Origin of the sequence: Micromonospora sp. RV43 (assembly GCF_001029515.1) — a bacterium.
GTDB lineage: Bacteria > Actinomycetota > Actinomycetes > Mycobacteriales > Micromonosporaceae > Micromonospora > Micromonospora aurantiaca.
The window spans coordinates 1-82,891 of the sequence record NZ_LEKG01000008.1 but is presented as its reverse complement, the minus strand read 5'-3'; the positions used below and the strand labels follow the sequence as shown (position 1 = coordinate 82,891).

Annotated in this window: 76 protein-coding genes, 4 pseudogenes and 1 riboswitch; of the genes and pseudogenes, 25 read left to right on the top strand and 55 right to left on the bottom strand. The window is 70.8% G+C overall.

All coding sequences use genetic code 11. The annotated features are described in order from the left end of the window. Positions 1-410: 410 nt before the first annotated feature. The 3 genes from ABD52_RS03970 to ABD52_RS03960 all read right to left on the bottom strand — a co-directional run bounded on the left by ABD52_RS03970 (position 411) and on the right by ABD52_RS03960 (position 3,444). Positions 411-1,916: a hypothetical protein gene (locus tag ABD52_RS03970; protein ID WP_030271593.1), complete on the bottom strand. Its 1,506-nt coding sequence runs from the start codon at positions 1,914-1,916 to the stop codon at positions 411-413. A gap of 230 nt (positions 1,917-2,146) precedes the next feature. Next, positions 2,147-2,785 (bottom strand): vitamin K epoxide reductase family protein, encoded by a 639-nt coding sequence (locus tag ABD52_RS03965; protein ID WP_030271592.1) that lies wholly within the window; start codon positions 2,783-2,785, stop codon positions 2,147-2,149. Beyond that, complete coding sequence (locus ABD52_RS03960; RefSeq protein ID WP_030271590.1) at positions 2,782-3,444, bottom strand: thioredoxin domain-containing protein; 663 nt, start codon at positions 3,442-3,444, stop codon at positions 2,782-2,784. Before ABD52_RS03960 ends, ABD52_RS03965 begins: the two co-directional genes overlap by 4 nt. Before the next feature lie 168 nt (positions 3,445-3,612). Between ABD52_RS03960 and ABD52_RS03955 the strand changes: the two genes are divergently transcribed. From ABD52_RS03955 to ABD52_RS41560, 4 genes are all read left to right on the top strand, one after another. Next, positions 3,613-3,948: a helix-turn-helix transcriptional regulator gene (locus ABD52_RS03955; protein WP_030271588.1), complete on the top strand. Its 336-nt coding sequence runs from the start codon at positions 3,613-3,615 to the stop codon at positions 3,946-3,948. Beyond that, positions 3,948-4,673, top strand: a complete 726-nt coding sequence (locus tag ABD52_RS03950) for a cation transporter (RefSeq protein WP_030271586.1) — start codon at positions 3,948-3,950, stop codon at positions 4,671-4,673. Before ABD52_RS03955 ends, ABD52_RS03950 begins: the two co-directional genes overlap by 1 nt. Next, complete coding sequence (locus tag ABD52_RS03945; RefSeq protein WP_198039662.1) at positions 4,673-5,023, top strand: DUF3703 domain-containing protein; 351 nt, start codon at positions 4,673-4,675, stop codon at positions 5,021-5,023. The genes ABD52_RS03950 and ABD52_RS03945 overlap by 1 nt, the downstream gene beginning before the upstream one ends. A 104-nt stretch (positions 5,024-5,127) precedes the next feature. Next, positions 5,128-5,763: a copper resistance CopC family protein gene (locus ABD52_RS41560; protein ID WP_135241033.1), complete on the top strand. Its 636-nt coding sequence runs from the start codon at positions 5,128-5,130 to the stop codon at positions 5,761-5,763. A 770-nt stretch (positions 5,764-6,533) separates the two neighbouring features. On the opposite strand, the gene ABD52_RS37350 is transcribed toward ABD52_RS41560, so the two are convergent. Next, positions 6,534-6,743, bottom strand: a complete 210-nt coding sequence (locus ABD52_RS37350) for a hypothetical protein (RefSeq protein ID WP_052166179.1) — start codon at positions 6,741-6,743, stop codon at positions 6,534-6,536. Positions 6,744-6,832: 89 nt separating this feature from the next. On the opposite strand from ABD52_RS37350, the gene ABD52_RS03935 reads away from it, so the two are divergent. Beyond that, the gene (locus tag ABD52_RS03935) at positions 6,833-7,576 is read left to right on the top strand and encodes a class F sortase (RefSeq protein WP_082171190.1); all 744 of its coding nucleotides are present in this window, start codon (positions 6,833-6,835) and stop codon (positions 7,574-7,576) included. Between the two features lie 173 nt (positions 7,577-7,749). On the opposite strand, the gene ABD52_RS03930 is transcribed toward ABD52_RS03935, so the two are convergent. The 3 genes from ABD52_RS03930 to ABD52_RS03920 form a co-directional block, all read right to left on the bottom strand. Further along, the gene (locus tag ABD52_RS03930) at positions 7,750-9,012 is read right to left on the bottom strand and encodes an Ig-like domain-containing protein (protein WP_030271581.1); all 1,263 of its coding nucleotides are present in this window, start codon (positions 9,010-9,012) and stop codon (positions 7,750-7,752) included. Between the two features lie 471 nt (positions 9,013-9,483). Continuing rightward, complete coding sequence (locus ABD52_RS03925; protein WP_047890781.1) at positions 9,484-10,161, bottom strand: C39 family peptidase; 678 nt, start codon at positions 10,159-10,161, stop codon at positions 9,484-9,486. 477 nt (positions 10,162-10,638) lie between these two features. Beyond that, positions 10,639-12,984: a cation-translocating P-type ATPase gene (locus ABD52_RS03920; RefSeq protein WP_052166178.1), complete on the bottom strand. Its 2,346-nt coding sequence runs from the start codon at positions 12,982-12,984 to the stop codon at positions 10,639-10,641. Positions 12,985-13,477: 493 nt separating this feature from the next. On the opposite strand from ABD52_RS03920, the gene ABD52_RS03915 reads away from it, so the two are divergent. Beyond that, entirely contained in the window at positions 13,478-14,281 is an 804-nt protein-coding gene (locus tag ABD52_RS03915) for a cytochrome c biogenesis CcdA family protein (RefSeq protein WP_030271575.1), read from the top strand. Between the two features lie 43 nt (positions 14,282-14,324). Here ABD52_RS03915 and ABD52_RS37785 read toward each other — a convergent pair. The 3 genes and pseudogenes from ABD52_RS37785 to ABD52_RS03900 form a co-directional block, all read right to left on the bottom strand. Continuing rightward, positions 14,325-14,890 (bottom strand): annotated as a pseudogene (locus tag ABD52_RS37785) (class F sortase). 338 nt (positions 14,891-15,228) lie between these two features. After that, complete coding sequence (locus tag ABD52_RS03905) at positions 15,229-15,915, bottom strand: DUF305 domain-containing protein (RefSeq protein ID WP_047890780.1); 687 nt, start codon at positions 15,913-15,915, stop codon at positions 15,229-15,231. A 9-nt stretch (positions 15,916-15,924) separates the two neighbouring features. After that, positions 15,925-16,593 carry a DUF3105 domain-containing protein gene (locus ABD52_RS03900; protein ID WP_082171189.1) on the bottom strand — a complete coding sequence of 223 codons (669 nt, stop codon included), beginning with the start codon at positions 16,591-16,593 and terminating at the stop codon, positions 15,925-15,927. Between the two features lie 488 nt (positions 16,594-17,081). Here ABD52_RS03900 and ABD52_RS41645 point away from each other — a divergent pair. The 3 genes and pseudogenes from ABD52_RS41645 to ABD52_RS03885 all read left to right on the top strand — a co-directional run. Beyond that, positions 17,082-18,101 (top strand): annotated as a pseudogene (locus ABD52_RS41645) (HAD-IC family P-type ATPase); the annotation flags it as partial. A 106-nt stretch (positions 18,102-18,207) separates the two neighbouring features. Continuing rightward, positions 18,208-18,657 (top strand): annotated as a pseudogene (locus ABD52_RS41640) (HAD-IC family P-type ATPase); the annotation flags it as partial. A gap of 325 nt (positions 18,658-18,982) precedes the next feature. Next, the gene (locus ABD52_RS03885; RefSeq protein WP_225319877.1) at positions 18,983-19,234 is read left to right on the top strand and encodes a hypothetical protein; all 252 of its coding nucleotides are present in this window, start codon (positions 18,983-18,985) and stop codon (positions 19,232-19,234) included. 167 nt (positions 19,235-19,401) lie between these two features. Here the strand turns inward: ABD52_RS03885 and ABD52_RS38925 are convergent, their stop codons facing one another. Both ABD52_RS38925 and ABD52_RS39680 read right to left on the bottom strand, forming a co-directional pair. Next, entirely contained in the window at positions 19,402-19,539 is a 138-nt protein-coding gene (locus ABD52_RS38925; RefSeq protein ID WP_176921741.1) for a hypothetical protein, read from the bottom strand. Beyond that, positions 19,530-19,673, bottom strand: coding sequence for a hypothetical protein (locus ABD52_RS39680; RefSeq protein ID WP_157551500.1), 144 nt, complete (start codon positions 19,671-19,673; stop codon positions 19,530-19,532). Before ABD52_RS39680 ends, ABD52_RS38925 begins: the two co-directional genes overlap by 10 nt. A 226-nt stretch (positions 19,674-19,899) precedes the next feature. On the opposite strand from ABD52_RS39680, the gene ABD52_RS03880 reads away from it, so the two are divergent. Beyond that, positions 19,900-20,613 carry a ZIP family metal transporter gene (locus tag ABD52_RS03880; protein WP_030271561.1) on the top strand — a complete coding sequence of 238 codons (714 nt, stop codon included), beginning with the start codon at positions 19,900-19,902 and terminating at the stop codon, positions 20,611-20,613. A 605-nt stretch (positions 20,614-21,218) separates the two neighbouring features. On the opposite strand, the gene ABD52_RS03875 is transcribed toward ABD52_RS03880, so the two are convergent. The 6 genes from ABD52_RS03875 to ABD52_RS03850 form a co-directional block, all read right to left on the bottom strand. Further along, on the bottom strand, positions 21,219-21,896 hold the full coding sequence (locus ABD52_RS03875; RefSeq protein WP_030271559.1) for a DUF1775 domain-containing protein: 678 nt from the start codon (positions 21,894-21,896) through the stop codon (positions 21,219-21,221). A 98-nt stretch (positions 21,897-21,994) separates the two neighbouring features. Beyond that, positions 21,995-24,007, bottom strand: a complete 2,013-nt coding sequence (locus tag ABD52_RS03870; protein ID WP_030271556.1) for a cytochrome c oxidase assembly protein — start codon at positions 24,005-24,007, stop codon at positions 21,995-21,997. Then, positions 24,004-24,591 (bottom strand): copper resistance protein CopC, encoded by a 588-nt coding sequence (locus ABD52_RS03865; RefSeq protein WP_063778292.1) that lies wholly within the window; start codon positions 24,589-24,591, stop codon positions 24,004-24,006. Before ABD52_RS03865 ends, ABD52_RS03870 begins: the two co-directional genes overlap by 4 nt. A 72-nt stretch (positions 24,592-24,663) precedes the next feature. Further along, the gene (locus ABD52_RS03860) at positions 24,664-25,578 is read right to left on the bottom strand and encodes a cation diffusion facilitator family transporter (protein ID WP_030271552.1); all 915 of its coding nucleotides are present in this window, start codon (positions 25,576-25,578) and stop codon (positions 24,664-24,666) included. A gap of 63 nt (positions 25,579-25,641) precedes the next feature. Next, the gene (locus tag ABD52_RS03855) at positions 25,642-26,166 is read right to left on the bottom strand and encodes a PH domain-containing protein (RefSeq protein WP_161801600.1); all 525 of its coding nucleotides are present in this window, start codon (positions 26,164-26,166) and stop codon (positions 25,642-25,644) included. A gap of 571 nt (positions 26,167-26,737) precedes the next feature. Continuing rightward, positions 26,738-27,181, bottom strand: coding sequence for a hypothetical protein (locus ABD52_RS03850; RefSeq protein ID WP_030271549.1), 444 nt, complete (start codon positions 27,179-27,181; stop codon positions 26,738-26,740). A 71-nt stretch (positions 27,182-27,252) separates the two neighbouring features. Between ABD52_RS03850 and ABD52_RS03845 the strand changes: the two genes are divergently transcribed. Next, positions 27,253-27,795 (top strand): hypothetical protein, encoded by a 543-nt coding sequence (locus tag ABD52_RS03845; protein ID WP_123111663.1) that lies wholly within the window; start codon positions 27,253-27,255, stop codon positions 27,793-27,795. A gap of 14 nt (positions 27,796-27,809) precedes the next feature. On the opposite strand, the gene ccsB is transcribed toward ABD52_RS03845, so the two are convergent. From ccsB to ABD52_RS40580, 4 genes are all read right to left on the bottom strand, one after another. Then, entirely contained in the window at positions 27,810-28,739 is a 930-nt protein-coding gene (gene ccsB / locus ABD52_RS03840; RefSeq protein WP_030271546.1) for a c-type cytochrome biogenesis protein CcsB, read from the bottom strand. 68 nt (positions 28,740-28,807) lie between these two features. Further along, positions 28,808-29,035 carry a cation transporter gene (locus tag ABD52_RS38010; RefSeq protein ID WP_082171188.1) on the bottom strand — a complete coding sequence of 76 codons (228 nt, stop codon included), beginning with the start codon at positions 29,033-29,035 and terminating at the stop codon, positions 28,808-28,810. A gap of 159 nt (positions 29,036-29,194) precedes the next feature. Continuing rightward, positions 29,195-29,626 (bottom strand): hypothetical protein, encoded by a 432-nt coding sequence (locus ABD52_RS03835; protein ID WP_141722619.1) that lies wholly within the window; start codon positions 29,624-29,626, stop codon positions 29,195-29,197. A gap of 213 nt (positions 29,627-29,839) precedes the next feature. Then, the gene (locus tag ABD52_RS40580) at positions 29,840-30,304 is read right to left on the bottom strand and encodes a hypothetical protein (protein ID WP_225319833.1); all 465 of its coding nucleotides are present in this window, start codon (positions 30,302-30,304) and stop codon (positions 29,840-29,842) included. A gap of 11 nt (positions 30,305-30,315) precedes the next feature. Between ABD52_RS40580 and ABD52_RS40575 the strand changes: the two genes are divergently transcribed. After that, positions 30,316-30,651 carry a zinc ribbon domain-containing protein gene (locus ABD52_RS40575; RefSeq protein WP_230650663.1) on the top strand — a complete coding sequence of 112 codons (336 nt, stop codon included), beginning with the start codon at positions 30,316-30,318 and terminating at the stop codon, positions 30,649-30,651. Positions 30,652-31,068: 417 nt separating this feature from the next. Here ABD52_RS40575 and ABD52_RS03830 read toward each other — a convergent pair whose 3' ends face one another. Further along, positions 31,069-31,869 (bottom strand): C39 family peptidase, encoded by an 801-nt coding sequence (locus ABD52_RS03830; RefSeq protein WP_036310744.1) that lies wholly within the window; start codon positions 31,867-31,869, stop codon positions 31,069-31,071. Between the two features lie 209 nt (positions 31,870-32,078). Next, positions 32,079-32,219: riboswitch (cyclic di-AMP (ydaO/yuaA leader) on the bottom strand. A 391-nt stretch (positions 32,220-32,610) separates the two neighbouring features. Between ABD52_RS03830 and ABD52_RS38915 the strand changes: the two genes are divergently transcribed. Continuing rightward, positions 32,611-32,883: a hypothetical protein gene (locus tag ABD52_RS38915; RefSeq protein ID WP_135241034.1), complete on the top strand. Its 273-nt coding sequence runs from the start codon at positions 32,611-32,613 to the stop codon at positions 32,881-32,883. A gap of 330 nt (positions 32,884-33,213) precedes the next feature. Next, a complete protein-coding gene (locus ABD52_RS03825; RefSeq protein ID WP_030271539.1) occupies positions 33,214-34,728 on the top strand; it encodes a copper resistance CopC/CopD family protein in 1,515 nt (504 codons plus the stop codon). A gap of 146 nt (positions 34,729-34,874) precedes the next feature. Here ABD52_RS03825 and ABD52_RS03820 read toward each other — a convergent pair whose 3' ends face one another. Continuing rightward, positions 34,875-36,296, bottom strand: a complete 1,422-nt coding sequence (locus ABD52_RS03820; protein ID WP_030271537.1) for an MFS transporter — start codon at positions 36,294-36,296, stop codon at positions 34,875-34,877. Between the two features lie 284 nt (positions 36,297-36,580). Between ABD52_RS03820 and ABD52_RS40570 the strand changes: the two genes are divergently transcribed. Both ABD52_RS40570 and ABD52_RS03810 read left to right on the top strand, forming a co-directional pair. Beyond that, positions 36,581-36,823 carry a heavy-metal-associated domain-containing protein gene (locus ABD52_RS40570; RefSeq protein WP_255352832.1) on the top strand — a complete coding sequence of 81 codons (243 nt, stop codon included), beginning with the start codon at positions 36,581-36,583 and terminating at the stop codon, positions 36,821-36,823. 86 nt (positions 36,824-36,909) lie between these two features. Next, positions 36,910-37,203 carry a glutaredoxin family protein gene (locus tag ABD52_RS03810; RefSeq protein ID WP_047890777.1) on the top strand — a complete coding sequence of 98 codons (294 nt, stop codon included), beginning with the start codon at positions 36,910-36,912 and terminating at the stop codon, positions 37,201-37,203. Positions 37,204-37,240: 37 nt separating this feature from the next. Here the strand turns inward: ABD52_RS03810 and ABD52_RS03805 are convergent, their stop codons facing one another. Both ABD52_RS03805 and ABD52_RS03800 read right to left on the bottom strand, forming a co-directional pair. Further along, positions 37,241-38,164 carry a M56 family metallopeptidase gene (locus tag ABD52_RS03805; protein ID WP_047890776.1) on the bottom strand — a complete coding sequence of 308 codons (924 nt, stop codon included), beginning with the start codon at positions 38,162-38,164 and terminating at the stop codon, positions 37,241-37,243. Continuing rightward, complete coding sequence (locus ABD52_RS03800) at positions 38,161-38,523, bottom strand: BlaI/MecI/CopY family transcriptional regulator (RefSeq protein WP_082171187.1); 363 nt, start codon at positions 38,521-38,523, stop codon at positions 38,161-38,163. The genes ABD52_RS03805 and ABD52_RS03800 overlap by 4 nt, the downstream gene beginning before the upstream one ends. Before the next feature lie 484 nt (positions 38,524-39,007). Here ABD52_RS03800 and ABD52_RS03795 point away from each other — a divergent pair, with 484 nt between their 5' ends. After that, complete coding sequence (locus ABD52_RS03795) at positions 39,008-39,541, top strand: hypothetical protein (protein WP_052166171.1); 534 nt, start codon at positions 39,008-39,010, stop codon at positions 39,539-39,541. Positions 39,542-39,634: 93 nt separating this feature from the next. On the opposite strand, the gene ABD52_RS03790 is transcribed toward ABD52_RS03795, so the two are convergent. The 4 genes from ABD52_RS03790 to ABD52_RS03780 form a co-directional block, all read right to left on the bottom strand. Continuing rightward, entirely contained in the window at positions 39,635-40,315 is a 681-nt protein-coding gene (locus ABD52_RS03790; RefSeq protein ID WP_052166170.1) for a C39 family peptidase, read from the bottom strand. 253 nt (positions 40,316-40,568) lie between these two features. Continuing rightward, positions 40,569-41,225, bottom strand: a complete 657-nt coding sequence (locus ABD52_RS03785; RefSeq protein ID WP_030271527.1) for a DUF305 domain-containing protein — start codon at positions 41,223-41,225, stop codon at positions 40,569-40,571. Between the two features lie 71 nt (positions 41,226-41,296). Then, complete coding sequence (locus ABD52_RS38910) at positions 41,297-41,722, bottom strand: hypothetical protein (protein ID WP_071098622.1); 426 nt, start codon at positions 41,720-41,722, stop codon at positions 41,297-41,299. Between the two features lie 61 nt (positions 41,723-41,783). Further along, positions 41,784-42,236: a DUF2752 domain-containing protein gene (locus tag ABD52_RS03780; protein ID WP_030271525.1), complete on the bottom strand. Its 453-nt coding sequence runs from the start codon at positions 42,234-42,236 to the stop codon at positions 41,784-41,786. Between the two features lie 432 nt (positions 42,237-42,668). On the opposite strand from ABD52_RS03780, the gene ABD52_RS03775 reads away from it, so the two are divergent. Together ABD52_RS03775 and ABD52_RS03770 are read left to right on the top strand one after the other, a co-directional pair. After that, entirely contained in the window at positions 42,669-43,214 is a 546-nt protein-coding gene (locus tag ABD52_RS03775; RefSeq protein WP_235437323.1) for an ATP-binding cassette domain-containing protein, read from the top strand. Then, positions 43,211-44,779: an ABC transporter permease gene (locus ABD52_RS03770; RefSeq protein ID WP_063778291.1), complete on the top strand. Its 1,569-nt coding sequence runs from the start codon at positions 43,211-43,213 to the stop codon at positions 44,777-44,779. Before ABD52_RS03775 ends, ABD52_RS03770 begins: the two co-directional genes overlap by 4 nt. On the opposite strand, the gene ABD52_RS03765 is transcribed toward ABD52_RS03770, so the two are convergent. Then, positions 44,760-46,928 (bottom strand): heavy metal translocating P-type ATPase, encoded by a 2,169-nt coding sequence (locus tag ABD52_RS03765; protein WP_225319487.1) that lies wholly within the window; start codon positions 46,926-46,928, stop codon positions 44,760-44,762. The two genes, ABD52_RS03770 and ABD52_RS03765, sit on opposite strands and share 20 nt — an antisense overlap. A 198-nt stretch (positions 46,929-47,126) precedes the next feature. On the opposite strand from ABD52_RS03765, the gene ABD52_RS03760 reads away from it, so the two are divergent. Further along, the gene (locus ABD52_RS03760) at positions 47,127-47,345 is read left to right on the top strand and encodes a DUF2933 domain-containing protein (protein ID WP_013476072.1); all 219 of its coding nucleotides are present in this window, start codon (positions 47,127-47,129) and stop codon (positions 47,343-47,345) included. An 84-nt stretch (positions 47,346-47,429) separates the two neighbouring features. Next, positions 47,430-47,648, top strand: a complete 219-nt coding sequence (locus tag ABD52_RS03755; protein WP_013476071.1) for an SHOCT domain-containing protein — start codon at positions 47,430-47,432, stop codon at positions 47,646-47,648. Positions 47,649-47,670: 22 nt separating this feature from the next. On the opposite strand, the gene ABD52_RS03750 is transcribed toward ABD52_RS03755, so the two are convergent. Together ABD52_RS03750 and ABD52_RS03745 are read right to left on the bottom strand one after the other, a co-directional pair. Next, positions 47,671-48,786 (bottom strand): cell wall metabolism sensor histidine kinase WalK, encoded by a 1,116-nt coding sequence (locus ABD52_RS03750; protein ID WP_013476070.1) that lies wholly within the window; start codon positions 48,784-48,786, stop codon positions 47,671-47,673. After that, positions 48,783-49,475, bottom strand: a complete 693-nt coding sequence (locus ABD52_RS03745; RefSeq protein ID WP_013476069.1) for a response regulator transcription factor — start codon at positions 49,473-49,475, stop codon at positions 48,783-48,785. The genes ABD52_RS03750 and ABD52_RS03745 overlap by 4 nt, the downstream gene beginning before the upstream one ends. A 152-nt stretch (positions 49,476-49,627) precedes the next feature. Here ABD52_RS03745 and ABD52_RS03740 point away from each other — a divergent pair, with 152 nt between their 5' ends. Then, positions 49,628-51,160 carry a multicopper oxidase family protein gene (locus ABD52_RS03740; RefSeq protein ID WP_013476068.1) on the top strand — a complete coding sequence of 511 codons (1,533 nt, stop codon included), beginning with the start codon at positions 49,628-49,630 and terminating at the stop codon, positions 51,158-51,160. A gap of 79 nt (positions 51,161-51,239) precedes the next feature. Here the strand turns inward: ABD52_RS03740 and ABD52_RS03735 are convergent, their stop codons facing one another. The 10 genes and pseudogenes from ABD52_RS03735 to ABD52_RS03685 form a co-directional block, all read right to left on the bottom strand. Then, positions 51,240-52,232: a C40 family peptidase gene (locus tag ABD52_RS03735; RefSeq protein WP_047890786.1), complete on the bottom strand. Its 993-nt coding sequence runs from the start codon at positions 52,230-52,232 to the stop codon at positions 51,240-51,242. Between the two features lie 153 nt (positions 52,233-52,385). Then, positions 52,386-53,795, bottom strand: coding sequence for an NADH-quinone oxidoreductase subunit N (locus ABD52_RS03730; RefSeq protein ID WP_030271518.1), 1,410 nt, complete (start codon positions 53,793-53,795; stop codon positions 52,386-52,388). Positions 53,796-53,798: 3 nt separating this feature from the next. Beyond that, complete coding sequence (locus tag ABD52_RS03725) at positions 53,799-55,289, bottom strand: NuoM family protein (RefSeq protein ID WP_013476065.1); 1,491 nt, start codon at positions 55,287-55,289, stop codon at positions 53,799-53,801. A 4-nt stretch (positions 55,290-55,293) separates the two neighbouring features. Beyond that, positions 55,294-57,234, bottom strand: a complete 1,941-nt coding sequence (locus ABD52_RS03720) for a proton-conducting transporter membrane subunit (protein WP_013476064.1) — start codon at positions 57,232-57,234, stop codon at positions 55,294-55,296. Then, positions 57,231-57,533, bottom strand: a complete 303-nt coding sequence (locus ABD52_RS03715; RefSeq protein ID WP_013476063.1) for an NADH-quinone oxidoreductase subunit K — start codon at positions 57,531-57,533, stop codon at positions 57,231-57,233. The genes ABD52_RS03720 and ABD52_RS03715 overlap by 4 nt, the downstream gene beginning before the upstream one ends. Continuing rightward, the gene (locus ABD52_RS03710) at positions 57,530-58,093 is read right to left on the bottom strand and encodes an NADH-quinone oxidoreductase subunit J (RefSeq protein WP_013476062.1); all 564 of its coding nucleotides are present in this window, start codon (positions 58,091-58,093) and stop codon (positions 57,530-57,532) included. The genes ABD52_RS03715 and ABD52_RS03710 overlap by 4 nt, the downstream gene beginning before the upstream one ends. 1 nt (position 58,094) lies before the next feature. Beyond that, positions 58,095-59,027 carry a complex I subunit 1 family protein gene (locus tag ABD52_RS03705; RefSeq protein WP_013476061.1) on the bottom strand — a complete coding sequence of 311 codons (933 nt, stop codon included), beginning with the start codon at positions 59,025-59,027 and terminating at the stop codon, positions 58,095-58,097. Positions 59,028-60,360: 1,333 nt separating this feature from the next. Next, positions 60,361-60,618, bottom strand: a pseudogene (locus ABD52_RS40565) (hypothetical protein); the annotation flags it as partial. Continuing rightward, the gene (locus ABD52_RS03690) at positions 60,609-60,932 is read right to left on the bottom strand and encodes an NADH-quinone oxidoreductase subunit A (protein WP_176739798.1); all 324 of its coding nucleotides are present in this window, start codon (positions 60,930-60,932) and stop codon (positions 60,609-60,611) included. The pseudogene ABD52_RS40565 and the gene ABD52_RS03690, both read right to left, overlap by 10 nt. A 325-nt stretch (positions 60,933-61,257) precedes the next feature. Next, a complete protein-coding gene (locus ABD52_RS03685) occupies positions 61,258-62,373 on the bottom strand; it encodes a glycoside hydrolase family 3 N-terminal domain-containing protein (protein WP_030271513.1) in 1,116 nt (371 codons plus the stop codon). Between the two features lie 228 nt (positions 62,374-62,601). Between ABD52_RS03685 and ABD52_RS03680 the strand changes: the two genes are divergently transcribed. Beyond that, a complete protein-coding gene (locus ABD52_RS03680; RefSeq protein WP_013476057.1) occupies positions 62,602-63,048 on the top strand; it encodes a DUF305 domain-containing protein in 447 nt (148 codons plus the stop codon). Between the two features lie 132 nt (positions 63,049-63,180). On the opposite strand, the gene ABD52_RS03675 is transcribed toward ABD52_RS03680, so the two are convergent. After that, positions 63,181-65,148, bottom strand: coding sequence for a heavy metal translocating P-type ATPase (locus ABD52_RS03675; RefSeq protein ID WP_082171193.1), 1,968 nt, complete (start codon positions 65,146-65,148; stop codon positions 63,181-63,183). Positions 65,149-65,481: 333 nt separating this feature from the next. Here ABD52_RS03675 and ABD52_RS03670 point away from each other — a divergent pair, with 333 nt between their 5' ends. Next, positions 65,482-68,457: a glycosyl hydrolase family 65 protein gene (locus ABD52_RS03670; protein ID WP_145823294.1), complete on the top strand. Its 2,976-nt coding sequence runs from the start codon at positions 65,482-65,484 to the stop codon at positions 68,455-68,457. 73 nt (positions 68,458-68,530) lie between these two features. Here the strand turns inward: ABD52_RS03670 and ABD52_RS03665 are convergent, their stop codons facing one another. From ABD52_RS03665 to ABD52_RS03640, 6 genes are all read right to left on the bottom strand, one after another. Further along, positions 68,531-69,154: a class I SAM-dependent methyltransferase gene (locus tag ABD52_RS03665; protein WP_030271507.1), complete on the bottom strand. Its 624-nt coding sequence runs from the start codon at positions 69,152-69,154 to the stop codon at positions 68,531-68,533. A gap of 115 nt (positions 69,155-69,269) precedes the next feature. Then, a complete protein-coding gene (locus ABD52_RS03660; RefSeq protein WP_030271505.1) occupies positions 69,270-70,208 on the bottom strand; it encodes a F510_1955 family glycosylhydrolase in 939 nt (312 codons plus the stop codon). A gap of 266 nt (positions 70,209-70,474) precedes the next feature. Next, on the bottom strand, positions 70,475-71,587 hold the full coding sequence (locus ABD52_RS03655; protein WP_036310736.1) for a cell wall metabolism sensor histidine kinase WalK: 1,113 nt from the start codon (positions 71,585-71,587) through the stop codon (positions 70,475-70,477). After that, the gene (locus ABD52_RS03650) at positions 71,587-72,312 is read right to left on the bottom strand and encodes a response regulator transcription factor (protein ID WP_047890774.1); all 726 of its coding nucleotides are present in this window, start codon (positions 72,310-72,312) and stop codon (positions 71,587-71,589) included. Before ABD52_RS03650 ends, ABD52_RS03655 begins: the two co-directional genes overlap by 1 nt. A gap of 5 nt (positions 72,313-72,317) precedes the next feature. Then, positions 72,318-72,974, bottom strand: a complete 657-nt coding sequence (locus ABD52_RS03645) for a hypothetical protein (RefSeq protein WP_200905159.1) — start codon at positions 72,972-72,974, stop codon at positions 72,318-72,320. Positions 72,975-72,979: 5 nt separating this feature from the next. Beyond that, the gene (locus tag ABD52_RS03640) at positions 72,980-73,228 is read right to left on the bottom strand and encodes an SHOCT domain-containing protein (RefSeq protein WP_030271497.1); all 249 of its coding nucleotides are present in this window, start codon (positions 73,226-73,228) and stop codon (positions 72,980-72,982) included. Between the two features lie 435 nt (positions 73,229-73,663). Between ABD52_RS03640 and ABD52_RS03635 the strand changes: the two genes are divergently transcribed. Further along, positions 73,664-75,151 (top strand): recombinase family protein, encoded by a 1,488-nt coding sequence (locus tag ABD52_RS03635; RefSeq protein ID WP_082171192.1) that lies wholly within the window; start codon positions 73,664-73,666, stop codon positions 75,149-75,151. Between the two features lie 316 nt (positions 75,152-75,467). Here the strand turns inward: ABD52_RS03635 and ABD52_RS03630 are convergent, their stop codons facing one another. The 5 genes from ABD52_RS03630 to ABD52_RS03610 are packed head-to-tail and all read right to left on the bottom strand — an operon-like array spanning position 75,468 to position 82,282. Next, positions 75,468-76,775, bottom strand: a complete 1,308-nt coding sequence (locus ABD52_RS03630; RefSeq protein WP_235437322.1) for a hypothetical protein — start codon at positions 76,773-76,775, stop codon at positions 75,468-75,470. Continuing rightward, the gene (locus ABD52_RS03625) at positions 76,772-79,855 is read right to left on the bottom strand and encodes a hypothetical protein (RefSeq protein ID WP_047890773.1); all 3,084 of its coding nucleotides are present in this window, start codon (positions 79,853-79,855) and stop codon (positions 76,772-76,774) included. The genes ABD52_RS03630 and ABD52_RS03625 overlap by 4 nt, the downstream gene beginning before the upstream one ends. Then, positions 79,852-80,517 (bottom strand): hypothetical protein, encoded by a 666-nt coding sequence (locus ABD52_RS03620; protein ID WP_047890772.1) that lies wholly within the window; start codon positions 80,515-80,517, stop codon positions 79,852-79,854. The genes ABD52_RS03625 and ABD52_RS03620 overlap by 4 nt, the downstream gene beginning before the upstream one ends. Continuing rightward, positions 80,514-81,062, bottom strand: coding sequence for a hypothetical protein (locus tag ABD52_RS03615; protein ID WP_047890771.1), 549 nt, complete (start codon positions 81,060-81,062; stop codon positions 80,514-80,516). Before ABD52_RS03615 ends, ABD52_RS03620 begins: the two co-directional genes overlap by 4 nt. Beyond that, a complete protein-coding gene (locus tag ABD52_RS03610; RefSeq protein ID WP_047890770.1) occupies positions 81,059-82,282 on the bottom strand; it encodes a hypothetical protein in 1,224 nt (407 codons plus the stop codon). Before ABD52_RS03610 ends, ABD52_RS03615 begins: the two co-directional genes overlap by 4 nt. Between the last annotated feature and the right edge of the window lie 609 nt (positions 82,283-82,891).

The window sequence follows — 82,891 nt, the reverse complement described above, 5'->3', positions numbered from 1 at the left end:
CGAGGTCTTCGCCGCCGCCGTCGTCATCTGGCAGCTACGCGCCGGACCCCGCGCCCGACAACGACCGGCGCTGCAGCTGATCGCCGTCAGCTTCCTCGCCCTGGCCGGATACGTCACCTACAAGTCCATCTCTGACCTGATCGGAGCCGAACGCCCCGACACGTCGCTGGTCGGCATCGGACTCAACGTCGTCGCCCTCGCCGTCATGATCCCCGTCGCGGTCGCCCAGCGCCGCGCCGTCCTACCGGGACGCGCGGCCGCAGAGGGGCGCCGTCCGTGCCTTCCGTCGCAAACGCGACGGAAGGCACGGACGTCGGGGAAGCAGGAGCTGGGCGGTCGGACGGTTCCGAGCAGCGCCATGTGTTGGTTGCCGCTCCCGGTAGGTCCGCCAAGGCTCAGGACCGGCTGGTTCAGCGGACGTGGACGAAGACCGGGTTCGAGTAGAACCACAGGTCTTCCCACGGGCTCTCGAGCCCGTCGGCGAGCGGCTCGGCCTCGTCGGTGTTGGTGCCGCGGACGCGGGCGTACATGTCACCGTCCACGTTGCGCAGCGTGTGCTTGACGACGTAGTCGTTGCCCTGCTTGCGCCAGTCGCGGGGACCGAACCGGGCCACGACCTTGGTGGTGGGGTTGGTGTCGGCGTCGAGGTTGGCGGACGGGCCGGTGATCTGCCCGACGATCAGGTCGACCCGCCGGACCTCGGGCCGGTCGCCGTTGTGGTTCTGGCCGTTAAGCGGCCGGAACTTGATCTCGATCTCGACGTCGGTGCGGTCGCGGCGGGTCACGGTGACGGTCTCACCCATCGCCGCGTCCTTGCCCTGGCTCCTCGCGGTGAGGTCGAGGCTGGTGATCAGGTCGCCGGTGGTGACCCAGATCCGGCCGTTACGCAGGCCGTCCATGATGTCGCCGTAGTCCTGCCGCGCCAGCACGTACGTCTTGCTGTACTCGCCCGGCCAGAAGTCGGAACCACCGCGGGTCCAGTGCACGTGCGAGTCCGACGTCGCGGTGATCCACCAGCGCCGCCCTTCACCGAGCAGCGAGTCCCACAGCCCACCAACCCGAGCGGTCATCTGATCGTAGCCGCCGTGGGTCGGGTGGTTGCCGTAGCCGCCCCGGGCGCCGCCGTTGAGCGGGCCCGCCTGGTGGCCGGGAGCGCCCTCGAAGCCGACATAGATGTCCGGCGCGGCGTTGTTGCCGTTGCGGAACTCGTGCGGCGTGTCCTGCCCCCACACGCCCCAACCGGGAGCCGACCGGGAAGCGTGGTGCGCGATGACCAACGGCTTCTGCCGCAGGGTCTTGGCGTATTTAAGAAACTCGACCATCTTGGCCTCGGTGTCCCCGCCCGGGACGGCGGGGAACGGGTCGCGTTTGGCGAACTTGCTCTCCAGGTCGAAGAGCATCTGCGCCTCGTCGTCGTGGCGTGGGATCATCAGGGTGTGGTGGTCCATCGCCGGGGCGTCGAACTCCATGCCCCAGAACTGCAGCACGTCGGGCACGAGCTTGCGGGACAGCAACAGGTCGGGGTAGGCCTGTTCCAGGTTGACCTTCGAGTGGGTCGGCCCGCCGTGGTCGGTGACCATCGCCCAGGTCAGGCCGAAGTTCTTCGCCATGATCGCGTTGGTGACGATCGGGTACACCGCGTCGGCGCCCTTGTGGAACGTCGGCGGGTTCGTCGAGGTGTCGAACTCGCCGCTGTACTCCGAGTGGATGTGGTGGTCGCCGGCCCGCCACACCCGGTTACGGGACTCCCCGCCCTTGTCGCGCTTGTCGTCCTCGCGGTCGTCGTTGGCCCAGGCCGCACCGCCACCCACCAGCGGGCTCGCCGCCGCCAGGGTCGCCCCGACACCGGCGTACTTCACCAATTGACGGCGCGAAAGCTGCGAACGCTCGGCGCCTTCGAGATCCTTGTCCTTCAAGACGGAACCTCTCCTCGTCCAGCTATTTGCCGTGTCAGTCAAGGAGCCTTGAAGAAGCCGATGAACGATGACTGCCTGGGACGCGGGCAGGGGGCTAACAGCGAGGCCCGACCTGATAAAGGCAGCCTGTGTGACGCGCAGCTGCCGCTGTTCGTATGACTCCTCGCCGTGACGTATCAGGCCGGGCTACGGGTGCTGGTGCTCCTGCCTGCCGTCCGTTGCGGCAGGGATCAGATGAGCGTTGTCCAGTAGTCCCAGAAGCGGGCCAGGATCGCAGCCAGGATCAGCGCGTACCAGGCCGTGAGGATGAGACTGTGGTAGCCGGCAGCGGCGATCCCGGCCGCCCGCACAGGCCCCGGGAGCGGGCCGGAGAAGTCGTGCAGGTTGCGCAGGGTGGTGTAGAGGAAGATCGGAATGGTGACGGCCCAGACGAGCATGCAGTAGGGGCACAGGGCGCCGATGACGTAGAGGCTCTGGTAGATGAGCCAGTGCACGAAGACCACGCCGAAGGTGGCGCCGGCGTGCAGGCCGAGCCAGAACCAGCGGGGCAGGCATGCGCCGGCGAGCAGGGCGACGCCGATGGTGGTGACGGCGGTGAAGCCGGCGATGCCGATCAGTGGGTTCGGGATGCCGAACGCCTCGGCCTGGGGTGTGGTCATGACCGAGCCGCAGGACAGGATCGGGTTGATGCTGCAGCTGGGCACGTAGCCGGGCCGGGCGAGCAGGTTGATCTTTTCGACGGTGAGGATGGTTGCGGCCAGCATGCCGATGCCGCCGCCAACGGCGCAGATCCACGCCGTGGCCCGAGCGAGGAACCGCCCGCGCGAGGAGTCCTGCTCGCTTCGCCGTTCGACGGTGGCGGTGCTCATTCGGCCAGGGCGGCGTCGATGGCCGCGACGAGGTCGTCCTGCGTGCGCAGGTCGGTCAGCTGGCGGCCATTGAGGAAGAACGTCGGGGTGCCCTGCACGCCAACGGCTTCGCCGTCGGTCTTGTCCTTGGCCACCCGGGCGGCGGTGGCGGGGTCGTCGAGGTCGCGCTGGAACCGCTGCATGTCCAGTCCGAGGGTGCGGGCGTAGCCGAGGAACAGATCGGTTTGCGGCTGCTCCTTGTGTCCCCAGCGGGTCTGGTTGTCGAACAGCTGCGTGTACATGTCGTGGAAGCGGCCCTGGTTCGCGGCGGCCTGCGCGGTGCGGGCGGCCAGTTCGGCGTTGGGGTGGCTGGGGATCGGGAAGTACCGGACCACGAAGGTGATGCGGTCGGAGTAGGTGGCCAGGACCTGCTTGACCGCCGGGTAGGCGGCGGCGCAGGACTCGCACTCGAAGTCGAGGAACTCCACCAGGGTCACCTTGCCGTCGGCGGCGGTGGACAGCCGGTGGCTGTCCTCGCGCACCAGCAAAGCCGGGTCGATGGCGCCGGCGGCCGTGGTAGCGGCGCGCGGCTCGTCGGTGCGGTTGACGGCCAGCAACCCGCTGACCACAAGCACCACTGCCGCGATCAGCGCCAAGGTCAGGCGGGTGTTCTTGGTCATTCCACGTCCTTGTTCATCAGCCAACGACATGACGTCCCACGGTCTGGTGGGACATCGCGCGGACCATACGGGGGGCGCTGTACCGACTTGCTGTCAGCTTCCTGGGAACGGCCCACATGACTACCCAGGGGGCCGTTCACCGGTTAGTACAGCGAAGAGTGTACTGTCGTGCCCGTGGAGACATTGACGTACGGGCAGGTGCTGGCCCGGTTCGGCCACGCCCTGTCGGATCCGACCCGGGCTCGGCTGCTGCTGGCGCTGCGCGACGGGCCCGGCTATCCGGCGGAGCTGGCCGAGCTGCTGGGCACGACCCGGCAAAACCTGTCGAACCATCTCACCTGTCTGCGAGGGTGCGGCCTGGTGGTGACGGTGCCGCAGGGCCGGCGCACCCGATACGAACTGGCCGACGCGCGGCTGGCGCACGCCCTGGGTGACCTGCTCGGCCTGGTCCTGGCGGTGGACCCCGCGGCGTGCCCAGACACCGACGACAAGGGGTGCTGCTGATGAGCCTGCCGTTGATCCAGGCGCCGGCCGAGCCGTCCCCGGCCCGGCGGGCCGTGCTCGCCCGGCGGGTCAGGCTGCTGGTCGCCGCGACCATCACCTACAACCTGATCGAGGCGGTCGTGGCGATCAGCGCCGGCACGATCGCCTCGTCGACCGCCCTGGTCGGCTTCGGTCTCGACTCGATCATCGAGGTGTCGTCGGCGGCGGCGGTCGCGTGGCAGTTCGCCGGCCGCGACCCCGAGGCGCGGGAGAAGACCGCGCTGCGGATCATCGCCGTGTCGTTCTTCGCCCTGGCCGCCTACGTCACCGTCGAGTCGGCCCGTGCCCTGCTCGGCGGCGCCGACGCCGAGCACTCCCCGGTCGGCATCGTCCTCGCCGTGGTGTCGCTGGCGGTCATGCCGGGTCTGTCGTACGCGCAGCGCCGCGCCGGTCGGGAACTCGGCTCCCGCTCGGCGGTCGCCGACTCCAAGCAGACCCTGCTGTGCACCTACCTATCCGCGGTCCTGCTGGTGGGCCTCGGCCTCAACAGCCTGTTCGGCTGGTCCTGGGCCGACCCGATCGCCGCACTGGTCATCGCCGCCGTCGCCGTCAAGGAAGGCCGCGAGGCGTGGCGCGGCGACGCCTGCTGCACCGTGCCCCTGACCACCCCATCAGCCGCCGGCCCCGACACGGATGGGTGCGGATGCCGGCCTGGTTGTACCTGCTGCCCGTCAGACGCCGCGTGATGTTCCAGAAGATGCCGGCGACCGTCCGCGCGGTCTTCGACGCCGAACTCGCCACCGCCCGCCACACGTCCGACCCTGCGGCGGCGTGGCGGGCGGCCGAGCGGGCCCACATCCTGTCCCAGCCGTGGCCCTGGCCACACACCGTCGTGCACGCCGTCATGCTGCGGCGCGCCCTGCGCGAGCGCGACGTCATCGAGGCGGTAGGGCAGGTAATCCGCCTGGCGGTTGCGGGCCCGGGCTCAGCTACCGGCCGCTACCCGCAGGGGAACACCGGCCGGGCGCGGGTGCCGCTGACCCAGCCGATGCCCGTGCCGGAGGAACTCGCCGTGCTGCTGGCCGGCAGCCGGTAGGCCGGTCCGCGGCGCCTGCGCGGGTCGCCGGGCCGCGGCCACGGCGAGCTGGACGGGAGGACGGCGGCCGGGTCCTTCTGGTAGTGGCGTCCGAACCATCTGGCGTGCGTACACGAACCGCGATCCGGCGCGGGTTGATGTTGGCCGTTCTCGCCGTGCCGCTGGCGCCAGCCAGTCCCTGCGCCGCGCATGCCGCCCTGGTCGCCACGTCGCCCGTGCGCGACGAGGTCATCGGGTACGCGCCGCGGGAGGTGGTGCTGGCCTTCAGCGAACCGGGGTTTCCGGTCGCCGGGCGCGTGCAGGTCCTCGGCCCGGACGGCAAGATGATCAACAACGGTGAGCCGGTGCTCGACGGCGCGACGATGCGGATCCCGGTGCGGGTGCCGGACAAGCCGCTGGGCACCTACCTGGTGAGCTACCGGGTGGCCTCCGCCGACAGCCACCCGATCGCGGGCAGCTTCGCCTACTCGGCAGGAGCGCCATCGGCGACAGCGCCGCAGGGTGCCGGCGGCGCCGACCGGCCCGGGCGGGTGCTCGTGCCGGCGGCCAAGTACGCCAGCTACCTGGGCCTGGTCCTGGCGGTCGGACCGGTGTTGCTGGTGGCCACGATGTGGCCCCGGCGGCTGTCCCGCCGCGGGGCGACCGTCATGGCGTTCACCAGGGGCTGGTCGCCGCGGCCCCGGCCGGCACCTGGGTGGGACAGGCCGCGGACATGGTCGGGGCGAGGATCGGCGAGCTGACGGTCGGGGACCTGGAGGCGGTCGGCGCCAGCGGTGGTCGGGGCGGTGCTCGCCGCGCGGCTGGCGCTGCTCGGCGCCGCGGCGACGCTGCTACCGGCCGTCCTGCGCGGCGCCGCGGGCCGCTGGCACACCGCCGGGCTGGCGCTGGTGGGACTGGCCGCGCTGGCCACCTGGCCCTTGGCGGGCCACCCGGTGGCCTCGCCCCTGCGGCCGGTGAGCGTCGCGGTGGGCACCGCCCATCTCGCCGGGGTGACCATCTGGCTTGGCAGTCTGTTCACCCTGGCCGTGTTCCTGCCGCGCCGCACCCACGAGCGGGTTCTCGCGCGGATCCTGCCGGCCTGGTCACGGTGGGCGACCCTCGCGGTCTGCTGGCTCGTCGCCGCCGGCGTCGCCCAGGCCGCGCTCGAACTGGGCCGCCCTCGGCGCTGCTCGACACCGCGTACGGGCGGCCGCTTTGCGGCAAGGCCGCACGGCTGGCCGGGGTCCTCGCTGTCGCCGCCGGGCAGCGGCGGAGGGTGCGCCGCCGCGCCGCGGCGACCCGCCCCCGCCGGCTCGCCGGGGCCGCTGGCTCGAACTCGCGGCCACGGCGGTGGTCCTCGCGCTCACCGCGGTGCTGGTGCAGACGACCTCACCAGGACGGGTCGCCGGCACCGACGCCGCCCGGGTTGCGCGCAACAGCGTCGCGCAGACCCTCACCACCGGCCTCTACATGCTGTGGTTCGATGTCTACCCCGGCGGGCGGATGTGGCCAACAGCCTGCACATCTACGTCTACACCCCGCAGGCCAGGGCCCTGCCCGTCGCGGAATGGGCCATCAGCCTCGCTCTGCCCGCCGCCGGCGTCGAGCCGATCACGGTGCCGGTCGACACGCCGGAACCCCACCACGCCAGCGCCGAGGTTCGCTTCCCCGCCGCGGGTGAGTGGACGCTGAAGGTCACCGCGCGCGCCAGCGACGTCGACCAGACCACCGTCACCGTCACCGTCCGCCGCCACCTGACCGGCGTCCCCCATCGGTGCGTGAGCCCGTTTTCCACCAATAGTTCTCGTTTGCACCATCTAGCGTGCGGGTATGGGTGGCGAGGCAGCAGCGGGTGGCACGGCATCCGCCGGCAGGGTGTACGGCACGCGGCGCAGGTCGGCGCAGCGGGTCGCGGCGACAATCGCGCTGGCGCTGGCAGGGGTGGCAGCGTTGACCGGCGCGGGCATAGTCGGTGCCGCACTGAGGGGATCCTCCGCCTCATCCCCACCTCCCCAGCCACCGCCGGCCGTCGCGCCCGCGACCATCACGCCGCATGCGCCCCATGCCTCATCCGAGCCAAGCGCCGCGGCGGAGCACAGAGGCCTGGCCCGATCGGCGCCGACCCGCATCACCATCGACCGCGTCGGCGTGCGGGCGGACATCCTCGCCCTCGGCGTCAACGGGGACGGCACCGTGCAGGTGCCGCCGCTGGAGCAGGCGATGGATGCCGGTTGGTACAAGTTGGGCGCCAGTCCCGGAGAGGTCGGCAACGCCGTCATCATGGGTCACGTCGACTCGGCGAAGATCGGTCCGGCAGTGTTCTTCCGCCTCGGTGAGCTCCTGCCCGGCGACATGATCCAGGTGGTCCGGGTTGACCGGACCGAGGTGACCTTCCGGGTCGACGGGGTGAAGTCGTATCCTAAGGACGCCTTCCCCACCGATCTGGTGTACGGCCCGTCGGACACGGCGAGCCTGCGGGTGATCACCTGCGGCGGGACCTTCGACGAGCAGAAACGCAGCTACACCGACAATGTCATCGTCTTCGCCACCCTGGTCTCGTCGCGGCAGGCCTGAGGTGATGGCGGATACCAAGGTGGACCGCACCCGTCGGCCCAGTTCCATCGTTTCGAACGCTCATGGCAGGCGGAGTGGTCGCTGCGGGCGTGGCCCGGTACCGCTGGATCGCGCGCCGCGGGTACGGCAAAGGACCGGCCCACCGGGTGGCGGACCGGTCCTGTAGGCCCGGATCAGCCGCCGGAGAGGGACGGCGCCGGTGCGGGTGATCCGCCGGCTACGGCGCCCGGGTTGGCCGGGCTGACCTGCGCCGGCTGGAGCCCGGCCGGTACGGGCAGGGCGCTGCCCTTGACGAAGTCGTCCCAGCTGACGTTCCAGGCCGTCCACCCGTTGCCCGGCTGCAGCTGCACCTCGGTGCCCTTGAACGTGACCAGGTCACCGACCTGGGTGATGCCCATCAGCCAGTCCGCGGCGGCCGCTGAGACGTTGGTGCAACCGTGCGAGACGTTGGTGTAGCCCTGGTCGCCCTCCGACCACGGCGCCCCGTGGATGAACTCGCCGCCCCAGGTGAGCCGCTGGGCGTCCTCGACGTCGACCACGTAGCCGCCGTTCGGCTCGCCGCGGGTGTCGAACGTCGTCTGCTGGTGCTTCTCCATGATCACCATTTTGCCGCTGGAGGTCGGCGTGCTCGGCTTGCCGAGGCTGACCGGGATCTTGCGGATCAGCTTCCCGTCCTGGTAGACCGACATCTTCTTGGTGGCGTTGTCGACATCCAACGCCACCTGCCGGCCGATCTTGGAGGTGGCGGTCCGGTCCGCATCGCCGATCCGGTCCTTGCCGATCGGCAGGCCCTGCAGCCCGGCCCGGACGCTGATCGTTGTGCCGGGCCGCCAGAAATCGGGCGCCCGGTAATAGACCTGACTGCCGTCCTCCAGCCACGACCAGGCCCCCGGCTGCGGCGGATCCGTCTTCACGAACAACCGGCGCTGCACATCCGGTCTGGCCTCTTTGGCAATGGGCGGGTCGAACGCGACGGTTACCGGCATCGCCGTGCCGTACGTCTGGTTTCCGGCGAAATACAACGTGCTGGTGACCGCCGGTTTTGACGATTTCGGCATCGTGGTGAAGGTGGTTTTCCGGGTAGTGCTCTTCCCGGCGTCGCCGGTGGCGGCGACCTCGGCGGTGTAGGTGCGCATCGGCTGCAACGGGGCGCTCGGCACCCACGCCGACCCGTCCTCACGCGGCTCCACCTTGACCTGTATCCCCCTGTCGTCGGTGATCCGCACAGCCGTGATCCGCCCGCCCTTGACGGCGGTACCCACCTCGACGGTGATGGGCAGATCCCGCGTCTGGTCGGCGGGTGTCACGGTCAACTCCGGCGCCCGCCCGTCCGCGGGTCGTGCGCCGGGCGTGCGGTCGGCGGTGCACCCCGCCAGGACCAGTGGCGTGGCCACGATGGTCGCGGCCATCAGCGTCAATCGCCGCCTCAACTGCATACTGCGTCCCCCCGTTCATGGCTTCCCTTCGCCACATTCTCGCCGCGCCGCACCGATGTGAGCGCAATTTCGGCTGATTCGGGAACCAGTTACGGGAGGCATTTCCGGCCGAATGGCAGGCGGTGGGTGGGTCGCGCAGATCTGCGCCTTTCCGGGTCAGCCGTCGCGGATGGGGCGCGGGTTCCATTCCGGCGGGACGCTGCGCCGTTGCAGGCGGGTCGGCAACTCGTTGCGGGTGGTGCCGTCGGGCCCGACTTCGAGATCCCGGTCTCCGCGCACCCCTCTGGCGGTCCGCGCGGCGTGACCGCGTGTCAGACCGCGGCCCGGGCCGTTGCGGTAGGTCCCCGCACATGGCGCGCCCGCCCCGCGCCAACATCGGCACCCTGGTCTCCTTTCGGCAGACCTGAGGTGGTGGATACGACGATGGGGCTGGCCCTTGTCGGGCCGGCCCCATCGTTGTTCACGCTCAGGTCAGGCGGAGTAGCCGCGGGAGGCGATCCAGTTGGCCAGCTTGTCGGTGCTGATCCAGTACTGGCCCTCGTCGGACCAGGAGTCACCGATCTTCACGGTGTTCCCGCCGTCGCGGTAGCCGACCACGGCGATGTAGTGCCCACCCTCGTAGGAGTGAGCGTGGCCGTCGGTGTCGACCGAGGTGCCCTTGATGTTGGCCACCATCGGCCGCTTGCCGTCGATGTTGCGCACGACGTCGTTGCGCAGCCGGTCGGTCTCGGCCTTGCTGGCCTTCTGGCCGGGGATCTCGACGGTGCGGTAGTCCTTACCGGTGACCTCCTTGAGCACCCGGGTGGTCTCGATGGCGGAGTTGGTGCCCGCCTCGGTGGTGGCCAGCTTCTTGGCCAGCTCGTCCTGGCTCAGGTCCTTACCGAGCGCGGACAGCGCCATCTTGGTCGCCGCCGGCGCGCAGTAGAAGTAGGTCTCCTGGAACTTGTACGTGAAGTCCAGCTCCTTGCCGCCGTCACGCTCCTGCGCCACGGTGGCCGGCTTGCCGGCCGACACCGGCGCGGCGTGCGCCACGGTCGCGGGACCGGCGATCGCGCCACCGGCGAACGCGAGCCCGGCGACACCGAGCGCGGCCTTACGAACAACCGAAGTCTGAGTGATGGCCGGGAGCCAACGAGTAACAGTAGTCATTGATGCTCACCTTTCACCTGGGGGAAAGGACGGCCAGCAGATCGGGGTGCGGGCCGCCCAAAGAGATACGCCCGGGCGGGGGTGCTCGGGCGTACGGGAGTCATAACCACGGCCGCCCGGCCGGCATTCCGGGCGGGCCGGCCCGCCCGGGATCCCGGTAACCGGACGAAACCGGACACCGGGACAGGTGGGCAGGTCCGGATGTTCGCGGGCGACGGGTCCCGGCACCCCTGAGGTCTCCGGCTCGGTACGTCCTTGATGTCGGGATCAGGCGCCCGGAGGAGAGTGCCAGTGGGCCGTCCGGGAGTCGCCGTAGAGGTAGGCGACGGCGATTACATGCGGCGCTACGAGACGGTGAGGCTCGTGGTGTGACCCATAGGCCTGACGGGCTCGCTGCGGGGTCCGGGCCGGCCGGGCTTCAGGCAAACCCTGTCCGCCGTCACCGCGACCGACTCTCGTGCTGTCAGTGCCCTGATCTCATCGCAACAGCCGCAGCGCGTTGGCGACAACGGCCAGGGTGCTGCCTTCGTGGACCACGATGGCGGCGCCGATACCGGCGATCCCAAGGACGGCGGCGGGTAGCAGGACCGCGATGACGCACAGGGCGACGGCGAGGTTCTGGCGGATGACCCGCCGGGAGCGTCGGCCGAGCCCCACGGCGGCGGGAAGTTTGCTCAGGTCGTCGGCCATGAGGGCGACATCGGCGGTTTCGAGGGCGATGTCCGTTCCTGCGGTGCCCATGGCGATGCCGATGGTGGAGCGGGCAAGCGCGGGAGCGTCGTTGACGCCGTCGCCGACCATGGCCACCACACGATGCTGGCGGGTCAGGCCGGCGATGGCGTCGACCTTGTCTTCCGGCAGCAACCCGGCACGGTAGTCGGTGAGGCTCAGGCTGCGGGCGACATCCGCGGCGACGTGAGGGTTGTCGCCGGTGAGCAGGACCAGCGACGTGACACCGAGACGCCGTAGCTGCTGCAGCATGGGTTTGGCGCCGTCTCGGGGCTGGTCCGCCAGCCCGAGCACGCCGAGGAGGTGCCCGTCGGCGTCGACGGCGATGACCGTCCTGCCGGCGGCCTCCAGTTCGGCGACCGCACCGCGGATCTCGTCAGGCGGGTCCGACGGGAGGACATACCCGGGGCGGCCGACCCGGACCTGCCGGCCGTCCACGGCCGCCGTGATCCCTTTCCCGGCGGCGATGGTGACCTCGCCTGCCCGGCCCAGTGGCAGGCCCTGCGCCGCCGCCACGACAGCCCGGGCCAGGGGGTGGGTGGACCGGCTCTCCACGGTGGCGGCCGTGCTGAGCAGGGCCGCGGGGTCGACGCCGGCGGCGGGGCGGACATCGGTGACAACGGGGTGCCCGCTGGTGAGCGTTCCGGTCTTGTCGAAGGCCATCGCGTCGACCCGGCCCAGGTTCTCCAGGTGCACGCCGCCCTTGACCAGCACACCCGTTCGGGCGGCGCGAGCGATCCCCGACAGCACGGCCGCCGGCGTGCCGATGGCCAGCGCGCACGGCGACGCGGCCACCAGGACCGCCATGCCGCGCAGGAACGCCACCTGCCAGGTCAGCCAGCCCAGCAGCGGCGGCACCGCGATGACCGCCGCGGCCAGCAGCAGCACGGCGGGTACGAACACCGCGGTGAAGCGCTCGGTGAGCCGTTGGGTGGGGGACTTCTGGGTCTGGGCCTCCTGCACCATGGTGACCACCCGGGCCAGGGTGGACTCCCCGGCCAGCCGGGTCACCTCGACCTCCAGGACGCCGTCGTGGTTGACCGTGCCGGCGAACACCGCAGCGCCGGGCGCCTTGTCGACCGGAGTGCTCTCGCCGGTGATCGGGCTCTGGTCGACCGTCGACCGCCCGCCCCGCACGCTGCCGTCGACCGGTACGCGTTCGCCGGGCCGGACGATGACCACGTCGCCGCGCAGCACCTCCCGCACGTCGAGTTCGGTCTCAGTGCCCTCGCGGCGAACCCTGGCGGTGTGCGGGGTGATCGTCCCGAGTGCCTCGATCGCGTGGCGGGCCCGGCCCATCGCCCGGTGCTCGAGCGCGTGGCCGAGGCTGAACAGGAACAGCAGCAGCGCGCCCTCGGCCCAGGCCCCGACGACCGCAGCGCCGACGGCCGCGACGACCATCAGCGCGTCGATCTGCAGCCGTAGCCGCACCGCGGCGGCCGCCGCGTGCCGTGCCGCGGTGAATCCGCCGGTCAGATAGGCCAGCCCGTACGCGACCACGACAACCGTGGCGGGCCAGTCGAGGAACGTCTCACCGGCGAAGCCCATCGCGAGCAGTACGCCGGCGGCCAGCGCCAACAGCAGCTCCGCGCGGGTGCGCACCCACCCTCGCCGGCGCGGGACCTCCACGCCGTAGCCCATGGCGCGCACCAGACGGACCAGGTCGTCCAACGACACGACGTCGCTGTCGAACTCCACCCGCAGCCGCTCCGCGGCGTAACTAACCGAGGCGGCCAGCACCCCGTTCTGGCGGGTGAGGACGTGCTCGATGCTCGCAGAGCAGTCACCGCAGTCCATCCCGGTCACCCGGAGCCACGCATGCCGGTAGCGGTCGCTGACCTGCGCGCCGGTCTGAGACACCACCCGACGCAGCCGGTCCAGCGGCAGCACGACGGGGTCGTAGTGCACGCACACCACTGCCTGCCCGTCGCGGTCGTGCACGTGCGCGTCGCGCAGCCCCCGTGTCCCGGACAGCCGCTCCCGCAGCCGCTGCACGCACTGATCCCGCTCGTCCTGCGCGGCCGGCAGCACCGCTGAAAGCTGGACTTCCAGGGTGCTCTCCGAGCCGGCCGCCCGGCCGCCGGCACCTGCCACCGCGCCTCCCTCACCTTTGCCACCGAGCGGTGGTCGACTGGCAGCGCCACCGCGACCGTGGTCAGCGGAAGGTCGAGCAGCGCGGCGGGCTCAGGGGGTGCGGCGGGGACAGGCTCATCGATCACTGCCGTCCGACCAGAAGACTGTTATTCAGGCTAGATCCTCCGGTTGCGGCGAAGGGAGGAATCCAGGATCGCCGCCACGACCTGCGCGGCCGCCACCACGACGGAGGGTGCTGTGCATCTGACGGCCACGGGCGCGCGACACCGGCCGCGTCCGGGCGCGCCGCAACAGCCGACCCGCGCGGCGGGCCGGTCGGCGTCCCCTGCGGGGCAAGCCGTCCCAGTGCGCGGACGGCACACCCCATACTACGAAAGGTAGTAGCGGCGTGAGACGATGACCGTTGCGCAGCCAGCGCGACCTGAGGGAGGACACATGCCGCGACTGGTGGAACCGGACTCCGTGGCGCGCACGTCGGCCGGAGCCGGCTGACATGGGCGAGCAGTTCGCGGCCATCGCCGCGACCGGGCCCCTCCTGGCCGCGATGGCCGTCGCCGCCGCGGCGGGACTGGTGAGTTTCCTATCCCCCTGCGTCCTGCCATTGGTGCCGGGCTACCTGTCCTACGTCACCGGCCTAGCCGGTACCGACCTCGACGCCGCGGCGCAGCCCACCCCGCCCCCGGCGGCCGGCGCTGTCGCCGTGGCGACCCGGCGGCGGGCGCGGGCGCGGGTCGTGGCCGGCACGCTCGGGTTCATCGCCGGGTTCGCCGTCGTGTTCGTCACCGTGGCCGTGGCGTTCAACGCCGCCGGCCGCGCCCTGGTGACCAACGCGCGCACCATCGAGATCGCCGCCGGGACGCTGACCGTGCTCCTCGGCGCTGGCTACCTCGGGGCGTTCCCGCTGCTGCAACGGCAGGTCCGCGCCACCCGGCTCCCGTCCGCCGGGATCGCCAGCGCACCCGTGCTCGGCGCGACGTTCGGCCTGTCCTGGACGCCGTGCGTGTCCCCCACCCTCGGCGCAGTGCTGGGCCTGGCGGCGGTGGAATCCACCACCGGTAGGGCCACCGTCCTCGCCCTGGCCTACTGCACCGGCCTGGGCCTGCCGTTCCTGCTCGTCGGCCTCGGGTTGCGGCGCACGCTGACCCTCACCCGCTTCGTGCGCCGCCACCACCGGTGGGTCACCCGCCTCGGCGGTGCGCTGCTCGTCGCGATCGGGCTCGCGCTGCTCACCGGAGCGTGGACCGACCTGATGATCTGGCTACGGGCCACGGTCGGGCCGGGCCAGATCAGCATCTGACCGGGCCACACCACGGCGGGCCGGTCCCGGGGACCCCGCTCGGTCAGCGCTGGCGCGAGCCGACCAGCGAGGCGAAGGCGATGGTGTTGTCGGCGTAGCCGACGCTTCCGCCGATCCACGCGCCGCCGCAGGTGATCAGGCGGAGCCCGGGCCCGCCGTCGCCGCCGTAGACCCGGTCTGCGGGCAGGCGGTTCTTGTCGAACCGTTCGACCGAGGTGACCGCGAACACCGCGACCGAACGGTGAGCCCGAGTGATCTCGACGCGGGAGCCCTTACGCAGGTCGCCCAGCCGGTGTCGTCGGCCCGTTACAGCGGGGGCACGGCGATGGACCCGTCGGCCGCCACGCCGACCGGCCCCACCGCCGCGTTCACCTTGATCGCGTCAATGCTGATCCGCACCGGCCGGCTCGGACCCAACGCCTCCGCGCTGCCCCGCTGACCGACGAAAGGCAACCAGCCCAACAGGCCGCTGCCGCTGCCGTTGCTGCCGAGCCCGGCGCCGGTAGCGAACACCCCGGCAAGGATCAGCACGACGGCCAGCGCAACGTGCGGTCGCCGGGCCCGCTCGACGCGGCGCCCAGGCGCCGTCCGCACCCGCGCGCTGGCCATACCCGCTCCCTCCCCCTGCGCGCCAACCCGTCGCGGCGGCCGGGCACGCTGACCAGGACTCCGCCGTTGGAATCGGTCGGACCGCCGGCCACGTCCTGACGGTACGTCGACCACGCCGAGGCGGGCCGGCGGTCAGCGGTTCATCACCATGCCGCCCAAGCGGGCGTTTCGCGCACGGATCAGTGCCGCGCGCCGGCGGTATCCGGCGGCCAGCAGGACAGCCAACGCCCCGCCAGCCATGGCCCACTTTGATGCGGGACCGAGCCAGGTGGCCAGGGTGCGGGCGGAGGCGAGGCGCGTACCCGCCGGCGGCCTGGGCGGCGGGGCCGAGCGACGCGTCAGTTGGTGGACGCATCGGTGGAGGCGGTGGAGTGCAGCCGGTCCAGCAGCTTCTGCAAAGCGGTGATCTCGGCCTGCTGGCCGGCGCGCATCCGCGCCGCCAGGTCGCGGACTTCCGGGCGGGGCTCTGCGGCCAGGATCGCCTCGACCATGGCGAGTCCGCCGCGGTGGTGGCGGATCATCAGCTCGGCGAACCTGATGTCCAGGTTCCGGCCGGTGGTCTCGCGCAGCTGGGTGATCTCGGCCTTGGTCGCCATGCCCGGCATGGGTGCGGCGCCGGTCGCGTCTGCACCGCCGTGGTCCATGCCGTTCATGTCGTTCATCCAGGCCATGGCCGGTTGGCTGCCGGTCGGTGGCAGGCCCCACTGGGTCAGCCAGGTCCGCATGATGCCGATCTGCGCCTGTTGGGTGAGTGCGATGTCCATGGCGAGGGTGGCGACCTCGGGATCGTCGGTACGGGCGTGCACGATCATCGACATCTCCACGGCCTGGGCGTGGTGGGTTGCCATGTCCCGGGCGAAGCCGGCGTCGGCGGACGTGTCGCCGGGTGCCCGCACGGCCGGAACGAGCAGTCCCACGGCGACACCGACGGCGAAGACGACGAGGGCCGCGGCCACGAGCGGCCACCAGCGGCGACTCGCCGGCGGGTCCGGCTGGGGTTGCGGGGGTGTTTGCGCGTTGTCCATGGCTGGCCCCTACTGGCCCTGAGGGGCAAGGTCACGGGGCGTCGTGCCGGTGGCGGTGATCCCACCCGAGCACGTCGCGCCCTGCTCGGGTCCGGCGTTGACCCGGGCCGCGCGGATGAACTCGTCGATCCGCTCGTCGTCGGCGGAGGGGACGGTGAGGCGGTAGCCCCACGCCTGTAGCGAGATCGGCGCGTCGAGGTTGTCGTGCGGGCTGAGCAGCATGTAGTCGACGCCGCGGACCCGCCCGGCCAGGCGCTGCACCTCGTCGGCGGGCAGGTCGGACCGGTAGGTGATCCACACCGCGCCGTGTTCCATGCTGTGGGTGGCGTGCTCGGCGGCGATCGGCGCGTCGTAAACGTCGCCGGTGCAGTTCTGCCACGCGCTGTTGTGGCTGCCACCCACCGACGGGGTCACCTCGTAGGTCAGCGGGCCGCTCTTGTGCTCACTAGCCAGCCACGCCGGCTTCTTCGACGCGTAATCCGTCACGCCGGACAGGCCGGTCAGACGCTGCGCCCAGGGCCGGGTGCCCTGCCACGTGGCGACCGCGGCGTAGCCGATGATCGCCACGCCGAGCACGCTCACCGCCGTGACGACGGCGATGACGCCCCACGGCCGGCCGGGGCGCACCGCGACGGCCTTCGCCGGTCGGGTACGGGCAGAGGACTTGGAAGCTCTCATCACGATGCCTCTCACTAGTGGGAGTGGGGGATGCGCCCGATGGGCGGAAGACATGCCGATGTTCCTGGACGGCTCCAGTCGAATGGAGCCGGTGAGCAGCAGGTGGCTGACGCGTACCCATCGCCCTAACCCGCTCAGGAACGCGACGCGGGCAGGGGATGCGGGGGCCGGAAGCACACCCGGCCAGCGCGGGCAGTGCCTGTCCGGGGCGGTCGCCCGCCACGACAGCCATGGCGATACCCGGTTCCCGCTCGCGGCGGCGAGGCAGGCTGCCTGCGCCGCCGAAGCCATGCCACGCGGAGTGGCTCTTACGTGCGGGACACCGCCAACTGTGTCAGGCGAGGACACAGATGGGTCCCCGGGTCATCCTGATGGATCCGCTCGGCGGGCAACGGAGGCAGTCGCCGGCTCGTCAGAGTCAACGGCCGGATGAGTGAGGCCGTGACCGGGGTAGTGCTCGACGACTGGGTGGGGCAGGCCTGCTCAGCATGGCTGGGGCGGTCCTGGGGACAGTCCTGGCCGTGGTGAGCCACGCTGACACCGGCCAGCGGTTGGGTGTGCCTGCGCGCCGCGCTGGCGCCGGTGACCGGGTGGGCGGCGATCAGCGCCACGAGGACAACCAGGAGCAGGCAGACGACGCGGCTGAGGCGTCCGTCGCCTCGCTGCGCCGTGGTCATCTGCCAGCGTCTCATCGCGGAGATCCTATCCGCCCCGCCGCTGCCCTGCCGTTCCGACTGCATGACGGGATGGTCTGCCCTTCAGGCCCTGCGTCGGCGCTGCCAGGCGTACAGGGCCGCGCCGCCGGCGGCGAGGACGGCCACGGCGGCCCCGACCCGGATCCACAGCCCGAGCAGGCGACGCGGGTGGACCCCGACGGCGGCGAGACAGTGGTGGACACGGTCGAGCTGCGCTTCGGTGACCATGTGCGGGTCCGCCCGGGTGTGCGCATCGGCGCCGACGCGGTCGTCGTCGACGGCATCAGCGAGGTGGACCAGGCCACCATCACAGGGGAGCCGCTGCCTGCGGGCAAGTCGGTCGGCGACGAGGTGTTCGCCGGCACCCTCAACGGCACCGGCACGCTCGTCGTACGCGTGCACCGTGAAGCGGGCGAGTCCGTGATCGCCCGCATCGTCGCCCTGGTGGAGCAGGCGTCGGCGACCAAGGCCAAGACGCAGCTGTTCATCGAGAAGGTCGAACAGCGGTACTCGATCGCGGTGGTCGTCGCCACCCTGGCGCTGTTCGCCGTACCCCTGCTCTTCGGCGCCGACCTGCGCTCGACGCTGTTGCGGTCGATGACGTTCATGATCGTGGCATCGCCGTGCGCCGTGGTCCTCGCCACGATGCCGCCGCTACTGTCCGCGATCGCCCTCGCCGGCCGCCACGGCGTCCTGGTCAAGTCCGCCGTGGTGATGGAACACCTCGCCGACCCCGAGCGGGTGGCGTTCGACAAGACCGGCACCCTCACCGAAGGCCATCCCCGCGTCGTCGACATCCACCCCATCGGCGACGCCCGCCCGGAGGAGGTGTTGCGGCTTGCCGCCGGGGCCGAGCACGCCAGGCGAACACCCCGTCGGTGCCGCGGTCCTCGCGGCGGCGCAGGACCACGGGCTGCCGGTGCCGGCGGCGGCCGACTTCACGTCCGTGCCCGGCCGGGGCGTACGCGCGGTGGTCAACGGCCGGCAGGTGGCCGTGGGCAGGCCGGTCCTGCTCGACGAGCTCACGCCCATGGCCGTGGCCCAGGCCCGGGCCGTGGCCGCCGACGCGCAGGCCACCGGCCACACCGCCATGGTGGTGATCGTCGACGGGACGCCCGTCGGGGTGCTTGCCCTGGCCGACCGGATCCGCTCCGACGCCGTCATCGCGCTGACCCGCCTCACCGGGGCCAGGCCGATGCTGCTCACCGGTGACAACGCCGGCGCCGCCGGGCACCTGGCGGCGGAGGCCGGGATCACCGACGTGCACGCCGGGCTGCTGCCGCAGGACAAGGTCGACCAGGTGCGCGCCGTACAGGCCAGCGGCCGGCGGGTGCTGCTCGTCGGCGACGGCGTCAACGACGCACCCGCCCTCGCCGCCGCCAATCTCGGCGTCGCCATGGGCCGCGGCGGCTCCGACCTTGCCCTCCAGCGCCGACGCCGTCCTCGTCCGCGACGACCTGGCCACCCTGCCCAGCGCGACCGCCCTGTCCCGGCGCGCCCGCCGCCTCGTCACGGCGAACCTGATCATCGCCGGCACCCTTCATCACCGTGCTGGTCTGCTGGGACCTGTTCGGCAACCTACCCCTCCCCCTGGGTGTCGCCGGGCACGAAGGCTCCACCGTCATCGTCGGCCTCAACGGCCTACGCCTACTCGCCTCCTCCGCATGGCGACGCGCCCAGACCGAAGGGGCGCCGTGAGCCGCCGCGGCCGGGACGGCGGCGCGACGGCCGGTTGCACCGTCACGGTCTGCCAGGGCTGCTGCTGCGGCACCTCCGCCGGGTTCGACCACGCCGGGCAACTGGCCCAGCTGCAAGCGGCAGTCGCCGACGTCGCTGTGGTACGGGTCAGCGACTGCCTCGACACCTGCGCGCACGCCAACGTCATCGTCGTACAGCCCTCCCCGCCGGCCGCCGCGCCGGCGGGCGACCGGGCTGGCTCGGCCTGATCAACGACACCGACGCGAGCGACGACATCGCCGCCTGGATCCGCGCCGGCGGCCCCGGCCTGGCCGACCCACCCGGCGTGCTCGACCTCTACGCGTTCACCCCGCCCCGCCGCGTCCGGCAACACCTCACCTGAGACGCGGATGAGGAGTAGCCGGCTCGGGTGACGTCAGAAGCCGGCCAGAAACAGCACGCCGGCGGCGATCAGACCAACCCCCACGACGGCGACGAACAGTCGGTCGCTGATCCGCCCCACGGTCTTCTTGCCCACCCAGGCGCCCAGCAGGGTCGCGGGAGTCAGTGCCACCGCAGTCCGAACAGCGCGGTGAACACGGGCAGCAGCAGCACACCGCCGCCGGGGCCGGCCACCGCCGACATCCAGGCCAGCGCGAACGCGGCCAACGACGCCCCGGCGAGGGCGCCGACCAGATCCGTCGCCATGCCCCCACCTCCACCTGTTCCAGACCACCAGCTACGGAACAGTCCATGCTCGCAGACACCACGACGGCAGCGATCACGACCGCCGCGTCATCGAGCGCGCCTCCCGAAGCTGCTCAAAGTCGGTGGGACCGAGCCGCGCTGGTTTGGCCGACCAATCGCCGGGCACGAACACCAGGGTGCCCTGACGGCGCCTCGCGCTCTGGGTCGAGGACAGGAGAGGACGCCTGTGAACGTAGTCGGCACGGCAGCGATCCTGGTGGCCTTTCCCGTCGTGGCCACCGTGACAGGCGCGGTGATCGCTACGTTGAGGACTCCCGGCCCGGCGGTCTCCAGCGGAATCCAGCACTTCGCCGCCGGAGTGGTGTTCGCCGCGCTCGCTGGCGAGCTGCTGCCGGAGTTGCGCCGAGAAGGCCACCTGCTGATCGTGGTGGGCGCGTTCACCGCCGGCGTGGTTCTGCTGTTGGCTCTGGGGGCCTACTCCCGCCGGGTGGAGGCCACCCGCCCCATCGGTGTCCCCGCCGGGCTGCTGGCCGCGGTCGGTGTCGACCTGCTCGTAGACGGCCTGCTCGTCGGCTTGGGCGTCACCCTCGGAAAGAGCCAGGGCGTCATCCTCACGATCGCACTCACCCTGGAGGTCCTGTTCCTCGGCCTGTCGGTGAGCGCCGCACTGGCCAAGCGAGGTGCGGGCCGGGTGCGGGCCGCCATGATTCCGAGTGCGCTCGGTCTGGCGACCGCTGCAGGAGCGATCGGCGGTGCGGCACTGCTCGGCGGCGCCAGCCGTGGGGTCCTGGCCGCTGTGCTGGCCTTCGGTGCTGCTGCCCTGCTGTACCTGGTCACCGAAGAGCTTCTGGTGGAGGCTCACGAACACCCCGAGACCCCGTGGACGGCCGCCCTGTTCTTCGTCGGGTTCCTCGGGCTGTACACCCTCGCCGGGTTGTAGCGCGTACTGGCAAGCGCCAGGTCACCAGCGCCAGTGGCACTGGCGGGCTTGTCTATGCCCGGTGCCGTGGTGAGCGGCTGTCCCCGGCGCTGCTCAGCCGCAGCTGTCCCAGTGCGCACGTAGCTGCTGGTGTCATCGCCACGGGATCAGAGCCGCCGAGAATCACCGCTCAGTCGTGCTCAAGAACACCGCCGCCGAGCAGTTGCAGAAACGCGCCGCTGGTCTACATGCGGTAGGTCGCCTGAGGGCCGCACGGGCGGGCACCTCAGGGTGGGGCTGGCAGGCTCGGCGACGGGAAGTGTGCGGGGCGATTCCGCCGGGCAGGCGCGCGTGACGTGGCCGGGCCGCTCGTCCGGGCAGGGCTGGGCGTGCAGGGCCGTCGAGGACGGGGACGGGTGAGTGACACTCGCCGCGGCCACGTCGAGCGTCCCGTGGGCCGCGATCATCGCGACGACCGCGGCGACGAGGAAGCAGAGCAGCTCGCGCAGACGCAGGCCATCGCGTCGACTGACCGGGTCCCGCCACCGCACCGGCACGGGACGGATCCTATCGGTGGAAGTGTCCACGAAGGGCATCAGCGCCCGAGCCCGACCAGGTCGCCGCACTCAGGGCCGGTGTCGCCGCAACGACACCACGATGCCGGCGGCGGCCAGCAGCGCCAGGACGATCCCGACGACCAGCCACACCCCGCCGTTACCGGCGTCCTGCTGAGTGCTCGCGGCAGGTCCATCGGTGATCGGGGCGTCGGTGGCAGGTGCGACGCTCGGGCTGCTCGCCTCGACGGCGGAGCCGGTCGGGCTGGGGGTCGGGGCGGCGGCGAGTTTCACGGTCGGGGCGGGGTTGGCCGGCTCCGGGTTGGCGGAGCTGGGCACCTCGATCCACCGGTCGATACGTCCGTCGCTGTACTTCTGCAGGATCTTGAACGACACCTGCGCAGTGTTGGGCAGCTGCCGCACGCGTACCTGGTGTTCGGCGTCCTGCCCGACCGGGACGGCCGGTCCGGCGACGGTGTAGCTGTTCGGCGTGGTGGTGGACAGTTTCCAGCCGGGCGGGGCCTTGAGCAGGGTGATGTCTGACGCGGCGATGCCCTCGGGCAGGTAGACCTGCACCGAGGTGGTGCCGGCGGTGCGGGACTCGGCCTCGGCGTCGACGGACAGCACGGCGTTGGCGGCGCCCGCGCGCGCCGGCGTCAGCTTCGCGTCGGTGTGGGCCCACGCGGGGCTGGCCGCCGTGACGGTGGCGGCCGTGACGGCCAGTGCGACGATCGCCCATCGGTGTCTCATCCGAACCAACTTTCTGCCTCGTTCGTGTGCCGTCGTCGACAGGTAGTCGTTGATCGCCCGCTGCCGGTTCCCGGCACCGGCATTCGGCGGGCGGCGGTTCACCGGGGAACCTGCCGGTCTCGTTCGGCGAGTCCGGCGAGCATGCGGTTGTAGGCGGCCAGTTCGTCGTCCTCGCGGCCCTCCGCTTCGGCGCGGTCGGCCGCGCGGTCACGGCGGCGGGCTTCCCGCTCGTCGGCGCGGATCCACTGCAGCATCAGGGCGCCGAGCACGATGACCGTGGGCAGTTCCCCGAAGGACCAGGCGACCCCGCCGGCGTTGCGCTGGTCCTGAAGTGGAGTGGGCCCCCAGGGACGGGCGAGGGCGGTCCACCAGTCGGCGGCGAGAACGCCGCCCGACTGCATGAGCGCCACACCGAGGAAGGCGTGCAGCACCATGCTGATCAGCACCAGGATCGCCTTCAGCGGGTGTGGCACCCGCCGGGGGGCGGGGTCGATGCCGATCACGGTCCAGAAGAACAGGTACCCGACGCCGAGGAAGTGGCCGATCATGGCCAGGTGCGCGGCGTGGGAACGGACCGCCAGCTCGTACAGGCCGGTGAAGTAGAGCACGTACAGGCTCACGACGTACAGGGCCAGCGCGACCACTGGATGGGTCAGCGCGCGGGAGACCCGGGAGTGCAGGGCGGTCTGCAGCCACTCACGGGGGCCGGGCCACCGGGGGTCGGTCGACGGGGGCAGCGCGCGCAGGGCGAGGGTGACCGGCCCGGCGAGCACCAGCAGGATCGGGGCGACCATCATCAGCAGCAGGTGCTGCACCATGTGCACGGCGAACAACACCGGTCCGTAACGGGCCAGGCCGCTGGACGTGGCGATGACGATCACCGCGCAGCCGGCCAGCCACAGCGCGGTGCGGGCGGGCGGCCACGTGTCACCGCGGCGGCGCAGTCGCCACACCCCGGCCAGGTACAGCCCGGCGGCGGCCACCGCGGCGGCGATGATCAGCGGGTCGGGCAGCCACAGCCTCGCCACGGTCTCGATGCTCAACGGTGGCGGCATGGGGAAACCGAGCAGGGCCGCCGTCGAGTCCTCCTCCACCTCACCGAGCGGTGCGGGGGTACGCGACAGCGCCACGGCGGCGCCGAGGGTGGCGGCGAACAGCAGCGTCTCCACCACCGCCACCCGCAGGAACGGACGCCGCCGCCCCGCGCACAGGGCGGGCATCGAACGGCGGCGGTGCAGCAGCCCGGCCACCCCGACCGCGGCGAGCGCCGCGATCTTGACCAGCAGCAGTTGCCCGTAACGGGTGGTCAGCAACTCCGCCGGGGCGGACAGGCGGGTGGCGGCGGACACCAGGCCGGAGGCGCCGACGACGACCAGGCAGGCCAGCGCGAGCGGCGAGAACCGGCGCACCGCGACGGCCAGGTCGGCGGTCGACCCGCGGGCGGTGACGGCCAGGGCGAACAGACCCCCCGCCCACAGGGTGACCGGGATGACGTGTAGCAGCTGCCCGGACACCGCGATCTGGTGGTTGCCGGAACCGGCGGCGTGCCCGGTGAACACCGGCGGGATCGTCGCCGCCACCGCGATACACAACGCCGCCAGGGCACCGCCCGGACGCAGGCTCCTGGCGGCGATCAGCGCCACGAGCAACGCGAGGACGCCGCTGAGGGCCAGCGCCTGCCCGAGCGCCACGCTGAGGGCGAAGTGCAGCACCGCCCGCACGGACAACACCTGGGCGGCGGGCAGCCCGAACAGGTCGACCAGGGTGTAGCAGACCGCCACCGCGGACGCCGCCGCCCAGGCGGCAGCACTGAATGCCGCAGCGCGCAGGCGGCGGTAGCCCAGGGCCGACAGGCGACCTTCGTCGTCGCGGGGCGACAGCATCACCACGGCCAGCAGCAGCCCGACGGTGATGACCGCACCGACCTGCATGCCCAACCGGGCGGCCGGCAGGATCCACGCGGTGGTCGGGCCCGGGTCCGGCAGGCCCGGCACCGTCTGGGGTACCGCGCCGCCACCCCACCACAACAGCGCCGCTCCGACCGCGGCCGCGACGAGGACAGTGCCGACGGGCACCAGCACCGGACGCCGCACGACGCTCTGCATGCTCATCGCCGGGCCGCCCGCTTGCGCCACAGCAGCAGACCCGCCCCGGCCGCCACGAGCGCGAGCAGCACCGCCACCAGCCCGACCCCCATGCTCGGGGCGCCATCAGCGGCGGCGGCCGAGGAAGCGGCAGTGGTCGCCGGCACCGACGGCGGTGTGGTGAGGGCCGACGCCGGCGGTGCGGATGCCGCGAGCGGGGACGCCGACGCGGTGACGGTGAACGTGTAGGAGCTCTGCACCGGATGCCCGTCGACGGACACCACCCGGTACGCCACCGTGTACCTGCCGGCGGGCAGGTCAGACTTGAGCGGCTGGGTGGCGCGGGTACCCGACACGGCCGGCTTGCCGGCGACGGCGGCAACGTCACCCGGGGCGGTGACCGCGATGGTCGTGAACCGCGGATCGAGCCGTTCGACGAAGATCAGCTCGATCTGTTGCGGGGCGGCGGCCAGACGGGCGTTGGCGGCCGGCGTCGAGTCGCGCAGGGCGTTGTGTGCCCACGCCGGCGTGGCCGGCACGAGCAGGGCGGTGGCCACGCAGAGGGCAGCAGCAACACGGACGGGCAGGACGAAACGGTACGTGCGGGTCAAGGCCGGACTCCCAGCTAGCGGGTCATTCCTCAGATAGTCGCGCAGAGGCAGCGGAAAGTTCCCCACAAACCATCACCAACCGCTTGCGTCGCAGACGCCGTCGGCGCCCTGCGGCTCGGCCTGCAGGGTCGCGTGCTCGATGGAGAACCGATCGTGCAACACCTGCCGGGACGCGGCCAGGACCCCCGCCAGGTCACTGTCGCGAGCGAGGATCAGATGCGCCGACGCGACCTCCATCCCCGAGGTCAGGGTCCAGACGTGCAGGTCGTGCACGTCGGCGACGCCGTCGACCGCGGCCAGGGCGTCGCGGACCTGCGCGACGTCCAGGTGCGGCGGGGCGGCCTGCACCAGCACCCGCACCGCGGCCCGGCCCAGCTTGTAGGTGCGGGGCAGGATGAACAGGCCCACCGCCACCGCGATGATCGGGTCGGCGTACCACCAGTCGGTCAGGGCGATGATTCCAGCGGCGACGATGACGCCGACCGAGGTGAACAGGTCGCCGAGCACCTCAAGGTAGGCGCCGCGCACGTTCAGGCTCTCCTCCGAGCCTGAACGCAGCAGGAAGAATGCCGCGATGTTGGCCACCAGGCCGGCCACCGCGACGACCAGCATCGGCCCGGCCAGCACCTCGTGCGGCGCGGAGAAGCGGCGCACCGCTTCCACCAGCACGTAGATGGCGACGCCGAACAGCAGCACCGCGTTGGCCAGCGCGGCGAGGACCTCCATCCGATACAACCCGAATGTGCGCTGCCCGTCGTGAGAGGCCTTGCTGGCTGCGGTGATCGCCGCCAGCGCCATGCCGATGCCGAGCACGTCGGTGAACATGTGCCCGGCATCCGACAGCAGCGCCAGCGAACCGGTCAACCACGCCGCGACCGCCTCGACCAGCATGAAAGCGACCAGCAGGGCGAACGCCGCCCACAACCGGCCCCGGTGCTTCTCACCGGCGCGCATGATCTGCTGCCCGTGGTCGTGTCCCTCGCCCATGCCCGGCTGCCCCTCCTGTCGACCGACCGAGCCAACATATGCTCACATTGCAATAAGTGCAACTCAACTGGAGGTGGATCGATCCCCCGCAGCAGGGGCCGCCCCTTCAACGGCGGGCCCGCCCTCGGCGGGTGGCGCCACGGAACCGGCCCCGTCCGCATCCATGGCCCGGGCGGCGGCGAGCAGGGTTCGCAGACGTCTGACGGCAGCGACGGCGTCCGCGTGGTCGATCACCTGCACGCTCAGCAGCGGCACCACGTCGCCGTTGACCAGATCCAGCGACGCCCACACCGCCTTGCGGTCGAACCGAACCCGCTCCACCACCTGCCACGGCACGGTGACATCACCGAGCAGGTTGCGCACCCGCACCCGCTCGACGTCGGCCTGCACCCGCAGCCGCCACGGCAGCAGGGTCAGCCCGGTGAATAACACCCCGACCCCGATGACTGCCCACCGGTCGGCGGGAAACAGTTTTCCCCCGTTGGAGGTGGTTCCACTCAAGGTGAGCCCCGCGTACACGTTGATCGCCAGGATCACCGCTGCGGCGCCCAGGCTGATCTGCCGTATCCGCCTCGGCCGCACCGTCACGTCCCCGGCCGCCGGATCGTCGTGCCCGGCTGTCGCCGGCGTACTCATGTTCACAGACCCTCCTGGTCCTCGTGGTCAACGTCGGGTGTTCGGCCGCACGGGCCGTCGCTAGCCATGCCGGTCGGCTGGCAAGGCGGGCCGGGCGGAAGCACACCGCAGCGGCGCTCGTCCGCCACCGGTCGAGGACGCCCACGCGTGGGCCGCGACCGACGGTCGAGGCGTGACTTCGACGAGCAGCGGCCGGCAGAACCACGCATGGTCGTCGAGGCGAGGCCCGACGCCAGGAGCTGCCTATCGGGCGCGGCCGCGTCCGCGGGCAGCCGGAGAGCAGCGTGGCGGGAGCCGCCGGCGGGACGCCTCACGGCACTGGAGTGACGACCTTCGCACAGGCGCGGCCGCAGGTGGTTGTCTGCGCAGCGGCGCGGTGGTGGCGGCACGGTGTCGATGCGGACATCTGTCAGCAGGCTCGGCGCCGCGGAGACCGCTGGCGGCATTTGCCTGAGCCGGCAGCCGTCATCGACGCCGGTGCGACGGGACCGTGCCGGCAGCGGCGCGTTCGAGGTGTCGAGGTCTAGCGGTCCTGGAAGCCCGGGTAGTCCGAGACGTGCCGGCGGGGGTCGTCGTTGAGCCACCGCAGCATGTCCTCGTAGGCGGCCACCTGCGGATCCTGGGCGTCGGTCTGCGTCACAGCGGCGGGCGTCATCCGCGCCGGCGCCGCGCCGTCCGGGTCGCTGCGCTCGAAGCGCCAGCTGTGACCCAGCGACGGCACCGCTGCCTGCGGCCTGCCCCCCTGCCGTCGGACGTCGGCGTGGCTCAACCGCTCGCGCACCACCTTGACCCAGAAGAAGACCCCGAAGGCGGCAAAAAGCGGCCACTGCAACGCGTACCCGTAGCTGAGGGTGTTGCCCTGCCGCGCGTGTTGCCACTGCCACCAGCCCAGCCGCAGGAACACCACCGCGACCACACCGACGAGCACGTGGCCAACGAGCCAGCGGGGACGAAGCCAGGGCGACACGCCCCGACGATAGCCGCTCGGGAAGCCAGGCATGTTGTCCGCCCTCTCTCTGCGTGACGTACGGTAGCGGCGTGAAGGTGTTCCCCGTTGCGCTCGACTCCGGCGAGACCGCCAGCCTCCGCTCCGACGACACCACGGTGTGGATCACCCCCGCCGCCACCCGCTGGCGGAGGCTGCTGCACTGGTCCGCCGGAGCGGTGATGCTCGGCCTCGGCCTCGCTGCCATCTCCATCGGTGTCGGCCACGCGATCGGCCCGGCCGTCGGCCTGTGGGCCACCGCCGCGACAGTCGGCCTGATCATCGCCGGCGGCATCGGTGCAGCCGTCGCCGCAGTGCTGCTCTGGCGCGCCGAGCGCCACCCCGGCTCCGCCATCCACGTACGGGACATCAGCGCGGCCCGCAGTGAGCAGGCCAACGGCGGCATCACCGTCACGATCGAACACGTCAACGGGGTGACCCACCGGTTCACGGGCACCGGCATGACCGGCGCCCGCACCGCCCAGCTGTTCGCCCGGCTGCTCTCGGCCGCCGCCGCGCCGCACGACGAGGAGAGCTCCGCGCCGCACGCAGGTGCGACAACCGCCGCGGGCCGCGGCGCAAACCCCGTCAAGTAGCGGCTGACCACGGCTCAGGCCCCCGCGTAGGAGTGCAGACCAGAGATCACCAGGTTCACCGCGAACAGGTTGAACATCATCGTCGCCCAGCCCACCACCGCCACCCACGCCGCGGTGGTGGCCCGCACACTCGCGGTCGCGTTCGCGTGCAGGTAGGCCGCATACACCACCCAGGAGATGAACGCCCACGTCTCCTTCGGGTCCCAGCCCCAGAAGCGGCCCCACGCCGCCTCCGCCCACACCGCTCCGGCCATCACCGCGAAGGTCCACACCAGGAAGCCCGCCCCGTGCATCCGGAACGACAGCCGCCGCCACACCGCCATCGCGGGCAGCCGCGCCGCCAAGGTGTCACGCAGATCCCCCGATCTCGGCGTGCCCCGTCGCTCATAACGCGCCCGTAGCAGCAGGGCCACGGCAGCGACGAACCCGATCAGGAACAACCCGGACGCGATTGCGGCGGCGCTGACGTGCACCGCCAGCCACACCGACTGCAACGCCGGTACCAGCGGACCCGCCGGCGTGTACACGTGCAGGCCCGCCGCGGCGAGCAGCACCAACGCGCACACCGCGACGTACAGGCCCAGTGGCCGCAACGCGGGGCGCCGGACCGCCAGGACCAGCCAGGCGAGCACCCCGACCAGGGTCACCGCCACGATGAACTCGTACATGTTTCCCCACGGCACGCGCCCCGCCGCGGCCGCCCGGGCGACCAGGCTGCCGGCCTGCGCCGCCGCGGCCGCCCCGACCGCGCCCAGGCCGACGACGCGCCCGATGGCAACCCGGCGCGACACGGCAGCCATCGTCGGGACGGCAGCCGCAGGCACCGTCGCAGGAACCGGTACGGCAACCCGCCGCGGTGCCACCTGGGCCGCGGCAAAGGCGATCACGGCCGTGAGGTGGCCGAGGAGAGCAAGAGTGAACAGATTGTCAGATAGAGCAGCCATCGACTCTCCACGAATGAGTCAACCCGCTACCGCACGCCCCGATCAGGAGGCGGCGGGCGGGCCGGAGATCAGAGCGATTCCAGCCGGGACGGATAGCCGGACGCGGCGAGCGCCGCGGTCAGCACGGGAGCGGTGACGACGACCGGGTCGGCGTCCACCACCGCGCGGCCCGCTGCTGCGGACACGTGCGCCCGATGCACCCCCGGCAGATCTTCCAAAATTCGCCGTACTGCGCTCTCCGCACGGTCGCAGCACAACCCGCGCACGGCCAGCATGTAAGTGACGGTGTCGTTCACGGCATCCTCAGACCCGACGAAGGGACAGCCGAGCTTGCTGGCCGACTGGCCAGGACCACGTTTGGCAGACTCGGCAGGAACGAAGGCCCGCGACGGCTACTCAGCCGGCCACGTATCAGGACGCGTGGACCGCCACGGGCTCACAACCGCAAACCGGTTCTACACCCGCGACACGCACAACAGTGACAGCAGCCGGACCGTCACAGGCCGGCTCACCGGCCGGTGACGCAGCCCCCGGCCAACAGGTAGCCGGCGGACCCAGCGCTGGAATGCCGCCAGTACGACAGCGCCGCCGATCACCAGCAACAGCAGGCAGGCCGTCACGGCCACGCTCCCGCCATCTGCCGGCGCATGATGCCCGTCAGTCGCCTCCGGATCGGCGGAGGCGAGGGCATCAGCGAGGCTGTTCAGGGCCGCAGACGCGTCGTAGGAAGCGAGGGAGGTCGTGGAACTGGCAGCCGCCGAAGGTGTCGCAGTGTCCAGACCCCTAGCGCACTGCAGCGCGTGCAGGACCAGAACCGCAGCGACGACGACCGCCACCGCGACAGCGCGGTAGCCGCGCATCGCACCAGCCGGACCGTCCCACGTCACCAGCGCAGACTACGACACTCCACGGCCGCAGCCGTCGTGCGGGTGCGGGTTCCCGTCCTGCCCCGGATGCTTATCTCAAGGTCGGCGAACCACTGCGTCACCACGTCGCGTTCGAAAGTCCCGTGGGCCACTCGTCGGCGCGGCCTGCATCGGGCGGTCGTAGCTGGACCGCCTTGTTCGGGCGGCTACCACCGGCTCCGGCCCGACAGCCCTTCATCCAGCGCAGCGGACTTTTTGTCCGACTCGACCATGAAGATCCTTCGTAGAAATGTTGGCGTGTCGGACCACCAGAGTGACGATCCCGCGGATCCCATGACCCGATGGCTCAACAGCCAGCCGCACGCCGGCGCGCAGCCGCGCGTCCGGCGGCAGGGTGGTCTGCGGTTTGCGTTCTACGGCCGGATGTCGACCATCGAGCATCAAGACCGGGTGACGTCCCGGCACTGGCAGCGGGACTGCGCCAGCGAACTCGTCGCCGGTCACGGGCTGATCGTCGCCGAGTACTTCGATGCCGGCTGCTCGCGCCGCCGCGGCTGGCGGCAGCGTCCGCAGGCCGCCGCGCTGCTGGCCGCGCTCCCCGATCCGCACCGTGGGTTCGACGCGATCGTGGTCGGCGAATACGAACGAGCATTCTCCGCCAACCAGCTGCAGCACCTGGCACCCCTGCTCGAACAGCACGGTGTGCAGTTGTGGCCAGCCACGACGGGACTGCCCGCCGCTACCTGTTCACCGGCCTGCTGCGCTGCGCACCATGCGGCCGAAGACTGGAATCCCACTGGATCAACCAGCGTCCGGGCTACCGATGCCGCCAAGGCCACACCAGCACCCAACAGCCCACCAACGGCCGACGCAAGATGCTCTACCTCAGGGAAGACCACATCATCGCGCGACTGATGGGACATCCCGGCCTCGCCAGCGACGCCCAGAACCCGCATGACCTGGCCGCGCTCCTGCACAGAAACAAGATCAGCATCATCTGCGATCAGGAACGATGTACACCGACCACAGGAGCCTCAGGCAAGTGAGCCCGTTCAACCCATGATCAATATGTGGAGATGTTGTGTCCGAGGGATTCGGACACAAAGTCACGGCACCCATGCTCAGCATGGGTGCTCATGCCGTAATCCTATAGCAGCGAGCGGCACTATGGAGTTTCCCGTGTCGGCGTCATGCCGTTATCGGTGACGCACCAAAGTCCACAGAGGGGCTGGTTCGGATTTCGCGCCGGCGGCCCCGGCCTGGCCAACCCACCCGGCATGCTGGACCTGTACGTGTTCGCCCCTGCCCGCCGCGTCGGGCGGCACCTAACCTGACCGCACAAGATGATCGGCTGAGCCATACCAGAGGGCGCACGACGTGCCGTCCTGCCTGCTACTGGGCGCGAACCGAAAGGCGACGGGCACCGGCTCGAACGAGCCGGTGCCCGAGGGCCGGAGATGGGATCAGGCGGAGTAGCCGCGGGTGGCCATCCAGTTCGCCAGGTCGATGGTGGTCATCCAGTAGGCGGCCATGTTCGGGTCGGCGGAGTCGGCGATCCGCACCGTCCGGCCGTCGTCCTTATATCCGACCACGGCGATGTAGTGGCCGCCGGGGAAGGAGTGCCAGCCGCCGTCTGTATCGGTCGCGGAGCCGACGGTGTTGGCGACCACGGCACGGCCGTCGGTGATGGCGGTGACCACGTCGGCCTGGAGCTGGTCGATCTGCGCCGGCGTCGCGGCCTGGCCCGGGATCATGTGCGTCCGGTACGGGTTGCCCTTGACCATCTGGTTGAGCCCGCGAGTGGTGTCCTCCGCCGAGTTGGTGCCGTTCTCGCCAGCGTTCAGCGGGGCGACCATCGCGTCCTGGGTGGTCTCGACGCCGCTCGCGCTGAGCGCGTTGCGCACAGCGGCCGGGCCGCAGTTCCAGTAGGCAGTCTGCGCCTCGTAGGTGTGGTCGAGGACCTTGGTCGACGGAGGCTTCGGCCTCGCCTTCTTGGTCACGTCCGGGTCGGTCGTGGCCCTGTCCTTCGCTGACGGCGACGGCTCGGCGGCGACGCGAGCCTCGCCGCGGGTGGCGACATCACCGAGCCGCGGAGCCAGCCCGGCGGCGGTGTTCCCCTGGCGGACGGGCGCGTTGTGATCGGTGGCGGCCAGCGCCGTGCCGACGCCGCTGGCGAGCACGAGCGCCGCGGCGGAGCCGGCGATGATCTTGTACGGGCGCTCGGTCACAAGACGCCGCAGCTGACGCTTCATGTGGTGCTTCATGTGTTCCTCCACGGGCTGGAGCGGCACAGGCCGGCCCGACGCGCGGAGGAACTCACGCACGTTGTGACTGGGCGGGGTGCCGCGGGGATGGGGAGCGCCCGGTGGGCCGGGCTGGGGGGCAGTTGCCGGGACTCACAGTCAGGCGAGTGTCGGCACCGCGATGCCGTGGAGGCGTGGGGAGTATCGGGAGGTGTTTCGCACGAGGCTGGCACTCCTTCCGTGGCCGCCTACCGGGTTAGCTGACGGATTCGGGCGGGAAGTACGCCCTACCGCGGGCCGTGGCTCGCGGATTCACCCCGGTGTTGCCTGGGTCCCCGGTTCATGAGATCACGATTAGGCGGGTCGGAGCGGCGTCGCCACTTGCGATCGGAAACCGCACCGGACGCGCCGACATTACCGGTGGGTACGTCGTATGCCAAGGGCTCCCACCTGCATAAGCCTCGAACATCGCTACTCTGATCGGAACCTCCAGTTACTCATGCCACTCAATGGGACGAGCAGTTATAGCGGAACCCTCGGGACGTAACCGGACATCGGAATGCTGTTGGCGCTCAATTGCTTGGCCGATCGCCGCATACTCACCCGAATGGCCGTTTCCTGGGCGGCCGTACGTAGCCCCACACCAATTTCAGTCACAATTCAGCAAACCCGGGCCGGCAGCAGCGGCGGTAGTGGTGGTACGGGCCGAGGCCGCGCGCAGACACAAGTCAGTGCGAGCTCCCCGTTACCGCACAGGCGTTCATGGAGATGAAGTTGGCGGCGCTCGTGACACCCGGCAGTCAGCCCGCGCAGACCGCGGGTAGCTCGACGTTCGAATGTCGACGTGGCTTCGACGAAAATCAACCCAATCCCGGCGGGCGGCGTAAGGCCGGATCGCCGCCCTGCCGACGGTTGGGCGCGCGCCGCGCGAAGCAAGTGGGAACCGCGTACGAGAGCATGATCGTCGCGCTGATCGCGGTGGCCCGCTTCAAAATCCGTCACCGCGGGGCCACAGAGCGACCCGACCACGGCTGACCGGGACCGCGGCAATGCCTCGCACCACTCCCGGCGCAGTCCGTCGCCGTTGCGAGTCGGCGATGCCACCATGCTGGCGCTCTCCCCCAACCTGACTTTCTGGATCGTCGAAGCTGACCCGCCCCTACTAAGGGCGGGTAGTAGTTGACCTAGGATGGCGACCGCACCACGTGGGAGCGATGTGTGGGCACCGGCCCGCGCCTCCTTGGCGGAAGGATCAACAGTGCCTTTCCAGCGGCGTCGCCGGGCGGCCTGACCTTGCTTGCTGCATCGCCGGGTCTCGCATGTCCTCAGTCGCCAGCACGTCGCGCCGCGCGCTGGGCAATTCGGGTGTGGCTGGCGCTGTTTCCCGCCCTCATCGTGGCCCTCGGGTTCGCTTCCCCTGCGGCCGCACATTTCAAGCTGCTCCGGGCCGTTCCGGCCGACGGCGCGCGGATCGACGGCGCCGTCCAGGAGATCCGGCTGACGCTCAGCGCCGCCGGCACGCCCACAGGAGCGGGATTCAAGCTTTCCGACGGCAACGGCATCGGCCTACCGGCCGCCAGCCACACGCCCGACGGAGGCCGAACGTGGCTGGTCCACCCGACCGCTCGCCTGACCACCGGCACGTTCAAGCTGCGATGGAGCGTCGCGGCCCCGGACGCCCACCCCCTGACGGGTGTCATCACGTTTACGGTGGCCTCGCCTCCCCCGACGCCCGGAACGGCCGCTAAACCCCAGGCAACAGCCAGCCCGCACGGACATGCCGGCCATGGTGGGCCAGGTGTGCCCCCGGCTTCGCCGTCGGCACACGCGGGAGGACACGCTGTTGGCCACACCGCCGACGCGGAACAGGCGCCGGTGCGGTTTGTCGGCGCCGTCGGGCGTTGGCTTTCCTACGGGGCGATCCTGCTCGGTGTCGGTGGTCTTGTCTTCGCGTTGACCACACTGGTCGGCACACGCAGTGACATCCGGGTGGTGCAGATCTGGGTGCGGACGGCGGGGCTGGCGGTGGCGGCTGGAGCGGCCTTTGAGCTGGTTGCACTCGCGGCGGTCTTCAGCGAGCAGGGCACCTTCGCCTCGGCGGCCAGCGCCTCGTCGGTGACCGCCCTCAGCCAGACACCGGTGGCCGCCGGCCTGGTCCTGCGACTCACCGGTGCGGCCGGTCTGCTCGTGTCCGGTTCACTCGAAGCGGCGCTGATTCGGGGCCGGCACGCGGTCGGGCGTCACTCCGTTCCGACCGTCGCAGCGATACCCACCGACTCCCGGAACCTGGTGACGGCTGCCGCCGTCAGCGCGGCCGGCGACGGCGTTCAGCGGGTGCGAGCGCGACCGGTGCGGCCTGTGCTCATGGCGGTCACCGTGGCACTGCTGCTGGGTTCCTTTCTGGTCGATGGGCACACCGTCACCGCGGAACCTCGGGCCGTCGTCGTGGCGGCCGATTTCGCCCACACCATTGCCGCCGCGGTGTGGGTCGGCGGAGTTCTTCTCCTGGCTGCCCTGTTGCTGAGCCGCGCCCGCCTCGGCGTACCGACGGGTGCCGCCGAAATGGCGGTGCGATTCTCCATACCGGCCACCGCCGCGGTAGCGCTCACGGGTGTCGCTGGCGTCGCGTTGACCCTGCTGATCCTGGAACGGCCGGGCCATCTCGTGACCACCGACTGGGGGCGGGTGCTTCTCGTCAAGGTCGCCCTGGTGGCGGCTGTTGCCCTCGTCGGGCTGTACAACAGCCGGCGCGTCGTGCCCAGGCTGGATGACCGCGCGATGGACGCCACTTATCAGCTACGCCGCACTGTCCTGGTCGAGGCGTTGCTGATGGTCGCCGTCGTGCTGGTCACCGCGATCCTCGTCAACGCCGAGACGTAGTCGGCAGCAGCGCGTGACAGGAGTCGAGGGCACCTCACCGCCAGGGCCGCCTCGCGTGGGTCGGGCGCTGATCGTATGAATGCGCCGGTGGATCAGTCGGGATCAGACTCATCCACCGGCGTCAGACAGGCGGTTGATGGATTCGGTCAGGCCGCGGGTACTGTCTCGGCCTCGTTAACAGGCTGTCGCTTGGCCGCGCGGAGGGTGAGACCGGCGGTGAGGGCGCCTGCGGCGGCGATGATCCCGGCGCCGACGAAGGCGGCGGAGTATCCGTCGGTGAGGGCGGGCAGATCGCCGAGCCGGTCGGCGCCGGCGGCGGAGGCGACCGCGGTCATCGCGGCCAGGCCGAGCGCGGAGCCGACCTGGTAGCCGGTGTTGACGATGCCGGAGGCGAGTCCGCCCTCCTCGGGGCGGGCGCTGGAGATCGCCGTACCGAGCGACGGGATGAACGCCAGCGACATACCCAGCGCCGCGACCAGCGAGGCCGGCAGCACGTCAACGGTGAAGCTGCCGTCGGGGCGGACCAACGCGAGCCAGCCGAGTCCGACGGCGAGGACCGCGAGGCCGGTGACCACCATGGGCTTCGGGCCGAAGCGGGCGATGGCGCGCGGGGCGAGCGCGATCATGCCGATCATGATGAGGATGGTCATCGGCAGCAGTGCCGCGCCGCTGGGGAAGGCGCTGTAGCCGAGGACCTGCTGCAGGTAGAGGTTGAGGAAGAACCACATCGGGATCCACGCCGCACCGAGCAGAAGTTGGGCGACGTTGGCGGCGGCGAGGTTCGGCGCCCGGAAGATCGACAGCCGCATCAGCGGCTCCCGGCGGGCCGCCTGGATGGCGACGAACGCCGCGAGGGCGACCACGGCTCCGGCGAGCACCAGCCAGGTCTGCCCAGAGGCCCAGCCCACCTCGGGGGCGCGGACGATGCCGTACACCGCGGCGCCGAGACCGATGGTGACCGTGAGGGCGCCGAGCACGTCCAGCGAACCGCGGCGGGTACCGCCGGCGGGCATCAGGGCCGGGGTGGCCAGCAGCGCGAGCGCGGCGATGGGAATGTTGATGTAGAAGACCCACGGCCAGCTGAGGTATTCGGTGATGACGCCGCCGAGGAAGACGCCCGCGGTGCCACCGGCGGGTGCCGCCGCGCCGTAGAGGGCGAGGGCCCGGGTGAGTTCCCTGGGTTCGGCGCCGAAGAGCATCATCAGCAGCGTCAGCGCCGACGGGGCGATCAGCGCCGCACCGGCTCCCTGTACGGCGCGGGCGGCCAGTTCGACCGTGACGCTGCCGGCCAGGCCCGCGGCGGCGGAGCCGATGAGCAGGACACCCCAGCCGGCGGCGAACATCCGCTTGGCGCCGAACAGGTCGGACAGCCGGCCGCCGAGCAGGAGCAGGCCGCCGAACGCGACGACGTAGGCGTTGAAGACCCAGGACAGGCTCTCCGGTGAGAAACCCAGATCCGCCTGTATGCGTGGTAGCGCGACGCCGATGATCGAGGTGTCCATGATGACCATGAACTGGGCGAGGGCGATGAGTCCGAGGGCCCACCAGCGCTTCGATCCGGATGACATCGTGATCACTCCTTTTCTTACCCCTAGGGGGTATGGGTAGCGGCAATTTTGTACCCCCCACCGGTACCTGTCGTCAAGTGATCCGGATGACATGCCAGGGTAAGCACACGGATCGGTCGAGGTCTTGAGGGGCATACCGGGGAGGGGTATATTCAAACGCCTGCGGGCCGGCGCACAGCCGACCGTCGACGGACGGACCTTGCGCACCGTCACGCCATCGTCTGCGACACCGAGGAGATCCCATGTGCGGCAATGAAGCCAGCTGCGGCTGCGGCACCATCACGATCGACAGCGCCCCGGCGGCCCAGGGCACCGGCAGCGGCGCCCGGAGCACCTACCAGGTGTCCGGCATGACCTGCGGCGGCTGCGCCAAGAAGGTGACCGGGCACGTCTCCGAGATCGCCGGCGTGACCGACGTCCAGGCCGACGTGGCCGCGGGCACCATCACCGTTCTCAGCGAGAACCCGTTGGACACCGCCGAGGTCCGCGCGGTCGTGCAGCGGGCCGGCTACCAGCTCGTGGACTGACCCGCGGGGCATCTCGCATCCCTGGGGCACCGGTTGGCGCCCAGGGATGCCGCCTTGCCATCCGTCCCGGCGACGAGGAGACCGAGTTGACCGTCAACGATCGTTCCCGCCCCGATGAGCTCGTCGTGTACGGCACCGGCTGGTGTCCCGACGTGCGACGCAGCCGCGCCCTGCTCGACGCCGCCCGCATCCCGTACGTGTACGTCGACGTCGATGAGGACCAGGCTGCGGCGGACCTGATCCGTGGCCTGCAGCAGGGGCAACGTCGCATTCCCACCCTGGTGTGGCCGGACGGCAAATTCCTGGTCGAGCCCACCGACGACCAACTGCGTGCCCACCTGACCAGCAGCGGCCATGAAACCGGTGGCCTCGCCGGCTGACGCTTCCATCCCACGCGTCAGAGTGCGCGGCGGCCGTCTAGAGACAGGTGAGGACCGCGGCGAGCATGCCGATGCCCACGGGCGCCCCGAGGGCGGCCGCAGCGAACGCGGTCCGGGTCGCAAGATTGCGGCCGTGCGGGGTACGCGACTGAAGCCGCTGCAACCGGACTCCCACTTCTCCCCCGGCCATCGACAGGGCGGACGGCGGATGGGGCGCACCAGCGAAGCTCAAGAGCGCATTGCGCACGGCCGCATGGCCGCACTCCCGGACGGCCGCAGCGTCCGCACGCAGCTCGACTAGCAGACGGACGGCGGCGGGTGCTTCCCGCGTCAGCGGCAGCCAGGGAACGGCCGATGCAAGCCCTTCCACGGCGGATACCAGCAGGTGGTGGCGCTCGCGCAGATGGGCGCGCTCGTGGCTCAGCACCGCGGCGAGCTGATCCGCCGGCAGATCTCGGGTACAGCTGGCGAGCACAGTCAACCCGCCGGCCCCGCCGAGGCTGTACGCCAACGGGGTGGGGTGTGGGATCCACAGCACCGCCCCGTCACCGGGCTCGGCCGCGCCGCCGGAGAGAGCCAGCAGATCCCCGTGCACGCGCCGGGCGCGACCGGCCGTCCGGGCGCGGCGGACGCAGGACGCGGCGAACTTCGTGAATGCCGCGACCATGGCCAGAGCGCCCGCCCCGCCGAGGACCTCGCCGAGGGCCGGGGGACGGCTGGGCCGCGCCCAGTGCCAACACAGTCGGGCGAGGTCATGCAGTGCCCACTCGTGGGCAGCGCCCGGGGCGAGCAACACGGCGACGGCGACGCCGAAGGTGGCCGTCACGGCGACGAGCAGCCCGAGCCAGCCGAGCAGCACGGCGACCGGGTCAGCAACGTGGCGGAAGCAGAATCGCAACGCGACGGGCCCCCACCAGGCGGCGGCCACGACACCGGCGACCAGTGCCAGCGCGATGCTCACGCCCCGGGCTCCCGCTCGTGGAGCACCTGCTTGATGATGTGCAGTTCCCGATCCGAGGCCGACCTGGCGAAATGCAGAAGCACCAGGTCGGGGTCCGTGCTGGTCTCGAGCACCTGACGCAGCGTGCGAGCGGCGATTTCCTCCCGGCTGCCGGCTGGGCGATAACGGTAGGCCTTGCCATCCTTCGCACGCGCCGCCCAACCCTTGCGGTGCAGGTTGTCGAGCACGGTGAGAACCGTCGTGTAGGCCAGAGCGCGGTCGGTGGTCAGTGCGTCGAGGACCTCTCTGACCAGCAGAGGTTGGCCGGCCCGCCACAGGACGTCCATGACCGCCGCCTCGAGTCTGCCCAGCTCTGCCACGTGCGCTCCCTTCGTGCCCGCAAGGGTACGCGGGGCGACCCGCCAGGCCAGCAAGGCGCACCGGGACCGTGAGGGCTGGCGAGCACAGAGGCCCGATACCTCAGGAGCGCGCGGCCCGGCCAGAACGACCTCGACGATGGTCCATATTTGCAGACGGCGGAAAGGTTGCGTTCCGCAAGGTTCCACCCCCGCCAGGGCAGGCGTATGAAGTGACCCGAGTCGATGCCGTACCCACCCTCCACGGCACTCCCAGAGGAGCTGGAATGCGCAATAAACTGCTGGCCGCCGCCGGTGCCGCCGCCCTCGCCCTGCTGGCCTTCCCGTCGCCCGCCCAGGCCAACCACAGCTGGGGCGGCTACCACTGGGCTCGCACCGCCAACCCGTTCAGCCTGAAGCTCGGTGACAACGTCAGCTCGCAGTGGGACTCGGCGCTGTCCGGCGCCTCCGCCGACTGGAGCAAGTCCACCGTCCTGGAACGACCGTCGTGGCCGGCTCGGTCAGCCCGAAGACCTGCAAGGCCACCGCCGGTCGGGTCGAGGTGTGCAACTCCACCTACGGCAACAACGGCTGGCTCGGCATCGCCTCGATCTCGGTCACCGGCGGCACCCACATCACCCAGGGCACCGTGAAGCTGAACGACACCTACTTCAACACCGCCCAGTACAACACCCCGGCGTGGCGCAACCTCGTCACCTGCCAGGAGGTCGGCCACACCTTCGGCCTCGACCACCAGGACGAGAACTTCAACAACGCCAACCTCGGCACCTGCATGGACTACACCAACGACCCGAGCACCAACCAGCACCCCAACCAGCACGACTACGACGAACTGGTCACCATCTACTCGCACGTCGACTCGACCAGCACGGTCGGCTCCGCGCCGGCAGGCGCCTCGGTCGGCAACTCCCCGGAGTGCTGGGGCACGCTGGTCAGCGGCTCCCGCGCCGACCGGCACTCCACCTACGTCCGGCACTTCGCCGACGGCACCATGGTCGTCACCCACGTGATCTGGGCCTGATCGTCGGATCGACCGCGGTGGAGGGGTCCGTCGCCGGATCGCCGAGCCGCACAGTGGCCCCTCGCCAGAACGGCGAGGGGCCCACGGTGCTGGTCAGGCCGAGTAGCCGCGCGAGGCGGACCAGTTCGCCAGGTCCGCAGCCGAGATCCAGTAGGTGCCATCACCGACAGGCTGCCAGGGATCGGCGATCTTGAGACGGCCCCCGTCGCTGTCGTAGCCGACCACGGTGAGGTAGTGCCCCACGGGGAAGGATCGGGTGACGCCTTCGGCACCCACGGCGGCACCGATGACGTTGACCACCGGGATGCGCTGCTCGTCGATGGCCTTGGTGAGGTCGGCCCTGAGCCGGTGCACCTCGTCGGCGCTGGCCGATTCGTTGGGAATCTCCACGGTCTTGTACTCCCGCTCGCCCAGGCTGTCGTTGAGCACTCGGGTGATCTCGAAGGCCGAGGCGGTGCCGGCGAAGGTGGTGCCAAGTTCACTCGCCAGCTTGTCCTGGTCTTCGATCTTTCCTTGCGCGCTCAGCGCGATCCGCGTGGAGGCAGGACCGCAGTAGTAGATGTTGGGCTGCGCCTGGAACGTGTAGTCGTTCACCTGTTTGCCGGAAGCTGCTCTGGCTGTCGCCTCGGCAGCAGCCGGGTTGGCAAAGGCAGCTGTCGCCGGACCTGCGGCGACGATGCCGGCAAGAGCCACTCCCGCCGCGGCCACGCATTTCCTCACCACGGCGGAGTTGTGGGTGTTGCTGACCGAAAACCGTCGGGCAGGGTTGTTCATGTATCGCCTCTCCTCGGGGAGCCGCAGCGATCACGCGGACCACTCGCCGCTCTTCTCGGTTCGGCACGCGCCTGCGAGCCGGGATACGCACACCCCGGAGCGTCCGGCTCCGGCCTGCGGTTAAGGACCAACTGGCGGCCCGGTTCCCGCATTCCGCAGGTGAGGCCCCGGCCACAGGATTCAGGGCGGTCAGCCGGAAAAGGGACCGGCCGGACTCGAACCAGAGTTCGAGCCCGGCCGGACAGGTACGCGCCTACAGGCGGTCGAGGATCTTCTGGAGGGTCCGCACCTCCGCCGCCTGGTCTGCGGCGATCTTGGCGGCGAGAGCCTTGGCGTCCGGGTTGCTGCCGTTGGCCTGTTCGGTCTTGGCCATCTCGATGGCGCCGTTGTGGTGGGCGATCATCATTTGGGCGAACTTCTTGTCGAAGTCAGTGCCCTTGGCGGCCGTGAGGTCAGCCATCTCCTGGTCGGACATCATGCCCGGCATGTCCGAATTCATCCCCGGCATGTCATGCCCGGGCGAGGCCGACATCCCCGGCATGTTGTGGCCGCTGGGCGGAGACGTGGGCTTCCCCCACGCCGTCAGCCAGCCCTTCATGGTGGTGATCTCGGGATCCTGGGCGGCCTTGATCTTGGCGGCCAGATCCTTCAGCTCCGGGTCCTTCGCGCGGCTCGGAGCGAGGCCGGCCATCTCAACGGCCTGCTGGTGGTGCGGAATCATCATCTGGGCAAACATGACGTCTGCGTCGTTAAACGTGCCGTTCGCTGCGGACGAGGCGCCGGTCGACAGGCTGCTGTTGGAATGGTCCATGCCGGCCATGTCGTCGCCCCCGCCGCAGGCGGCAGTGACGAGCAGAGCGGACAGGGCGACACCGGCAAGGGCAGTCCGGCGCAGGATGGTTCGCTTCATCGAGTGAATGGTCCTTGTCGCTAGTGGTTGGCAGACGGTCCTGTGATGGGGGCTTGGCGGCGCGCGAGGGTCTATGTCCGCAGGACCGACACCGCGGTCATCCGCAGTCCGAGGGGAGGTCGGGGCGGAGGGCCACATCCTCGACCCCACGTCCACTGCCTGGCGCGTGCGGATACGGGCAGTTCTCGTCGGCACCGCCGGAGCATCGACAGGGAGGCGAGAACGACCGCCGCGCCGAGCACCGCCAGACATACGGCGAATGCGTCAACGCCGCGACCGTGGCCGTCCGAGCCGCTGAGGCTCTGCTCGCCTGCCGGCACCACGGGTGTGTGCCGCAGGTCCGCCATCGCGCTTTCGACGCCGGAGCCCCTGAGGCTGGGATGGTGGCCGACGGTGTGCATGCCGAGAACACCGAAGGCCAGTGCGACGAGCAGCATCAGCCACAGGGCCGCGCGCTGCTCCGGCCCGCCCGACGCGCCCGCCTTCGCGCTTTTCATGCTGTACCAGGATAGTCGGTGCAAATCCGCCTGCCAGAGATCGAGGTCTGAAGCCGCCGCATCAAGGGGTCAGGTTCGGGATGTCGAACCAGCTGAACGGTGGCCACGGCAGGTTGCGCAACACGGTGCTGTAGAGCAGGAAGGCGGCACCATAGATCCAGTAGACGCGTGGCGACAACCGCAGCGCAGGCAACTCCCGCCCGAACCAGGCGACGCCGGCCCAGCGAATGCCCGCGTAGAGAAGGAAGGGAACGGCGATCAGAGCGGCCAGATGGTGGCGGGCCGCTTCGAGGAGGTCGCCGTGCAGCAGGTAGTAGAACATTCGGGTGCCGCCGCAACCCGGACCGTTGATGCCGGTCATCGCGTGCCAGAGGCAGGGGCCGGTGGGGTCGGCGACCCGGTCGGTCGGATCGAAGCGAAGGACGAACGCCGCCGCCGCGCCGATGGCGCCGGCCAGTGCCAGAGTCGCCGCGCGCTGCGTCGCGCGATGGGGGTAACCCGCCACCTGTCGCATCGCCACCTCCTCGTGTGTCACGAGAGCACACGTGCCGAGATGGGCAGGAACGAGCGATCCCGACACGCGTCTACTAATCACGCATAGTAGATGGCACGCATGGGCACCCTGCCGAGGGGACCCACACCACGAAGACCAGGATGCCGGGCAGGCGCGCGGAACCACCCGGGACACTCCCGTCGCCCTCACCGTGCGCGGTGGCAGCCGCTGCAGACGGGCCCGGCGTAACGGCGGTACCCCTCCCCCACCGCCCCTAAGCTGGGGCAGTACGAACCCTCGCACCACCACCCCGTGCGCACGGAGGTGACCTGTGACCGGCGGTGAGGAATCCGCAGCCGACCGGCCGCCGGGGACGGCCGTGCTGACGGCCCGGGGCCTGCGCAAGTCCTACCGTCGGGGACCGTTCCGGCGGCGTTGCCCGTGCTGCGTGGGGTGGATCTCGACCTGGGGCCAGGTCAGGTGGTCGGGGTGATCGGTGAGAACGGCTCGGGCAAGAGCACCCTGATGAAGATTCTGGTCGGCGCGCTACGCGCAGACGCGGGGACCGTGTCGCACCGCGGACGGATCGGCTACTGCCCGCAGAGCCCGCAGCTGTATCCGCGGCTGACCTGCGACGAGCACTTCGACCTGTTCGGCCACGCCTATGGCATGGCCGAGGAGGAGACGGAGCGGTCCCGGCAGTCGTTGTATGACCAACTGGGCTTCCCCCGGTACGCCCGCACCCGCGCCGAGCGGCTCTCCGGCGGAACCCTCGCCAAGCTCAACCTGGCACTGGCCCTGCTGCCGGACCCGGAACTGATGCTGCTCGACGAGCCCTACGCGAGCTTCGACTGGGACACGTACCAGAAGTTCTGGGACCTGGTCGGCGAGCGCCGGCGGGCCGGCCGCAGCGCACTGGTCATCAGCCACTTCGTGGTGGACGAGGAGCGCTTCGACCGGATCGTGGCCATCACGGACGGCCGGGTGGCATCCCGGTGACCGTCCTGGCGTTCGTGCGGCGGTTCCTGGCCGACTACGCCCGCAACCGGGTGAACCTGCTGCTGCTGGTCGTCGTACCCGTGGTCTTCGTGGCGGTGGTGGCGGGCACCCTGGCCGATGCCGCGCGGATTCTCGGCGGCCGCGGCGGCGCGGCGGTCGAGAACGCCACCGCCGCGTGGTCGGCGGCGTTCCTCGCCGGCATCGGCATGTACTTCCAGAGCGCCGCCACCCGCGACACTGACCAACGGGTGGTGCTGGCCGGGCTGCGGCCGGCACGCATGGTCGCGGCCCGGCTTCTCACCGGGCTGGCGCTGGCCGTGCTGGTCAGCGCGATCGCGTTGGTCACACTCGCGCTCCGGACCGGTATCGACCGCCCGGGGCACGTGGTGGTCGGCACACTCATGGCGGCGGTCATCTACGTCGCCATCGGCACGGCCGTGGGAACGCTAGTGAGCAACCCGGTCAACGGCTCGGTGGTGGTGCTGTTGATCTGGATCCTGGACGTCTTTCTCGGCCCGGCGATGGGGGCCCAGGAGCGGGTGGGCACCCGGATACTGCCGACGCATTTCGTCACCTCGTGGATGGTGGATCTCCCGTCGGGGCACGCCGGCCGGCTCGGCGACGTCGGCTGGGCCCTGGTGTGGACCGTCGCGGCGGTCGCGGTCGCCTGGACCCTCGCGGTGCGGCGTACCCGCCGCGCCGGGCAGCCCCGTCGCCGGCAGCGGCCGGGCGGGTGGCGGGCCCAGCTTGCGGGCGCCGGCCGGGCGGCGTGGCGCGACGCCCGCCGCAATCCGGCCCTGTGGGCGCTCTACGTCGCGGTGCCGGTGATCTTCATCCTGCTGGCGGACGCGATCACTCCCGACCAGCCCATCACGGTGACGGTGCGGGAGCACGGCCGGCGGCTGGCCGGGAGTTACCCGATGCCCGAGGTGCACGGGGCGACGATGGCGCCCATCGCGGTCGCCTCGCTGGCGGCGTTGGCCGGTCTGTTCACGCTGTTGGACAGCCGCGCCGGCGACCGCCGCGCGGCCCTGGCGGGGTTGCGTCCGGCGGCGTTGCTGGCCGGCCGGCTCGGGGTGCTCGCCGCCGCGGCGTTGCTGGCCACGGTGGTGTCGCTGGCCACCACGGCGTCGGTGTTCGACGCGGTCCGCTGGCCGGTGTACGCCGCCGGGAACCTTCTGGTCGCCGGCACGTACGCGCTCGTCGGTGCGCTGCTCGCGCCGGTCTTCGGCCGGGTCGGTGGGGTGTTCATGGCGTTTCTGCTGCCCTTTCTCGACCTCGGCATCAGCCAGAGCCCGATGCTGCGCTCCCAGCCGCCGTCCTGGGCGAAGGCGCTTCCCGGCTACGGCAGCGTCAGGGTTCTCCTCGACGGCGCGCTGACCCGGGGGTTCGACGAACTCGGCGCGCTGGTGCTGGCCTCCGGGTGGATCGTGGTGCTGTCCCTGGCCGTCGCGGTCGCCTACCGGCGGTCCGTGTCGCCGCCCGGATCCCTCGTGACGGCTCTGGCCCGGCCTGCGGCGAGCCGGCCGGGCCAGAGCGGGACGTTCAACGGCGTCCGGGGGTGAGGCGGACCCGTCGGAGCAGTTGTGCGTTGAGCGCCACCACGATGGTGGAGGCGGACATCAGCACCGCGCCGACCGCCGGGCTGAGCGCCACGCCCGCCCACGCCAGCGCGCCGGCCGCGACGGGGATCGCGACCACGTTGTAGCCGGCCGCCCAGGCCAGGTTCTGCACCATCTTGCGGTAGGACGCGCGGGACAGCCGGATCACGCCGGTGACGCCGCGCGGGTCGGAGGAGGCCAGGACGACACCGGCGGATTCGATGGCCACGTCGGTGCCGGCGCCGATCGCGATGCCGACGTCGGCGCGGGCCAGGGCGGGCGCGTCGTTGACCCCGTCGCCGACCATGGCCACCGTCAGGCCCCGCGCCTGCAGGTCGGCGACCGCGCGGTCCTTGTCCGCCGGGAGCACCTCGGCGAACACCTCGTCCACACCGGGGCGGAAGCCCAGGTCGGCGGCGACCGCCTCGGCGACCGGGCGGGCGTCTCCGGTGATCATCACGATCTTCTTGACGCCCTGTTCCCGCAGCTCGGTGATCGCCTCCCGGGCTTCCGGCCGGACCTCGTCCTCCAGCGCGAACGCGCCGATCGTTTCGGGTCGGCCGTCCGCCGGCAGCCGCAGCAGATGCAGGACGGCCGCGCCGCGGGCCGACCACCGGCTGCTGGCGTCCGCCAGGTCGGCGGGCACAGTGGCATCGAGCTCCCGCAACAGCGCCGGACCGCCGACCGCGTAGGAGGTGCCGTCGACCACGGCCTGGACGCCGCGTCCGGTCAGGGAGCGGAAGTCCCGCGCCGTGGCAATCAGACCGTGCCCCTGGGCTGCCCGCACCAGGGCCCGGGCGAGCGGGTGCTCACTGTCGGCCTCCACCGCGCCGGCGACCCGCAGCACCTCGTCCTCGGTGAGCCCTGCGGTGGCGGCGGTGGCGGTAACGGTGTGGGCGCCCTTGGTCAGGGTGCCGGTCTTGTCGAACAGCACCGCGTCCACGCCACGCATGCGTTCGAGCGCCATGCGGTCCTTGACCAGGATGCCCGCCTTCGCCGACACCGCGGTCGACAGGGCGATGACCAGCGGGATGGCCAGCCCGAGGGCGTGCGGGCAGGCAATCACCAGAACCGTCACCGTACGGACCACGGCTTCGTTGACGTCGCCCAGTGCCCACCAGGTGCCGAAGGTGATCAGCGCGGCGGCGGTGGCGAGGTAGAACAGCCAGGCGGCGAACCGGTCGGCGAGCACCTGCGCGCGGCCGGCGGACGCCTGCGCCTGGGCGACGAGCCGGCTGATGCCGGCCAGGGCGGTGTCCTCGCCGACGGCGTCGACGCGGACCCGCAGGGTGGAGTCGGTGGCGACGGTGCCGGCGACCACCTTGTCGCCGACCGTACGGGGCACGGGCCGGGACTCGCCGGTGACCATGGACTCGTCGAGTTCGGCGGCCCCGTCGACGATCCGTCCGTCGGCGGGAACCCGGCCGCCGGAGCGGACCAGGACCAGGTCGCCGACGCGCAGGTCGCCGGCGGGCACCCGGTGCGGCTGCCCGGCGTCGTCGAGGCGTTCGGCGTCGTCGGGCAGCAGGGCGGCGAGGGCCGCCAGGGCGCCCTGGGCCTGCCCGATCGCCTTCATCTCCTGCCAGTGCCCGAGCAACATGATGGTGACCAGCGCGGCGAGTTCCCACCAGAAGTCGAGGCTGAACGCACCCAGGCTCGTGGCCAGCGAGGCGGCGTACGCGACGGTGATCGCCATCGCGATCAGCAGCATCATGCCGGGAGCCCGGTCGCGGACCTCCCGAACGGCGCCGGCCAGGAACGGCCAGCCGCCGTAGGCGAAGACCAGGGACCCCAGGACGGGCCCGACCCAGGTCATGCCGGGGAAGTCGAGGGTGTAGCCGAACCAGTCCATGATCATGTGGCTGGTGGCGACGATCGGCACGGTCAGCGCCAGGCTCAGCCAGAACTTGCGCCGGAACTGCTCCGGGTCGTGCCCGGCGTGCTTGTCGTGTCCGCCGCCGTGTCCCCCGTGGTGGTCGTGGTGCTGGGGCTGATCCGGCGGGCGACGCTCTGGCGTGTGATCTGCGTGCCGCTCGGCGACGTGGCCGTGAGCGGGGTGCGGGTGCTCGGGTGCCGTCGCGAGCGGGGCATGGTGGGTGTCGTGGCGTGTCATGAGGTCCACCTCCGCCTCGAACATATACCCCTAGGGGGTATAGGGCAAGGCTGCTGGTACGTGGTCTTGAGCGCTTCCTGTTACCGCTACCCGGAGGGGGTAGGACCTTCGACCGTACGGCCGGGGCCGGTAGGCGCTGCCGCCCGGCGGAACCCGGGAGCAGGCTCGGTTTGGGAGCTACGAGAAAGGAGACCGGTGATGAGGCGACATCTGCCGTTGTACGTGACCGCCTTGGTGATCCTCATCGCGGGGGCGCTGGCGATCGGCGTGCCGGCACGTTCGGTGGCGTACGGGCTGCTCGCGCTCGCCTGCCCGCTGATGATGCTGTTCATGCACGGCGGCCACGGTGACCACAGCGGTCACTCCGGTGGCAGCGAGCGCCGCGGCCCGTCGGAGACGAATTCGTCGGTCAGGTGAGCCGGCAGCGGCGACGGGTATGCCGGCGACGCCGTCAGGTCCAGGAGAACAGCAGGGTCCGACAGCGGAAAGGACGTGACCCACATGCATGATGGCAACGGTTGGTTCTGGCCGATGGGTCTGATGATGGTCGGCTGGCTGGTCCTGGCCGTGATCATCGTCGCGGCGGTCTGGCTCACGGTCGGCACCGGCCGACGCGCGACGGACCACGGCGACTCCGCCCGGCGGATCCTGGCCGAGCGCTACGCCCGTGGCGAGCTGGACGACGAGGAGTACCGCCGCAGGCTGGACGGGTTGCGCTGACGGGCCTCCCCCACGCGCTTCGTCAGCTGCCTGCGGCGGGCCCTGCGCCGGGCAGGGCGACGGTGAACATCGCGCCCCGGCCGGGGCCCTCACTGGCGGCGGTGATCCTGCCGCCGTGTTGGGTCACGATAGCGCGGGCGACGGCCAACCCGATGCCCGATCCCCCGTGCTCGCGGTCCCGGGCGGCGTCCGCCCGGTAGAAGCGTTCAAAGACGTGCGGCAGGTGCCGCGCGTCGATGCCGTCTCCCGTGTCGGTGACGCTGACGCGCACCTCGTCGGCAGCCCGGGTGGCGTGCACGCTGACGCGCCCGGTCGGTGGGGTGTGGCGCAGGGCGTTGTCGAGGAGGTTGCCCAGCACCTGCCCCATCCGTACCGGGTCGGCGTCGACCACTCCGACGTCCGGTGCCACCTGCTCGTGCAGGGTGAGGCCCTTCGCCGCGTACCGGGGCCGGGCGGCGGCCACGGCAGCGCTGACCAGCTCACCGACGGCGACCGGTCGGGGGCGCAGGTCGAGTTGGTGCTCCTCTGCGCGGGACACCGCGACGACGTCCTCGGCCAGACGGCGCAGCCGGGTGGTCTGCGCCCGCAGCACCGTCCAGGTGTCCTCGCCCTCGACCGCGATCCCGTCCTCGGCCGCGTCCACGTACGCCTCGATGGTGGCCAACGGAGTACGCAGCTCGTGGCCGAGGTCGGCCAGCAGACGGCGGCGGGTCGCCTCCGCGTCGGCCAGCCGGGCGGCCATCGTGTTGAAGGCGGCGGCGACCGTGTCGAACTCCGGACCGAGGCCGGGACCGTTGACCCGTGCCGCGTAGTCGCCCCGGCTGACGTCCGCGGCGGCGGTCGCCAACTGGGTGACCGGTCGGGCAAGGCGGCGAGCCAGGTAGGCGCTGACGGCGAGGGCGGCGAGCAGCGATACGGCGATCGCGACCCCCAGGGCGAGGGCGCTGGCCGAGGCGTACGCCTGCTCGACGTGATGAGCGGTCCCGGGGTCGACCGGACCGGTCACCCGCCTCAGATGGCTCCGGAAGATCGCCGGCCCGACCACGGCCGCCACCAGGCCGAGGGTTCCCGCGCCGACCAGCACCACGAGGGCCTGGGCGGCGAGAAGCCGGCCCGGCAGTCCCAGTTGTCGTCTCATCCCCGCCCCATCCGGTAGCCGATGCCGCGGACGGTGCGGATGAACCGGGGCCCGGCGGGATCGTCGCCGAGCTTGCGGCGCAGGTGGGCGATGTGCACATCGACGAGGTGCTCGTCGCCGACCCAGTCGGCACCCCACACCGCGTCGATGAGCTGCCGGCGGCGCAGCGCCGTGTCCGGCTGCGCGGACAACGCGGCAAGCAGGTCGAACTCCGTCCGGGTGAGTTCCACGGGCTGCTCGTCGACGTACACCTCACGGCCGGCCAGGTCGACCCGCAGCCCGCCGACCGTCCGGGTCGACTGCTCCGCGGCCGGGGCCACGGCGGCGCGGGGACGGCGCAGCATGGCGCGGATCCGGGCGACGAGTTCGCGCGGGCTGAACGGCTTGGTCAGGTAGTCGTCCGCGCCGACGCCGAGGCCGATGAGCTTGTCGACCTCCTCGCTGCGGGCGGTGAGCATGACCACGTAGCAGTCGGTGAACGTGCGGATCTGGCGGCAGACCTCGATGCCGTCCAGGCCCGGCAGGGCGAGGTCCAGCACCACCACGTCGGGCCGGTCCCGCCGGGCGGCCGCGACCGCCGACCGGCCGTCGAAGACGCAGCTCACCTCGTGACCGTCGCGCTCCAGATAGCTGGCGACGACCTTGGCCAGGCTGCGCTCGTCGTCGACCACCAGCACACGTACACCCATGGGCCAATCCTGCCCTGCCGGTCAGGCCGGGCGGACCCAGGTCACCGGCGATCGCTCATGAAGATTCACTGAAGAAAGCCGTGCGACGTGGCCGTCGGCCCGCGGCGAAGGTCAGGCTGCAGACAGGGTTCCTCGCAGCCGAAGGAGCAGCCATGTCCCCCACCCTCACCCGCCGACGACTGCTGGCCGGAATCGCCGGCACGGTCGGTATCGCCGGCACGGCCGGCGCCGCCGCCTGGGCCGGCGGGCTGTTCGACCCCCGTCTCGTGGCTCCGGGCGGGGACCTGGTGGCCCGGACCGAGGCAGCGCGACGGCGGGCCGGCGCCCGCACCGTGTCCGCGAGGCTCAACCCGCGCCCGGTCACCCTCGACCTCGGCGGCCGGCAGGTGCAGACCTGGGGCTACCAGGATTCCGCGCCGGGTCCGCTGCTGCGCGCGCGGGCCGGCGACGTGCTCCGCGTCGAGGTGGCCAACGGTCTGGCCACCGAGACGAGCGTGCACTGGCACGGCGTCGCGCTGCGCAACGACATGGACGGCGTGCCCGGAGTGACCCAGCGGTCGATCGCTGCGGGCGGAACGCACACCTACGAGTTCACCGCCCCTGACCCGGGCACCTACTTCTACCACCCGCACTCGGGAGTCCAGCTCGACCGCGCTCTCTACGGTGTGCTCGTGGTCGACGACCCGCACGAGGCCGGCCGGTACGACCAGGAGTGGATCGTGGTGCTCGACGACTGGGTCGACGGCACCGGCCGCACACCCGACGACGTGTTGGCGTCGCTGCAGTCGATGGGCGGCCACGACGACATGGCCGGCATGAACGGCATGGCCGGCATGGAGCACGGCGGCATGAGCGGCATGTCGATGGGCGGCATGGAGAGCATGACCTCGCCCCTGCTAGGTGGGGCAGGAGACGTGGTCTACCCGCACTATCTGATCAACGGCAGGGCACCGGACGCCCCGGTGACGTTGACCGGTCGACCGCGCCAGCGGGTGCGGATCCGCCTCGTCAACGCCGCCTCCGACACCGCGTTCCGGATCGCCCTCGGCGGCCACCGTCTCACCGTCACCCACACCGACGGCTTCCCCGTCACCCCCACCACCTGCGACGCCCTGGTGCTCGGCATGGGGGAACGGGCGGACGTCACCGTGGACCTCGGCGACGGCGTCTTTCCCCTGGTCGCGGTCGCCGAAGGCAAGAGCGGCCAAGGCGTGGCCGTGGTCCGCACCGGCGCCGGCAGCCCGCCGGCCGCGACTGTCCACCCTGCGGAGCTGGACCTCCGAGTGCTGCTCACCGGCGGCCTGAGCCCTGCCGACGCCGTCAAACTGGAGCGCCGCAAGGCCGATCGGGTGCACCGCCTGGAACTGGGCGGCTCGATGATGCCCTACCGGTGGACCATCAACGGCACCACCACCGACAAGCTCGACCCGCTGCTGGTCGGCCAGGGCGAGCGGGTGCGGCTGGAGTTCGTCAACCAAAGCACGATGTTCCACCCCATGCACGTGCACGGCCACACGTTCGCCGTCACCGACACCGGCGTCCGCAAGGACACGGTGATCGTGGTGCCGAAGCAGACCGTCGCGGTCGAGTTCGACGCGACCAACCCGGGCCAGTGGATGACCCACTGCCACAACATCTACCACGCCGAGACCGGCATGATGATCAACCTGGCGTACCAGGAGTAACAGCCTGACCTATCCCCCGGGGTGACAGGAGGCTCCCGCGGCCTTCGGCCATGGGAGCCTCCTGTCATCGACCGACGGTTCAGGTGACGCGGCGGAAGCCGGCGACCGGCATGTAGGTGATGCTCAGGACGTTGACCGGCTTACCGGCCCGCGGCGCGTGCACCATCAGGCCGTTACCCAGGTACAGCCCCATGTGGTGCAGGTCGCTGAAGAAGAAGATCAGGTCGCCGGGGCGGGCGTCGGCCCGGGACACCGGCCGACCCTCGTTCCACTGCGCGCCGGTGAAGTGAGTGAGCGAGATACCCGCGGCCTTGTAGGCGTACTGGGTGAGCCCAGAACAGTCGAAAGCGTCCGGGCCGTCGGCCCCCCAGACGTACGGGTCGCCGACCTGCTGGCAGGCGACGCGGATCGCCGTCTGCGCGGCGCTGCTGACCACGCCGCTGATAGTGGGGCAGCCCGTTACCTTCACCGTCGTCTTCGGCAGCGACGCGGTCAGGCGTTTGATCTCGGCGTCGATCTGCTTCTTCTTCGCCGCCAACTCGTCCTGCTGCTTGACCTCCGCGGCGATCAGCTCGTCCAGCTTCTTCTTCTGCGCCTGGTACCGGTCGCGGACAGCCAGCACACCGGCGATTTCCTGGTGCTGCTGGGCCGCAAGCCGGTCGAGGATCACCAACTGTTCGGCGAGGGTCCCAGGCTTGGTGCTCACCAGAAGGGCACCCAGTTCCTGCGAGGGGCCCCGCACATAGTACCGGGCGGCGATAGCGCCGACCCGGTTCATCGCCAGCGCGGACTCCAGTTCCAGCGGGGCCATCTTCTTCTCGAGGTCCGCCGCCTTCTTCTGGTTGACCTTCAGCTGGGCCCGCACCTTGTTGAAGCCTTCGATGGTGGGCTCGAGTTGTTCCCACTGCTTGTCGATCTGCGCTTCGATCTCGTCCGCCGAGGGCGCGGCGTGGACCGGTGCCGCCAGGAGCCCGGCGCCGAGCGCAGCGGCCGCGAGCAGGACGAGTGCACGGCGGGCCAGCCCGCCGCGACGGACGGGCGGGTGGCTCGCGGGGGGACGGCGAAGGGGCAGGGATGCCACCAGCACGGACTCCTTCTGGCCTTGGGAAGCGGGCGGGGCTGCGCGGTAGCGGCCCCACCCGCGGCGGGTTCGCCCACATCCTTACCTACTATTGGCCGATAGTTGAAGAGGGGACGGCCCGAGCAGCCAAAGTGTCACCGAGGGCTAGCGGCTGACCACGTACCAGAGCGGTCCGGCCACCAGCCCCAGCGCCAGGCTGACGGCCGACGCGAGGATGGCCGTCCGCGCCGTGACGCGCCGCAGGACGGCCTCGGAGGTCACCGCCGAGTCGCCGGGCTCTCGGTACACGGGAACGATCCAGCGCAGGTAGTAGAAGAGGCTGAGCACACTGTTGACGAACACGACGACGGCGAGCCAGGCGTACTCGCCGTCCCAGGCGGCGGTCGCGGTGGTGAGCTTGCCGACGAACACCGCCGTCGGCGGGGTGCCCACCAGGCCGAGGAGGGCGACCAGCAGGGCCGCGGCGAGCCCCGGCCGCCGGTAGGCCAGGCCCCGGAAGTCGGTGAGGTCGCGGTGCTCCGGAAGGGCGGCGGTGACCGCGAACGCGGCGATGTTCGTCACCGTGTAGCCGGCCAGGTACAGCAGCAGCGACGGCAGTGCCAGGTCGCTTCGTCCAATGGCCACGATGGGCACGAGCAGGAACCCGACCTGGCTGACGGTGGACCAGCCGAGCAGCCGGCGTGGGTCCGATTGCCAGTAGGCGGCCAGGTTTCCCAGGGTCATGCTGACGGCTGCCACGACAGCCACCGCGACCGCCCAGGACACGGAGGTGGGAAGGACGCCGGCGAGTCGGAAGACGGCGATCAGCGCGCCGATCTTCGGAACGGTGGTCAGGAACGTCGCCGCGGTGGCGGAGGTGCCCTGCGCGGCGTCGGGCACCCAGAAATGCGCGGGTACGCCGCCGGCCTTGAACATCAGCCCTGCGAGGAGAGCCACCGCAGCGACCGCGACCGCCCCGCGGGGCATGTCCGGCAGGCGCTGCGAAAGTTCGGGATAGGTGGTGGTGCCGGACAGGCCGGTCAGCACGGTGACGCCCAGCAGGAGCAGGATCCCGAACAAGGCTCCCAACAGGTACGTCTTCAGCGCGGCTTCGGCGCCGGCAGCGGTGTGGGCAAGACCGATCAGCGCGTAGAGCGGGATGCTGGCGAGCAGGAACCCGACGGCGAGGGCGAGCAGGTCGTTCGCCCCGGCCAGCAGCACCGCGCCGGCGGTGGAGAACAGGAGCAGGCTGTAGGTTTCGCTCTCCCGCGCGGTACCGGAGATCTCGTCGGCCGCGATCGCCAGGATGAGCAGGGTGCCGGACGCCGCGAGGATGCGGGCGATCCCGGTGGCCGTGTCGACGGCGAACGAGTTGTCAAAGGCGCTCGTCGCCGGCTCGCCCAACTGGATCGCGGCGACGACGATCGTGGCGACGAGCACGACGGCGGTGAAGATCCGGATGATCCACTGCCGGTGGCGGGGGACGAAGGAACCGCCGATCAGAGCGGCGAGGGCGCCGCCGGCGAGCAGCATCTCGGGGACCAGCAGCAGCGGTCGCATCATCTCCGTTTCCACCGGTCACCGCCCGAGCAGGCCGACGACGGCGTGGGCTGCCGGTTCGATGACGTCGAGCAGCGGGCGCGGCAGCACCCCAATCAGCAGGGACAGCAGCAGCAGCGGCCCGACCGACCAGAGTTCGCGGGCGCGCAGGTCGGTGAACCCGATGGACCTGCCGGTGGTGTCGCCGGTGAAGACGCGTTGCAGCGCGCGGAGGAACAGCGCCGCGGTGATCAGGATGCCGAGCACGGCGACGGCGGTGACCGGTGCCGCGGCGACGCTGCCGGTGAAGATCTGGAACTCGGCGATGAAGCCGGAGAAGGCGGGCAGGCCGAGGGAGGCGAACGCACCCACGGCGAACAGCGCGGCGAAGGTCGGCGCGGGCGCGCCGAGCCCGCCGAAGTCACGCATGTCGTAGGTGCCGGCGCGGTCCCGCAGGACGCCGGCGAGCAGGAACAGCGCCGCGGTGATCAGGCCGTGGCTGACCATCTGGGTGACCGCCCCGACGACCGCCACGCCGCGAGCCTGGGCGGTGTCGGCGGCGACCAGGCCGGCCACGCCGACGGCGAGGACGATGTAGCCCATGTGGTTGACCGACGTGTACGCGATCATGCGTTTGACGTTGGACTGGGCCAGCGCGACGAGCGCCCCGTAGAGCACCGACACGACGCCGACGACGACGACCACCCAGGCCCACGCCCTCCACGCCTGCGGGAGCATCGGCATGGCGATGCGGACGAAGCCGTAGGTGCCCATCTTCAGCAGCACCCCGGCGAGGACCGCCGAGCCGACGGCCGGTGCGTCGGTGTGTGCCGGCGGCAGCCAGGTGTGGAAGGGCACGGTCGGCGTCTTCACCGCCAGACCGAGCAGGATCGCCGCCAGCACCAGCCCACCCGCGACCGGCCGGCCCTGCAACGGCGGCGTGGCGACGAGTTCCGGCATGTCGAACGTGTGCGGGGCGGCAGCGACGTACAGGCCGATGAACCCAACCAGCAACGCGAGGGAGCCGAGGAAGGTGTAGAGGAAGAACTTCAGCGCCGAGTGTGCCCGGTTGCCATGGCCCCAGCCGGCGATGACAAAGTACATGCCGACGATGGACAGATCGAAGAAGACGAAGAACAGGACCAGGTCGGCGGCGACGAACAGACCGAGGCTGACGCTCTGCAGGAACAGAAACAGCGCCGCCTGCCCTCGGGGCCGGTGTCGCTCGTGCAGTGCGTACACCGCGCAGGCCAGGAAGATCACGGCGGTCATCACCACCAGCGGCAGCGAGAGCCCGTCCACACCGATGTGGTAGCTGCTGTTCACGCCGGGAATCCACGCCGCCCGCTCGGCGAAGGCGAGCTCACCGGTCGGCGGGGTGTGGTAACGCCACCAGACGACGGCGATCAACGCGAGATCGACGGCGGTCACGGCGATCCAGGTCCAGCGCGCCGCGGTGTCTCCCAGCCGCGGCAGCGCGACCAGTGCCACCGCTGCGAACAGGGGAAGGAAGACAATCACGCTGAGCACGGGTTCACCCCAACACCACGAGGACGACGACACCGACGAGGAGCACCACGACGGCCTGTAGGTAGTACTGGTAGAGCTGTCCGGTCTGCGGCCGGCGCGCGAACTGCCCGAGCCGGCGCATCCCGGCGGCGAACGCCTCCACCGCCCCGTCGAGCCACCGGTCGTCGGCCCGGCCGGCCCGAGCGGCCATCCGTAGCGTCCGGGCCGAGGCGAATTCGACGCCCCGGTCGAGGACCCGGTCGTCGAACGAGCCGGCCCGGCGGGACAGGCTCAGCACCGTGCGCGCCAGGGCTACCGCGGCCCGGTCCAAGACCCGGTCGTCGAAACGGGCCAACGCCTCGGCGCAGCGCAGCGTCGGTCGGACGACCAGGACTCGTGCTGCGGGCTCCAGCCCGAGCCAGTGCAGCGCCCAGCGCGGCTCGGGGATCGGGCGGCGGGCGACCGCCAGGACGACGACCAGTGCGATCACCGCCGACACCCCAAGCTCCGGCAGCGACACGTGGAACTTCTCCGGCTGCCCGACGGTCCGCGCGACCGTGGCGCCGACCGGTGGCAGAGCCAGCAGGCCAGCGAACCCCGCACCGATCGCGAGCGCGACCAGCGGCGCCTGCTGTAGGACGCCGACCCGCCTGGTGGCCGTCTCCTCCTCGTCCCGGTGGGCGTCGACGTCGGCCTGCTGGTCGGGGGGGACCCGCCGCCAGATGACCACCAGCACCTTCCCCGCGTAGGCGGCGGAGAGCGCCGACGCGGCCAACCCCACCGCGTAGAGCCACGGCGACTGCTCGAGGGCCGCCGCGAGGACCTCGTCCTTGGTCGCCCACAGCGACAGCGGCGCCATCCCCGCGAGCGCGAGCGCACCGACGGTTGCCGTCCACCCGACCCACGGCCACCGAGCGACGACCCCGCGCAGCCCGGCGAGCTGCTTGGTGCCCAGCGCCGTCAGCCAAGCTCCGGCCGCGAGGAAGAGCAAGGCCTTGGTGGCGGCGTGCGCGATCAGGTGCGTCGCGCCGCCCGCGATCCCGCCGGCCCCGGCGGCTAGCACCACGAAACCAAGCTGGGCGGAGGTGGAGGCGGCGAGGAGTTGCTTGAGGTCCCGCTGGGCGACCGCCACCGCCCCCAGCAGGAGCGCCGTCACCGCTCCGGCCCACATGGTGGCCGGGCCCGCCCACCCGGTCGTGGCCAGCAGCGGCTCGACGCGCAGCAGCAGGTAACCGCCCATGGCGACCATGGCCGCGGAGTGCAGCAGCGCGCTGACCGGGCTCGGGCCGGCCATCGCCCGAGAAAGCCAGAACGAGAAGGGCAGTTGCGCGGCCTTGCCCAGCGCGGCGATGAGCATCCCGGCGGCGATGAGGTGCCGCCAGCCGGGGCTGCTGTCGGGCAAATCGCGCAACGCCAGACCGGCGCCGCCCGCGAGGGCCGCGCCGGCGGCGAGGTAGAGGCCCAGGTCGGCGGCGCGCGTGGTGACGAACGCGGTCAGGCCTGCGGACACCCGGTCGGAGTCGCGCCACCAGAACCCAATCAGGGCGTACGAGGCGGCGCCCATGATCTCCCAGGCGAACAGCAGGGTGGGCAGCGTCGCCGCGGTGGCGGTGAGCGCGACGGAGGCGGCGAAGAGCAGCATCAGGCCGTGGAAGCGGGCCCGGGAGCGGCGGATCTCCCCTGCTGCGGCGAGTAGCACGAGCAGGGTGACCACCGTCAACATCGGCAGCACCAGGGCGGCGAGCCCGTCGACGGCGAGCGCGAACTCGGTGCCGGCGAGGAACGGCGCCGCCACCCGCGGCCGGGCCACCCCGACCACCGCCGACAGGGCCACCGACCCGGTGGCAACGGTGAGCGCGACGGGTGCCGCGAGCCGGTCAGCCCGCCGGTCGAACGCGAGCAACGCGCCGACGCCAGCCGGTAGGGCCACCAGTGACCAGAGCGCCGCCTGCGCAAGCCCGTTCATCGGGACAGGTCCGCGGCCATGTCGGTCATGTCGGTGCGGCGTACCCGGTGCAGGTGGGTGGCCACGGCGAAGCCCATCGCCATCTCGACGGTCATCGCCGTGATGATGACCAGCAGCAGGACCTGCCCGGACGGGTGCGGGGCGAGGAACCACCAGAATCCGGCGCCGGCCAGGATGAGACCGTTGAGCATCAGCTCCAGCCCCATCATCACCATGACGACGACCTGCTGGGACAGGGCGCCGTAGAGGCCGACGCTGAACAGCGCGGCCGCGACGAGCAGCACGGTCTGCAGGGTCATCGGCCGACCCCTCCGGGCTGCGGGTCGTCGGCCGGTCGCCGGCGCAGGTCGTCGCCGAACCGGTCGTAGCGGGTCCGGTGGGCGGCGAGGACCACGCCGGCGACGATGGTCACCGCCATGACCGCCCCAACGCCGGTCATGACCAGCATCTTCGGACCCATCAATTCCTCCCCCAACGCCTCGGTGACGTCGACGGGCGGGGCACCGCGCCGCGTGGGCCACGGCACGAGCAGCACCCCGGCGGCCAGCAGGACGAACACGCCGATGGACACCGCCAGGGCGTGCCGGTTGTCGTGGACCATGCTCATCGGCATCAGCGCCGGGTTCATGCCCATGAACATGACCATGTAGACCGCCATGACGGCCATCTCCATGACCATCATCAGGATCGTCACCACCCCGACGTAGTTCTGCTGCATCAGCAGCACCTGCAGACCGACGGCGATGAACGACACGGCGAGCGCGTAGCTGGCGCGGGCCATCGAGTCGACGACGAACACCGCAGCGCCGGCGAGCACGGCGACAACCGCCAGGGCCCAGAACACGACGTGGGTGACCACCTCAGCCCCTCCCTACGGCGACGACCGCGACGACCAGGTCCTGCAGCAGCACCGCGGGCAGCAGCACGATCCACCCGACCTCCATGAACACGTCCGGTCGTACCGCGGGCAGGCGGCGGCGCAGCCACACCAATGCGGCCAGCAGGGCAAGGGTCTTGATCAGCACCCAGGCCCAGTCGGGCAGCAGCGGGCCGGCGCCGCCGCCGAGGAACATCGGCACCGCGAACGCGGCCCCGGCGGCGAGCAGCGCGTACCGGCCACCCTGAAACAGCAGCCGGTCGACGCCGGACAGTTCGGCGGTCACACCGCCGGCCACGTCGGCGCCGAGGGCCGGGGAGAAGGGTCCCCAGACGGCGATCGCGAGGACGCCCAGGCAGAAGACGAGGAAGGCCACCGGCATCCAGACGACGAACCAGAGGCCCTGCTGGGCGGCGGCGATCGTCCCGACGTTCAGGCTCGACGCACCTACTGCGGGTGCCACGAGCGCGAACATCAGCGGCAGTTCGTAGGCCAGGCCGTGGGCGAGGAACCGGTAACCGCCGATCAGGGAGTGGGCCGAGTTGGCACCCCAGCCGGTCAGCCACACGAACGCCCACGCCAGAACGTCCATGGCGTTGAACCAGATCACCCCCACATCGAGGTTGAACAGCGTCCACCGCCCCAGCGGCACCACCGTGATGATCATCAACGCCATGAACAGCAGTCCCGCCCCGCCGATACGCCACAGCAGGCTGTCCCCCGCTACCGTGGTCCGCCGCCGCTGGCGCATCAGCCGGGCCACCTCACCGAACGGCTGACTCAGCCCTGAGGAGCTTGCGCCGGATGCCCATGAGGCCAGGAACCCGTCAAAGGCGGCGGCCGCGGCCGCCAACAGTCCGAGCAGTGCTGCGGCGGCCAGCGCCCAGCCGGCGGGGAGCACGGTGACGTCAGGCATGACTCACCTCGCGGTCCGTGACGAGGGGGTCGAGGTCGAGGCTGGCGACGATGAGGCGGGCGGTGGCGAGGTCCCACCCGCGTACGAGATCAGGGATCGCGTCGACGGGTACGCCGAGCGACGAGCCAGCGGGCCGCTGGCCGCCGATACTGTTCGCCGCGTGATTGAGCATGGCCAGCAGCCGGTCACGCACGTCGCCTGCCATGGTGGCCGGCAGACCCCGGCGGGCGAGGTCGTCCGCATCCAGTGGCCCGATGCGGTGCAGTGAGCGCCGCAGCCACCACGACCGGCCGACCACGCGGCGCAGCCGTTCGAGTTCCCCTGCTGGCCCGTCACGGTCATCGGTGAACAGCAGGGCGTCACGGATACGCCGAGCGCGGGAGGCGGCATCACCCCAGCCGGCGAGGCCCAGGAGGCTGGCGGCGTTGTCGCAGCGTCTGGCGGCGAACCGGCGCAGGTCCTCCGGCGCGTACCGGCGCTCCGGCTCGGCGGCGGGATCGGTCGCGGTGACGAGGCTGGTCTCCGCATCGACGATGACATCACCCTGAAGGGTGCACCGCAGGACGAGGCCCGCCGGCCAGTACGCCAGGACCGGGCCAAGTCGCAGGTGCAGGAAGTCCATCTCCAAGCCGTCGCGGTCCTCACCGCCGGAGGCGAGCGGGATACCGCCGGGGGCCATGTCCATACCCCCGTGCTCCATGCCGCCGTGGGCCATGCCGCCATGCTCCATTCCGCCGTGGCCCTCGTGCGTCATTGCGCCGTGGGAAGACTGCCCCATCCCCTTGTGATGGACGTCTTCAGAATCGGCGTGGGCGGCGTGCCCGGCATGGCTCATGTCGCCGTGGCCCTCAGAGGGCAGGTCCTCGTGCCCGGGGTGCGCCGCACCACCACCATGACCCGCCTGCCCACGGGCCGCCTTCTGGTCGTGGTCGCCATGCTCGGTGTGGCCGTGATCGCCATGCCCCTGGCCGCCGTCGTCGTCGGCGTGCTCACCGCCGCCGCGTGGCGGTTCCTCGTGGCCGACGTGGCCGTGCCCCTCATGCGCCGGCGCTGCGCGGTGTGGACGTTCCTGGCTTCCCGCGGAGTCGGCGCCGTTGCCGTGGTCGGCGTGCGGCTCATGGGCCGCCTCGTCCTGCTGTCCGCCGCCATGGCGGCGCTCCGGGGTGTGGTCGGCGTGCTCCTGTGGCGCGTGCCGTTCGTGGGGCAGCTGGTCGCCGGTGTGGGCATGGCCGATCGCGGTGTGGCCGGATGACCGGTCCTGGCTGTCGGTCCGCTGCCGGTTGAGGTCGAGCAGATCTTCCTGCGCTAGGACGAGGGCGGGCGGGACGGCATGCGGGGATTCGACATCGATGCGAGCCCGCGGGCCGGGCATCTGCTCCCACAGCCGGTGCAGCGGCTCCGCCAGCTGCGAGGGCGGTGGGCCGCAGACGGCCAGGATGTCGGCCTCTGCCGGGGACAAAGCCAGCCGCCAGCCGCGCGCCAGGACGTGGCGCTCGACCGCGGCCCGGGTCACCCAGTGCCCCGGCGCCTCTGCTACAAGCACGTGCGCGTGCCGGACGGCGAGCCGACTCACCGCGTCGCTCAGACCCATCGCAGCGCGCCTTCCCGCCAGGCCCACAGCACCGCAAGGAAGACTCCCCCGAGGAAGACGAACATCTCGACGATCGCTGTGGCCCCGAGCCGGGCGACGACCACCGACCACGGGTACATGAACAGCATCTCCACGTCGAACGCGAGAAAGAGCAGCGTGGCCAGGTACCACCGAACGTGGTAGCGCGACAACGCGTGCTCCTCAGGCTGCCACCCGGACTGGAAGGGCACGCTCCCCAGCGGTGAGGCAGCGATCGCCAAAGCCCGGTGGGCCAGGTACAGACCGCCGACAATGAGCGCGGCCACCAAGGCCATGCTCGCTGCCCCTGCGTACATTCCGCTTCCCTCCGCGCTGCTGACTCCCAAGCTGCTCACCGAGCGCTCGGCCATCCGGGGCCCCGCCGGCCGGTGCTGTCTCCCTTCGCCGCTCGCCGTCAGGCACTGTGCGAGATCTTGGGCCGAAATCAGAGGGTGCCCTGCCTTACCGGACCCTCACCCGGCACGTGACAAGCCCATCGTCGGGTCCGGCGTCTGCCGATCCAGCCGTCTCCTCACCCACTTCTACTATCATGAGGTAGTAGCCGACGCATGTTGTGCCGCGAGCACGCACACGGGTTGGAGCGTGCCCGGAGCACCTCGGTCAGCGTTTCGGGCGGAGGGAATCCACTCGCGCGACGGACTGGTCGATGCGGTCCTCGGTGATGCGCCCGGCCCGGACGAGATTGGTGATCGTGTCGACTGTTTCCTCGACGACTCTCTCGTTGTGTACCTGCTGGTTGGCGAAGACGAGCAGGTCGAGGCCGGCCTGCAACGCCAGGGCGACCGCCTCGGCGGCACCGTACCGGTCGGTGATGGCGACCGCCTGCATGTCGTCGCTGACCACCGGCCCGCGCCAGCCGAGCCGGCCGCGCAGCAGATCGGTCACGGTCGCGGCTGACAGCGACGCCGGGTACGCCGGGTCGAGCTGCTTGTTCAGCACGTGGGCGGCCATGACGGAGTCGGCGAGGCCGGCCTGGATCAGCCGTTGGAACGGTTCGAGTTCCTTTACCTGCCAGGTGTCGCTGACGTCGACGACCTCGAAATCGGTGTTTCCGGCGGCGCTACCCGATCCGGGAAAATGCTTCAGGCAGGTTTTCACACCAGCCGCCCGGTGCGCCTGGATCTCCTCCGTGGCGTTGCTGACGACCACGTCCGGGTCGGCCGAGAAGCTGCGACCCAGCTTGCCGATAGCCCTGCTGTCGGGGTTGATGTTCAGGTCGACGACCGGGGCGTAGTTCAGGTTGACCCCGATCCGCGTCAGCCCCGCCACCAGTCCTCGCGCCCAGTCGCCGGTCGCCGACGTGGAGTTCTCCGCGCCGATCTCGGCCTCCGACCTGGTCGCCGGGAAGCCGTTGCTCGGGTTGAGGCGGGCGGTACGGCCACCTTCCTGGTCGATGGAGACGATGAGCCGGCCGGGCGAGGCGCTTTTCAGGGTATTCACCAGGCCCGTAACCTGCTCGGGCGAGCGGATGTTACGCACCGACTTGCTCTCCAGGTCCTGGTCGAAGAGGATCACACCGCCCAGACCGTCCCGCACCGCCTTGATGATCCAGTTCGGGGCTTGGGCGCCGCGAAAGCCGACCACGAGCAGGCTGGCGATCTTTCGCCGCAGCGCCGCCCCGGCTCCGCGCGATGCGCCGGTCGGCCGTGGGCTGCTCGTTGGCCGGGGCGTCGAGGATGTGGCGCGGTGCGACTCGCAGCCGGCAACGGCTGCCACTGCAGCTGAGCCGAGTCCGGCGAGCAGCAGCCGGCGGGGCAGGTGAACGCTGTCCACCCCCGCACGTTAGGACCCATGCCCGCCCGATGCGTCCTCACCCAGAAGATGTCATCCGCTGGTGGGACGCCTCGACGAAGCGTGGTGAGAGTTGCGTCGGTTGGATCTGGTCTACCCGGGTACTGAGGGCCCTTGCCCGATGCTCACCACGCTGTCCACTCCGGAGGAGCGATGAAGCAGAACTATGTTCGGTTCGGTGTCGTCCTGGCGGTGAGTCTGGTCGTCATGTTCGTCCTGACCCTGTCGCAGATCCGCCGCTTCGGCGACTTCTACCTCAACCTGAGCAACTTCTACATGTCACTGATCATGGTGTCGATCATGGGCGTGATCATGATGGGCGTCATGAGCAGCATGTTCACCAACAAGCGTCTCAACATCATGCTGTACATCGCGTTCGCTGCTGTCTTCATCGGCGGATTCGCTGCCGTGCGCACCGAGCCGTTCGTGGGTAACGAGGGCTTCTTGAAGTCGATGATCCCGCACCACTCCCGGGCCGTGCTGGTCTGCCAGGAATCAGATATCACCGACCCCGAGATCATCGAGCTCTGCGACCAGATCGTGAAGTCACAGGAGGAAGAGATCACACAGATGAAGAAGATCCTCAAGGACCGCTACTGACTGGGTCGGCACTGAGGACGACCGAGGTCCGGTTGGGCCCTCAACCTCCCCCGGACGCGTCCCTACCGCGCCGTGACGGTCAGCGGGGCGACCGTTGCCAGCGCCAGCGACTGACAGGACTGACATGCGTCTTCAGTGGTCCTGTGGTGTGAGGTGCACCCAGCGCAGCGTCTGGGCGTTGAGGGCGACGACGATGGTCGAGGCGGACATGAGCACGGCGGCGGCGGCCGGGCTGAGTGCCACACCGGCCCAAGCGAAGACGCCCGCGGCGACGGGGATGGCCACCACGTTGTAGCCGGCGGCCCAGACGAGGTTCTGGACCATTTTGCGGTAGGACGCCTTGGACAGGCGGGCGGTGGCGGAGATGCCACGCGGGTCGGAGGAGGCGAGGACGACGCCGACGGATTCGATGGCCACGTCGGTGCCGGCGCCGATGGCCAGTCCGACGTCCGCGCGGGCGAGGGCGGGGGCGTCGTTGACGCCGTCGCCGACCATCGCCACCCGGTGGCCGCGCTGTTGCAGGCCGGCGACGATCTCGTCCTTGTCGGCGGGTAGCACCTCGGCGAAGACCTCGTCCTCGCCGGGACGGAAACCGAGATCGGCGGCGACCGCGTCGGCGACCGGGCGGGCGTCACCGGTGATCATCGCGATCTTCCGAATTCCGAGTTGGCGCAGCTCGGCGATGGCCTGTCGGGCCTCCGGGCGTACCTCGTCCTCGAGCGCCAGCGCGCCGAGCAGCTGGGGCGGGCCGTCGAGGCGGGCCAGGTAGAGCACGGCGGCGCCGCGCGCCGACCACGCCTGCTCGGCCTGGCGCAGTTCGGCAGGGACGTCGGCGTGCAGTTCCCGCAGCAGGGCCGGGCCGCCCACCGCGTATGCCGCCCCGGCCACGGTGGCCTGCACCCCGCGGCCGGGCAGCGACCGGAACTCCGAGCCGCTTGCCGGTCCGACTCGTTGGGCGGCGGCGACGATGGCCCGGGCGAGGGGATGCTCGCTGTCGGCCTCAACTCCGGCGGCCAGGCGCAGCACCTCGTCCTCGTTGGTGCCGTCGGCGGCGGCGACGCCGGTGACGGTGTGCTGGCCTTTGGTCAGGGTGCCGGTCTTGTCGATCAGGACCGCGTCGACGGTGCGCATCCGTTCCAGGGCGAGACGGTCCTTGACCAGGATCCCGGAGTTGGCCGCCACGCTGGTCGACAGGGCGATGACCAGTGGGATCGCCAGGCCGAGGGCGTGTGGGCAGGAGATCACCAGCACGGTGATGGTACGGACGACGGCCTGGTCGACCCGGCCGAGCGCGGACCAGACGATCAGGCTGAGCAGCGCGGTGGCGGTGGCGATGTAGAACAGCCACGCGGCGAACCGGTCGGCCAGCGCCTGCGCCCGCCCACCGGCTGCCTGCGCCTGCGCGACCAGCCGTTGGATGCCGGCCAGGGCGGTGTCCTCCCCCACCGCGTCGACCTGGACGCGGATCGCCGAGTCGGTGGCCACGGTGCCGGCGACCACCCGGTCCCCCACCCGACGTGGGACCGGCCGCGACTCGCCGGTGATCATCGATTCGTCCAGCTCGGCGCCGCCCTCGACGACGTGCCCGTCAGCGGGCACGCGTCCACCGGGGCGGACCAGCGCCCTGTCGCCGACCCGCAACTCGGCCGCCGCCACCCGCTCGACGGCTCCGCCCGGGCCGACCCGCTCGGCCTCATCGGGCAGCAGGGCGGCCAGCGCGGCCAGGGCCCCCCGGGCTTGGCCGATGGCTTTCATCTCCTGCCAGTGGCCGAACAGCATGATCGTGACCAGGGCGGCGAGCTCCCACCAGAAGTCCAGGCGGAACAGGCCGACACTCGTCGCCGCGGAGGCGACGTACGCCACGGTGATGGCCATCCCGATCAGCAGCATCATGCCGGGGGCGCGGTCGCGGACCTCGCGGACCGCGCCGACGAGGAACGGCCAACCGCCGTAGAAGAACACCACCGACCCGAGCACCGGACCAACCCACAAAACACCGGGGAAGTCCAGCGAGTAACCCAGCCAGTCCATGATTAGACGGCTGGTGAGGACGACCGGGATGGTCAGCGCCAGACACACCCAGAACCGGCTGCGGAACATCTCGGGGGTGTGGCCGGCGTGCTTGTCGTGCTGCGGGTGCGTCCCGGCGCCGCCGCAGGCATGGCCGGGCTGCCCGCCGCCGTGGTGCACCTGCCTCGCCTCCCGAAACCTGTCTGCGGCCGCCGGGTGCCACGCTCACCGCCCCGGCACATCAGCGGCTGGGGCGGCGCTGCGCCGACGCCCCAGGTCTTCACCATCGCGGGTGCGACGGCGCGCCGGTGGGATCTCAGCGATTCCGCCGCTGGCTGGCCTGGCCACGGATAGGGTCTCGCTGGAAGGTCTGCGGCTCCTGCCGGGCGGGCCTCCTCACCCGAAGGCTCGTGGAGGCGGGTGGTGACTACTTGCGGCGACAGTGGCATCGACGCGCGAGACAGCTGCGGTGCTGACAGGTTTCGCCTGCCCCTCGAACGTCTCGACGCGGTCCTGTTCGACCTGGCAGCGGTGTCGGAGCACAACCCACCGGCCACCTGGGGGCCGCCGACTGCGGTGATGGTCGCGGAGGCGCAGAGCCTGCTCGGGTCGCTGCGCCGGTCGGGGCTGACGTCCGGAGTCATCGGCCGGCCTGGCAACGGATTCGGCATCGACCAGCTGACCGACCTCGTGCTAGACGGCCAGGAGGTTACGGCGCGGCTGCCGGACCCGGCGGTCCTGCTGCAGGCGGCAAGGCTGCTCGGGGTGCATCCGGCGCGAACCGCGGTGGTGCATTGCGCGCCGGCGGGGGTGCAGGCCGCCTGTCGCGGCGGGTTCGGGCTGGTCGTGGGTATCGCGTACGGCGGGGCCTGGGCAGCGGCCGAACTGCGGGCGCACGGCGCGGAACCGGTGCTGCGCGGTCTGGCGTACGTGACGGTCGACGAACAGGCGATGCGACGCCGATGGTGGCAGCCGGCGTCGACGGCCGGCGCCGAGCACGCCGGCTGGCTTCTCGACTACACCGGCGTCGACCTCGCGACGGAGGGGATCCGCGAGACGCTGTGCACGATCGGCAACGGCTACCTGGCCACCCGCGGCGCGGCACCGGAGGCCGATGCCGGCCGCAGCCACTACCCGGGCACCTACGCCGCTGCGATCTTCAACCGGCTGCGGACGCGACTGCATGAGCACGTCCATGAGGACGAGAGCCTGGTCAACCTGCCGAACTGGCTGACGCTGCGCTGGCGACGGCCCGGAGAGCGGTGGGTGAGACCGGACGCGCGCGGCGTCAGCGAGCACCGGCAGACGCTCGACCTGCGAGCCGGGGTGCTGCACCGCCGCTACCGGCATGTCGACGGTTCGGGCCGAGCCACCACCATGGTGTCGCGCATGCTCGTCTCGATGGCGACGCCGCACCTGTCCGCGTTGGAGACCACGCTGGTGCCGGAGAATTGGTCGGGCACGCTGCAGGTGCGCTCGGGCATCGACGGTCGGGTCGCCAACCGGCAGGTCGCCGAGTACGGGCCGCTGGCCGGCCGGCACCTGCGCCCGGACGGGCAGGGACGAGACGGCGACGACGGACTGTGGCTGCGGGTCAGCACGACCCAGTCCCGGGTCGAGGTCGCGACCGCCGTGCGTACCCGGCTGTTCCAAGCCGGCGTCCGCGTGGACGCACAACGGCGCGTGGACATGCTGCCCGGTCGTCCGCAGGAGACCTGGACGGTCGCGGTGCGCGCGGGCCAGCCGCTGCGCGTGGAGAAGATCGCCGCCCACCACACCTCCCAGGACCGGGCGGTCACGGAACCTGCCGCCGCGTCCCGGGACGCGGCGGCCCGGGCCGGCTCCTTCGCCGAACTGCTCGGTGAGCAGGTCCGCGCGTGGCGGCGGCTGTGGGAACGCAGCCACATCGAGCTGCACACGGACCATCCCTGGCCATCGCTGGAGCTCAACCTGCACACCTTCCACCTGCTGGTCGCCACCTCGCCGAACGTCACCGACCTCGACGCCGGCGTCGGTGCGCGCGGCCTGCACGGCGAGGGGTACCGGGGTCACGTCTTCTGGGACGAGGTTTTCGTCCACCGGGTGCTGGCGCTGCACCTGCCCGAGGCCAGCCGCGCGCTGCTGCTCTACCGGTGGCGTCGCCTCGACGCCGCGCGGCGGGCCGCGGCCGCGATCGGCTGCCGGGGGGCGATGTTCCCGTGGCAGTCCGGCAGCGACGGCCGGGAGGAGACGCCGAGGGAGCTGTTCAACACCCGTACCGGCCGGTGGATGCGGGACCGGTCGGCGCGGCAACGGCACGTCGGCCTGGCGGTCGCGTACTCGGTGTGGCAGTACCACCAGGCCACCGGGGACCTGGACTTCCTGCGTACGCATGGCGGGGAGCTGATCCTGGAGACGGCCCGGTTCTTCGCCGACCTGGCGCGGCGCAACCCGCGCACCGGACGGTACGAGATCACCGGCGTGATGGGCCCGGACGAGTTCCACGACGGCTACCCCGACCGCGAGGCACCCGGCCTGGACAACAACGCCTACACCAACGTGATGACGGTGTGGCTGCTACGCCAGGCCCTCGCGGTGGTCGACCTGCTGGCCTGCCGAGACGGCACGAGCCTGCCCGACCGGCTCGGCATCGACGACGGCGAGCTGGCGCGGTGGGCCGAGATCACCACCAGGATGTACGTGCCGTGGCACGACGACCGGATCATCAGCCAGTTCGACGGCTACGCCGACCTCGCGGAACTCGACCTCGACGCCTACCGCCGCCGGTACGGGAACATCGGCCGGCTCGACCTCATCCTCGCCGCCGAAGGGGACTCCCCCAACCGCTACCGCATCGGCAAGCAGGCGGACGTGCTCATGCTGCTCTACCTGCTCTCCGCCGAGGAACTGCGCGAGCTGCTCGCCGGCCTGGGGTACCACTGGCCACCGGAGGCCCTGCCCCGCACCGCCGGCTTCTACCTGCACCGGGCGAGCCACGGATCGACGTTGAGCAGGGTGGTGCACGCCTGGGTGCAGGCCCGCACCAACCGGACCGCCTCCTTCGGAAACTTCACCGACGCGTTGGCCGCCGACATCCGCGACACCCAGGGCGGCACCACCCGGGAGGGCATCCACCTCGGCGCCATGGCCGGAACCCTCGACCTGGCCGAACGCTGCTACCTGGGAATCGAGACCCGGCAGGACGCCCTCTGGTTCAACCCCCGCCTACCGCACGAGATCACCCGGCTGCACACCCTGATCACCTACCGCGGCCACCAGCTGCACGTCACGGCCACCGGCAGCGCCCTCGCCCTCATCGCCTCACCCTGCAACGCGGCACCGGTCACCGTTCACGTGGCGAGACAGCCGCCGCAGACCATCGGCGGAGGCCAGCAGGTGTCGATCTCCCTGACCGGCTGAGGCCGCCGCTGGCACCCTTGCTGGTCAGGGCGGAACCCCTCGACGGACAAGTTGGGCAGGGCGGGAATCTCCCTCACGTGCCGGCCGGCTTACTGGCTGCGAGGCGTTCGATCACACCAGCGGCGAAGCGCTGATGCTGCTCGATGTGCAGACCGGCCGCGGCCACGTCACGGATGGGACGCCGCCGGAAATGCTCACCGGCCGCCGGAACGCTGACCAGTTCGATGAGGCGTTGAATCGCCCGAACGGGACGATTGGCGCCGACCACATGGTCGGCCAGCAGGAGCAGACCGCCGGGGCGCAGGACCCGGATCATCTCCTCGACCGCGCGGTGGTCGTCCGGGATGGCGCAGAGTGAGAGGGTGCAGACGACGGTGTCGAAGGTGGCATCGGGAAAGTCCAAGTCGTGGGCGGTACCGGGCCGCAGGTCGACCTCCCGGCCCAGTTCGGTGGCCCGCCGGCCCGCAATCTCCAACATCCTCGGGCTCAACTCGACCCCGGTGATCCGTACGCTGTCCGGGTAGTAGGGCAGATTTCGCCCCGTGCCGATGGCGACCTCGAGGGTGGCGCCGGTGGCCTGCCGGCAGATCCACTCCCGGGTGTCGCGCAGGAAGCGGCGTTCGATGAAGGCCATCTGCCGGTCGTAGCCGGCGGCGTGCCGGTCCCAGACGCGGCGCTGCTTCTCGTCGTCACTCATGGTGGCGAAGATAGGTGACCTGCACCAACTCTGCCGGCGTACCGACCTGCCGGCCGTCGCCGGACCCTGAGTGCCAGCGAGCACCCGCTGTGGCCACGGTAGCGGCCCGGCGACCTCACTGCGGCACGTACCGGTCGGTCCAGGTGGCGCCCGCGTCGGTGGTGGCGACGACCCGGTCACCGGCGAGCGCGGCGAAGAGCGTGCCCTTGTCGGTGGCGATGCTGTGCGGCTGCCCCGGCACCGCTCCGCGGCGCTGCCACTGCTGCCCGCCATCGGTCGAGGACCAGATCGCTCCGTCCTGGGCCACCCCCCACACGCCGGTGCGGTCCCAGGCGAGTAGGCCGACAGCGGGAGCGCCCGCGACCGTCTGCCAGCTCCGGCCGCCGTCGGTGGAGCGCTGCAGCCCGTCGCGCCCCACCGCGAGGATGCTCTGCGCATCGGTCGGGCTGACCGCGAACTCCCCCATCGCCACCCGGGACCGCTGCTCCCAGGTCCGCTGGTCGACGCTCACCATGAACGCACCATCCGTGGAGTTGTAGCCGTACACCGAGCCGTGGGCGGCCTGCAGCCCGTGGAAGTCCGCCGCGCCGGAAAGCGACTTCGCCCGCCAGGTCACCCCACCGTCGGTCGACTCGATCAGACCTACGTTGGCCGGGCCGTCCTCGGAGTGGCCGGAGGCCAGGAAATGCCCGGGGCCGACCACGGTGAAGCCCATCAGGTCCAGGGCGTCCTTCGATACCCGCACGGCGGTGTGCGCGTCGTCGACGCGGAACAGCCCGACGTGGGTGGCGACGTACAGGGCCCCGCTGCCCGGGTCGGTCGCAACCCCGTGCACGTGCCCGAACCCGTCGTGCCCGGTACCCGCCGCGCCGTGGTCAGCCGAGGAGCCCTGGTCCCGCAGGACGAACACCACCACGGCGGAGAGGACGGCCAGCGCGGCCAGCGCCGTCACGACGATCTTCCGGGTCGGCCCGGACTGCGGCTCGCCGGCTTGCGCCTTACGCGCGGAGCCGGATCTGCTGCTCGGTCGCGTCGGCTGCGACGTCCTGCTCATCGGCTGCGTCCACCTTCTCATCGTTGATCAACTTGCTGGCCGAGGGCCCCTGTCCTGGCAGGGTTCAGGGTGACCTTCCGCCCCCACCAACAATGACGCGAAGTCGGCGGAAGACCCGTCCGAAGACCATGAAGATTCGCTGAAGAACGGGCCCGGGCTTCAGTAGGGGCGGGGCGTCGGTCGCGTGGGAGACGCACCCGACCGCATCCCCGCGTACGTGTGATCGGGCGCACGTCACATGCTTCCCCCGCCTGCGTGCCGGCAACTCAGCGGGCCGGCATTGCGGGCAGGGTGAGGGTGAAGGTGGCACCGGCTCCGATGCCGGCGCTGGCGGCCGAGAGCCGGCCGCTGTGGGCCTGGGCCAGGGCGCGGGCGATGGTCAGCCCGATGCCGCTACCCCCGGTAGTCCGGCTGCGGGCCGGGTCGGCCCGGTAGAACCGATCGAACACGTGTGGCAGGTGCTCGGCGGCGATGCCCTCGCCGGTGTCGGCGACCGCGATGGCCGCCTCTCTGGCGCTGGAGCTGGTGGTGATCGTGACGCTTCCGCCGGTGGGAGTGTGGCGGAGCGCGTTGCCGAGCAGGTTGTCGAGGATCTCGCGCAGCCGGTCGGGGTCGGCGAGCGCCCGCGCCGGCGCGGGACCGGCCCGGTGTTCGAGGACGACGCCCTTGTCTGCGTAACCGGCGGCTGCGGCGCGAACCGCCTCGTCAACGACCACGTCGACGTCCAGCGGCTCGACCCGCAGGTCGGCCCGGCGTTCCTCCGCCCGCGAGAGGCCGTGGATATCATCGGCCAGGCGGTCCAGCCGCCTGGTCTGATCGCGAAGCGTCCGCCACGTATCCGGGATGGCGGGGATGACACCGTCCTCGATGCCCTCGAGGAAGCTGTCGACGGTGGCGATCGGGGTACGCAGCTCGTGTGCGAGGTCGGCGAGCAGCTCCAGCCGGCGCCGTTCGGTGTTCTGCAGCGTGGCGGCCATCCGGTTGAACGCGTCATCCACCGCGGCGAGCTCCGCTCCCAGCCGGCTCGGCGGCATCCGCGCGTCGTAGTCACCGTCGGCGACGCGGGTCGCGACTCCGGAGAGTTCGGACAGCGGACCGGCCAACCGCCGCGTGATGAACCAGCTCACCGCCAACGACGTCACCAGAGCGGCGCCAACCGCCACACCGAGCGCGACGAGCAGCGTGGCGATCAGGGCGGACTCGAGATCCTGGGTCATGCCGGCGGACATGCCCATCATGCGGTGCAGGTGACTGCGGAACAGGGCCGGCGCGACGGCGAACGCCACCAGCACCAGGGTGACCGCCCCGGCAGCCACGATCAGCGACTGCGCGATGAACAGCCGGGTCGAGAGCCGGTCGGTTCGCAGTCCGGGCCGCATCAGCCCGGACCCATCCGGTAGCCGACGCCACGGACGGTGCGGACGTAGCGCGGCTGGGTGGCGTCGTCGTCGAGCTTGCGACGCAGGTTACCGACGTGCACGTCGATGACGTGCTCGTCGCCGTACCAGTCGCCGCCCCAGACATGGTCCAGCAACTGCCGCCGGCTGAACGCCACCCGGGGCTGCGCGCTGAGCGCGTCGAGCAGGTCGAATTCGGTGCGCGTCAGCTCAACATCCTGGCCGCGCACGCGGACCTCCCGCCCGGCCACGTCGATCTCCAGGTCGCCGAATCGGCGGACCTGGGTCTCCGGTACGGCCGAAGGCGTACGCGGGCGGCGAAGCATGGCGCGCACCCGGGCGACCAGCTCCCGGGGTGAGAATGGCTTCGTCAGGTAGTCATCGGCCCCGACCGACAACCCCACCAACTTGTCCACCTCGTCGCTCTTGGCGGTGAGCATGATGATGTACGCGTCGCTGAACGCCCGGACACGCCGGCACACCTCGACGCCGTCGATACCGGGCAGCATCAGGTCCAGCACGATCACGTCCGGCTCGGTGTCGCGGGCCGACTCCACGGCGGCGTTGCCGTCTGCGGCGGTGACCACGTCGAAGCCCTCCCGGGTCAGGTAGCCGGAGACGACCTGCACCAGGGGTGGCTCGTCGTCGACCACCAGCGCGCGGAACCGGGCGCCCCCGGCGCCCGGCTCCACCCCGTCAACCCGCATGGCACCTATTCCTCGCTCATGGTGACGAACGTCCCGTGCCACGTGTGATCCCACACCGCGCCGGTGTACGCGTTCACCGACATCATCCCGACCGGCCTTCCGTCCCGCAGCGTGTGCAGGGTGTAGTACCCGGGGAACTCATCGGCCTCGCCGGCAACCAGTCCCCTCCCCTGCCGGTCGAGCCAGCGCTGGGCGATGGTGGTGGCTTCGGCCGCCGACACCCGCGCCGCCCCGGTCGTCGCGCGGGCGTGCATCCCGTAGCCGGTGTTCCACATCATCGCCGGACCGTACTCGACGCTGACCCCACCACTGCCCGGATCGATCAGCACCTCCGTGGCACCGCGCCCCGCTTCTGTGGTCAGTTCCGCGTAGTAGCCGTTGGCGAACTGCATCGTCTCACCGACGCGCAGACCGAGCCGGTCGGCGAACGCGGCCCCGCGTTGACGGGCCTGGTCCAGCGACTCCACCCGCTGCCCGTCACCGGCCAGGCCGTAGGAACCGCCCATCATGCTTGCGCCGCTCATCATGCCGGGGCCGGAGTGGCCGCCCATCATGTTCCAGTTCGGGGGTGATGGATCGGCCGCCGCCCAGGCTGCCCCGGTGGTCACCGCTGTCACCGCCGCGACGATCGCCGCGGCCAGCGCCGCCCGCTTGTGCCTCATCGTCCTCACCTCCGGGCCGAACGGGCCGCCGCCAGGTCCTCGCGTGCCCGCCGGTACTGCTCGACGTCGATCTCGCCGAGGGCGAACCGACGGTCGAGGATCTCCTCCGGCCGCTCCGGCCGGCCACCCTGCTCCGAACGGCCCCGGGGCAGCAGAACGCCGACGCCCCAGACGATCAGCCCGACAACCACGATCCAGAACAGGGCCATGAAGATCCAACCGCCCATCCCCATACCCCAGCCGTAGCCCATCATCGCCGTCTCCCTACCTCGCTTCCGTGCCTTACGCCATTCATGCTCCGACCGGCGTCTCAACGACCGATGCGGCGTACCGTCAAGATTTCGTCAAGGCCTCCGCTCACCGTGCGGTGACACCGCATAGGCACACATTCATGGGCTACGCACGCAAGGCCGATGGCGGTGTCGATCGGCTTGCCTCCCCGAGAGGTCGGCGAAGACCGCGTCCTCCCCTGGACAAGACCAAGATCGACCGTGACCGGGCATGTGCCACGGGTGATCATAAGGATCTTCAACCACTACGAGATCGACAGAACGCGCCCCACTCGACCGGCGGTTGCCCTACCAGTCGAGCCAACAGGTCTGTGTGCGGGGCCGAGTCCAGCCAACCCCTGCGTCGTTGTCCACCAATATCGAGATGAGTAACTGCAAACCTCAGTGTGGGAGGTCCTGGTGCAGGACTCGGCGAAGCTCGACGCCCCCGACCTGCTCGGCTGGTGGATACGGCAGCCGAACCGGCGACGCCGCCCACGGAAGCGGCGCCCGATAACACCACATCCCCTGGGCATCCGCTTCGCGTTCTACGGCCGGATGTCGACCCGGGAATTCCAGGACCAGCTGTCGTCGGCGCGCTGGCAGCGCGACTTCGCCGAAGACGTGATCGACGGCCGAGGCGTCATCGTGGCCGAATTCTTCGACGTAGGCCATTCCCGGCAGTTGCCCTGGCCGCGCCGCCCGCAAGCCGCGCGACTGCTGGCAGCCCTCGCCGACCCCGACCGCGGATTCGACGCGGTGGTAATAGGAGAGTTCGAACGAGCCTTCTACGGCAACCAGTTCCGCGACCTCGCGCCGCTGTTCAAACTCTACGGCGTCGAGCTGTGGCTGCCCGAGCTCAACGGCCCGGTCGACGCCAGCAACGACCTTCACCTGTCGCTGCTGGCCCTGCTCGGCGTGCATTCCAAACGAGAGGTCCAACGCTCGCGGTTCCGCGCCAAGGCCGCCATGCGGGCCCAGGTCATCGAGCAAGGCCGCCACCTCGGCGGCCGACCACCGTACGGTTACCGACTGGTCGCGGCAGGACCGCACCCGAACCGGGCCCACGCCAAGTGGGGACGCGTGGCCCACCGGCTGGAACCCGACCCTGCCACCGCTCCGCATGTCCAGTGGATGTTCGCCCAGCGCCTCACCGGGCGCAGCGTCGCCGGAGTCGCCCGCGACCTCAACGACCGGCACGTGCCCTGCCCGTCCAGCGTCGACCCCGGCCGAAACCGGCACCGCAGCGGCGCCGGATGGACGCTACGCACGGTGGCATCGATCCTGGCCAACCCTCGCTACACCGGCCGGCAGGTCTGGAACCGGCAGCACACCGACCGCGGCCCCCTCGACGCCGCCGATGACCTGCTCGGTCAATCGGAGGTACGCCGCTGGAACCTGATGCAACAGTGGGTCATCTCCCGGGACCTTGCGCATCCGCCGCTGGTCAGCGAACACGATTTCGTCGCCGCACAGCAGACCAACGCCCTGCCGGCACCCGCCGACGGGTCGAGCGGACGCTACCTACTCACCGGACTGATCCGCTGCCAGGAGTGCGGCCGGATCCTCGACTCGCACTGGGTCAACAGCCACGCCGCCTACCGGTGCCGTCACGGTTTCCGCAGCGCGGTCCCGGCCGGCACCACCCGGCCACGCATTGTCTACATCCACGAAGCCAAGGCCATCCGGCAGCTCGCCGAACACCTCGGCATGCCGCACACCGACCCCCACGCAGTGGTTGACGCCCTACTTGAACACGATGCCCTGGTCAGCTGCGCCATCGGCGGCGCGCTGGGCATCCATTCGATCCCAACCCCCACGCCGACTTATCGACCGCAAGCGATACCGCATCAGCGCCGAACAGCGGAAACCCCACCGAACGCCATCGCTGACACCCGTGGGCGTTAACGTGTCCGAGACACGTCTACGTAGCACCCATATTCGAAATGGGTGTTCATGCGCCAACAGTAGCGAACTACGTTGCGTAACACTAGACCACAAGCATGGATCGCCGGGGGAAGTCCCTCTAATTTGCTGTCCCCACGCTACGGCACGATGCGGAGCCTTTGGTCAGGTCACCTTGCCCTGCGTTCCACCGACGCCAGCCATGGCGGCTGTAGCCATCTGCGGCAGGATGTTGTGGGTGTGGAGCGAGTGGGCGAGTGGCTTCGTGCCGTCGTCGATCGATTCGCATCGAGTGACTGCACTGCGGGCTGCGCCGCCGTCAGTTTCGTCGAATCCGATCCAGTGCTTCGGTCAGCGCTGCTTTCACGGTCGCCTCCTGTTCGATGGCGTAGCCACGATCCAGGCAGTTGCGGGCAAAGGCTCCGATCTGATCGTTCCGGGTCGCGAACGGTTCCAGATGTGCCCGGCTGTGAGCGGAGAAAGCCCGGCCGGGTTGGTGCCGTGCAGCGCCGACGTCGATGACGTGGACTGTCAACTCTGCGGCGAGGTGGTCGTGGATTCTCGCGGCGATACGCACTCCGCCAAGGTCGGCGTCGGTGCAGATCAGTGTTGACGAGGCCTGCACTGCTGCTTCGGCAATCAGGTTGAGGACGGGCTCTGGTGGCTGGCCGTGGCACCAAATGACCGGCACGCCCGCGTCGATATCGCATAGCGTTTCGGCGGCCTGCCGGTTTTCGATGATCAGAAGCGGCCCCGTCCCGCGGCGTATGTCGATGGAGATCGTGTGCTGAGGGCTGAGCCGGATGTCATGCGGGCCAGGCAGCGGGGAAAGATCGATGACGGCATCTGAGACCTGCAGCCGGACCGGGCCGCCGATGCCGATGTATGGGCTGCGGGATAGGCCGAGTGCAGCGAGGGCGTCGGGTTCGAATCCGAGCTCGGTCAGCAGCCGCTGAACGTCATCGCGGGCTTTGGTGCTTCCCGCGTGGGTTTGCACGAAGGCGCGGACGGAGTTGTGGACGACGCCGGCGGTCAGATCGGTTGCGGCGGTGACTGCCCAGCCGAGCCGGTCCGGGTGTTCGGTGGTGTGCAGGGCTTGGGCGACGCCGGGCCATTCATCGCGCAGGTCGGCGGCGAGTTCGGCGGCGCGGGACTGCAGGGTGGACCGCTGGTCGCGGCGGACTGCGCGGCGGTACTTCTCTGCGGCAGAGAGGTCGGGGTGCGGGTACACCCGCTTCGGACTCGGTGCTGGCCGGCTGCCTTTCAGGTCGTAGCCGATGGTGACGCACGCGGCCCGGGCGAGGGCGAACACGATCGTCTCGGCTTGGGCGCCGAACTTGTCGGCGACCTGCCGCCAGGCGTGTTCGCTGCGGGTCATCCACGCCCAGTCGGTGTCGGAAAGCAGGCCGGCGGGCCGGCGCGGCGGCTGACCGGGGTTTTCGGCCCGCAGCCGCACGCTGCGGTAGTACGGGTCGCCGTTCCGGTCGCGTGGATACCGGCCACTGGCTGGTAGCGGCGCGTACACGACCAGTCCGGGATAGTCAGTGATCCAGGTCAGCACGATTTCACGATCCGGTTCTGCGTCCGGGACGGCGTTGTCGGATGCGGAGCCGCCTGGGATCGTCACGCTTGTGTCTCCCCGCGGTAGGAGGTCATCCACATGCTGAGCAGCTCGACGCGGGCTGTTTCGGACTCGCTGCCGACGACGACGGGTGCCTGGTTGTAGGCGTATGCGTCCGAGGTTCGCCGTAGCTTGATGTACAGGCTGGAGGAGCCGACGGCGTACCGTTCCATGTCGTCCTGCAGGGCGCCGACGACGCTGATCGCCCGGTCCCGGCCGATGTTCTCGAACAGGGCGACCGCGTCACGGCGGTGCGCAGAGCCGAGGTTGCGTCCGAGTTCGTCGAGGACGAGCAGCAGCGGCCGGTCCTGCGAGCCGGCAAGCGCGGCCGCGCAGACGAGTTTGACGGCTTTGTCGTCCATCTGGGCGGTGTTGCCGCGCAGCTGGTACGACGACAGTGGTTTCCCTTCGCCGCGTCGCCACCGTGGGGTGATCGCCCACTGCCAAGGCTTCTGCGGGTCTGCTGGTGGTTCTGGTTCGGGGAAGTCGAGGGCGCCGCCGTACCCGCCATACGCCTGGTCGAGGGCGTCGAACTCGTCAGAAACCTGCTTCAGCTTGGCTTTGATGGCCTTCGCGAGGGTGGCTCGCACTGCGGTCGCCGCGAGTTGGGCCTCCCTCAGGTGGTCTTCGGCGCTCTGCAGCGTCCCGGTGAGTCGTTCCCGTTCGGCGCTGATCTCGTCGAGTTGCTGCCGGTCGATGCTTTCAAGGTCGTCGAGGTGCTGGCCGATGATCCGCAGTACCTGCGGGATGAGCCGGATGTAGGCGCTGAGCCGGCGGTCGCGGCGCTGCTGGTCGACGACTTTCAGCTCCTCCGGCAGCTGCTCGTCCGGGGTGCCCGGCGGGAAACACGCCTGCTGCAGCCGGTCGGTCTGCCCTGCACACAGGTCGTCCCATTCGGCGACACCGCGTTTCTGCTCCGTTTCGGTGAGGGTGAGCAGGTGCTGTTCCGCGGACGCGAAGGTGCCCGCCCACGCTTCCTGCCGACGTGGCAGGTCCAACTCCGCCCGCGCGTCGATTTTCGCCTGCCACTGATCCTGGTTCTGCTGCAGGTCCCGGCTCAACCGTTCCTTCTCCGCTTTCGCGGCGGCGATCCGCTCGTTGCGGCCGCTCTTCTCCGAAAGCGCCGTCAGGTAAGCCTTCTTCGCATGGGCATGTGGGGCAGCGAGTTCGTCCAGCTCCTCATCGATCTTCGCGTTCTTCTTCCGTAACTTCCCGACCTGGGAGTCGATCTCGTCGGCCTCGAGCGCCGCCTTGGCTCCCTCGACCCGCCCATCAGCACGCTTCTTGGCCCGCTGCGCGTCCCGAACGCTGTCGTCCGCCTCACCGTCGTCAGCGGACGCGGCGGTGAGGGCGTCACGGGCAGCCTGAATCCGGCCGGCGCGGCCGGTCATGGCTTCTGCGTACCCAGCAATACCATGCACCCCGGCGGCCGTGTCGATCAGTCCACCGGTGCCGGCACGGTCCCGCAGAGCGGTCAGGAACCGGGCCACGGTCACCACCGCGTTCGCCGCCGCTGGCAGGTCTGGGCCACCCGCGAATCCGTCCGGGTCAGCTTCGACGAGCAGCGAGCCGGGGACGTCGGTGAGCGCCGCCTGGGCGGCAGTCGCATCGGTGACGACGACCGCATGCCGATACGGCAGCAGCCGTGCTTCCCAGACAGGGCGCTGCTCGTCGGTGAGACTGACCACGTCGACAAGCGGGACGGCCTCGGTGAAGCCAGCCGCGCGCAGCGCCTGCACCTGGGCGACCGCGACGTCCTCGCCGCGTTCTGCGGCGGCCAGCGCCTTACGTGCGTCCTTGACGGCTTGTTCGGTGATGCCTTTGCGGCGTTGCGCGCGGTCGACCGCGGCGTTGGCGTCGCGGAGCTCATGCTCGGCCTGGGCGACGGTCCGACCGTCCGCGACGACCGCCTTCTCCCGCAAAGCGCGGCTACGTGTGGTGAGGAGCTCGACCTGGGCGACGTAACCGGTCTGTTCTTTCCGTAGACTGTTCACCTCGGCGTCGATGTCGTTGTACGCCTTCACCCGCTGCCGGTAGCTCTCGTCGAACGCCTTGTCGTCAGTAAGTTGACCGACTTTGACGTCGGCAGCGTCGATGGCTGCTTGGAGCTCTTTGCGTTTGGCTTCGAGCTGAGTGATGTCATGCCGCAGCTCCGCGTCCGTGGCGACACCGTCGACGAGGTAGCGGGCGCACCGCGACCGCCAACTGTCGAGCGCGTCGGCCTTTACCGTACGGGCTGCTTCGCGGGCCCGGATCATGTCTTCGGTGACGGTGACCCGCTCGTCCCACCGCTCGTACTCTTCCTTCGCGGTGTTCGCGGCGAGCGCGGCTTGGTACTGATTCTGCCGGGCCGCCTGTTCGTCGTCGATCTCGCGGGTCAGGCCGGTCAGCGCACCGATCGCATCGAAAATCCGCTCCGGGGTCAGCTCGTTCAGTGGCTGGGCCAGCAGGTTCGCTGTAGGGCTGGCTCGCACCGACGTGGACAGGAACGACACGCATCGCACGGTCTGCCCATACAGGGTGCGGGCGAGTTTGTTCGCCCGGATGTCGGTACGACCGTTGCTGCGCGGTAACTCGTCCCACAAGCCGTCGGCGCTGCCGGCCCGGTCGTTTTCGCTGGCACCGTACGCGACGTGCAGCTGCGGCTTCCATCGCAGTTCGACGTGGGGCGCCTGCCGGTTGATCCGCAGCCACACCGTCAGCACGTCCGCCTCAAGTTCGGCGAGCGCCCGGGCGGTGGGCGGGACGAACACGCCGACGATGTAGCCGTGGTCGGCGTTCGCGTGGACGACTTCCTGCCCGGCGAGTTCGGCGGTGAACAGCAGTTCGGCGGCTGCCTGCGCGCCGGATTGCAGCCGCCACTGCTCGTCGGCGTGCAGCAGGCTGAGGCCGGCGATGAACGACGACTTTCCAGCGCCGTTGGAGTCCGACGGTCCTTGGCCGGCGATGGTGATCAGGCCGCGGGAGGTGATCGGGACCGGGTGGGTCGACAGCCGGGAGATATTGATCATTTGGATGCCGGCGAGGACCCGCGGTCCGACGATGTCGGTGGCGCCGTCGTCGACGGGGTTACCTGCTGCGGTCAACGAATGTTCTCCCTGCTGGCGGTGCGGTTGCGGCGTTCACGGATTGCGGCGGCGAGCGGATGGTTCGGGGCGGCGGCGAGGATCAACTGTTCCTGCAGCCGGGCCCGAGCGGCCGGGGTCAGGCGCAACAGTTGCGGGCCGGGCACGTATCCACCTTCGGCGTCGGCGCGGTCGCGGACCCGGGTGAGCAGCCCGGCGGCGACGAGTTTGCTCGCTGCGGCTTTTGCGGCGACCGCCGGGAGTTTGCTGGCCTTCAGGATGTCGGCCTCGGTGGTCGGGTACGGGCTCGTCCAGGTGTCGGGAGCGAGGCGTTCCTCGCTGCGGGCGATCGCGACCGAGTAGATGAGCACGAGAGCGAGCACGGCTCGCTCGACGGTGGTCAGTGGCTGCCAGCCGGCGGCGGTGAGCTGCGCGGCAACTGTGTCGTCATATCCGGAGGTGAACCGCAGCCCGTCGACCTGGACGAGGACCCGGCCGGTGTGGCGCAGCAGTTGCTCGAGTCGGTCCCGGCTGGTCGGGTCCTGCAACGCGTGCAGTTCCTGCCGGTGGACGGGTTCGCGGCTGTGCTCCAGCAGGGCGTACGCCGCTTCGACGTGTTCGCGCTGCCGGTCGGTCAGGGTCGCAAGGACGGAGTCGAACAGCGGGTTCTGGTTGCGGTTCACGGCGCCTCCCCTCCGCCTGGGTCAGACTTCGGCTGGGGGTCGGGGATCATCCGCCACAGTTCCCGGAGCGTGGACAGCTCCAGCGACCCCCACCCGGTGACGCGAGGCCCCAGCCGGACCCGGTCGGCCGTCTGCAGCACCCACCGGGACGCTTCCAGCCGGCGCAGGCTGGCGGACAGCAGCTTGCGCCGGCTGGCCCGGTCCCGGCCCGGGGTCAGCTGCTGTAGCACCTGGTCGACGTCAGTAAGATCGGCCGGCTGGCCCGGCCACAAGTCGGTGCCCGGGTCCGGCCAGCAGCAGCGCAGGCAGGCGGCGAACACTCGTAGCGTGCCGGCCGAATCCTGTAGCGTCGCCGGTTCCTGTCGGTACTCGGCGAGGACCTCCGGCGCAGCACTTGGCGGCAGGTTCGGCAGGAACCACACTGACTGGGCGTCCGGCTCGACCAGGCGCCGCATCCCTGCTGGGGATGGGCTGCCCGCGGGTGCCTGTTGCGGGCCGCCGGAGCGGATCTTCGCCCACCACAGTGCGGTGTCGTGTTCGTTCACGCCGGCGCCTCCGCCGGTGTCCGGCGCCTGAACCAGCCGTCGGTGATCCAGGTCAGGTCTCCGACCACGTTGATCCGCAGCCCGTCCCCCCAGGTCAGCAGGTAAGGCAGCTCGGGTCGCAAGCCGATCGCGGTCAAGTCCGACAGCACCCGACGGCTGGCCGCCCAATCCCCGGCAGTGTCCAACAGCTCGGCGACGGTGACCTCGTCGCGGCCGGCCAGCAGCTCCTCCGCCCGAGTGGCAAGCAGTTCCGCCTCCATATCGGCACCGACCTGTTCAGGGCCTGGTTCATCGTCAATCCGCGGCCGAGGCGGCGGTGTCCGCCCCGTGTCGGTCCGCAACCCTTCTTCGACCGCGTCGAGCAGGTCGTCAACGGTGAAGTGCGGATTCGGCGCGTCGAACAGCAACCCGTCCAGCGCGGCCGCAAGCTCGTCGCCGGTGGCGTCGCGGGCGAAGCTGCGCCACTTCTCCGCTGGCAACAGCCCCAACGCCCGGGTTCGGCCGGCCCGGTCGATCAGTCGCCGCGCCGCGGCGTTCACCGCGTCCCGATACGCGGCCAACGCCATCCGCAGCTGCGTGCACTCTGGCAACAGCTGCGGCCACTTCTCCGTCGCCAGGTTGTGGAAGACGGTCGCCTTGTCGATGAGTTCGCTGTTGCCGAGCATCGGCTGCGCCGAGCTTCGCAACGATTCGACCGTCCCGGACTTCGCCATCTGCATGATGGGGTTCGCCAGCAGCCGGAACACGTTCGCCAGGTCCTGCAGCTGCGCTTGGGCCTGCTCGAGGGTGGTATCGGCGTCCTCGATCGAGAGGCGGGCGATCGACAGCATCTGGTGCAGCTCGCCGAGGCCGCCGGTCTGCGCCAGCCGGCGCAGGAACAGCAGCATCACGTACGGCGCGAATGCCGCCTGGTAGAACATCTCGTTCGGTCGCTCGTTGACTTTGGTAATCGCACGATAGGAGCGCAGCACCTCGAACCGGCGCCGGACCGCGACGGGCGAGGTGTCTCCGAACGCAGCGATCACCTGCTCCACCGTCAAGCCGGCCGGGCCCGCGGACGCGAATGCGTTCAGGATCAGCTCGTCGACGCGGACGAGCGCCGGGTCGTCGACCATCTGGTTCGCGTCACGGGCCAGAACGGCGAACACCTGCCGGTACAGCGCAAGCACGGCAGAATCAGCAGCGTGCTCCTCAAATGGCAGCTCTGCGATCTCGGTCACCAGTTGGTGCCTCCGTTGCCCCCCTTGGATCGGGTGCCGGGGCGGGCTGAAGTGATCGTCGGCGCCTCCGGGATGCCGGTGGCCTCGGCGGTTAAGGTTCTCGCCGGCCGCGAGCCGCTTGGAGCTGCGTCCTCAGGCCTCGGCTGATCGACGGCATGTGCCCGGGACCGCCGTGGCCGGCGTAGCTGACCGCACGCGGGGGTTACTACCAGTACGCTCCGGGTCAACGGAGGATTGTGCATTGCCATCGACAACACAGTCCTCCCCCGCTCAGCCAGATCACACTGCCGCGTCGCCACGAGAGGCCACGCCCGCAACCGTGGTACTCGCGCATCATCTCGGTCTGGAGCCTTTGCGTGGCCAGCTTGGCGCCCTGTCAGCCTATTCAAGCAGGCCACGACCAAGGTCATCGTTGATGATCCTCTCTCGTTCCGAGGCGTCGGCCCAGTGGGCGTGACTAGTTGTCAGGGACTTCTCCACGACTAAGGCGTGTTTCAGAAGTCGTGGTGGCCGGTGAAGGTCGCGGCGTGGCGGTGATCGACAACTGAAGAGGTCTCCGGTATCTGGTTCTGCGACCAAGCAAGAACTTCATACCGGAGACCTCGTGGC

Excerpts from the sequence above, each read along its gene's own strand:
- ABD52_RS03860 (WP_030271552.1), bottom strand. The coding sequence starts at position 25,578 with ATGGGCGAGGGACACGACCACGGGCAGCAGATCATGCGCGCCGGTGAG.
- ABD52_RS03745 (WP_013476069.1), bottom strand. The coding sequence starts at position 49,475 with ATGGGTGTACGTGTGCTGGTGGTCGACGACGAGCGCAGCCTGGCCAAG.
- ABD52_RS39680 (WP_157551500.1), bottom strand. The coding sequence starts at position 19,673 with ATGGCGACGGATCTGGTCGGCGCCCTCGCCGGGGCGTCGTTGGCCGCG.
- ABD52_RS03660 (WP_030271505.1), bottom strand. The coding sequence starts at position 70,208 with ATGAGCAGGACGTCGCAGCCGACGCGACCGAGCAGCAGATCCGGCTCC.
- ABD52_RS03690 (WP_176739798.1), bottom strand. The coding sequence starts at position 60,932 with ATGGCCTTGGTGGCCGCGCTCATTGTCGGCGGTCTGTACCTGGCCCAC.
- ABD52_RS03790 (WP_052166170.1), bottom strand. The coding sequence starts at position 40,315 with ATGAACAACCCTGCCCGACGGTTTTCGGTCAGCAACACCCACAACTCC.
- ABD52_RS03925 (WP_047890781.1), bottom strand. The coding sequence starts at position 10,161 with ATGACTACTGTTACTCGTTGGCTCCCGGCCATCACTCAGACTTCGGTT.
- ABD52_RS03665 (WP_030271507.1), bottom strand. The coding sequence starts at position 69,154 with ATGAGTGACGACGAGAAGCAGCGCCGCGTCTGGGACCGGCACGCCGCC.
- ABD52_RS38915 (WP_135241034.1), top strand. The coding sequence starts at position 32,611 with ATGGAGATGAAGTTGGCGGCGCTCGTGACACCCGGCAGTCAGCCCGCG.
- ABD52_RS03830 (WP_036310744.1), bottom strand. The coding sequence starts at position 31,869 with ATGAAGCACCACATGAAGCGTCAGCTGCGGCGTCTTGTGACCGAGCGC.
- ABD52_RS03640 (WP_030271497.1), bottom strand. The coding sequence starts at position 73,228 with ATGATGGGCTACGGCTGGGGTATGGGGATGGGCGGTTGGATCTTCATG.
- ccsB (WP_030271546.1), bottom strand. The coding sequence starts at position 28,739 with ATGGCTGCTCTATCTGACAATCTGTTCACTCTTGCTCTCCTCGGCCAC.
- ABD52_RS03655 (WP_036310736.1), bottom strand. The coding sequence starts at position 71,587 with ATGCGGCCCGGACTGCGAACCGACCGGCTCTCGACCCGGCTGTTCATC.
- ABD52_RS03740 (WP_013476068.1), top strand. The coding sequence starts at position 49,628 with ATGTCCCCCACCCTCACCCGCCGACGACTGCTGGCCGGAATCGCCGGC.
- ABD52_RS03960 (WP_030271590.1), bottom strand. The coding sequence starts at position 3,444 with ATGACCAAGAACACCCGCCTGACCTTGGCGCTGATCGCGGCAGTGGTG.
- ABD52_RS03935 (WP_082171190.1), top strand. The coding sequence starts at position 6,833 with ATGGGTGGCGAGGCAGCAGCGGGTGGCACGGCATCCGCCGGCAGGGTG.
- ABD52_RS03680 (WP_013476057.1), top strand. The coding sequence starts at position 62,602 with ATGAAGCAGAACTATGTTCGGTTCGGTGTCGTCCTGGCGGTGAGTCTG.
- ABD52_RS03915 (WP_030271575.1), top strand. The coding sequence starts at position 13,478 with ATGGGCGAGCAGTTCGCGGCCATCGCCGCGACCGGGCCCCTCCTGGCC.
- ABD52_RS03900 (WP_082171189.1), bottom strand. The coding sequence starts at position 16,593 with ATGAGAGCTTCCAAGTCCTCTGCCCGTACCCGACCGGCGAAGGCCGTC.
- ABD52_RS03650 (WP_047890774.1), bottom strand. The coding sequence starts at position 72,312 with ATGCGGGTTGACGGGGTGGAGCCGGGCGCCGGGGGCGCCCGGTTCCGC.
- ABD52_RS03965 (WP_030271592.1), bottom strand. The coding sequence starts at position 2,785 with ATGAGCACCGCCACCGTCGAACGGCGAAGCGAGCAGGACTCCTCGCGC.
- ABD52_RS03785 (WP_030271527.1), bottom strand. The coding sequence starts at position 41,225 with ATGAAGCGAACCATCCTGCGCCGGACTGCCCTTGCCGGTGTCGCCCTG.
- ABD52_RS03720 (WP_013476064.1), bottom strand. The coding sequence starts at position 57,234 with ATGAACGGGCTTGCGCAGGCGGCGCTCTGGTCACTGGTGGCCCTACCG.
- ABD52_RS03750 (WP_013476070.1), bottom strand. The coding sequence starts at position 48,786 with ATGAGACGACAACTGGGACTGCCGGGCCGGCTTCTCGCCGCCCAGGCC.
- ABD52_RS38910 (WP_071098622.1), bottom strand. The coding sequence starts at position 41,722 with ATGAAAAGCGCGAAGGCGGGCGCGTCGGGCGGGCCGGAGCAGCGCGCG.
- ABD52_RS03645 (WP_200905159.1), bottom strand. The coding sequence starts at position 72,974 with ATGAGGCACAAGCGGGCGGCGCTGGCCGCGGCGATCGTCGCGGCGGTG.
- ABD52_RS03760 (WP_013476072.1), top strand. The coding sequence starts at position 47,127 with ATGAGGCGACATCTGCCGTTGTACGTGACCGCCTTGGTGATCCTCATC.
- ABD52_RS03715 (WP_013476063.1), bottom strand. The coding sequence starts at position 57,533 with ATGACCCTGCAGACCGTGCTGCTCGTCGCGGCCGCGCTGTTCAGCGTC.
- ABD52_RS03780 (WP_030271525.1), bottom strand. The coding sequence starts at position 42,236 with ATGCGACAGGTGGCGGGTTACCCCCATCGCGCGACGCAGCGCGCGGCG.
- ABD52_RS03945 (WP_198039662.1), top strand. The coding sequence starts at position 4,673 with ATGTTCCAGAAGATGCCGGCGACCGTCCGCGCGGTCTTCGACGCCGAA.
- ABD52_RS03905 (WP_047890780.1), bottom strand. The coding sequence starts at position 15,915 with ATGGACAACGCGCAAACACCCCCGCAACCCCAGCCGGACCCGCCGGCG.
- ABD52_RS03930 (WP_030271581.1), bottom strand. The coding sequence starts at position 9,012 with ATGCAGTTGAGGCGGCGATTGACGCTGATGGCCGCGACCATCGTGGCC.
- ABD52_RS03705 (WP_013476061.1), bottom strand. The coding sequence starts at position 59,027 with ATGCCTGACGTCACCGTGCTCCCCGCCGGCTGGGCGCTGGCCGCCGCA.
- ABD52_RS03950 (WP_030271586.1), top strand. The coding sequence starts at position 3,948 with ATGAGCCTGCCGTTGATCCAGGCGCCGGCCGAGCCGTCCCCGGCCCGG.
- ABD52_RS03765 (WP_225319487.1), bottom strand. The coding sequence starts at position 46,928 with ATGACACGCCACGACACCCACCATGCCCCGCTCGCGACGGCACCCGAG.
- ABD52_RS03675 (WP_082171193.1), bottom strand. The coding sequence starts at position 65,148 with ATGTTCCGCAGCCGGTTCTGGGTGTGTCTGGCGCTGACCATCCCGGTC.
- ABD52_RS03870 (WP_030271556.1), bottom strand. The coding sequence starts at position 24,007 with ATGAGCATGCAGAGCGTCGTGCGGCGTCCGGTGCTGGTGCCCGTCGGC.
- ABD52_RS03820 (WP_030271537.1), bottom strand. The coding sequence starts at position 36,296 with ATGTCATCCGGATCGAAGCGCTGGTGGGCCCTCGGACTCATCGCCCTC.
- ABD52_RS03875 (WP_030271559.1), bottom strand. The coding sequence starts at position 21,896 with ATGAGACACCGATGGGCGATCGTCGCACTGGCCGTCACGGCCGCCACC.
- ABD52_RS03755 (WP_013476071.1), top strand. The coding sequence starts at position 47,430 with ATGCATGATGGCAACGGTTGGTTCTGGCCGATGGGTCTGATGATGGTC.